The sequence below is a fragment of the Dyadobacter ginsengisoli DSM 21015 genome (assembly GCF_059568735.1).
Window position 1 is genome coordinate 403,701 of the sequence record NZ_JCANTY010000002.1, and the last position, 115,343, is coordinate 519,043.

General features: G+C 47.3%; 103 protein-coding genes, 1 tRNA gene and 4 pseudogenes (2 of these 108 cut by a window edge). 50 read left to right on the top strand and 58 right to left on the bottom strand.

From position 1 onward, the window contains the following. Positions 1–201, bottom strand: the 5' portion of a protein-coding gene (locus tag BP71_RS07970) for a hypothetical protein (RefSeq protein WP_496378038.1). The gene continues 78 nt to the left of window position 1, outside the view; 201 of the gene's 279 nt are visible here — the first part of the coding sequence; it begins with the start codon at positions 199–201; the stop codon falls past the left edge of the window. Positions 202–559: 358 nt separating this feature from the next. On the opposite strand from BP71_RS07970, the gene BP71_RS07975 reads away from it, so the two are divergent. Next, on the top strand, positions 560–1,033 hold the full coding sequence (locus tag BP71_RS07975; RefSeq protein ID WP_496378039.1) for a TetR/AcrR family transcriptional regulator: 474 nt from the start codon (positions 560–562) through the stop codon (positions 1,031–1,033). 645 nt (positions 1,034–1,678) lie between these two features. Here BP71_RS07975 and BP71_RS07980 read toward each other — a convergent pair. The 8 genes from BP71_RS07980 to BP71_RS08015 all read right to left on the bottom strand — a co-directional run bounded on the left by BP71_RS07980 (position 1,679) and on the right by BP71_RS08015 (position 9,954). Further along, complete coding sequence (locus BP71_RS07980; protein WP_496378040.1) at positions 1,679–2,221, bottom strand: DUF4833 domain-containing protein; 543 nt, start codon at positions 2,219–2,221, stop codon at positions 1,679–1,681. Positions 2,222–2,224: 3 nt separating this feature from the next. Next, positions 2,225–2,944 (bottom strand): pentapeptide repeat-containing protein, encoded by a 720-nt coding sequence (locus BP71_RS07985; RefSeq protein WP_496378041.1) that lies wholly within the window; start codon positions 2,942–2,944, stop codon positions 2,225–2,227. After that, complete coding sequence (locus BP71_RS07990) at positions 2,916–3,494, bottom strand: TetR/AcrR family transcriptional regulator (protein WP_496378042.1); 579 nt, start codon at positions 3,492–3,494, stop codon at positions 2,916–2,918. The genes BP71_RS07985 and BP71_RS07990 overlap by 29 nt, the downstream gene beginning before the upstream one ends. Before the next feature lie 2 nt (positions 3,495–3,496). Continuing rightward, on the bottom strand, positions 3,497–3,763 hold the full coding sequence (locus BP71_RS07995; RefSeq protein ID WP_496378043.1) for an acyl carrier protein: 267 nt from the start codon (positions 3,761–3,763) through the stop codon (positions 3,497–3,499). 26 nt (positions 3,764–3,789) lie between these two features. Then, positions 3,790–5,064, bottom strand: a complete 1,275-nt coding sequence (locus tag BP71_RS08000) for a TolC family protein (RefSeq protein WP_496378044.1) — start codon at positions 5,062–5,064, stop codon at positions 3,790–3,792. Positions 5,065–5,069: 5 nt separating this feature from the next. Continuing rightward, on the bottom strand, positions 5,070–8,198 hold the full coding sequence (locus BP71_RS08005; RefSeq protein ID WP_496378045.1) for an efflux RND transporter permease subunit: 3,129 nt from the start codon (positions 8,196–8,198) through the stop codon (positions 5,070–5,072). Positions 8,199–8,234: 36 nt separating this feature from the next. Next, positions 8,235–9,266, bottom strand: a complete 1,032-nt coding sequence (locus BP71_RS08010) for an efflux RND transporter periplasmic adaptor subunit (protein ID WP_496378046.1) — start codon at positions 9,264–9,266, stop codon at positions 8,235–8,237. A 79-nt stretch (positions 9,267–9,345) separates the two neighbouring features. Beyond that, positions 9,346–9,954 carry a TetR/AcrR family transcriptional regulator gene (locus tag BP71_RS08015; protein WP_496378047.1) on the bottom strand — a complete coding sequence of 203 codons (609 nt, stop codon included), beginning with the start codon at positions 9,952–9,954 and terminating at the stop codon, positions 9,346–9,348. A 310-nt stretch (positions 9,955–10,264) separates the two neighbouring features. Between BP71_RS08015 and BP71_RS08020 the strand changes: the two genes are divergently transcribed. Both BP71_RS08020 and BP71_RS08025 read left to right on the top strand, forming a co-directional pair. Beyond that, entirely contained in the window at positions 10,265–10,897 is a 633-nt protein-coding gene (locus BP71_RS08020) for a T9SS type A sorting domain-containing protein (protein ID WP_496378048.1), read from the top strand. A gap of 208 nt (positions 10,898–11,105) precedes the next feature. Continuing rightward, entirely contained in the window at positions 11,106–11,273 is a 168-nt protein-coding gene (locus tag BP71_RS08025) for a DUF2442 domain-containing protein (protein WP_496378049.1), read from the top strand. A gap of 400 nt (positions 11,274–11,673) precedes the next feature. Here the strand turns inward: BP71_RS08025 and BP71_RS08030 are convergent, their stop codons facing one another. Beyond that, a complete protein-coding gene (locus BP71_RS08030; protein ID WP_496378050.1) occupies positions 11,674–12,984 on the bottom strand; it encodes a DUF4374 domain-containing protein in 1,311 nt (436 codons plus the stop codon). A gap of 76 nt (positions 12,985–13,060) precedes the next feature. Next, positions 13,061–15,385 (bottom strand): TonB-dependent receptor, encoded by a 2,325-nt coding sequence (locus tag BP71_RS08035; protein WP_496378051.1) that lies wholly within the window; start codon positions 15,383–15,385, stop codon positions 13,061–13,063. A 387-nt stretch (positions 15,386–15,772) separates the two neighbouring features. Here BP71_RS08035 and BP71_RS08040 point away from each other — a divergent pair, with 387 nt between their 5' ends. Beyond that, the gene (locus BP71_RS08040) at positions 15,773–16,054 is read left to right on the top strand and encodes a hypothetical protein (protein WP_496378052.1); all 282 of its coding nucleotides are present in this window, start codon (positions 15,773–15,775) and stop codon (positions 16,052–16,054) included. Positions 16,055–16,056: 2 nt separating this feature from the next. After that, entirely contained in the window at positions 16,057–17,679 is a 1,623-nt protein-coding gene (locus BP71_RS08045; protein ID WP_496378053.1) for a PepSY-associated TM helix domain-containing protein, read from the top strand. 20 nt (positions 17,680–17,699) lie between these two features. On the opposite strand, the gene BP71_RS08050 is transcribed toward BP71_RS08045, so the two are convergent. The 22 genes from BP71_RS08050 to BP71_RS08155 all read right to left on the bottom strand — a co-directional run bounded on the left by BP71_RS08050 (position 17,700) and on the right by BP71_RS08155 (position 48,123). Next, positions 17,700–17,936, bottom strand: coding sequence for a DUF6250 domain-containing protein (locus BP71_RS08050; protein WP_496379005.1), 237 nt, complete (start codon positions 17,934–17,936; stop codon positions 17,700–17,702). Further along, a complete protein-coding gene (locus BP71_RS08055; RefSeq protein WP_496379029.1) occupies positions 17,848–18,324 on the bottom strand; it encodes a hypothetical protein in 477 nt (158 codons plus the stop codon). Before BP71_RS08055 ends, BP71_RS08050 begins: the two co-directional genes overlap by 89 nt. Positions 18,325–19,484: 1,160 nt before the next feature. Then, entirely contained in the window at positions 19,485–20,591 is a 1,107-nt protein-coding gene (locus BP71_RS08060) for a T9SS type A sorting domain-containing protein (protein WP_496378054.1), read from the bottom strand. Beyond that, complete coding sequence (locus BP71_RS08065; RefSeq protein ID WP_496378055.1) at positions 20,519–21,112, bottom strand: hypothetical protein; 594 nt, start codon at positions 21,110–21,112, stop codon at positions 20,519–20,521. Before BP71_RS08065 ends, BP71_RS08060 begins: the two co-directional genes overlap by 73 nt. 869 nt (positions 21,113–21,981) lie before the next feature. Next, on the bottom strand, positions 21,982–22,353 hold the full coding sequence (locus BP71_RS08070) for a helix-turn-helix domain-containing protein (protein ID WP_496378056.1): 372 nt from the start codon (positions 22,351–22,353) through the stop codon (positions 21,982–21,984). Positions 22,354–22,377: 24 nt separating this feature from the next. After that, positions 22,378–24,333, bottom strand: a complete 1,956-nt coding sequence (locus BP71_RS08075) for a sialate O-acetylesterase (protein WP_496378057.1) — start codon at positions 24,331–24,333, stop codon at positions 22,378–22,380. A gap of 114 nt (positions 24,334–24,447) precedes the next feature. Continuing rightward, positions 24,448–24,711, bottom strand: coding sequence for a hypothetical protein (locus BP71_RS08080; RefSeq protein ID WP_496379007.1), 264 nt, complete (start codon positions 24,709–24,711; stop codon positions 24,448–24,450). 314 nt (positions 24,712–25,025) lie between these two features. Further along, complete coding sequence (locus BP71_RS08085; protein ID WP_496378058.1) at positions 25,026–27,587, bottom strand: plastocyanin/azurin family copper-binding protein; 2,562 nt, start codon at positions 27,585–27,587, stop codon at positions 25,026–25,028. Between the two features lie 923 nt (positions 27,588–28,510). After that, entirely contained in the window at positions 28,511–29,920 is a 1,410-nt protein-coding gene (locus BP71_RS08090; protein ID WP_496378059.1) for an enolase C-terminal domain-like protein, read from the bottom strand. Beyond that, entirely contained in the window at positions 29,917–30,900 is a 984-nt protein-coding gene (locus BP71_RS08095) for a sugar phosphate isomerase/epimerase family protein (RefSeq protein WP_496378060.1), read from the bottom strand. The genes BP71_RS08090 and BP71_RS08095 overlap by 4 nt, the downstream gene beginning before the upstream one ends. A gap of 434 nt (positions 30,901–31,334) precedes the next feature. Next, positions 31,335–31,760 carry a cupin domain-containing protein gene (locus BP71_RS08100; RefSeq protein ID WP_496378061.1) on the bottom strand — a complete coding sequence of 142 codons (426 nt, stop codon included), beginning with the start codon at positions 31,758–31,760 and terminating at the stop codon, positions 31,335–31,337. 71 nt (positions 31,761–31,831) lie between these two features. Then, positions 31,832–32,575 carry an RraA family protein gene (locus BP71_RS08105; RefSeq protein WP_496378062.1) on the bottom strand — a complete coding sequence of 248 codons (744 nt, stop codon included), beginning with the start codon at positions 32,573–32,575 and terminating at the stop codon, positions 31,832–31,834. Between the two features lie 50 nt (positions 32,576–32,625). Then, entirely contained in the window at positions 32,626–35,490 is a 2,865-nt protein-coding gene (locus tag BP71_RS08110) for a glycoside hydrolase family 2 protein (protein WP_496378063.1), read from the bottom strand. 20 nt (positions 35,491–35,510) lie between these two features. Beyond that, positions 35,511–36,326 carry an SDR family NAD(P)-dependent oxidoreductase gene (locus BP71_RS08115; RefSeq protein ID WP_496378064.1) on the bottom strand — a complete coding sequence of 272 codons (816 nt, stop codon included), beginning with the start codon at positions 36,324–36,326 and terminating at the stop codon, positions 35,511–35,513. A 24-nt stretch (positions 36,327–36,350) separates the two neighbouring features. Beyond that, positions 36,351–37,544: an enolase C-terminal domain-like protein gene (locus tag BP71_RS08120; RefSeq protein WP_496378065.1), complete on the bottom strand. Its 1,194-nt coding sequence runs from the start codon at positions 37,542–37,544 to the stop codon at positions 36,351–36,353. Between the two features lie 2 nt (positions 37,545–37,546). Further along, entirely contained in the window at positions 37,547–38,890 is a 1,344-nt protein-coding gene (locus tag BP71_RS08125) for an endo-1,4-beta-xylanase (RefSeq protein ID WP_496378066.1), read from the bottom strand. Beyond that, a complete protein-coding gene (locus BP71_RS08130) occupies positions 38,887–40,131 on the bottom strand; it encodes an MFS transporter (RefSeq protein WP_496378067.1) in 1,245 nt (414 codons plus the stop codon). The genes BP71_RS08125 and BP71_RS08130 overlap by 4 nt, the downstream gene beginning before the upstream one ends. Before the next feature lie 29 nt (positions 40,132–40,160). Beyond that, positions 40,161–40,901 carry a LamG-like jellyroll fold domain-containing protein gene (locus BP71_RS08135; protein WP_496378068.1) on the bottom strand — a complete coding sequence of 247 codons (741 nt, stop codon included), beginning with the start codon at positions 40,899–40,901 and terminating at the stop codon, positions 40,161–40,163. 206 nt (positions 40,902–41,107) lie between these two features. Next, a complete protein-coding gene (locus tag BP71_RS08140; protein ID WP_496378069.1) occupies positions 41,108–42,649 on the bottom strand; it encodes an endo-1,4-beta-xylanase in 1,542 nt (513 codons plus the stop codon). 43 nt (positions 42,650–42,692) lie between these two features. Then, positions 42,693–44,141, bottom strand: coding sequence for a RagB/SusD family nutrient uptake outer membrane protein (locus tag BP71_RS08145; RefSeq protein WP_496378070.1), 1,449 nt, complete (start codon positions 44,139–44,141; stop codon positions 42,693–42,695). Positions 44,142–44,195: 54 nt separating this feature from the next. After that, on the bottom strand, positions 44,196–47,186 hold the full coding sequence (locus tag BP71_RS08150; RefSeq protein WP_496378071.1) for a SusC/RagA family TonB-linked outer membrane protein: 2,991 nt from the start codon (positions 47,184–47,186) through the stop codon (positions 44,196–44,198). A 196-nt stretch (positions 47,187–47,382) separates the two neighbouring features. Further along, the gene (locus BP71_RS08155; protein WP_496378072.1) at positions 47,383–48,123 is read right to left on the bottom strand and encodes an IclR family transcriptional regulator; all 741 of its coding nucleotides are present in this window, start codon (positions 48,121–48,123) and stop codon (positions 47,383–47,385) included. A 423-nt stretch (positions 48,124–48,546) separates the two neighbouring features. Between BP71_RS08155 and BP71_RS08160 the strand changes: the two are divergent. Next, positions 48,547–49,481, top strand: a pseudogene (locus BP71_RS08160) (IS982 family transposase). A gap of 15 nt (positions 49,482–49,496) precedes the next feature. Here the strand turns inward: BP71_RS08160 and BP71_RS08165 are convergent. After that, positions 49,497–49,946 (bottom strand): annotated as a pseudogene (locus BP71_RS08165) (transposase family protein); the annotation flags it as partial. 90 nt (positions 49,947–50,036) lie between these two features. Here BP71_RS08165 and BP71_RS08170 point away from each other — a divergent pair. The 13 genes and pseudogenes from BP71_RS08170 to BP71_RS08230 all read left to right on the top strand — a co-directional run. Continuing rightward, positions 50,037–50,177, top strand: a pseudogene (locus BP71_RS08170) (IS982 family transposase); the annotation flags it as partial. 12 nt (positions 50,178–50,189) lie between these two features. Further along, positions 50,190–51,284 carry a DUF6973 domain-containing protein gene (locus tag BP71_RS08175; protein ID WP_496378073.1) on the top strand — a complete coding sequence of 365 codons (1,095 nt, stop codon included), beginning with the start codon at positions 50,190–50,192 and terminating at the stop codon, positions 51,282–51,284. Positions 51,285–51,298: 14 nt separating this feature from the next. Next, the gene (locus tag BP71_RS08180; protein WP_496378074.1) at positions 51,299–51,673 is read left to right on the top strand and encodes a hypothetical protein; all 375 of its coding nucleotides are present in this window, start codon (positions 51,299–51,301) and stop codon (positions 51,671–51,673) included. Between the two features lie 184 nt (positions 51,674–51,857). Further along, positions 51,858–52,187, top strand: coding sequence for a TraJ family protein (locus BP71_RS08185; protein ID WP_496378075.1), 330 nt, complete (start codon positions 51,858–51,860; stop codon positions 52,185–52,187). Between the two features lie 5 nt (positions 52,188–52,192). After that, positions 52,193–52,810, top strand: coding sequence for a conjugative transposon protein TraK (gene traK / locus BP71_RS08190; protein ID WP_496378076.1), 618 nt, complete (start codon positions 52,193–52,195; stop codon positions 52,808–52,810). A gap of 5 nt (positions 52,811–52,815) precedes the next feature. Further along, the gene (locus tag BP71_RS08195; protein ID WP_496378077.1) at positions 52,816–53,229 is read left to right on the top strand and encodes a hypothetical protein; all 414 of its coding nucleotides are present in this window, start codon (positions 52,816–52,818) and stop codon (positions 53,227–53,229) included. Next, positions 53,207–54,538, top strand: a complete 1,332-nt coding sequence (gene traM / locus BP71_RS08200) for a conjugative transposon protein TraM (RefSeq protein WP_496378078.1) — start codon at positions 53,207–53,209, stop codon at positions 54,536–54,538. Before BP71_RS08195 ends, traM begins: the two co-directional genes overlap by 23 nt. Continuing rightward, positions 54,528–54,731 carry a hypothetical protein gene (locus tag BP71_RS08205; RefSeq protein ID WP_496378079.1) on the top strand — a complete coding sequence of 68 codons (204 nt, stop codon included), beginning with the start codon at positions 54,528–54,530 and terminating at the stop codon, positions 54,729–54,731. The genes traM and BP71_RS08205 overlap by 11 nt, the downstream gene beginning before the upstream one ends. Positions 54,732–54,743: 12 nt before the next feature. Further along, positions 54,744–54,848: pseudogene (locus tag BP71_RS08210) on the top strand (DUF8473 domain-containing protein); the annotation flags it as partial. An 87-nt stretch (positions 54,849–54,935) separates the two neighbouring features. Beyond that, a complete protein-coding gene (locus tag BP71_RS08215; protein WP_496379009.1) occupies positions 54,936–55,358 on the top strand; it encodes a DUF4138 domain-containing protein in 423 nt (140 codons plus the stop codon). A gap of 27 nt (positions 55,359–55,385) precedes the next feature. Then, positions 55,386–56,159, top strand: a complete 774-nt coding sequence (locus BP71_RS08220; RefSeq protein ID WP_496378080.1) for a hypothetical protein — start codon at positions 55,386–55,388, stop codon at positions 56,157–56,159. A gap of 722 nt (positions 56,160–56,881) precedes the next feature. After that, the gene (locus BP71_RS08225; protein WP_496378081.1) at positions 56,882–57,328 is read left to right on the top strand and encodes a hypothetical protein; all 447 of its coding nucleotides are present in this window, start codon (positions 56,882–56,884) and stop codon (positions 57,326–57,328) included. 477 nt (positions 57,329–57,805) lie between these two features. Next, entirely contained in the window at positions 57,806–58,159 is a 354-nt protein-coding gene (locus BP71_RS08230) for a hypothetical protein (protein ID WP_496378082.1), read from the top strand. Positions 58,160–58,341: 182 nt separating this feature from the next. Here BP71_RS08230 and BP71_RS08235 read toward each other — a convergent pair whose 3' ends face one another. Then, a complete protein-coding gene (locus tag BP71_RS08235; RefSeq protein WP_496378083.1) occupies positions 58,342–58,644 on the bottom strand; it encodes a hypothetical protein in 303 nt (100 codons plus the stop codon). 69 nt (positions 58,645–58,713) lie between these two features. After that, positions 58,714–59,316 carry a recombinase family protein gene (locus tag BP71_RS08240; protein WP_496378084.1) on the bottom strand — a complete coding sequence of 201 codons (603 nt, stop codon included), beginning with the start codon at positions 59,314–59,316 and terminating at the stop codon, positions 58,714–58,716. A gap of 958 nt (positions 59,317–60,274) precedes the next feature. Between BP71_RS08240 and BP71_RS08245 the strand changes: the two genes are divergently transcribed. From BP71_RS08245 to BP71_RS08265, 5 genes are all read left to right on the top strand, one after another. Beyond that, positions 60,275–60,655, top strand: a complete 381-nt coding sequence (locus BP71_RS08245; RefSeq protein WP_496378085.1) for a hypothetical protein — start codon at positions 60,275–60,277, stop codon at positions 60,653–60,655. 15 nt (positions 60,656–60,670) lie between these two features. Then, the gene (locus BP71_RS08250; protein ID WP_496378086.1) at positions 60,671–61,117 is read left to right on the top strand and encodes a hypothetical protein; all 447 of its coding nucleotides are present in this window, start codon (positions 60,671–60,673) and stop codon (positions 61,115–61,117) included. A 166-nt stretch (positions 61,118–61,283) separates the two neighbouring features. After that, positions 61,284–62,012: a hypothetical protein gene (locus BP71_RS08255; protein ID WP_496378087.1), complete on the top strand. Its 729-nt coding sequence runs from the start codon at positions 61,284–61,286 to the stop codon at positions 62,010–62,012. Next, positions 61,996–62,478: a M4 family metallopeptidase gene (locus tag BP71_RS08260; protein WP_496378088.1), complete on the top strand. Its 483-nt coding sequence runs from the start codon at positions 61,996–61,998 to the stop codon at positions 62,476–62,478. The genes BP71_RS08255 and BP71_RS08260 overlap by 17 nt, the downstream gene beginning before the upstream one ends. 354 nt (positions 62,479–62,832) lie before the next feature. Next, on the top strand, positions 62,833–63,177 hold the full coding sequence (locus BP71_RS08265; RefSeq protein ID WP_496379011.1) for a T9SS type A sorting domain-containing protein: 345 nt from the start codon (positions 62,833–62,835) through the stop codon (positions 63,175–63,177). A 508-nt stretch (positions 63,178–63,685) separates the two neighbouring features. Here BP71_RS08265 and BP71_RS08270 read toward each other — a convergent pair. Next, a complete protein-coding gene (locus tag BP71_RS08270) occupies positions 63,686–63,865 on the bottom strand; it encodes a hypothetical protein (protein ID WP_496378089.1) in 180 nt (59 codons plus the stop codon). Positions 63,866–63,980: 115 nt separating this feature from the next. On the opposite strand from BP71_RS08270, the gene BP71_RS08275 reads away from it, so the two are divergent. Then, positions 63,981–65,666 (top strand): hypothetical protein, encoded by a 1,686-nt coding sequence (locus tag BP71_RS08275; RefSeq protein WP_496378090.1) that lies wholly within the window; start codon positions 63,981–63,983, stop codon positions 65,664–65,666. Between the two features lie 547 nt (positions 65,667–66,213). Beyond that, complete coding sequence (locus BP71_RS08280) at positions 66,214–66,768, top strand: hypothetical protein (protein ID WP_496378091.1); 555 nt, start codon at positions 66,214–66,216, stop codon at positions 66,766–66,768. A 476-nt stretch (positions 66,769–67,244) separates the two neighbouring features. On the opposite strand, the gene BP71_RS08285 is transcribed toward BP71_RS08280, so the two are convergent. Further along, a complete protein-coding gene (locus tag BP71_RS08285) occupies positions 67,245–67,877 on the bottom strand; it encodes an FISUMP domain-containing protein (protein ID WP_496378092.1) in 633 nt (210 codons plus the stop codon). 205 nt (positions 67,878–68,082) lie between these two features. Between BP71_RS08285 and BP71_RS08290 the strand changes: the two genes are divergently transcribed. Continuing rightward, positions 68,083–68,409 (top strand): hypothetical protein, encoded by a 327-nt coding sequence (locus BP71_RS08290; RefSeq protein WP_496378093.1) that lies wholly within the window; start codon positions 68,083–68,085, stop codon positions 68,407–68,409. A gap of 218 nt (positions 68,410–68,627) precedes the next feature. On the opposite strand, the gene BP71_RS08295 is transcribed toward BP71_RS08290, so the two are convergent. After that, positions 68,628–69,752: an alpha/beta hydrolase family protein gene (locus BP71_RS08295; protein WP_496378094.1), complete on the bottom strand. Its 1,125-nt coding sequence runs from the start codon at positions 69,750–69,752 to the stop codon at positions 68,628–68,630. A 348-nt stretch (positions 69,753–70,100) separates the two neighbouring features. Between BP71_RS08295 and BP71_RS08300 the strand changes: the two genes are divergently transcribed. Continuing rightward, positions 70,101–71,492 (top strand): hypothetical protein, encoded by a 1,392-nt coding sequence (locus tag BP71_RS08300; RefSeq protein ID WP_496378095.1) that lies wholly within the window; start codon positions 70,101–70,103, stop codon positions 71,490–71,492. Between the two features lie 326 nt (positions 71,493–71,818). Here BP71_RS08300 and BP71_RS08305 read toward each other — a convergent pair whose 3' ends face one another. Further along, positions 71,819–72,400 carry a Crp/Fnr family transcriptional regulator gene (locus tag BP71_RS08305; RefSeq protein ID WP_496378096.1) on the bottom strand — a complete coding sequence of 194 codons (582 nt, stop codon included), beginning with the start codon at positions 72,398–72,400 and terminating at the stop codon, positions 71,819–71,821. Between the two features lie 285 nt (positions 72,401–72,685). Next, positions 72,686–73,681 carry a hypothetical protein gene (locus BP71_RS08310; protein WP_496378097.1) on the bottom strand — a complete coding sequence of 332 codons (996 nt, stop codon included), beginning with the start codon at positions 73,679–73,681 and terminating at the stop codon, positions 72,686–72,688. 137 nt (positions 73,682–73,818) lie between these two features. Here BP71_RS08310 and BP71_RS08315 point away from each other — a divergent pair, with 137 nt between their 5' ends. The 3 genes from BP71_RS08315 to BP71_RS08325 all read left to right on the top strand — a co-directional run bounded on the left by BP71_RS08315 (position 73,819) and on the right by BP71_RS08325 (position 75,587). Then, on the top strand, positions 73,819–74,505 hold the full coding sequence (locus BP71_RS08315; RefSeq protein ID WP_496378098.1) for a hypothetical protein: 687 nt from the start codon (positions 73,819–73,821) through the stop codon (positions 74,503–74,505). 134 nt (positions 74,506–74,639) lie between these two features. Further along, positions 74,640–74,849, top strand: coding sequence for a hypothetical protein (locus BP71_RS08320; protein WP_496378099.1), 210 nt, complete (start codon positions 74,640–74,642; stop codon positions 74,847–74,849). A gap of 129 nt (positions 74,850–74,978) precedes the next feature. Further along, complete coding sequence (locus BP71_RS08325) at positions 74,979–75,587, top strand: hypothetical protein (RefSeq protein ID WP_496378100.1); 609 nt, start codon at positions 74,979–74,981, stop codon at positions 75,585–75,587. Positions 75,588–75,686: 99 nt separating this feature from the next. Here BP71_RS08325 and BP71_RS08330 read toward each other — a convergent pair. From BP71_RS08330 to BP71_RS08350, 5 genes are all read right to left on the bottom strand, one after another. Further along, a tRNA-Arg gene (locus tag BP71_RS08330) sits at positions 75,687–75,758 on the bottom strand. A gap of 103 nt (positions 75,759–75,861) precedes the next feature. After that, positions 75,862–76,533 carry an NUDIX hydrolase gene (locus BP71_RS08335; protein ID WP_496378101.1) on the bottom strand — a complete coding sequence of 224 codons (672 nt, stop codon included), beginning with the start codon at positions 76,531–76,533 and terminating at the stop codon, positions 75,862–75,864. A 13-nt stretch (positions 76,534–76,546) separates the two neighbouring features. Continuing rightward, positions 76,547–77,143 (bottom strand): hypothetical protein, encoded by a 597-nt coding sequence (locus BP71_RS08340; protein WP_496378102.1) that lies wholly within the window; start codon positions 77,141–77,143, stop codon positions 76,547–76,549. Positions 77,144–77,371: 228 nt separating this feature from the next. Continuing rightward, a complete protein-coding gene (gene glgB, locus BP71_RS08345; RefSeq protein ID WP_496378103.1) occupies positions 77,372–79,378 on the bottom strand; it encodes a 1,4-alpha-glucan branching protein GlgB in 2,007 nt (668 codons plus the stop codon). Positions 79,379–79,503: 125 nt separating this feature from the next. Then, on the bottom strand, positions 79,504–80,712 hold the full coding sequence (locus BP71_RS08350; protein ID WP_496378104.1) for a dipeptidase: 1,209 nt from the start codon (positions 80,710–80,712) through the stop codon (positions 79,504–79,506). A gap of 215 nt (positions 80,713–80,927) precedes the next feature. Here BP71_RS08350 and budA point away from each other — a divergent pair, with 215 nt between their 5' ends. The 8 genes from budA (at position 80,928) to BP71_RS08390 (ending at position 89,901) form a co-directional block, all read left to right on the top strand. Continuing rightward, on the top strand, positions 80,928–81,758 hold the full coding sequence (gene budA, locus BP71_RS08355) for an acetolactate decarboxylase (RefSeq protein ID WP_496378105.1): 831 nt from the start codon (positions 80,928–80,930) through the stop codon (positions 81,756–81,758). 59 nt (positions 81,759–81,817) lie between these two features. Then, on the top strand, positions 81,818–82,825 hold the full coding sequence (locus tag BP71_RS08360) for an alpha/beta hydrolase (RefSeq protein ID WP_496378106.1): 1,008 nt from the start codon (positions 81,818–81,820) through the stop codon (positions 82,823–82,825). A gap of 57 nt (positions 82,826–82,882) precedes the next feature. After that, positions 82,883–83,560, top strand: coding sequence for a response regulator transcription factor (locus tag BP71_RS08365; RefSeq protein WP_496378107.1), 678 nt, complete (start codon positions 82,883–82,885; stop codon positions 83,558–83,560). Then, positions 83,557–84,810, top strand: coding sequence for a sensor histidine kinase (locus tag BP71_RS08370; protein ID WP_496378108.1), 1,254 nt, complete (start codon positions 83,557–83,559; stop codon positions 84,808–84,810). Before BP71_RS08365 ends, BP71_RS08370 begins: the two co-directional genes overlap by 4 nt. Positions 84,811–84,981: 171 nt before the next feature. Next, the gene (locus BP71_RS08375) at positions 84,982–86,499 is read left to right on the top strand and encodes a Do family serine endopeptidase (protein ID WP_496378109.1); all 1,518 of its coding nucleotides are present in this window, start codon (positions 84,982–84,984) and stop codon (positions 86,497–86,499) included. Between the two features lie 31 nt (positions 86,500–86,530). Continuing rightward, a complete protein-coding gene (locus BP71_RS08380; RefSeq protein ID WP_496378110.1) occupies positions 86,531–87,109 on the top strand; it encodes a DUF4136 domain-containing protein in 579 nt (192 codons plus the stop codon). A gap of 122 nt (positions 87,110–87,231) precedes the next feature. Further along, positions 87,232–88,545 (top strand): hypothetical protein, encoded by a 1,314-nt coding sequence (locus BP71_RS08385; protein ID WP_496378111.1) that lies wholly within the window; start codon positions 87,232–87,234, stop codon positions 88,543–88,545. Positions 88,546–88,737: 192 nt separating this feature from the next. After that, positions 88,738–89,901, top strand: a complete 1,164-nt coding sequence (locus tag BP71_RS08390; protein WP_496378112.1) for a serine hydrolase domain-containing protein — start codon at positions 88,738–88,740, stop codon at positions 89,899–89,901. A gap of 47 nt (positions 89,902–89,948) precedes the next feature. Here the strand turns inward: BP71_RS08390 and BP71_RS08395 are convergent, their stop codons facing one another. The 3 genes from BP71_RS08395 to BP71_RS08405 form a co-directional block, all read right to left on the bottom strand. Beyond that, positions 89,949–91,076 (bottom strand): T9SS type A sorting domain-containing protein, encoded by a 1,128-nt coding sequence (locus BP71_RS08395; RefSeq protein WP_496378113.1) that lies wholly within the window; start codon positions 91,074–91,076, stop codon positions 89,949–89,951. A 94-nt stretch (positions 91,077–91,170) separates the two neighbouring features. Then, complete coding sequence (locus tag BP71_RS08400; protein WP_496378114.1) at positions 91,171–92,298, bottom strand: T9SS type A sorting domain-containing protein; 1,128 nt, start codon at positions 92,296–92,298, stop codon at positions 91,171–91,173. Positions 92,299–92,379: 81 nt separating this feature from the next. After that, positions 92,380–93,543 carry a T9SS type A sorting domain-containing protein gene (locus tag BP71_RS08405; RefSeq protein ID WP_496378115.1) on the bottom strand — a complete coding sequence of 388 codons (1,164 nt, stop codon included), beginning with the start codon at positions 93,541–93,543 and terminating at the stop codon, positions 92,380–92,382. A 138-nt stretch (positions 93,544–93,681) separates the two neighbouring features. Between BP71_RS08405 and BP71_RS08410 the strand changes: the two genes are divergently transcribed. After that, a complete protein-coding gene (locus BP71_RS08410) occupies positions 93,682–94,323 on the top strand; it encodes an HAD family hydrolase (RefSeq protein WP_496378116.1) in 642 nt (213 codons plus the stop codon). Here the strand turns inward: BP71_RS08410 and BP71_RS08415 are convergent, their stop codons facing one another. Continuing rightward, on the bottom strand, positions 94,324–94,824 hold the full coding sequence (locus tag BP71_RS08415; protein WP_496378117.1) for a DinB family protein: 501 nt from the start codon (positions 94,822–94,824) through the stop codon (positions 94,324–94,326). It lies immediately after the preceding gene. A 113-nt stretch (positions 94,825–94,937) separates the two neighbouring features. Between BP71_RS08415 and ybiA the strand changes: the two genes are divergently transcribed. Beyond that, positions 94,938–95,495 (top strand): riboflavin biosynthesis intermediates N-glycosidase, encoded by a 558-nt coding sequence (ybiA, locus tag BP71_RS08420; protein ID WP_496378118.1) that lies wholly within the window; start codon positions 94,938–94,940, stop codon positions 95,493–95,495. Between the two features lie 114 nt (positions 95,496–95,609). On the opposite strand, the gene BP71_RS08425 is transcribed toward ybiA, so the two are convergent. After that, entirely contained in the window at positions 95,610–96,404 is a 795-nt protein-coding gene (locus tag BP71_RS08425; protein ID WP_496378119.1) for a class I SAM-dependent methyltransferase, read from the bottom strand. Between the two features lie 193 nt (positions 96,405–96,597). Here BP71_RS08425 and BP71_RS08430 point away from each other — a divergent pair, with 193 nt between their 5' ends. The 4 genes from BP71_RS08430 to map all read left to right on the top strand — a co-directional run bounded on the left by BP71_RS08430 (position 96,598) and on the right by map (position 99,680). Beyond that, positions 96,598–97,413, top strand: a complete 816-nt coding sequence (locus tag BP71_RS08430; RefSeq protein ID WP_496378120.1) for an AraC family transcriptional regulator — start codon at positions 96,598–96,600, stop codon at positions 97,411–97,413. Positions 97,414–97,492: 79 nt separating this feature from the next. After that, positions 97,493–97,966, top strand: coding sequence for a VOC family protein (locus tag BP71_RS08435; RefSeq protein WP_496378121.1), 474 nt, complete (start codon positions 97,493–97,495; stop codon positions 97,964–97,966). A gap of 147 nt (positions 97,967–98,113) precedes the next feature. Then, positions 98,114–98,899 carry a DUF3050 domain-containing protein gene (locus BP71_RS08440; RefSeq protein WP_496378122.1) on the top strand — a complete coding sequence of 262 codons (786 nt, stop codon included), beginning with the start codon at positions 98,114–98,116 and terminating at the stop codon, positions 98,897–98,899. A 16-nt stretch (positions 98,900–98,915) separates the two neighbouring features. Next, positions 98,916–99,680: a type I methionyl aminopeptidase gene (gene map, locus BP71_RS08445; RefSeq protein WP_496378123.1), complete on the top strand. Its 765-nt coding sequence runs from the start codon at positions 98,916–98,918 to the stop codon at positions 99,678–99,680. Here the strand turns inward: map and BP71_RS08450 are convergent, their stop codons facing one another. The 3 genes from BP71_RS08450 to BP71_RS08460 form a co-directional block, all read right to left on the bottom strand. Beyond that, positions 99,681–100,370 (bottom strand): SIP domain-containing protein, encoded by a 690-nt coding sequence (locus BP71_RS08450; RefSeq protein ID WP_496378124.1) that lies wholly within the window; start codon positions 100,368–100,370, stop codon positions 99,681–99,683. A 112-nt stretch (positions 100,371–100,482) separates the two neighbouring features. Next, entirely contained in the window at positions 100,483–101,331 is an 849-nt protein-coding gene (locus tag BP71_RS08455; protein ID WP_496378125.1) for an AraC family transcriptional regulator, read from the bottom strand. Beyond that, a complete protein-coding gene (locus BP71_RS08460; RefSeq protein ID WP_496378126.1) occupies positions 101,291–103,834 on the bottom strand; it encodes a M1 family metallopeptidase in 2,544 nt (847 codons plus the stop codon). The genes BP71_RS08455 and BP71_RS08460 overlap by 41 nt, the downstream gene beginning before the upstream one ends. Before the next feature lie 134 nt (positions 103,835–103,968). Here BP71_RS08460 and BP71_RS08465 point away from each other — a divergent pair, with 134 nt between their 5' ends. The 3 genes from BP71_RS08465 to BP71_RS08475 all read left to right on the top strand — a co-directional run bounded on the left by BP71_RS08465 (position 103,969) and on the right by BP71_RS08475 (position 108,254). Continuing rightward, on the top strand, positions 103,969–106,341 hold the full coding sequence (locus tag BP71_RS08465; RefSeq protein ID WP_496378127.1) for a S9 family peptidase: 2,373 nt from the start codon (positions 103,969–103,971) through the stop codon (positions 106,339–106,341). Between the two features lie 181 nt (positions 106,342–106,522). Continuing rightward, entirely contained in the window at positions 106,523–107,308 is a 786-nt protein-coding gene (locus BP71_RS08470; RefSeq protein ID WP_496378128.1) for a 3-keto-disaccharide hydrolase, read from the top strand. A 67-nt stretch (positions 107,309–107,375) separates the two neighbouring features. Then, on the top strand, positions 107,376–108,254 hold the full coding sequence (locus BP71_RS08475; protein WP_496378129.1) for a cyclase family protein: 879 nt from the start codon (positions 107,376–107,378) through the stop codon (positions 108,252–108,254). A gap of 93 nt (positions 108,255–108,347) precedes the next feature. Here the strand turns inward: BP71_RS08475 and BP71_RS08480 are convergent, their stop codons facing one another. Then, positions 108,348–109,634 (bottom strand): PQQ-dependent sugar dehydrogenase, encoded by a 1,287-nt coding sequence (locus tag BP71_RS08480; protein WP_496378130.1) that lies wholly within the window; start codon positions 109,632–109,634, stop codon positions 108,348–108,350. Positions 109,635–109,847: 213 nt separating this feature from the next. Between BP71_RS08480 and BP71_RS08485 the strand changes: the two genes are divergently transcribed. Both BP71_RS08485 and BP71_RS08490 read left to right on the top strand, forming a co-directional pair. Further along, positions 109,848–110,174: a hypothetical protein gene (locus BP71_RS08485; RefSeq protein ID WP_496378131.1), complete on the top strand. Its 327-nt coding sequence runs from the start codon at positions 109,848–109,850 to the stop codon at positions 110,172–110,174. Between the two features lie 132 nt (positions 110,175–110,306). After that, on the top strand, positions 110,307–111,485 hold the full coding sequence (locus BP71_RS08490) for an AGE family epimerase/isomerase (RefSeq protein WP_496378132.1): 1,179 nt from the start codon (positions 110,307–110,309) through the stop codon (positions 111,483–111,485). Between the two features lie 11 nt (positions 111,486–111,496). On the opposite strand, the gene BP71_RS08495 is transcribed toward BP71_RS08490, so the two are convergent. The 3 genes in view from BP71_RS08495 to BP71_RS08505 are tightly spaced (at most 44 nt apart) and all read right to left on the bottom strand, a layout consistent with a single transcriptional unit that may run on beyond the window. After that, positions 111,497–113,671, bottom strand: coding sequence for a c-type cytochrome domain-containing protein (locus BP71_RS08495; RefSeq protein ID WP_496378133.1), 2,175 nt, complete (start codon positions 113,669–113,671; stop codon positions 111,497–111,499). A gap of 44 nt (positions 113,672–113,715) precedes the next feature. Next, positions 113,716–115,170, bottom strand: a complete 1,455-nt coding sequence (locus BP71_RS08500) for a DUF1501 domain-containing protein (protein ID WP_496378134.1) — start codon at positions 115,168–115,170, stop codon at positions 113,716–113,718. Between the two features lie 37 nt (positions 115,171–115,207). After that, positions 115,208–115,343, bottom strand: partial view of a PSD1 and planctomycete cytochrome C domain-containing protein gene (locus BP71_RS08505; protein ID WP_496378135.1) — the final stretch only. The gene runs 2,183 nt beyond the window's last position; only the last 136 of its 2,319 coding nucleotides appear in the window; its start codon lies beyond the right edge, outside the window; its stop codon occupies positions 115,208–115,210.

Consider the following 115,343-nt stretch of genomic DNA (forward strand, 5'->3'; position numbering starts at 1 on the left):
GTCGGCACCGCCGTTCGGGTCGAATTCGTAAATGAATGCTTCCTTATCGACCGGGCTGATGCCGGTGTAGTATTTGCCGTTGAAAACCAATGGCGAACGCACCATCCCTACCGGACTAAGCGGGCTGTTCATCACGGTGACGGCTTTGATGTTCAACTTCAGTTTCACTACCTGCGCGATGTCATTGACATCCCGGACCAAATAATTAATAACTTTGCAAAAAACCTCGATCTGTCAGTTGGGGCAGGTATCGGTTATCACTCACGCATTGGCCTGGGCGTAGGCGCTCGCTATATCGCAGGGCTATCCAAAGTAGGAGACTTCTCAGGAAATAACATTGACCCGGACTTTAAAAACAGCGTAATCCAGGCAAGTATCTTCTGGGCAATCCCATTCAAAAAATAGCATTCGACGCGATTGGCATTGTATAGCGCCCTCGTTGCAAGATCCCGGACAAATTGCATTAGACAACCTGTCCGGGCTCGTTTTTGAAATGAAAGCATCTAAACCAGACCACAACCAAAAATTCTACACTACCGATTAGCCAGAACACAGCAGAATGGGATCTATAAAATCACGCATCGTAGAATGTGAAAAAACTGATCAGGACTTTTCTCCAGAGAACAGACTTAAGAGGGCGGCTATCTCTGCCTTCGTTAACAAAGGCTTTTACGGGGCAACTACCGGCGACATCACTGACAAAGCAAGCGTAAACACTGCTTCGCTCAACTACTATTTTCGTAGCAAGGAACGGCTCTTCGAAATATTATACAAGGAACAACTGCAAGCCTTCAAGGGTACATTCACTTCAATCGTAAAGAGCGCCAAGCCACTTAGGGAGAAAATAATAGAATTAGTAAACGACCGGTTTGATCTCTTAATAAATAATATTGAAGGGGCTGCCATGCTCTTACACGAGTCGGCAAAACATCCAGCCTTATTCAATGAAATCATAGATAGCTTTGATCTTTCGGCGCTCGATGAGCTCAATAGCAGTTACAAGATAGTGCTGAAAAGGGTCAAACAACACTAATTGATGCCAGGCAATTAATGATGATGATAGAATCCATTGGTATAACGGTACTTCTGCACAAGCCGATCATTATGAACCTACAGAACTTGAATGAAAAGCAATTCCCGGAGTATGGTGAAGCTTACAAGGAAAATGCGCCTGAGGTATTAATCGGAGGATTATTTTTTAAATAATATCTGTTGACTTAGCTGAGAATCAAGCCCGTAACACAGGCTTCAACTGTCCTGATTGCATAAAGGACAATTGGTCATGCTCATTTAGTTTACCACGGCGAGCCCTATGAGCAGTTATTACGCACGGTTCAGGAGTCGTGCAAAAAAAAGATAAATCCTCCCAAAAAATCAGGAGGATTTATTACCTAACACCCTGGCAGTCACCTGCTGCCATCTCATCCAAAATTGATAGAAAATTCGGCCCTGAATTCTCCAAGGAAGAATTTATTAAAAAACCCTACAAACGATTGACGCCGCTTACATTAACGCCAACAATAATCAACTCAAAACCCAACTTCCCAAACAGGAAGAGCGTTCTTCACCATCTGTGCTTCATCATAATTTTAAAACTGATCAATCGGTAGCCGATTTAAAATATTTCCCCGAAAAGTCGGGGAATATTTAAATCACAACTGTACTATACAACTTCTAATCATTTTACTTTGATGCGTTCTATTTCGATCATTTTGTCGATAACCCGATACCCTTGAATTTCAATGTAGGAAAGCTCGGGGGATAACGTAGAACCACCTGTTATGTTCAAATAAACTCTTCCCAGCCTGCATGTCTTGCCGTTAATCGCTGTCTGCACCCAGTAGTTACCCGGCCTATCTCCCCGCAAAAGCAAACGACGTCCTGGTACAGCCACAATCCGGAAATCAATTGAGTCCTTTCTGAACTGCCGCACCGTTACACCATAGGCGAAACTCCGTTGCAACGCGGTTAGCCCGGATCGTTTCCCGCTGGTGGCATAGTTCATCCAAAATACATCAACCGGATGATCCGGATCTAAATTGCCATCGCCTTTGACATTTGCCGTATAGCAAACTGTGTTTGTGTTCGGGTCCCGCTGGATGTAAAACAACAGTTCCTTGACATCCGTAGGCTTCGGCCATTTTACGGTTTTGAAAATCTCTTGGGAGTAGCATCTGCCGCAGATCAATAAATAAGCCAAAGAAATTGTTATCGCCTTCATCACTCAATTCCCATTACTACTGGTTTCTACAAGCACAATCCTGTAAAAGCCCAGTTGATTTTTCCGTTGCAACAGTGGAAGGCTACTGTACGCAAACTTGACGTTAGTAAGGTAATTTGCATCTAAATCCAATTCAATATGCTCCGCCTGGCTGAAATCAACGTTAGCGATAATACTTCCTTCAAATTGACAATCCAGCAAATTGGACTCACAAAAACTTACACTGTCTAACGCGCAACCGCGGAAGTCGGCACCTCGCAATGAACTTTGATCAAATACAGTATTTGTCAGCCTGGTGTTTTTAAACCTGGCCTTGTCCAGATTACATATCCTGAACTGAAATGAAAGCATGTGTTGGTTGCAAATGGAAAAATCGGAATGGCTTAACTGGCATTTGGCGAATTCCACATCCATAAAACCAGCCCCTTCAAGTATCGGTGAAGACAGGTTGCAACCAGAAAATCGGCAGTTGATAAAGTTAGAACCGGAAAGATCACAGCGCGAAAAATCGCTTGCGGTAAAATCGCAGTCAAAGAATTGCCGATTTTGCAGGTCCCCTTCGAACACTTGGTTGTAAAACCTACCTTCTTTTACTGCAACAGGGATTTGTGGATTCTTAATCATCTGTCTTGTATCATTATCGGCCTGAGGGCCGTCAATTTCCTTCTGGTTATTAGCACAATAACACAGCAACTCAATCACGAAAGTCTTTTCTGGCACCATAAAGCCTAAACCCCTTCTCAGTTAATAATCCCCGGATGAAGTGGCGCTTAGCATGTGGCCAATCGCCAGGAGTTATGGGCTGCCATTCGACAAGTCCAAGCCACATCTGTGAAACAAGCACTTCATTTGTATCTTCCCAAAAGTATCCCTCGCTAACACCGTTTTTGATTGCCGGCTGTATGATCCATTTCTGTAAATCGTAGTTAAATAGTCTCAGTAGATCGTTGGCGAAATCAAACGATCGTTTCAGGTCACGGAAGAAGTTCGCATTGGTATCATTCTTGACTTGCTGCAAATAGTCCGACACCTTATCTATTATTTCAATAGCGCTCCTCGCCCGCGAACGAATCTCGGATAACCGGCAAAAGTGAGCAGCCAACTCAGTTTCCACAACAATATTGACCAGGCCTTCCTTACTTTCAAAGTGCTTATAGATGGTCGCCTTGGATATGCCAAGCGATTTGGCAATGTCATCATTGGTGACAGCATTGATCCCTAACCGTCCGAAAAACTCGGATGCCTTATTGATAATCCGGCTTCTCGTTTCCATCTTTAATTGCTGCCATCTATGAGTACGATCGCTGACACGGCGCGAAGGACATAGTTTTCCAGGCTGCTGACGATCATCAATTGGTCCTGATCGGTGTCCATAACCTGGATCCCGAAGTACAGCTCGAGCTTTAATGTAAGTTCAGCGATATCCAGGCTGTCCAGTCCCAGATCGTAAATCATATGCATTTTTTCGGTGATTGCCGATGCTTGCAGCCCGGAACACTCGCTAAGCAGTTCGTACAAAGGCCTTCTAATGTTGATATTCATTAATTATTGTTGGTGTCAGAAGTGGCTTATTTCAATTCTCCGAGCGCCTTTAACAAGGCCGCTTCGTTCATACGGTATTCTACTTTCGCGTCAATAATGCTGCTGGTCGCCTGCTGCCAAAGGGTCTGGGCTTCCAGCACGTCCTGGCCTGTAACAGTCCCTGCCTCGAACCGGTCGTTACTGAGCCTTAGGTTTTCCTCGGCCTGCAAGACAGACGCGCGTGACAAGTCGATTTTTTTGGCGGATTGGTTGACCTGTAAGTAAGCATGCTGGATTTCCAGTGAAAGCAACTCGCGCGTTTCCTGCAACTGGGCCTTCTGCGCCTGGATTTTGAAACTTTGCTCTTTGACTTTGCTGGCCTTCAACCCCCAATCCCATATCGGTATACTGACGTTGAGCATCCCCACATAGGATGCCATCGCATTGCCCCCGCTTTCGAAATTGATGTTCTTTCCAAACGAGCCGAAACCGGCAGCGAGCAGCGAGACACTGGGTTTAAAATCGGCCTGCAACAGCTTTCGATTGAGTTCCTGGGCTTCCAGTCCCCGCTTGATCAGCTGTATTTCTGACCGGTGCTCTACTGCCGAAAGCAGCGAATCGTTTTGAAGCATTGCGAAATCGCCGGTGACAGAGTCAGACACTACGAAAGAAGTATTGCGCGGATCGCCCATCAACTGTGCCAACTGCATTTTAGCCATCAAAAGTCCGTCACTTGCCCGGGCCAGATTGAGCTCGTTCTCGTTCTTTTGCACCTGTACCCTGAGCAGGTCATTTTTGTAAGTCATCCCGGCCTGATAGGAGTCGTCCAAGTCTCGGTAAAGAGAATCCAGCATGACACCAAACCGGCCAGCCAAACCGATCTTTTCGCTGATGCTCACGATCTGCCAATACGATTTTTCTACTTCCAACAGGACTTCCGTTTCTGTCAGCACTTTCTGTGCCTGGGCTATTTCGACGCCTTTTGCGGCGGCCTGCTGACCGAGGCGGATCTTTCCCCCAACGTAAATGGGTTGCCCGATCGTAACCGTAGGACTGGCCAGCACAGAAGGTAACAGCGCGTTGAGCGGCTTTCCAACATGTAATGCCGCTACCGAACCATCAATAACCGGCTTACTGGTAGCTTTGGCCCCTGCTTCCGCGGACTGTGCCGCTTTGATCTGGAAGTCAGCCTGGGCAAGCCGGTTGTTGGCCACCAGCGCCATCTTTTTTGCTTCGGTCAGGGTGACCCTGACCTGGGCATTGGTTCTGTAACTTATAAGGGCAATCAGCCCTGCGATGATATATGGTTTATAGAAATTCATGGGTATTATGCGTGAGATGGCCGGTATTGGATTGGATCGTCGGCATCGGGCTGGGCAAGCTCCTCTTCGACAGGTTCGGGTTTGACAAACATGTAATAGAGCACCGGCACGACAAACAATGTCAAAATCATCGACACCATCAGCCCGAATGCCAGTACGCTGCTGAGCGGTGACCACATCGGGGACCGGCTGATAATCATCGGGATCACACCGACAGCCGCTGCGGATGAAGTCAAAAAGATGGGACGCATCCTTCGCTTGGCAGCCGCCAACGCGGCCGCTTTGATTGAATAGTCATGGTCGCGGACGAGCTCGTCAGCGTAGTCGACCAGGATAATACCGTTTCTCACCACGATCCCAATCAGAGAAATAATACCCATGAAAGCAGTCATCCCCATCGGATTGTCTGTCAGGAACAGCCCCAGGAAAGCGCCTAGAAGGCTTAGTGGGAAAGTGGCAAGGATTATGAGTGTTTTCTTGAAATTCTTGAATTGGAAAAGCAATGTCAAAAAGATCAGCATCAGGCTTACACCCAGCGAAAGGCCCATTCCAGGCGCATTTTCCATACTTCCTTCAATTTCACCCCCATACTGGATCGTTGTCCCTTCCGGAAGGTCGAGTGCTGCGATCTTGGGCTGGATAGCCGCCTGGATTTTTGAGGCGCGTACACCCAATTGCGCTTCGGCAGTAACACTCAATGTGCGCAGCCCATTTCTGTGAGCGATCTTCCCAGTATGCCATTCCGGTACAAGCTCAGCCACTTCATTCAGCGGCACCTTACCGCCAAACTGTGTAGAGATGTACAGACCCGAGAGATCATTAAAATCCCTTCTGTTTTCCGGGGCAAGTCGAAGGAAAATATCAACAGGCTTATCCCCTTCCCAGATCGTAGAAACGGCAAAGCCTTTCAACAATGCGCCCAGGGTCTGGGTGATGGCCTGCTTGGAGACGCCGAGCCTGCGCGCAATGTCCTCTTTAATTTTAATGGTTACACCGAAATTGTCTTCTTCATAGTCGTTGCGGATAAAGTTTGCCCCTTTCTCCTGCCGGAGGATTTCCTGCACCCTCTCGGCGACGGCCTTCTGGTCATTGATATCGTCGGAAATCACTCTTACTTCGATCGGGGATGTTGCCTGCATGCTCAGCTGTCGGATCTTCACCTCACCATCGGGGAGCTGGTTGGCAAACTTGACCAGGTATTCCTTGGCCATTTCGTCGGTTGCCTTCTCGCTCTGAGTGGTGATGAATATCTGGGCGAAATTCCTTCTCGGCGTTTCGGGCGCATAAGTAATGTGGAACCGCGGGGAGCTGCTGCCGATAAAGCTGGCTACGCCCACTACCCTGCTATCCTGTTTCAATGTCTTTTCAATATCCTTCACTACCTGCTCAGTCACAGTCAGCGCAGTACCATTGGGCAGCCATACTTCCATATTAAACTGGTTCCGTTCCGAAACCGGAAAGAATTCCTGCTCCACATTTGTCGCCACCACCAGGGCCATCACAACCGACAGCAAAGCAGCGGCCATAGTCAACTTCGGCCACCGGAAGCATGCCTCGACGGCTGTGTTAAACCCATCCTGCAACCGGTCCAACAATGTCTTTTTGATCGGGCGGTCCGAAACATTGTGCTTCAACCCCTTTTTAATGAAAAGGTAGCAGGTATAAGGCGTTACCAGCAGCGCTACGGCCATGGATGCCGCCAAGGCAACGGCAACAGTTGCCGGCAAGGCTGCAATGAAATCTTTGGCAATCCCGCTCATAAAGAACGCCAAAGGCGCAAAGGCAAAAATGATTGCCAGCGTGGCCGTAAAGATGGGTAAGGAAAGCTGAGTAGCAGCCTGCCAGGCCGCCGTCCACGGCGTTACGCCCTCGTCGAGCTTTTCGATGTAATTATCCACCACCACGATCGCATTGTCGACGACCATGCCCATGACGATGATCAGCGCGACCAGCGTCACCTGATGCAATTCGATACCTATGATATTGATAATACCAAAAGTAATCGCGATCGAAATAGGCGCAGCCAGCGAGGCGATAGCCGCAACACGGAACGGCAACAGTAGCATGATCACAATGAGCACGGTACCAATGGCGATCCCGAATTCAACCATGAAGTGACTGATACTGTTCCCAACAACTTCCGGCTGATTGACAATCGCATTGACATTGACATCCTCGGGAAAAGTCGATTTTACTTCTGCCATTTTCGCCTCCACCTCCTTACCGAACGCGACGATGTTATTGCCCGGCTGCATTTCAACGGTCAGCATCATCACTTTGTCCTCACCTACACGTATATACGACGTGGTTTCCTCATAGCGTCTTTCAATTTTAGCAACGTCTTTCAGCCTGACGACTGTGCCGTCTGTATTGGTATAAACGATCTGGTTGGCGATATCCTGCTCGCTTTTCAGGCTGCTGCCTGCAAAGACGGGTACATTGTTGGCCGACACGGTCAGCTCGCCAGCGTAGCCCGTCACGTTTTGCGATTGCAGCGCTCCTACGATGGCGGTCATATCAAAACCATACTGGCGCATTTTGTGATCGTCGACCGAGACATAGATCTGTTGCCTTTGTCCACCGGAACGGTTGATTTTCGAAACCGTCGGGATGGTTTTCAGGCCATCTTCAAGTTTGTCAAGATAGTCCTCCACCTCCGCGTAGCTACGCGTGGGCGAGGAAACCGTGATGATCTGGGCAACCACATCACCAAAGTTCCCGTTCACGATCGGGCCAACTACACCCTGGGGAAGTACACCGGCCATATTCATATTCAGGCCGTGTTGCAGGGTGCTCCAAAACTTCTTGACATCCTTCACTTCCGGATGCAGCTCGACGGTGATGAAGACCTGGCCGTCCTTGGTGGCCGATTTTGTTTTTTCCTTGCGGACCTCCTCAAAGGAGAACAGGTACTGCTCGATTTTATTGGTAACCTGTTGCTCCATCTGAATTTCGTCGGCACCCGGATAAAAAGCCATGACCATGCCCACTGGCATGTCGATCTTGGGGTCTTCGCTACGGGGCATTGTCATCAATGCATTGACCCCCAACAGCACAAGCAAAGTAGTTACCACGAGCGTAACTTGCTTGTGCTTCATCGCCGCTTCGATGAAGTTTATAGTTCGTTTTTTCATGTTGTTATTGAATGAATGTATCCAAAAGCGGGCCCGCTACAAGGTGATCGGCGCACCGTCCTTTAATTTCGTCTGCCCTGTTACAACTACCTTATCGCCCTGCTGCAAACCTTCGCTTACCACAATGTCTGTCCCCCGAAGCTCCCTTGCCGTGATACGCCTTTTAATGGCGCGGTTTGTATTGGTTGCCACAAAAACATAAGTGATATCGTTAGCATCCCTTACGACAGCGGTAGCCGGGATCGTAATGGCGGCGTTGCTCTTCCCGGTCCCGATTTCAGTATCAGTGATCATTCCGGGCAGCAGCTTTCCTTCCGGGTTGGGAAGCTGAATCTTAACTGTGTACGTCTTAGCTACCGCGTCGGCAATTGGATTAATGATTGCAATTTTACCGACCACCTGCGTACCGAGCGTAGGTATAGCTACCTGCGCAGATTGCCCCTTTTGTATCTTGCCGATTTCACTCTCTGGAACTGTGATCCTGGCGTACACCTTGCTTAGATTAATAATGGTGAATGCCGGAACACCAGGGGCGACGGTTGCCCCCTTCTCGATATTTTTGGCAGAAATTACGCCTGAAACAGGTGCGTAAAGCTTGGAATCTTTAACCCTTTTAAGCGCCAGGTTCTTGTTTGCGCGGGCCTGGGCCACTTTGGATTTGATATCCACATAATCTTTCGCCGGAAGGCTTCCTTTTTTGTACAAACCTTCCAGCCTGGTGTACATGTCCTCTGCCTGTTCCACGGAGGCAGCCGCAATCATCAGCGCGTTGTCGTATTCCAATGGGTCGACAGTCGAAAGCAGCTGACCTGCCACCACGTGCTGGCCTTCGCTTACCTGTACAGATGACACTGTGCCCGGCACGGCAAACCCGATTTGAACTGTACTTTCCGCCTCGATTGAGCCGGAGTATCGCAGCCTTTCGGCCTGGTCTTGAAGTGCTATTGGGCGAATGCTCACTTTGATAGGAGCAACAGGCTTTTGCTGGGCAGTTTCTTTACCGCCACATGAAAGCAGTATTGCCGAACCCAAAAGCCATATGGACGAATTTTTGAGAAATCTCTCCATGAAAGACAAATAATTAGGGATTTTCATTTTGGACTTTTAGACTATTATTGTTTTTTGGTCTATTATTATTCAAAAAAAATTACTTCCGAATGCCATTGAAAAGCAAATCCTGAAAGAAATCGATACGTGAAAGTAGCTCGTCGAGTTTGTTATGGACGATCAAGTCCATTTCCACCCCGTTCAATGAGCTGATGGTTACAAATGCAAGCATTTCACTCTCGCTTTCGGTCAGCACCCGGAATTCACCTGTGATGATCCCAAATTGCAAGATACTTTTCAGGATATTGGCCTGCTTCTGGTCATATTGTTCGCGGTAGTGCGCGATCGTGTGGGGCTGGCCGGCACTGATCGCGTCGAGCGCTTCCTGGATCATGATATTATAGAGATTGGTCATCATTTTCAGCCTCTCAAAGCGCATCCGGGTAAAAACACGCAGCTTCTGCTCCGCCGTGGCGGCGTTGGCAACAGCTTCCTGCACGTCCCCGAAAAATTTGTTCTTTTCAGCCTGGACGATCACATCGAAAATCTCTTCCTTGCTTTTGAAGTAATAGTACAAGGTACTTTTCCCCTTTCCGGCTTCTTTGGCAATATCCTCCATGGTGGTCTTGCTCAGGCCATATTGCCTGAAAAGCTTGTCGGCCCCAGCCAGGATTTTCGCACGCAGTACCTCTTCCTTATTTAAAGACATTTTCGACCAATATTCAACAATGGTCCAAAATTAACATTGCTTTATTAGAAAACAAATTTTGCCAGCCTGGTTTAAAAACAAATTTTTAAAATTTCAGCCCATAGAAACCTCGTCAAAAGCCCAATCACAATGCTGAACCCGATAATAAGGTTCACCAACCGGTGATTGTCCTGGTAGTATATTACTTCAGCACAACACATCTACTAACGGTACAAACTATATCGATGATCAGGCCTATATTACCCGTTATAATGGTAGTGCTCAATGGCAACCTTCGGATAGAATTGATTATGTATCTCCCGGCGCGCATATGTATTCCATCAACAGCTCGGAAATGCTCATGGAGTTCAGTATCCCTTTTTCTGCTACCAGTGAGCAGGCCTGGTTCACCAAAACCAGTGACAGAACCACGCCGCTGCCGGTTACGCTGCTAAGTTTTAAAGCAAAAAAGACAGAAACTCAGGTATCCCTTACATGGTCAACCACATCAGAGAGAAACGCATCGCACTTTGAGATAGAGCGTGGTGCCGACGCGCGTCATTTTGAGACAGTGGGGAGAGTAACCGCGAAGGGTGAAAGTAACGGAATCCAGAATTATTCATTCCTGGACGAGCCCACATCTTCTTCAATAGTCTATTACCGATTGAAAATGGTAGATGTGGACCGGACCTATGCGTTTAGCATGATCCGTAATGTATCTATGGATGGTTTGTCGGATATGGTAAGTGTACATCCAAATCCCGCTTCGGAATTTCTCAAAGTAGATGCACCCAACGCACGTTCTTTAAAGATATTTAACAGCGTGGGACGGAATTTATTCACCTCCGAGGGAGCTGCCCCTGGCCGGATCGACATCAGGAGCTTTCCTGAGGGAATCTACATTGTGCAGGTGGTACAGCAAAGCGGTAATGTAAAAGTTACCAAAATAGTTGTGATGAAATGATTGGCTTTACCCGCTTAATGGTAGGATTATGGTGCGATTAAAGGTTCCTCTTTCTTTCCTCTCTTGTGTTTCACAGCATCGAACTTTTGGAGTTTTGAACTAGATAACTTAGTATGATGAATAAAGTCAAGGATGGCCTGAGCCCCTCCCAGGTTTTCAGACGGTTGAAAGTAGAGTTTCCGGTGGAGGAGGTCATAATGATGTCCGGATGGCATCAAGTGAAGAGCGGAGCGTGCCGCTAAAATGGTTCCCCGGACTTCTTAACGCTTCCCAGGCAGAGCGCGAGCAGTTCGAGCTTTCTGCTTTTGGGATCCATTGGCCGGACCTCGATGAAGATTTAAGTTTTGAAGGCTTTATTACCTATTCAAACAACTAATGCCAAAGCTGGTAGTACTTCCCAAACCTTCCAATATCAGTACATCAGGCCTCTCCCACACCGAAAGAAAAACGTTATAGGCGATTTCAACAGCAATATCCCTGTCGCCTACCACGTCGAAGCAAATGGCACATAATTTTGTCACACATCTTTTGTAAACGTGCTCAAAAGATTCCCTGAAAGACGTGTCGACAGGTTTCAAAACAAAGTAGGTAATTTAAAACAAGTTGATCGTCGATCAGTCGACTCAAAAGTTTTGAACACATCAAAGTACAGCTCGCTTTACTGACAAAAGTTGAGGTCCTGACCCTTCCGATTTAAATTCAACTCATTTCGTCCGTCTGACAAAAAAGACTGGGCGAAACGCTTCCGACCAGTCTTCTCATCATTGCATCCACACCTACTTCGTTAGCTTTAAGAGATCCGTTATCAATCCGCCGGCAGTAACATTGACCATCTTTTCTGATTTTGCTGTTGCCGGATCATATTTGTAGTAACCGTTCAAATTCATGCTGGAATTGTAAACCGGAAGGTAAAACTTGCCGTCGTATTTGTGTGTGCTGGGATAACTATAAGCTGCCGTCAGCGGTAAATCCGCAATCACTGTCGCAGTTTGTGCATTCAGGTCCAGCTTCGCCCAGCGCTGAACGGGACTGTAAAATGCAAGGTCCGACAGTTCCGCATACTCTGCCGCCGTAATCGAATTGACTGCCAGCTTACCGATCAGTTCCAATAATCTCGGAGGATACGGGGCTGCTGAAATGCAGGCGTAAGCGATTCCGTTCGAATCGTAAGTAGTCCCCAAAAGCAATTGGAACATTGAACTTTGTTGTCCTACCGCATTAACCGGGTTAAAGGCATAGGTCGGGTCAAAGTCAGTTTTGCCGGCCGGAATTTTCAAAATCTGCGGTCTGGACCTTTTCGCAGCATTTGGCCCAAGTTGCCCGTCCAACCCGTACTGGCCTTGTGTACTGATATAAACATTGCCCGCTTCATCCACAACACTATGTTCCAAACCGCGGGAGACCGGATAAGTGGCTTGCTTAAAAACTGCCGTTTTCTCCCATTTTTTTGTCGCCAGGTCCACCACCTCGACAAACACATCCTGTGCATCATAAAACTGGCCGGTTTTGCTGCTGTTCGTAACAAGTGAGGCAAATAACTTGTTATCATTGGGCCTGTAAGTTAAATGCGCATACACATTTAACTCGTTCTCAGGAAAATTCTTGGCATTCGACATATCGATCTGCCCCAGGTTTTCCATCGTTGCCGGGTTAAAAAGGAACAAGGATCTGTTTCCCGAAGTCGAGTAAACACCCAGGTTTTCGTTGATGATCAGCACGGACTGCAGATATTCCAGCAATGGAATGCTAGCGACCTCCACGACGGCCCCGGAAGATCTCAAAATAGCCTGTTTGGACAGCTTGTTGTCGCCATCCAGTGAGATTCCGTAAAGAAAATTTTTATAAGACGTCCTTGCCATGAAGGTGTTGTAAGCCGTATTCTTGGTCAGATCGACATCACCCGAAGGCTGTTGCGGAAAAAAACCGGCGTAGTAACTATAACCAGCCGTAGATTGCGAAATGCTAGACAACAAAAATCCTTCTTGCTGATAAAGTGATTCAGGTTCGGATTGGGGGGCATCGTCACTGCTGCATGAAATCAGTGCGGTTGCAAAAAAAACGGATAGTAATAGATGGGTTGTTTTCATTGAGAATTGGTTTTGTTGAAAATTGTTGTCGGTGGAAGCAGTCTATTGCTTGAAGCTTTTAGCCGGACGCATTCCACTAAAAGCGCGAAATCTCGCAGATAAGCTTTACATTGAAATTCGCCCCCGCGCGTGGCACCAAGTAATTATCAAAGAGCTTGGCATCGAAGACGTTAATCACATTCAGAGAAGCTGTCAGGCCACGTTTTGCGAACTTGTAGGAGAAACCCGCATCCAGGCGATGCTGGACGGGCACGTAAGCTTCCGGCGTATTTTTAATGCTGTTGCCTTTGCCGACCGTGATGTGGTTAAACGGGGCGATGTAGTTGTAAAACAGGTAAACCCGGAAATGATCGTTGGTTTGTAGCAACCCCGGTTTTTGCCATGATAACTCCGAGTTACCAAAAAAATTCGGGTTGTTTGGAAAGTCGCTGCCAGCCAGGAACTGGCTTTCAACCAGTTTCATCTTGGTGAAAGTCTTGCGCAGAAAAGTCAGATTGGTTTTCAGACTGATTGCATTTTTAATGGTGAGTGCCATGTCACCTTCCACACCCAACGTCCGCACCTGGTCCGCATTGTCGTATCTTCGGATCACGCCATTTCCTATGAAAATGATGTCGTGCTGGCTCCGATAAAACCCGTTAATGTTCGCAGCAATGTTTAAAAACTTACTGACCGGCTTGCTGATTACAACACCAATATTGAGATTATCGCTGCTTTCCGGCAACAAATCTGTATTACGGACGATATCTGCCCCGTTGCCTACAAACTGGGCAAACTGCGGGATCAGATAACCTTTTTCAAAAGATGCGCGGGTAAAAATACCTTCGGCTATATCATACTTGAGCGCCGTATTCCAGCCCCAGATGCCATCCTTCTTTTTGACCAGCTCAAATGTGTTATTCTCTGCCCCATCCAGCAGATAATCATACCTTTTAATGGCTGCAGAAAAGGTTAGCCGGTTCAGAAACAAGCCCTCATACTGCGCTCCGGCCACATTTTTGGTCAGATATTGCGGAATACGCAGGTAATCCTGCATTGGATCGGCTTCCAGATAATTGATGCCGGTCAGCTTTTGCTTAGCATATAAATTGGAAAAAAGCAGTTTGTGATCAGGGCTTATTTTAAAGGTAAAGCTGCTCCGGTTGATCCAACCATGAATGTAGGTATCCGAATTGGCCTCGTAATATTCACCGGGGTTCTGTCTTCTGCCAATTACTTTTCCACTCCAGCTGTACACATTTCTGGTCGTGTCCACATAATTCAGTGCCTGACTGCTGTAATTGGCGGCTGTGGAAAACAGCGCACGCTGTTTCCAGAGTGACTTTTCATATTTTAAAACTGCTGACAGGTTTTCAGCCTTGTACTTCGCCTCTCCGAAAGCGGTCCCGCTTACCCTGGCGCCGTTTTGCAATTCTTTGTTTCCACCTGAAACATTCACCGAAAGTTTCAGCTCGTCGGCCCAGGGCTTACTGTGCGTGCCGACGGTAATGCCGCCAAAAAAGATCTTATACTGGTCATGGAAGCGCTTGATGCGTTCAATCCGGTTACCATTCTCAAAAATCCTGGCGTCCATTCCATAGCTATTGCCGGAATAATTGACAGCGCCTGTAACATTGATGAAGTAGTTTTTCTTATTGGCAAGTCCGAGGGCAAAATCGCCCATATGCGTACTGTAAGAGCCGACATTATAAGAAGCGCGAAGCGAATTGTACGATTTCTGCTCGGTTACCAGGTTAATTCCCCCGCCTAACGCATCAGTACCAACGTCGACCGGCAACACGCCTTTATATACATCGATCCGTTTCAGGTTTCCGATCGGCAAAGTCGAAATATCGAAGTTAGGATAAATAAATTCCATCGGCAGGCCATCGATGTAGACCCGCACCGCATTGCCGCGTAATCCGTTGATCGAAATATCCGAAGGCTCCCCGAGCGAACTGGAACGGCGGATGCGCACACCCGAAAGCCGGTCGATGACGTCGGTGATCAGTACATTCTGGCTCACCACATTCTTGATCTCCACGCTACTGATCGTGATCGGCTTCGTTTCCTGTAGACGGCTTTGCTTTTCGGTTCTTACCAAAACCTCGTCGAGATCTTTGGTATCGCCGGTCAGAACAACATCTTCAACCCTGTGGCCGATGATTTTGATTTCTTTTTCAAACGTTTTAAACCCTACGTGGCTCACAACGAGCTTGTAATCACCGGCGGGAATATCTAAGAGCCGGAATGTCCCATCTGCTCCTGATGCAGTTTCATATTTGGTATTTTTCAAAGAGATAGAGACAAAAGGCAAAACGTTGCCATCTTCGTTTTTGACTGTTCCGGAAAAGGCAAACCCCTGGCCATATCCAATTTCATCAACAAGCAAGAATAAAAAGAGGAGGGAAAATATTCTCATAATAGATCATTCATGAAATTTTCGTCAAATGTAATTAGTTATTTGTATTTAGTTTAAATAATTTTAATATTTGAAAAAATAAATTTATGACTCAGTTCTATTTCATCTACCTCGGAATGTACTTGTACTATTCCAAGTCAAAATATTACCCAGACGTTCTATTCACCCCGCAATTTCGTAGTACCCGGCTCATTGGATTGCTTTTTACAATAGCCGGATCATTATTATATGTGCGAATGGAGGGCTGGGCTGCCGGGCTTTTGCTTGCATTGGCCGCCAGTATGTTGGCGATGGTTATAGTTCAGCTCTTTGCGGTGTTGGGTAAATTTTATTTCTATGGAGTGGCCGTTGTCTTACACGTTTTATTACTGATACAACTGATCTGCGATGCCCGCTAAAAAGGAATATCTGACAACCCGCGGCCAGCGTGCCCTCAAAATCACGGCGGGACTTTTCGGCGGCTATTTTCTTGCAGTGGCCGTTCACTTGCTTCTGGCGGTCGTACTTCCCTATCGCATGGAAATCATACTTACTGGCGCGTTTTCAGTTTTTTTACTTTGGACAGCATTCCTGATCATCGCATTTCTAATGCGCAATGGCTGGATCGTCTGGAGCATATATCTTCTTTCGATTATTTTTTGCGCAGCAGGAATATATCTTCTAAAATAGCTATGAAGAAACTAAAAGGTTTATCGCCGCGGCTCTACAACATTACTTTTAACACCCACACCGTTTCGGGCATTGTCATCAGCTTTGGGCTATACGTTATATTTTTTGCCGGCGCATTTTCGCTCTTTAAAGATGAGTTTTATCAATGGGAAAATCCGGCTGCGCGGCAGACATTGCTGTACCCGGTTGACTATGATCAAATGCTCACCAGCCTGAAAAAGTCCATCCCCCGATTTGACCTTTCTGAGGATATCACCATCGTGACAGAATCCGCGGAAAGACCTCTGGTGAAGGTTTACGGGCATTTGATTGTACCAAAAGGCAAACCCGAACAACATTACTACACGAACTATTTCCCGGCGAGCGGAGAATTCGTCAAAGATGAAAAAACAACGGTTGGAGAAACATTATACCGGTTGCATTTTTTTGACCAGATCCCCTTTATAGGCAGGTACCTTTCAGGCTTTGTGGCACTCTTCTTTGCTTTCGCAGTGATTACGGGTCTGATGATCCATTGGCAAAATATGCTTACCAAGTTTCACGGCTTTTCGCTAAAAGGATCATTAAAAAATCTCTGGACCGATGCACACACCGTTTTTGGCTTGCTGGGACTGCCTTTCCAGCTGATGTATGCGATCACGGGGGCTTACTATATGCTGTCGTTCCTGGTTTTACTACCTGTGGTCATGGTGTTCTACGGTGGCAATCAGGAAAAAGCGATCAATGATATCATTTCGGAACGTGCTATGGAGGTGAGTGAAAAATCTGCCTTTGCCACCAAGAATTTAGGGATAACCGGCATCCTCGCCAAAGTAAAAAGTGAAAATCCGGAGCTGAATTTACATTACCTGCAGATCAAACATTATGACCGTGAAGATGGTATCGTTTCAGTTTCGCTGGAAAACAGCAGAACTTTCGCGGGTAGCGGCTCGGTGGCAGTAAGGTTGAAAGATGGGGAGTTGATCTCCGACAAATTACCAGGTAAAAGGACTTACGCGGAATCCGTATTATTCGGGATATCCCGACTACATTTCGCGACTTTCGGAGGGCTTACATTGAAGATAATCTATTTTCTATTGGCCCTGTTTACCTGTTTTGTTATCATAAGCGGCGTATTGCTCTGGAAAGAGGCGAGGAATAAAAAAAGCTATACTGACAAACAAAAGCAGTTCCATCACAGGGTCACCATGTGGTATCTCGCCATTTCATTCGGGCTTTTCCCGGCCACAGCCATTCTGTTCAGTGCAGAACTATTGGTACCAAAAGTAGAAAACCACGTTTTTCTGGTCAGGACTGTGTTTTTCGTATCGTGGCTGGTACTGAGTATAGCAGGTTTAATGCTGAAAACGGAATCGCGAATCACCTGGTTTTACCTGTTTGTTGGCGGACTTATTTCGGTTTTTGTCCCGCTTACCAATGGATTCGTAACCGGTGACTGGATCTTTAATGCATGGTCGGACGGGCTTTATTACACTGCCCTTACCGATGCTTTTTGGGGCGGAACGGGCGTAATTTCCTTAATTCTGGCCACGTCAATCAGGCGAAGTTTTACTAGATCACCGGCTCAATTTCATAGTGATCCAAAATTACGTCGCAACGCCACCAAAGATCTCCATCGCATTTGAGGATATATCTGGAAGATTGCTCATGCGAGCCAATTGCCACGCCTACCTACGGTTGGTAAAAAACCATTTGATCGGTTATTCCAAACACGAAAATGATCTATCGCATGACAGGAAGCCGTAGAGCGAAAGCCAAAATAGCCTGCCGTGAACGGTGATTCATCTATCCAATCAAAGACGACTATACCGTCGACTGAGAAAGTGGTCCGTGCGTTTTCGACCTGAATGCTGATGTGATACTTCTGATTGGGTTTCAGCAAGTGCTCCCGAGACTTGTGGTGGATTTCCGTTGGCGGGTACATGGACCAACCCATTGTCGCTTCCCGCCCAGAAATCACCCTGGCTTGTTTGGCTTACCGAAAAAATGTCCTTGTCGAGCCCCTCAAAAGTACGGTGAAGAATATAGGTCACCTTTATTCCACCTTTTGTAACCATAATACTATTTAGGCCGAAAGGCGTTCCCACCAATACCCGGTGATCGCGGTCTTCCGCTATGAAATAGATGTTGTTGTTGAGTTCAGGGTTGGTCTTGGGCAAATTGTGATCGACGTGCGTAAGATTGTCTGTCTCCCGGTTATACCGATCGAGTTCGCCCGTTCCGGCCACCCAAAGGTCGCCTTTCGAGTCGCAGAAGACGGCATTCAGCATGTCGGACGAAATAGAGTTCGAATCCGGAAGAATTATGTAGGTATTTTTTCAGTGTGTGAGAATCATACCGGAATAGGCCCGCGTAGGTTGCAAACCACATGAAGCCCTGCATATCCTGGACCACACCTTTGGCATTAGACATGGAAGCGCCTGGCAGGCCAGCCAAATTCCTGAAAGCCTGATTCTCAGCAAAATGAGTAGAACAGATAATTATAATTACGAGTCCTATCCGGCGAAAGACAAACAAAGTTTTCAAAAAACGTGAGTTAAATTAATCCAACTATAAAGAGCAACTTGATGACGAAGGTGCTCCTACTGAAGACCAGCATAGTGGTCAATCCTTTCATTTGAATCAACATCATCCCAGTTTGGTTTAATTGTACTTCAAGGTGAGCAGGGTAAACAAGAGTGTGTGCCGATTTCTGGGGCCACGTCAAACTGAGAATCACCACGTTGGCTCGCACATCCTCATTTTCAGGAAAGTGATCTAAACACAGTGGCTATTTTGCACATCATCCTTAGTTAACACATTCTACAAAGAAAATGCTTTTCAAGTATATATAAGCTTCTATTCAAAAAAGTTGTACAAGGCAATGACGGCAGGTCGGCACCACCGTGTTTCTGACCACCCTGTACTTGGAAGAAGCTCAACAGCCACGGTTGCAAACAGGATGGTTACCTGGGAAATTATCAGCTGTCTGATTTATCGCAGGGAGGTCAAAGCATTATATTCTTTTTAAGCCCTCCAATTTATGGATTAAGGCCTTATTTCTTGCAGTACAAAATAATTGCTCCCCGAAACATATCATGTTTTACACAAGGGTGGCAGGGCCTTAATTTTCAATCGAAGTGACTTAGGTGTCCAATAGCCGTGTCCATTGGCCGCCTGAGACCTAGCTTGCTCAGATCTATTTTTTCTTCTTCGCTGGGAATTCAACGAAGGTTAGATTTGGTATTGTTGGTCTGGATTATACTTGCCCGCATTCAGATAGTGAGCAGAATTTAGTACCAAAAAATTAGAGGTGCTCATTGAAGAAACGCCTCCATAGAGGCTGACTTAAAGTCGCTTTAATATACAAAATAGTTAAAATCAATAATTTGTTATTTGGTTATTAATACAGAATCGAATTCAATGCATTTTTTTGATTAGCCTTTCAAGTTTATTCCTTTACAAACTTCAATGCATTGCCCAACTGGTTACTGATGAAGTATACACCCGCAGGCAGAGGGGAAATGTCAACCCGTTGTGTGTCTGGCGTGGCTGTGACAAGGTTCAGCACTACCCCTCGTATGTTCACCACTTTCAAAGAAGTTCCCCTGATACCTGCACCCTGTACCCACACAAAATCGCGCGTGGGTACAGGGTAGACGATCACCTTGCTTTCGTTGTCCGGCAATACCACCCTGAGGATACGGCTGTAAGCATAGCTTCCGTCTTGTTCAGTCATTTTCAACCGGTAATAGGCAATCGCGGCGGAATGCGAACGGTGATCAATAAACTCGTAACGGCTTTGGCTGGATTCGTTAGCAGGAATAGTGCCTATTACTGTAAAATTTCGGCCATCGTCGCTATGCTCCACCACGTAATCAGCCATATCCACCTGCTCGGTCACGTTCCATTGAAGCAATATGCTGTTGCTCTCAACTAGCTTACCTTCAAATCTCACCAGCTTCACCGGTAGCGGAGAACTGGCTGAACCTACAAAGAACCCGCTGAAACCGGTTACACTAAAACTTACCTCCCAGCGTCCCAGGCCGTAGTTCCAGCTCAGGTCGGGCGTAATGACGGTAGGTGCACCGGCATATGCGCCCGGGCCGGTTTGTCCGGCTTTGGGTGTACCGTGGTATTGGAATACCCTCGGATTGTCAGTGTAGTCATTATACGCAGCAGGGAGTTCTTCCCGCCCCAGGCTGGTATTGTAGGCCGTGAATTCCTCCTGGGTGAAATACAGGGTTACGTGGGCGGTAGCAGCAGAAGCACCGTTGTCAGGTACTATCTCGTAGTGCCGCTGGACATAACGTGCACCATTATACGTCTGCACAGTATTGTCGATATAAGTACTAACATGGACAGTACCGCTAACCGGAGACATCCCGCTTGACGTAAGGGCAGCCACGCTGCGGCATACATCATCGGCCACCCGGATGCTATAGGTTTGTCCGGGAATGACATCAACTGTAGTCGTATAGCCATTCACAGCAAGACGATCAGCACCGGACAGATGGGCTGCCTGGGACTTATACGCTCCTGCATCTGCAACTCCCACGAGCCTGGTGTTGCCGGCCAGATCGGTGATAAACCCGTTGAGTACGCCGCCGGCCCTATATTGATAGCCGGGCTACAGGTCTGCAAAGTGAAATTACCACTGGTCGTATCGGTAAAAAGCGGGCTTTGGGAAACGATCCCCGCAGACTCTCTTTCTCCGATAATGGCTGCCGCTCCTCCTTCCAGCACACTGAAATAGACTTTGGTTTTGCCCATATCTGCTGTATAAAGCTGGCTGCTGGACGCCCATCGCTTGTTCCCCCAAACAATACAGTTGGTAAGCTCGGTTTCTGCCCTGTTGTAGTTATGTACTGCGCCACCGTTTTCACCGGCGGTATTGTTTGCGATCGTGACATTGATAAATTTCGGTTGGGCGTCCATATTGCTGAATGCCGCCCCGCCGCTCTGTGCCGTATTTTGGTAGAAAAGCGAATTGACAAGGGTCGTAGTACCGGGACCGATATTACAGATTCCTCCTCCCCATTGCGTAGCGCTGTTACCTTTGAAAATACAGTGGTCCACCAGGGGATAGGCCAGGTTATAATTGATCCTGCTAAATATCGCGTAATTAATAAGTTTATCAACTCACTTAGTGAGATTACCCAGCTTAGACATGTGATCGCCTATGATGCAAAACCGGATATCAATCGTATACGGCAACTGCTCAAGGCGGGCGTAAATGGCTACCTGTTTAAGAAGGATCCTGCCGAGGAGCCTGCATCCATGAGGTGCTGGCAGGAAAGAGATTTGTTTCTAACTCGAATATGCAATTGATCTTTCAAAAGGTTTGTCAGAATGATTCACACACCAGCTATTGGGGGAGTTTGGAGAAGGGGCTCACAAAAGAGGAGCAAGAAGTAGCACTCCTTCTGGCAAATGGCATTACGCTACCCATGATTTCCAGGTTCATTGGGCTTGATCAGTCAGGTGTCCTAAAAATGAAATTAAGGATCTTTCGAAAATTGAAGGTCACTAATATCTCTTCCCTGAACTCCATAGCTACCTTTTTTACATCGTGATCCAGCAGCCAGGCCGATAATTTTTTAATACCTCAGCTAAAAGTTGAAAACTTCTGCACTTCTGTGTGGACCTTCCCATTGTAAAGCGCGGCATAGATAGTTTCCTTATGCACATCTAGGCCGCAAACGACAGTTCGCTCTTTCATGCTATACTATTTTAGTGAATCACAAATTTCTCGCAAATCCCTTATTATGCCTAGATCCGCAGGGTTTTTATTCGTCCGTGAAAAGGCTGCTTTATCCTAGTTTGATGATAAAACGTAAGTAACAATTACACAATTATTTTACTGCATAGCCAACCTAGCTTTTGAATTCTACCTCAATTCTTCCCAAAAGCTTATAAATCCGGGAGCTTTTATATTACGTGTTGTATTACTTATTAATCCATTCAAGCAATGGTGGCCCAGCCCAACGCATTTGAGAATACCCAAACTCATCAAGGGCGCAATTCAAGACAACATGCCGAATATCTTCAAGGTCAGATAGAGATAAAATTGATTCCCCCCCTCGCCCTGGAAGGTCATATAGCTCGTGGATCCCTTGGTTTTCAAACTGGTGCACCCAGTTGGTGACTTGTTTAAAGCTTACCCCATAAATTTTGGCAACCTGCCGACTTGAGGTCAATCTCAGGGAAGCAATGGAAAGGTCGATACAGCGGCACAGTGAAACAGTCAAATCGAGTTTTGCCGCTTTTCGGAGCCACCTGAGATTGCCATAAACTGAGTCTAAGTCTCTCTGGTTCATTAATTCTTTGCCTGAATTTTACAGCTACTGATATTTAGAATTAATTGTAACACCAGGCCAGGTATCCGTGCGGAAAGGGCTTGCAGGGAAACCTTCCAGGTTATACAGGTTTCCGTCGATGGGGGAATCAGACCAGCCATAGCGCACAGCAGCCGGTTTGTTTACTTTTGGATGTGATACAATTACCTGATGACCAACAATCTCCGCCTTGGCAAAATAAAACCTACCATCCTGGGCAGCTATTTCAAATCCTTTTAGATAGCCATATTTGTCTTTCACAATCAGTCCACCTTCTGCATAGTTGAACGAAACTATTGCTTTGTCACCTTCAAATTTCACCTTATCATACAATGGCGAGCAGCAAACGATATTCAGTCCATAGTCAAATTGAAGAGCAATAGCAGCGAGCCGATGCCCTACCTGCTGTTTATTGGTTGGGTGAATGTCTTTGGGGTTTCCGATATCTGTTGTCACAGCCATCCCTGTTTTCGGTAAGCTCAAAGTCATGACCTGTGCTTCCCTCAGTTCAGCCCAGCTACTTCCTGTGTTACTGTCATTTTCGGGCCCATAACTGGAAAGCTGTACCCAATAAAAGGAGAACGTGTCATTCCAAAGTTTTCGCCAATCGTTGATCATCAATGGAAAAGACTGCCGGTACTGATAGGCCCGTCCAACATTCGCTTCTCCTTGGTACCAAAGCGTTCCTTTGATTGCAAAAGGAATCAACGGGGCAATCATCGCATTGTAAATGGTGGTTCCTACATTATTCATTAAATGAGCATATTCATATTTTTCCACAAACGAGGGCATCAGTTTCCACTCTGTGGATAAGCTTATTTTCTGCGATCCTTGTTCGAGGTAAAGATCGGTCGCCTTTCCTGGCATTCCTGGTCTCAACCCCGAAGTACCCACCATACCACTCATTTTTATCACAAGCTGATTATCTCCAGCTTTCCACGTATTGGCCGGAATAATTATTCTTCTCAACCCCTTCAAAGTCTCTGATGAAATCAATTTACCATTGACATATATGTCACTTTTACCATCATTGCCGGCAAGTGAGAACACTGATTCCTTCGCGACCCAGTCTGCCGGAAAATCAATAGCTTTCGCCATATATCCCGATCCGCGAAAACTAGGCAAACCTCTCCAATCCCACGGCCCTACCGGGTTAGGAGCATTCAGCCATTTTGAAATATCAGCTGCACCCGTGAGATAGGCTTTTTCCTCATCGGCCGAAGGATTGTGTGAGGTGCTTTTAAAAAGCTGACTCTTAAGTTTGGCATCCATGATCTTATCTGCATCCTTCCAGGTTTTGGGCATTCCTTGGGCGTAGTCTTTGAACACTTCATTTTCCAGCATAGCTTCCTTGCTTATCCAGCCCTCTATTTGAGAACCTCCCCAGGACGAATGTAGAATCCCGACAGGTATTTTCAACTTTTGATACAATTCCCGTGCAAAGAAAAAGCCAACAGCGGTAAAGCCTCCAACAGTTTCGGATGAAGCTATTTTCCATTCACCACTTTTTAAATCTAATTCGGGGGTAAGGGTCACGTTATGGTCCACCTGAAAATGGCGGATCTGAGGAAAATCAGCATTTTGTTTTTCCTGCTGATAATTTATAGCCGAAGACACAGCCAATTGCATATTCGATTGACCTGAGCATAGCCACACTTCGCCTATCAGAATATCATTCACCGTTGCTTTTCCGGATTTGGCGCGAACTGTCATCACATATGGGCCACCAGCTTCCAAAGGATTAATTCGCACGATCCACTTGCCCGAGGCATCCGCTGTTGCCGTTGCAGTCTGGCCCGCCATCGTTACTGTTACTTTTTCATTTGCAGCGGCCCAACCCCATATCGGGATGGATTTCTGTCGCTGCATAACAACATGATCTGAAAATAAACGAGCTAGTTTGATCTGCCCAAAAACATTGCCGTGAACAAATAGTACTACGATGAAAAACAAACGGTTCATAAACGCTTTGGTTACAAGTGAATGAATGGTTTACAAAAGTGCGGAGAGGAGGGGCTTCAGTTTAAATTCTAAACCTAGCATAGGCCGTCTACCCTCAGCACTTTATTGTGTTCTCTAGCGTAAGGCAAAAGTTACGGAACGACTCCCCTTTTTTTGCCCTAATTTTACCCCGCCGCACGCAATTACGATATAGGTTGAAGGCGTGGTAAAACAGGCTGGGGGAAGTTTAGTTTGCCACAGTGATTGGCCAATTTTCTTATCAAAGGCACGCAACTTTCCGTCTTCTGTCGCAGCAATGAAAAGAAGTCCGCTAACGGTGACGACAGACCGCTGTAATTTTCGGTTCCCGTTGCAGGCAAACGTTTCCAGACAAGCGATTCGATTTAAACATTATCAATCGGGTCTCCGCCGCTCAAACAATCCAAGTAATTATTACTCTAATGCGGTTGTTTTATCTGGGATCGCTAAGGACGTGGGTTCCACCTCTGGCGTATCGATTTGGGGCATCAAGACGCTAGCTGCAACAGATCGAGGCTGGCGGGACGGCTAAGGGTTTCAAAACATACAGCCATACTGATTATCAGAAAGATAAGCCTCTATCATGAATAGTAAATCGTCATGTTGAAAATAAATTATACATTTTACGCCAAAAATGAGGCTACCGGCAGAGAAAAGTTTATTGATAATCGAAGCTATTTTTTCAGTTGGTTCAATGTATAGCAAATAATGTTGTTTGCGAGCGGCTTGCCATTATGGGTCAATAAATGATTCATCCTCAGCTCATAAATGCGTCCGGGTTTCAGCGATCCCAGGGTCAGTGAGACTTTCTTTTTGTCTGGCGAAATTTTCACCTTGGCGACAGGTATGGATTGAACATCAAACTGATCGGACCCATACTTGTTGTGGTATTCATAATAGTAATGTCTCAACCGGTAGTTTTCCATTTTCGAAAGGCTTGCTTCGTCCATGGGCTGGGTAAAAGTTATGTCAAACCCATCCTTTGTAAGGCTCATCATCTGAACATCAGCGGGCTGCTTTCCAGTAAATGTGATCTTTTGGATCCCTGTTGCACCGGCCCAGGCATGTTCTGCCTGGCCTACCCAAAGGCTTCCGTCAGGTGCAAATGCCAGTCTGTTATTGCCTTTCCTAAGGCCACTCGAATCAATAAAAGGAATGCATGCTCCCTGTAATTCTCCGTTCACTTCTTCAAGCATTACCCGCAAAATTCTGCTTCGATTCATTTCGCCTACAAACAGCTGGCCCTGGAATGGGCCAAACTTACCATTTGTAATATCAAATTGCGGCTGGGTGATCGAGTTGGCCATGATGTTATGGGGGAAAAGTACGCTGGCTTTTGTCCGGATCGAATCCAATGCCGGCAACGGAAGGGAAAAAGGATCGCCCCTATTCCAGCCCTTAGTCCATACCAAGCTTGCGGGATGCCCGTAAAAGTGGTCCTTTTTTATATGGTACAGCGGCGATGTCCCTACCCAATCTCCTTGGTTATCAGTTGAAAAAAGATTCTCCTTCCCATCAAAGGCCATTCCATTGGGTGAACGTAAACCACTTGCGTAAGGAAGCAGTTGCCCCTCTGGGGTAAGCTTCATGATCCAGCCACGATATGGGACCGGCGAAAACATCTGTCCGGCGCGATTAATACCCAGCGTATCTACGGCGCCCCTGGCCTCCTTCATTACCCATCCCCTTTGCGACGCTGTATTGAAAGCGAGCACCAAATTGCCCTCTGCATCTTTCAGCGGACCGTAATTGTATTCATGATAGTTACCCGAAATCCCGAACCCATCCGAAACCGTTTCGTAAAGATCAGCCTGCCCATCCCCATTTGTATCTTTTATCCGGGTTAACTCCGGCCGGTGCATCACAAGGAATTCGGATTGACTTACTACCAAAATTCCCAGCGGCTCCTGCAATCCCTCTGCAAACAGTTTCCATTTCTTGGTTTGCGGAGTGTATATCATCACTTCTCCTCTCAGAAAGCAGGCCACCAGCCGCCCGTCGGGCAAAAATGCAATGGCACCGGTTTCAGCGGCCAGGCCAGGGGGTGTAGGGATGTTTTCCAGACGGTAGGATGCCTCCGACGCATCCTTTTTTGTCATGACCACGGTGAACTTCCGTTCCCGATCCAGGGATAATTTCACTCTATCTTTCAAGACTTTTCCGTCGCTTGTGGTAAAGACCACGTCGCCATGAGAACCAAAATCAAACCAAATGTCTTTGCTGCTGTCAGGAAAGCGGAAAGTCCTGATGATCCCTTCTCCGCTTTCAGTTGGATGCAGGGTCTCAAAAACCGCTGTCCCGTCCAGGAAATAGTGAAATTCCGGGTAGCGGTTGATCAGCCTATACCCTTTGAACTTGGACACAGGAATTCGATCCGGGCCACCTATATGAAGGGAAGATTTGGTCGTATTCCGGTAAAATATGTCGCCCAGAATTTTAACATAAGCATCTTTATGGCCTTTCCAGAAATCCGAATAGTCCAGAAAGTCGCCCTGCCAGGCGAACCTCAGCTGGCAATTGCCTGCATCCCAGCAGTAGGAAAGGCCTTTTGCCAAATGCACGGCGATCGCGGCGGGCCCTGCTCCTTCAATAAATACACGGCTTACAGATGGAATGGTCTCATTGAATGGATGCTCCGGGCCTTTTGTATGAAGGAATTCCTGTCCTGAACCCTCCGCATCCTTCTTATCAGGAATCATGTTGGCAGCCACGGATATTTCCTGATCTATAACCTGCATTTCTCCGAACATCATATAACCATGTCCGGGATAAGTACATACATAGGGATAAACTCCGGGTTCTTTCGGTGCAACAAAACTCAGGACTCTTGTATCCTCGGGTGAAAGTATCGGTATCGACCAAAGCACTTTGGGCGATAATGGAATAAAATTCATTTTCATTCCATTATCGCCCAGATTGAGTGCAGCAGCCACTACTTCTTCCCGTGCACCAGGTCTGGTGATCACCAGATTATGGCTCATGTCATCCGAATTGACAAAAGTGATCCTAACCTTGGAGCCGGGTCGTACGCTAAACTTTTTAACGTCAAATTGCAGCCCTTCCATGGCTTTAATCACCACTTCCGTCGTTTCGACCCCTCCATATGATATCTTACTAAAAAACGGGGCTACAAAAAACAATAAAATATAACAGAATTTATAACGCATTAGCTTAATAGAATTAAACAGTGATTTAAGAACTACACAGTTGAATACATTTTTAACTACATACGGCATTTGCCGACTTCTCCTTGATTTAGGCTACTCAACCTGGTTATGTAGGGAAACAGACGGGGAATTGTGTATCTGTCATATCGTCAAGCAAGCGTTCCGGCATTGTGGAAGTCTTTTGAGCAACCATTTTCACAATCTACTTCTGGGACAAAGTCATGCCCTCCCTCCCATAGGTCTGAATGTTATAGTAGATCCGCTTCTGTCAACTATTTTACCAATTAAAAACCTACCGTCTTTTGTAGTTCTCCGCAGGTATTCATGAAAAGTTCTCTTCCCCTTTCCCTTTTGCAAAATCGCAGATATAGCCCTTATTCGTTCTGTTTTTTCCGCCGAGATTACCATTTGCTTTGCGGCCACAAGTCATCTACCTGCTTGTTATTTGCAGACCCTCAATTAAGCCCTGGCAGCATTTGCCAACTTAAGCCTTTCCTATTTATCCCTTTTCCTCATTCAATGGAATTTAAACAATTGACGCTCCCAGACCGTCAACCAACCAATAAAGTAATAGCATAAGATTGCAGATCTTTGTTATAGTCCAATTTTTAGGTACAGTCCAATCATCTTGGCTGCTATTTCTTCTCCCTTGAATTGTTGAAGTGACCGTACTGCCTCTTGTTTGATAAGATCGGAAGTTTGGCTGGCTTCAACCTACTTAAATAGTACGTGAATGCATTTTTGTATAGACAATTCTCATCCGGCATTTGAGCTGGAGTTATCCGATACAACGTCTACCCCATCGAACTCGCCGAATGTTTTAGCAATCCTGTGATAACCCCAATATCTCACAAATCCGTTGGCCTTCTCTTCTTTAAGACCAGACAACCGGAAATCAAAATAATGGTAAAAGGACATCTATTATCTTGAAGCCAGGAATATTCATATTAGATAATAGATTTAAAATTGAGGTATGCCCTTGCAATAATCCCTTATTTGAGCATCTTCTGATAATGGCCAGGTGTTTCAAAAATACCTCCGCTCTTGTCGTAAAAATTCGAATCGAGATCGAAGGCCCCATTTTTAACACTTGCCCAGGATGACTGCCGATAGGAAGTATAAGTGAGCATCTTCTGCCAGTTCAAATAATTGAGGTCCCCATTGGTTTCCATAATTCCCATATCAAGTTCTGGGAACGGAGCGATACGGGCTGCCAGGTTTTTATGCCAGTTGACCAGGATTGGATTGACCGTCAGATCTGCACAAAGACATGGAATGCCTCGGTCATGGGCCAGTTTAGCCATTTTCATCGATAAGCTCAGTGTTTTGGCTATTCCTTTCAGAGCCAGTGCACTATATCCTTGTTGCAGGCGCCTCAACGCTCCGGCCTCGTCGTGCGCGCTTTCATCTGCGGCAATCCTTATTCCGATATCGGCTACATTTTCTTCATTCACTTCCTGCAGCGGTTCCTCCACAAACAATATCTGCCCGGCCGCTCCGATCTTCCTCGCATGATCCAGCAACCTGATGAACGTGGCCTTTTTTTCATAGCGCGCATTGGCATCGAGCGAGTAAAACAGCTTTCCCGTTTTGGTTTGCGAGGTGCGGGCGTTCTTAATGGCTTCGTGCACTTCGGTCAGGCGGGCCATATCTTTCTGAAGCATTTCTTCCTGGGTTCCTGGCTGGCCTATTTTTATTTTTATCACAAAATAACCCTGCTGAACAGCTTTTTTGAGCTCAGCAATCGGCAGATTGTAAGAAGCCAGATAAATGATGGCGATCTTTTTATTGTGGTATGACAATGCCTTCTTGTAAGGCTCAGGGACCATCGCGTCAAAATTCGTGACGTTATTTTCAGCTGCGTAGAGTAGCCAAGCTGCATTGTCGGCACTTATGAGTGCATTCAAGGCAAATATTTTGCTAAGCTCGCGCTTGCCGGTCAGTTTCTGGCCCTCAATGTAAACTTCTGGCAAGATCTTTTCAATAAGATCCACGGGATCCCGGAAAGGTGTACTTTTGACGATCTGCAGAGCCTTTTCGGTGAGCGCATACATTAATGCGTTCCCGCCGGCTTCGGAGTATGCGGCGAATACATCTGCATCGGCATATAACACATTCTGTGTACAGATTCCGATCTCGCTTTTGCCCGATTCGGATTCCAGACGCGAAGCCGATTGCCACATTTCGGTCATATAACCTCCTTTGAAACCAAATGGCCGGATCAGCGGCTCCCTTTCGAAGTTGGAACAGGTTTTTACGACTTTTATAAGCTTTTGTCGGGGTGGTTCCTCATCTACTGAATATCTGTCCCCAATGAGGCCCAGACCGGTTATTGCCCCTGAATTGCGAATGAACTCTCTTCTTGAAAGGTTATTTTGAAACATTGACTCTATGGCTTTCATCCAGCGGAGTAGTTTTCTTTGATCAGTTTCTTTAAGGTTTGTAAATCACGCGTCATTGCGACTAAAACCTCTTTTGGGGCAATGGAGAGTTGTTTGGCCCCTTTATCGGCACCTCCGAGTGGATATTCCAAGTGAAGTGAAAATGGGCCGGAAATGCCGTGTTTTCTCAGAAGATTCAAATAGGTTTTGAAATCCACCATACCTTCTCCGAGCGGCACAATCGCAATCTGCCATTTACCATTATTCTTTTCCCAAATAAAATCTTTGATATCCATGCAGCGGATGTGTTTTTGCAATATATCCAGCCCATTCACCCAGGACATCCCGCCTTCGGCTGTTGCATGCTTGATATCATACTGGCAGCCCATCCACTGTGGATCCAAATCTTTGAGCAGTTCCCAAAGGTCCCACACGGCCGCACCCACGTTTGTTCCTGCATGGTTTTGATAGGCCCCATGTATATTATATTTCTGGTTCAGTTCGGCCAGCTTCCGGATTTTGACTTTATGGATATCCAGGTTTTTTGCCACACTGATTTTGGGGTCGTATTTCAGGTAGCCCATACGGTAATATCCGATCCCCAGCTGCCCGGCAGTTTTAAGCAGACTTTCGGTGTCGGGGTGTTCAGGGTCGACGATATCGGTGACCATCATCGGGACCTGCAGGCCCGCGTTTTTGAGCAACTCCACCGTTTTAGGCAGTTCGGTTGTCACCTGGGCGGGCTCAACATGGCCGCCTTTCCGCACCGTAAGGTCCACACCCTGAAAACCCAGATCTCTCACGGTAACGGCCAACTCCGGTATCGACAGCCATTGCAGGTGTTTGGAAAAAATACAGATCATTGGTTCGGGATTGGGTGCGTGACCTGCACTAAGGGCATTGGTCAGGCCGGTTAATGGCAGCCCTGACACTGCAACCATGTTCCCGACGAACTGGCGTCGGGACACGCTGTTAAAATTGTTGTCTGTAGCCTTACTCATCTGAAAGATCTTAATAGAATGGATTTTGTAAAAGCAGGATATTCCTAACCATTTCCGTGCGCGTAATTGAAAAAAATAGGTCTTATCCAGCCAGGATCTTTTTCAACTTCCTTTGAAGTTATAGTTGATACCTTTGCAGTGACATGGATTGACGGATGCATTTTGTAAAGAATACTGACACCCAAAGCAGGCGAATATGCTTTGGTGCTGTTGTCGAGCACCTAGCGTCCTACATGCGGCGATCTTCAAAAGCAAGTTCCACTCTTTGCCCGAGCATCATCTCCTACTGATCGAAAACGGGGACGACAGCGCCCGACCGGCTTATATCCGATGGTAAACTCAAGCCAGCCAGCGCGGGCGCCGTCGACCAGATCTATAGTCTTGCACGGAACTAACTACCAAATTCACGAAAAACAAGGTAAGAACTTGAGCGTCTATTTGACAAAATCTTCACGCATTGGGGCGAAGATATCGATAAGCACACCGGCCTGCTTGCAAACAGCACCATGTACCACATTCGAGGGGACGTAAAAGCCGTCTCCTTTGCCGAGCGTTTGTGTCTTGCCACCAATCGTAACTTCAAAAACCCCGCTTTCAACATAGCTCATTTGCGTGTGAAAGTGCTTGTGCGGTTTGCCGACCCCTCCTTTCTCGAAAATAACCTTGACCATCATCATGGTTGAATCATAAGACATGATTTTCCTTTTTGTGACGTCGTCAATAGCTTGCCAGGGAATTTGGGAATCAATGATGAATTGTTTGCCTTTTACAGTTGAAACGACCGACTGGGTTTGCGCATACAATTGATGCAGTGAAAAAAAAATCATTGCAAACGCTAGCTTGACGATTGAGGATTTCATAGAACTTTATTTTTGATGATTTTACCTGAAATAAAAAGCATGGGCTACAACTGCGCGAGCCATAATTTTCCTTAAAAATACCCCCCCTTTTCTGTGATATCCTGAATAGACTGCCCTTCTTTCACCCAGCCAAAAATCACCTTTTCGTTTTCGATAATTTCTTCCGCCCGCAGAAGAACGTCATAAGCCACGGCCCTTGGCACAATCAGTACACCATCAATGTCTCCCAGAACGATATCTCCCGGTTTGACGGTCGCATCCCCGATCTGAACCGTCACCTGGTAGTGCGTGATCAGGCAGCGGCCCAGACTTCCGTTGGAAATCCGGTATTTATAAAACACCGGAAAATCCGCTTCCAGAATCTGGTGCGTGTCCCGGATGCCGCCGTCGATGCAAGCCGCTTTTACTTTTTTACCCTTCGCTGTCGCAGTCATTACACCGCCCCACAATGTAGCCTTCTCATCACTGGTCGTGTCCCAGATCACAAAAGAATCTTCGTGCATTTCGTCCAGCATTTGCACCCGGAACTCCATTTCTCCCCTGATCATGGCATTCGGCGCACTTTTGACCGTAAAGGCAAACCCGGCCACGGTGCGGTATTCCCTGAGCGGCACAATATGCCCGGGAAGCGCCTGATTCAGCAGGCAAAATTCCCGCATCACGTCGTTTACGGCCCCGGTGTACAGTTTCTCGAAACGCTCAAGTAATTCTTTATCGGGGATCGGAAAAGGCTCCGTTGAACGGCCTTCCCTGAATTCGATCAGGTTCTCAAGGTTCATCATCCCTACTTCTTTTTTATACTGGTCTACACTCATGGTTTTCGATTTTAAGCGTTGAATTTTTTATTTTAATTGGTGTTTTGGTTCTAGTTTTTGGGTGTATCCAGCGTTGAAGTTGCGAGCGGAGAGTTCCAGGATTTTACAGTCAGCGTTGGTTGTCCGGCTGCTTCCGGTTCCCGCCAGAGTACATCCAGCACGATCTGTCTCGTCTCTCCTGCCGCCAGCCAGAAGTAATTATCATCCGCGACAATCGCCCTTTTCACTCCCGAAATATCCATTTTTGTCATAAATGCGGGCGAAGCTCCGGTGTTTTTGACGGTCACCTTAATCCGGCTGCGGTCTTTGCCGATCTTCTCCTGGCTGTTCACGACGATGGTCAGCGTCGTTTGCGGCGATTTCGCCATCGCAGGTTTGAGCCAGGGGCCTTTGTCTAGCGCAATCCAGGGAATCGGTGTTGAAGTATATTCCTTAAAAAAGGCCTCGTCACGCATTTTGGAAAGTACTCTTGGAAAATAAACGGAGCGGGAGATCGGCTTACCAGCCGGATCCTTCAACTCTGCGAGCACCAGTAAAAAACGGTCGTTGTACTCAGCAGGAATTGTGAATTTGCCCGTGGCGCTGCTAGTTACCGAAGTTCCGCCCTGGATCTGTAAGGTTTTTTCATTTTTCCAAAGGATTTTAAATCCATCATCCATTACACTGACAAACAATTTCACGCCATTGATCGCCCCTGGCGATGCATGCGTAACTTTGACTGGCAGATCCATTTGCTCCCCCGATTTCCACAATAACCGTGGAATATCTACGGCAACATGCGTCGGCTCATAAGTTCGTTTCAGGAAATAATAAGGAGCCCCTGCGTTACCGAACCAGTCGATCAGCTGGATCGCGATCACGGGCCAGTGCCGTTTGAAAACCCAGGGCATCAAACCCGTAGTCACCGGATAGTTTCCCTGCACCTTCTCCGAAAATACTTGGTAAAATTCCCCTGCGCCTACTTGCGATGCCTCCGAGATTTCATCGATGGTTGGATCTGCAACATCAATGATATGAGAGGCGCGGCTCAGCATACGCGGTACACGGCCAGGGCCATACTCCGTAAAATGATGGATAAATTCCGGATGGTCTTTTTCAAAAGTTTTCTCCCACATTTTGCCCAATCCTACAAACTCCTTATTGTCCACCGTTTCATAAAAAACGCTTGCTTCGGGGAGTGAATGCATGCCGGTTTCGGAAATCCACGGAGCTTTTGCATAGCTGCGATTGTACCAGACCGGGTCCATATCCGGGTAAACGTGTATGGCGCCGTGGTCGGGCGTGGTCCGTTTGAATGGTCTTGCGGGATCGAAAATTTTCAAATTGCGTTCCAGGATACCAATGGAAGTGGCATTGCCGGACGAATACGCGTTGAACTCATTGCCACCGCACCAGACCGCCAGGGAAGGGTGGTTTCTCAGCCTTATTATATTCTGAACTACCTGCGCCTCCCACACATCCTGCGGATAATCGGGCGTATCCTGGTTTCCGATCGGAAAATCCTGCCAGACCATAATCCCCAGCTCGTCGCAGATATCATAGAAATGTTTTGTTTCCAGCAGGCCTCCGCCCCATATCCTGATCAGCTGAACACCCATTCTTTTGGCGGCTTCCAAAGTCCACTGGTATCGTTCGTAGGGCAGATCCAGCAAAATATCCTGGGGCGTGAAATTCATGCCTTTTACAAAAACCTTTTTGCCATTGATCACAAACTGCCAGTTGTCCCACCTGTCGCGGGTACGGGGCCCGGCAGTCGGCAGGAATGCGATGGTACGGATGCCGTGTTTAAAACTGATGTTATCCAAAACCTTATTATCCTGCATCAATGTGATCCTGACATCATACATATCCGCTTTACCGAGGCCGGTGGGGTTCCAAAGCTTTGGGTTGGCGATAGTAATATCCTTTTCCAGCCAGTTCCTTCCTTTGGTGAGCTCCATTTTCCAGCTTTGTTTACTTACCGGTTTACCGTCAGACAAAAGCTCCAACTGTACCGCGTAATTTCCGTTTTGCGCCTCGAATTTTTGCCCGAAATTGTCAGGGTGGTCTAGCTGGGTGTTGTTCCAGGGGTGCAGCTTCAAATTGGTAGAAGCTTCACTGGCAAGAAGTTCGAGCGACAAATGGAGCTCAGCCTGCTTATCTGAAGATTTTACGGTAGTCAGAAATGGACGTTCCAGGTGTACTTTCGGAACAATCTCCAGCCTCACTCCCTGCCACATTCCTACGCTGAAAAAGGCTTCCCCACCCGATCCGCCTGAAATTACCCACGGTTTAATGATCTTACCACTTACCCTGGGATTGTAACCCTTGCGTTTGGAATAATCAAATTCCCCGGAAGCGAACCGCGGCAGATCTTCCAGTTTAGTCACTTTGTTTTCCCAGTTCCCGGCCCGTACTTCAACCACAATTTCATTCTCTGCTTTCAGAAAGCGGCTGATCTCTATCGTCGGCCCTCCGAACATCCCTTCATGAACACCCACGAGCGAATCGTTCACCCATACTTTTGAAAAATAATCGACTCCCTCGAAACAGAGAAATACGTAGCTATCCGCGTCCTTTTCGGGCATTTTGAACGAACGGCGGTAGTACCATACTTTCTCGTCGAGCCACCAGTACTTTTCTGAATTTTTATTGTAATAGGGATGAGGCAACTTCCCCGCCTTGAAGTACGACCAGTGAACCGAATTGGGAATGCTGGTTTTGAAAACGTCCTTCAATCCGGATAATTCGGAACTCTTTTTGATTGGCTTATCCGCATGGCCAAGCGTCCAGCCTTCGCCGGATAATTCCACGTGCTGCGCGCCGCTCCGTTCTGTGACCCGATACGGTTGCCATAGATTTTTCTCTACCGGCTGGCTTCTTACCGCCGCCGTTATTGAAAGTAATGATATAATGAGGTATGTGAATATTTTCATGCCTTATGATTATAAATGGTTCATTTCCCTCCACTGTCCTGGTTAGTAGTATCATTGTGGGGTCTGGGCTTTCCATAACCGCGCATTAGCAAAAGACCGCCGTCCACGGTAATAGATTCGCCGGTGAGATAACTCCCTGAAACCAGCAGATTGACCAGCACAGCAGCTACCTCATCGGCCAGCCCGAACCGGCCCATAGCAATGCCTTCATTGATTTCCCTGAATGCAGCCGGATCTTCCCGGGCTTCCCGGGTCATATCGGTTTCGATGGCCCCAGCTGCAATGGTATTTATTTTGATATTATGCGGCGCAAGTTCCAGTGCAACACCTTTCATCAGTGTTTCGAGGGCACTTTTGGAGGCTCCATAGGCGCTCTGCCCAATTCCCGGACGAATTCCGTTCACGGAGGTAATCGTGTAAATTGCCCCCTCTACCCTATTTTGCACCATACTCCGGGCGATCGCCTGGGTAAGAAAAAACGTCCCTCGGAAATTGGTAGTCATAAAAAGATCGACGTCTTCTTCGGTCGTATCCAGAAAGAGCTTTTTGTAGGACAAACCCGCGTTATTGACCAGAAAATCAACTCCGGACATCTTTTCCCAGGCCTCTTCTGCAAGCTTTTTTACTTGTTCCAGATCCGCAATATCCGCCTGAAAAATATGGGCTGTACCATTGCGCGACCGTACCAGTGCGGCAAGTTCTCCTGCCTCTTCCCTGATATTCTGGTAATGAATACCGACCTCGCATCCCTCATCTGCAAGTTGCAGCACCACTGCCCGCCCTATTCCCCGGTTCGCGCCTGTTACCAATGCCTTTTTACCTGCCAATCTATTCATATACTGTTGATTATGACCATGATGTTAAATACCTCCTACTTTTGGATACCAGTCTGGCCGGTAGGGGTCCTGGTGGAAACGGGCATAGTAGTCTCCTTTTTCCTCATAATATTTTTCGTAAAATTTCATCTTGTCCTCATCCAGACTCACACCCAGCCCCGGCCCCGTCGGTACCTTGATGTTTCCGTTTTCATACTCCATTTTGCCTCCCTGAATGATGTCGTCGGTCAGATAGTGGTAGTGGGCGTCGCCTGCGAAAGTCATGGTTGGGATTGTTGCCGCGGTATGGATCATCGCCGCAAGCTCGATCCCGAATTCCGCCCCGCTATGCATGGCAATGCCCATATTGAAAGTATTGCAGACTGCTACAAGGTCTTTCACGCCGCGTGGCCCTTCCCAATAGTGGATATCAGTAAGCACAATGTCCACCGCGCCCAGCCGGATCGCGGGCGCCAGGTCATCGAAACGTGCGGGGTACATATTGGTAGCGATCGGAATGCGGACCTGCTGGCGAACGGAGGCATTTCCCTGCAAACCCCAGGACGGATCTTCAAAATACTCGATGTTCAAATCTTCCATCCGCTTTCCCATCTGCACGGCAGTCGGTACGGACCATACACCGTTGGGATCAATGCGAAGACCAAAATCATCGCCCAGCTTCTGACGGCACAGTTCCAGCACCCGCACTTCCTCCTGCGGTGACATTACGCCCGCTTTGAGTTTCATGGCATTCACGCCCAGGGTTTCGTGCAGCTCCACACAGTAATCGGCCAGATCTTCGGCTGTTTCGTCATGTTTGCCATCGCCGGAGCGGTCGTAGCGCCAGAACAAATAGGCAATAAAAGGTACTTCGTCACGAACGCGGCCACCGAGCAGATCGCTCATCGGCCTGTTCAAAACCTTTCCCTGAATGTCCAGGCACGCCATTTCAAGGGCTGCATACAGCCGGGCATTGGACATGTAATAAATACTGCGCAGCACTTTCAGCTTCATGATTTCGAGCTGAAAAGGGTCCAGTCCGATGATTCTCGGTTTGAGTTTTTGCAATGCGCCACGCTGGTCACCGCCGCCTACTTCACCCAGGCCGACAATGCCTTCATCGGTTACTACTTCGAGAATCGTCCGTAAAAAATAGCCGGGATGCACACCGGTGTTATGTCTTAACTGGGCATTCAGGGGAATGGCGACGCAACGCGTCCTGAGGTCAACAATTTTCATATTCAGATATCTATGGACAGGATGTTTTTCTGGTCTTTTTTAACGGAAAATTTCTTTTCGACAATTTGTTTTCCAACCGTGATTTTTACGGAATAATCGCCGTAAAACCCACGGAAAATAACAGGATTATTGCTTTCAACATTCTGACTGACAGATGTTTTCCACTCTTTATTAATCAAATCATTTAAAGCATAATAGGAAGGTTTCGCGCTCATGTCTTCATTCAGAAATCCGCCGCGCCATTTATCCTCCCCGGCTACGGCCGTTCCGTCTGATACGTTCCACCAGATGATGGCTTCAACAGCCTGATGACTGAACCAGGCGCGGTAAAAATTACGTGTCATTTTCGCCTGGTTTTGCAGTCCGGTTTCGTTGTAAGGCAAAGTTGGGATCGTGATTTCCGAGATGTGAACAGGTACATTGTATTTTCCGTACAGGTCGAGTACATCAAAAACTGTCTTCGGCGTGATGCTTTTGCCAGCTACCACATCGTGATGGAGCGTCTCGCTGAAAAAGTGGAACTGCAGACCTATCCCGTCAATTTTAGCCCCTTTCAGTTGCATGTTTTCAATCAGCACATTGTACGGGCTGTATTCTCGGTGATAGTTCGACCAGATGCTCGTGGTTTCATTGATAAAACCGCGGGTCGTTTTCGGGAAACTATTGGAAAATTGCTGAAACGCTTTAAACCCATAATTGTCAGGCATTTGAATAGCATTACTATGATAAGAAAGCAGCTCGTTGACCACATCCCAGGTTTTAACCCGCTCACCGTACCGTTCGCCCAATTGCTTGATGCGATCATTGATTTTTTGCTGGATCACGGCAGTATCGCGTGGCAGCCAGTCGGGAGTGGAATGTTTTACATTGTCCCAAACCAGCGTGTGCCCTTTGGGCGTAATGCCGTTTTGCTCGCAAAATTCAAGTACAGGGTCAGGCGGCGGACGGCGGTAAATTTCCTTGCTCGACGCTTCATATCTGAGATTGCCCGGTTCGGGTTCCAGTGTTTTCCAATAAAAAGGTACGCAGGCGGTGTTGAAAAGGCTCTTGAAAACTTCCTCGTAACGCTTGTTCTGCTCAGGCTTCTGATAGCCGTTCAGCATAAAAATATTGGAACCGAACTGGAATTCATGCGTCAGTTGGGTGATCTCAATTTTCGTGTTTTTGGGCAGTTTCCCTTTTTTTGAAACAACCGTAATACTGGCGTCGCCTTTGCGGTTGGTTTCAATTCCCTGCTGGATACGCTGCTCTACAGCCGGGTCCGACCATAAGGAATCATACCGGTTCTGGGCCGACACCCATGTGGTAATGAGGCTTAACGTAAGAAAAACGAAGATTTTTTTCATTGAAATTCAATTTTATCCTTTTTAAAAAATACAAGTGCGGCGACCACAATGAGCGCGCCGCCGATTACATATGCGATCGAAAGCAGGGACAGCCCCAGGGAAAGTCCGAGCGTAGGTTTAAGTATGCCAAGCATATAAGGTGAAAATGCCCCCGCCAGAAAAGCGCACATCAGCATCAGGCCCGATGCCGAGGAACGGGTATGAACAGAAACCACTTCATACAATGAAGCGAAAATATTGGAGTCGTAGGCTCCGCGGAATACACCGAAAAGAAATAGCGCGGCATAAGTGACAAACTGCGTTTCTGCGGCGGCCATCCAGAAAATAAACGGGGAAGCAATTAAAAGCGCAATGCCTTGCAGCAGTAATCTCGCCTTTCTGTCCTTCAAAGAAAGCCTATCGGCAAGCCTACCGCCGACCAGCACACCGATCACCGCCCCGGCATGGTGGTAAAAAAGGGAGCTGAAACCTGCCTCAGCGAGTGAAAGATTGAATTTGGAAGCAATAAATGACGGCATCCAGGTAAGGTACCCGACGTTCACGAAAACCATGCACGCGAACCCGGCCGTGAGCAGGATCGCCGTAGGCTTTTTGAAAATAACAGCGGCCGTTTTCAGGATTTCAGGTTTTTCCAGACCCGCCGCCGGTATGTCATTTTTCAGCCGCATAAAAACGAGTATCCCCACCAGGACCCCAAAAGCACCGAACACGAAGAAGGCCTTTTGCCAGCCATAGGTTTCACCAATGTATCCTGCAATGAGCCCGCTGAGAATGATACCAATGTACACCGCGGACTGGTGCAGCGACAAGGCAAACGACCGGGTTTCTTTGTGGTGCTGGCTGATCAGCGCATTAGCCGAAGGCGCATAAAATGCCTCTCCGCCACCCGTCGCGATGCCGCGAAGAAGCACAAACTGAATGAGCGTGGTACAAAATCCGGTCGATAAAGTGGCGATACTCCAGAAGATCAGACTGATACCGATGATCTTTTTTCTTGAAAAGCGGTCGCCAAAAAAGCCCGCTACCGGCACCAGCAGCCCGTACGTCCACACCAGCGCTGATGCGATCAGCCCCAGTTCGGCATCGTTGAGGCCCAGGTCCTCGCGTATCAGCGGAAGCACCACACTGAAAATCTGGCGGTCGGCCTGGTTGAGAAAAAAGGCCAGCCATAGCAAGGCGAGTAATTCCCACTTATAACCTTTTTCAGGTTGCAACGTGTTGGGTTCTATTTCTACAGACATTCCCATTTTTTTAGATGGCACATTTTCGATCATACCGAGTATAGATTATTGATTTCCAATTCGTCCAGAGCGCGGTCAAACACAGCCAGGGCACCGATATTCCCTTTAAAAAAATTCCCCATTTCACCCATTCTGTGTACGGCCCCGACTGTAAAATCGGCCCCGTTTTCACCACCATCAAATATCCCTTTTGTGTATGGATAAGGATTGCGGCCTTCGCGCAGATCCAGTTCCCTATTGAGATACGACTTCACGAGCTGACCATCGTAGGTAAAACCGACCCATGACCATTCGTTTCTGAACACCGGAGTTTTTCCGATGGAAGCATCCATGCACCACTTCTCTCCTTCCGTTGGCCCGCCCACGCCGGATATATGGCCGCATACCTGGTTGGCGCTGTCGTGTATCCAGAGATTCAGGAAAAGGCAGTATTGTCTCTTTTTTTCGGATTCAAGCCACATGCCGACAACGGCTTCGCATTCGTCAGGCATCAGTATTTTGGGTTCCCTTTTCACTAATGCCAAAACGGTTACCTGGGCGTTTTTACCGTAAATATTCAATCCGGGACAATCTGATCTGGGTATATAGCAATATTGCTGCTCTGCCAACCTGATCGAATGACCGGAAAGCGGCCCGGTCTTCTCTACATCAATGGTGCCCGGCCCGGCGGGCAGAAGCTGGTAATTATATCTGCCTTTCGAGTACAGACTACCGTCTTCAAAATCCCAGAGACACACCAGATTTTCGGTTTTTAGAATTTTATCAGTCACCTGGGTTACGATTTTGTGATCAATAATTTTGATTCAATTTTTAATGTTTATTCTAAATCTGCCCGAAGGCCGAAATCCGGCAACATGATTTTGCGGTCATTTTTCAAAACCGTTTCCTGATCATCCAGGGATCGTAAAAAGTAACTTTGCTTTGAACGGAGTTTCTACTGAAAGCCCCCGGGAAATTTGCTGGGACAGTTACCGTATTATTTAAACCCGTCACCATTTTGGCTCAGGGAGAAAATCTCTTCTCTATAGTCGCCGGCTTCATTCTTCCAGGTTACCCGGTATTTACCTTTAAATCCCCGAAAACTGATTTTATTGTTTTTGTCTGTTTGGGTTGAAAGCGATGTGACCCATTCTTTGTTGATCAGCTCTTGCAGCGCGAAGAACGATGGCTTGGGTTCCATGTTCCTGCTGAACAGGCCCGATGTCGTAGGTTCTCCCGGAGCTCCGCAGTCGTCTACAATATTCCACCAGGTAATTCCCATCATACTTTCAACGCTGAACCACAGCCGGTATAAATTGTAAGCGATCACAGCCTGGATATTCCTGCCCTTATCATCGTCGCCTGGAGCCGTAATGGTTATTTCGCTCAAATGAATCGGCAGTTTGGCCTGGCTCATGATCTTCATTTTGTTCCAGACGATCTTAGGCGTTTCTATCTCCTTTCCAGCTGCTACATCCAAGCATTGCTGCGGTTTAAAAAGGTGCATCTGAGATCCCATAATATCGATCCGGCGGCCCTTTGCCAGCAGGTCTTTTACCTGGTCGGCATAGTTCTGATTATTGGCGTAGTCATTGATATTCAGTGAAACATTTTTAGGAAAAACCTCATTGGCTTTCAGAAATGTTCGGTTGGTATAATCGCCGGGTAGCAGATTCCCATATTTACTGTTGGTGACGGCATCACCCGTAACAGCATTTCCATGAAAATCAACAGCGCTTTCATTGACGACGTCCCAGCCTGGTACTTTATCCCCGTAATAGGTTGCCAGTTCCTCCACTCTTTTATCAAATGCCCTGCCCACAGCCAAAACATATTCGGGGGCCAGCGCCGCTATTTCCTTGGCTGTAAGTTTGCCCAGCTCCTCCTTTGTGAATTTGGCCAGCTTTTCCTTTTCTATTTCTGGGCAAAACTGCTCATACAGCCATTCGGGATGCTGCCATTTTTGCATACCCCAGGCGATGGTATGCCCATATGGGCGAATGCCTCTGCTAATACAAAACTCAACAATCGGATCCGGAGCAGGGCGACGCCAATGCGGCTGTTCCTTAGGCTTTTTGACCGAGTTCCAAAATTGCTCGGTATCCCAATACTCCTGCTTAAACCTGGGACGGCCCGGTTCCATTTCGAATTTTTTCCAGTAAAATGGAATCGTAGCTGAATTGAAAAGTGTTCCAAACAGTTCCTTGTAACGTCTGTTTCGCTCTTCAGTCCCCAACTGGTCGTAATTAAATATATTGGCGCCGAAGATAAAATCATGCGATATCTGTTCAATCCTGACCTTCGTTCCAGGTGCAACGTCGGTAAAATTCAGTGATGCATCCGATTTTCGATACAGATCAATATCCTTGTCAATTTTACTTTGCACGTCGGCATTCCACCGTTGCCAATAGCCCTCGGTCATGACCTTTTTGGCCGAAGCATAATTCCAGGATGCGTTCTCCGGCTCCCTTTGTGAGACGACCGGCCTCGCTGCTGCCAGCACACCAATGACTAATACAAATAGTTTTACTCTTTTCATTTTGGGTAAATGGCTGGTTTCAGGTTAGGAATAGGTAACTTTTTCAATATCCCGGGTTTTGATCTTTTGAAGGATCCAGAGCAGTATTGAAATTGAGTTCACCGACGGGTATAGGCCAAAAAAGATGTTTGTCGGCTATATCTTTTCCCGTGGCTGCCTTAATGATCTGTTTCAGCTTTGGCGTACCCAGCCTTTTCAGGTCTAGCCAGCGTTTTCCTTCATACTGCGTTTCGTACCCTCTTTCACTGAGCACTAAATCGTTAAAAGTGTCAACAGTGTAGCCACTCAGAGCAAAATCGACGGCGGATGCGCCCGTTGCCGGCAGCCCGTAGGCGCGGCGGTGCACCTGGTTCAACGCTTCCAAACCAGCGGCAGTTGGTCCGTTGTTCACCCGGTTATCCGCTTCTGCAAACATGAGCAGGATATCCGTATAGCGATAAATCGGAAAATCATTGCCTGCGGCAGTCTGTGTTGGCGCCAGCGGATCTGAGAATTTCTTGCACAAAATGCTGTTGGGGCCCAGGCCAATATCATATTTGATCCAGTTGAAGGTTTTCCGCAGGTCAGCATCCTTCCAGCCTTTTTGGACCGGGTTGCTCTGGGTGTCGCTGTAATGCGCATAGAACCCTCCGGCGCCGTGCAGCTTTGTGCCCGGATGATGTGCAAACATGGCCAGGTACATGCCCTGGTTATTCTGTCTGGTCATTTTCAGATAAAATATTTCTTCGGGAGAAGTCACGATGGTAGGGCCAAAAACTTTATCGAAATCGGCTGCCACAGTTACAGGGACCAATGAGAATTTTTTCGACTGAATGATCTCGTCAGCCTTATCACGGGCTTCTTTGTATTTGTTTTGTGTAAAATAAACTTCTGCCAATACAGCCTTTGCCGCCCATTTCGTTGCCCGGCCAATTTGGGTCTGTGTTTCGGGAAGGTTGGCCTCAGCTTCCGTCAGATCAGCAAGGATTAGTTTGTACACTTCATCCACCGAGCTGCGCGGAACGTTCGGCTCATCCAGCGTTGCCTCTGTCCGCATCGGTACGGGTCCCCAGTTCCTTACGAGCCAAAAGTAATTGTACGCTCGCAAAAACTTGGACTCTGCCGTGTATTTGGCGATATCCACAGCGCTGATACTTTTTCCTTTCGGTGCATTCGCAATCACCAGGTTGGCATTACGGATACTAAGATAAAACAGTCTCCACCCGTCATCGGTCCGTGGAATATTGGTGCTGTTGAGCCCCTGAAAATCACTCAATACCTGATAACTCCCCCGACCGTAACTGTAATCCGTATACGCTTCAAGCTGAGCGGCCAACGTACCGCTGATACCGTTCGTAGCCCGAAGTTGTTCATAAATCGCATTCACGGCCGTTTCTACTTCACCAGCTGTATTGTAAAAAGTTTCCACGGCCACTGCTTTCGGTTTCTCCAGTAACACGTCTTCACAGGAAGTCAGGAACCCGAGCAGAATAATAAACATGTATTTTCTCATGTGTATAAAAATTAATGTTTTGATAATCAGTCCAGCCGTAATCTTAATTAATGGCTAAAAGCCGATTCTAACACCCGCTGTAATAGACTTGGAAGTAGGGTAACTGTAATGGTCTATCCCCTGACCCAGCGAGTTTCCACTGCCCTGGGAATTGGTTTCGGGGTCCCACCACGAATATTTGGTGAACGTCAAAAGGTTCTGACCACTCACATATATCTGCGCCGAACGCATCCAATTCACTTTCCAGGTGGATAGCGGCAGATTGTAGGCCAGCTGTATATTACGTAGACGCATATATGACCCGTTCTCAACCAGCCTGTCGGAATAATTATAAGTGTTGGCACGGGAAATCACAGGGTATTTGGCATTTGTATTTGTCGGCGTCCAATGGTTAGTAAATACCTCACGCGGCATATTCAGTCCGAATCCGTAATCCAGCGTATTATTGATCGAACTGACATTCAACAGATCATTGCCTTGCACGCCTTGCAAAAAGATAGTGAGTTCAAGTCCTTTGAAAGACATGGTTGAATTGAGGCCATAAATAAAATCGGGGTTAGGGTTACCGATGATCGTTTTGTCAAGCTGATTAATAAGCCCGTCCTGGTTAAGATCTCGATAGATCTCCTTGCCCAGTTCGTTGTACCCATTTTTCTGGTAACCATAAAACACGCTCATGGGCTGTCCCACTCTTAACAGGTTGGCATTATCATTGATCAATGAAACACCTACATTGCCTCCTAGAATGTCGGCTCCGTTGTAGAGCTTGACTACCTTGTTCCGGTTGAACGATATATTCGTACCGAGCTCCCATTTGAAGGCTTTGTCGATAATACGGCCGTCCACCGCAATTTCGAAACCTTTGTTCTGAATCTGACCAATATTCTGGATAGTACTTGTAAAACCAAAACCCAGGGGCAACTGCACCGTATTCAGCAGATCACGGGTGTTTTTGATATAATAATCAACTGTCAGACGGTACCTGTCGTTCAGGAACGCTGCGTCCACTCCAAAATCCAATTGTTCCGTCGTTTCCCATCTCAGATTACCCGGAAGCCTCGTTCCTGGTGCAAAAGTATTATACAGCGCATCGTCAAAAACAGTTTTGCCTGCCGATAGATTGTTAAGCGTCGCATAGGTTCCAATTGCCTGGCTGCCTGTAAGTCCCCAGCTGGACCTTAATTTAAGATCGGTAATGGCTGAAATGTCTTTGATAAAAGCCTCTTCCGAAAGCCGCCATGCAAGCGCCGCCGACGGGAAAAAGCCCCATTTATTGCCTTCGCTATATTTCGAAGAACCATCCGCACGGAAGCTCGCCGTAGCCAGATATTTGTTATTGTAGCTGTAATTCACACGTCCCAGATAAGACAGCAAGGTGCTGAACGAATATTCCGACGATGGTATTCCGGGTGTGTTGGCAGAGCCCAGGTCGGCTGTCTCGGTCACGTCACTCAAAAAACCCACCCCCGACCCATCTAAATTCTTTCTAAGAAAGTCCTGGTAAGTGAATCCCGCAACAGCAGAAATACTGTGTTTGGCGCCCAGTGTCTTGATATAGCTGATCGTATTTTCACTCAGCAAACTCATGCCCCGGGCGCTGGACACACTGGCACTTCCTTGTGAGTTGATAAACCTGATGGTCTTATATCCTTCTGTGAGATCATCGCTGTTTTCAATGCCACCTGAAATTTTGATGGACAGTCCCGCGAAGGGTTTGAACATTAATGCAGCGTTCGCAAGCACTCTATTTGCATCCACATCATCCGTTTGCTCATTCACATAGTTCAGCGGATTTGTCAATACGTTGGAAATAAAAGGATACGCCGTGGCCAGTACACGATACGAACCATCCTCATTATACGGCGTAAGCGTCGGTGGTGCGGAAATAGCTGCCGATATCAGCGAACCTCCCCGGTTCCCTCCCCCATTATTTTGTCTGCTCGATTTAATCTTCGTCAGTGTGGCGCCATAGCTTATGCTGAACATTTTGCTGATGTCCGTATTCAGCGCCGCCCGAAGTGAGTAACGTTTGTAATTACTTCCAATCAGGATTCCGTCCTGATCAAAGATACTTCCACTTACCGAAAACCGTGTCTTTTCATTGCCTCCACTGAAGGTAAGGTTATGAGTCTGCATCGGCGCTTTGCGGAAGATCAGGTCCTGCCAGTCAAAACCTTCACCGAAACCATCGATCTGAGCCTGGGTAAAAAAGGGTGCCACTTTGTCTGTCGTCGCCTGCTCATTGTAGAACATTGCATACTCCTTGGCATTCATTAGGTCCAACTTTTTACGGAGCGTCGCCTGACTATAACTCCCTTCATAATCGACCTGCATTTTTCCTGATTTACCCTGTTTTGTCGTGATCAGCACCACACCATTTGCCCCTCTCGACCCGTAAATTGCCGTCGCTGACGCATCCTTCAGAACCTCAATACTCTCAATGTCACTATTGTTGATGATTGTCGGATTGCTTCCCGATGTAGGAAATCCGTCCACCACATATAGGGGTTCGTTGCTGCCTTGTACTGAGTTTGTACCCCTGATCCGTACACTTACACCTGCGCCTGGTGCCCCGTTATTCTGTGTCACCTGTACACCCGGCGCCCTCCCCGACATCGCCTGCAAAACATTGTTGGCAGGAAAAGCGTTGACCTCTTTGGCTTTGACCTGCGACAGAGATCCGGTCAGGTCACTCTTTCTCACCGTTCCATAACCAACCACTACTACTTCCGACAATTGCTGATCATTTTGCTGCAGAGTAACATCAATGACCGACTGCTTTGCTGTATTGATTTCTGTGGAATTGTAACCCACGAACGAAAATATCAAAACGGCATCCGTAGCCGGAACCCCAATGGAGTACCCTCCTTTGGCATCCGTAATTGTTCCCTGCGTGGTTCCTTTGATCAGGACGGTAACGCCCGGCAGCGCCTGTTTGTCAGCCCCTGATACCTTCCCCGAAACAGTGCGGTCCTGCGCATTTGCACCATATGCATGTAAAAACATACATATCGCTAAAAACCTCATGTAAATTATTGCTTTCATCAGCCAGAGGATTAGAAATTAATTTTATATTATAAAATTTAATTTTATTTTATAACAATATTGATGCATTCAAAATATCTATCCAAATTTTCTATCAAGTTTTTTACATTTTTTTTTGATAATGTCCTAATACAATACATCAGAACACAAAAAAGGAGGCCTGAAAAGGCCTCCTTTGGCAGAATTTATTCTTCAATCAATGTTTCAGTTTCTCAGAAATACGGTTGGCCGTTGATTTAAGCCTCTCAACAAGTGCGATCTTATCCATATTCATGTACCTGTATTCGGGCAGGTAAATACTGAGACTTGCAATAACTTTTCCGTTTTTGTATATCGCCGCTGCCAGGCCGATCACTTGTCTTCCCGGAAGGACCTGCATAGCACACTGCTCGGCCCGGATTTTCCCTATCGCTTCTTTAAATCCTTCCAGAGTACTGGCTTCCTTCCAAATCTGTTCCGCAGGTAGTCCATATTTTGCTATAAAACGCTGTATATCAACATCTGATAACATAGCTAGTAATAGCCTCCCCGATGCAGAATCAAACACATGCTTTTCCTCAGCAGTACGTACCTGTAACTCCTGCTCAGCGCTGACCCGGTGTATCACAATCCTATTTTCTCCATTCAAAACAGCCAGGAGGCTGTTTTCATTGATCAAAGCAGTCAATTTTTCCATTTCAGGTGCCGACATCTCTATCAGGTCCTTGCGATAGGCATCATTGCCAGACAGAGTGTAAGCTTTGCTCCCGAGCACGTAGCCTTTCTTTGTCCCTATCTGTTCCATATACTTTCTGGAAACAAGTGTTTTAATGATGTTGGCGCACGTTCCGTGGTTAAGACCAAGACTGTCAGCAATCTCGCCCAGGGACTTGGGTTTTTCGGGGTCAGCTGAAATTATTTCCAAAATATCAAGCGCCCTGTTAATAACTTGTATCATTACTTATTTTGTTTTATAATATAAAATTAACTTATTTCCACTATAAAACAAGTTTGCCATGTCTTTACCGACTTACCAGTTGCTTTCATATGAAGTGCAGATAGGTTCCAATTTGTCAAACTAGATCCTATCCCTTCTAATCTCTCCGGACGACAGTCCCCTCTCCTGTGACCAGAAATACAATTGTCCACTACACACTCCTGAAGTGGCCCGGTTGACCAATACTCCAAATCAATAGCACGCTCAACAGCGTCAGATCTGATTTGATTATCGTTATTTTTGTTTCATGAATTTGCAGGCAACTAAATGCGGTTGAAATTTGAAGAGAAAATGATTGTGCATTTTCCTGAAATTCAGCAAGTTAATATGAAGCCCAAACCGTATTAACAATGCACAATCACGCGGCGAACCGTCTGAGGGCCAATTTCAATCGCATCGGCGCTCCGAAAATTTTTGACTATCGCCAAATCGGTTTTTCGGGCCGAAATCGATGCTCACGGTAATTTTAGATTCTACCCTAGTAAACCTAAAATGTCTGATATGCAGATAATTACACTCTCATGTTTGGCAGAATCCCTTTCAATTGACCGCGCGGCGGACCGCTCTGAGAATTGGCTTTTTGGAAAGCTTCGCTCTGGGTATCCTAAACTGTTCCCCAACTTAATTCACCGGACAACGTACAACAGGAGAAGGCGCAGACTTTCCGAAAAGACGGCACAATTGTCAAGGCTGGTATGTCTAAAATTCTCCGGTCAAGATAGCGAATATGTCATTGATTCAATTCCGGTTCCTATTTGCCAAAAATCTCGGATTGCACGTTTGAAAATATGCAGGGACGATGAGTTGGTCCTACCTTCCACTGCCAGGCATCCCAGTCATAAAAGCTACTACCACGGACGGTTCGCCGCTGCAATTTAAGATGCACCTGGTAATTTCCAAAAGTGGGTTTCCGTTTGCGGCTGGCATGATCACAGCAGGCATGCATGATTCTCAGTATATTCCGTTTTCAAAATACGATAATTTACCTGAATGTGAACTACTTGCGGGTCTAGGTTACATTTCAGCCGGAAGGCATTACTTTGTTCTAACAAGCAGGCGTAAAAATAGTAACACCATTGAAGGCCAATATGAAAATCGAAAATCTGTGGAATTATCAACGTCGAAAGACACGTAGAATAATCGAAGCCCTTTTCTCACAACTCTGCGACCAACAATTACTCAAACGTAACTACGCTAAAACCTCGGAAGGATTATTCGCCCGAATTGTCTCCAAAATAGCTTCCGTTTCAATCCTGAAGGCGATCAATTCATTGGCAAACCGACCGATTGGGCGGATTCAACATGCACTCCTTTGTTAACCGCACAACGGGTTAACTCTTATGACTTGCATGCCAAGCCGTCGAAGGCAGAACTAAGTCATCATCTCGACAAATTTTTAGCCGCGCAATCCGAGGTTTCTGACAAATTGGTACCGGTATTGAGTCAATAATGTATTCACTATCGCTTCCGGAAAATTTTAAACAGACTAGCTTTGACAATTGCGCAGTTCTCTCTGACAGCCCGCGCCGCCTTCTGTTATAATTTGTCCTGTGAATCAAGTCTGGAAACAGTTTCGGATACCCGGAGCGAAGCTTACCAAAAAGCCAATTTTCCGAATCTATTGATAAGGATTCAGCCAAACATGACAGGGCAATTATCTGTATATCAGATAGCTTAGGTTTGTTCGGGTAAAATCTAAAATTACCATCGGTGTTGATTTCGTCCCGAAAAACTGATTTGGCAATCGTCAGAAATTTGCTGAAATTGGCCTTAAGATTGTGCATCGTTAATACGGCTTGGTACCCTTATTAACTTACTGAATTTCAGAAAAATGCACAATCTTTTTCTATTTTATTTTCAACCGCACAACGGGTATTAAACGCAACTACGCGAAGACCTCGGATGGACTATTTGCCAGAATTCTCGCCAAAATAGCTTCTGTCTCAATTCTGAAAGCCATCAACTCACTGGCAAGCAAACCACTCGGATGCATTAAGCATGCACTACTTTGCTAACCGCACAACGGGTTGTACAAGGACTCGGCAGGAAAAATGGTTACCGAATGGGTTACACTCATGCCGGATGAAGATTGGAAAAACGGCGATCGTAAGTTTTTCAGTGGAAGAGCGCTAGTCCGTGACTGGGCGGGCGAGTTCATCCGATACTATAGCTACACAAAAGACGGTATGTTTAAATCAACTAAGATTTCCGAGGTGACGGCTAATGAGAAAGTCACTGGTGGGGTGCAGTATGGCCAATTTTGTTATGACTATTCGTATAACTGTGATCCACCAACATATCCGACAGTGAGAACAATGTATGATATAAAATGTACAAGTTCAGTTTGTGTTCCAGTTATTGAATGGGAAGACGAACCTTGGGTACCTGTCACGGTCGGCGGTGGAACCGGCTGGACTGGTAGTGGCCCATCCTCATCAGCTCCGTCATCTGGCGGGCCCGCTGGTGGAGAGTATGTCCCGTATCAATGCGATGCATCACTTCCGCAAGGTACATCAGTATCACCGAACCAGGCTCCGCCATGTCAAACGTTTGTTTCAGCGGGAGGATTGACTATGCCACCTTTAACGGTTACAAGTTTTGCAGAATACTCGTCTTTGGACGATGTTATTGCTGATCCACAGTTGTATCCCATTTGGAATAGACTCAATGAGAGTGAAAAACAATTCTTTAGAGATAACTGGGAACTTGCGCCGTCAGGTTTAGTTAACTACGGAATTGTTATAGGAGCAGGTGAAATTCTTTGGCAAAACCCAGATGAGGACAACAGTAACGCCAATGCATTTAGGCATGCTTTGTTGACGGGATTGAATTCTCTCGCATGGAATTCAGAAACTTTGGCAAAAGAGTTCGGGCGACGACACGAACTGAATGGAGGACAAACTCAGAATCAGCATGAGATGGATAGATTAAACAACGAAGCCGGTGCGGTATTTTCAAGAACTTATAAATTACCTGATGATCTACTGTTTGCAATTTTATTCGATTTTGAGGAGCAATTCCCTAAATTAAAGCGCTTAGCAGGAAATTCAGCGAGCGGCGCAATCATATCCACAAGTACGGAAGGGAGAAAGTATCCACCCGGATATATCGAAATTCCATAATCTGACATGAAGTTATGAAATTCAAAGTAGTCTTGTTTTTGTTTTTTACTGCCTTGTTTATGGTAAGTTGTACTGAGTCAGAGCGGACATGGAAGTTCAAGGTACGTAATAAGGGGGTGTTTCCGGATGCGTTCTTTTTATCTGCTGATTTTCGGCCGCTCAAGTACGAAATAAAGGCAAAAGGTATTTTGACTGGAAACGCCAAACTTCAATATAACCAGATTAATGATAGTGACACGTCAGATATGGTGATTCGAGAATACTTCTTGCCGAAAGGCAAAATTGATACGACTTTTAAGGGTGACGTCTATGTTAAACAGATGAGTATCATTTACTTACCTGAACGAGAGGCCTCTGGTAGCCTTAGCTTTGATGTAACCATTAAGTAATGTGACTTTGGCGACTAAAAAGGCGGAGGCGTAATTCAGACTGCCCCCAAAGTTGGACGCTTAAAAATTAACGATTAGTGTAATGAGCCCGGTATTGTATCGGGCTCATTCCGTTTAGATTGAGATTGACCCCGTCGTTATTGTAAGGTTAGAATATTCCTTGGTAGCTTCTTTGTTTTCATCGATGTTGTGGTCGTGTGCAAACATTTTCGGAGCAATTATCGGGAAGATCCAGGAAAAGATGATTGCCATGGACATCCGTCAGATCGAAGGTTCGGGAGACACGTTTTTTAACGCCCATGACATGGCCTATTTGATTTTTTTGATCATTGGCATCGTTGGGTACTTCGCCGTCCCTTCCGTTGCAGGCTACATTATCCACGCTGGCGGGCCGAACGGACTACTGCATAAAACGACCAGCATTTTTGGAAGCACCATCAATTCGGCTGGTCGCGTTGCTACGCCTTCTTACCCTGTCTTTGGCACACGCACGACTAATAGCTCAAAATCATGATCACTATGTTCACAAAAACGAAAGACATCGACCGGGCCTTCAGGCATATCCGGGCATTTTCGATTGCAGTCGTTATCTCGTGCGCCATTGTCGCTGCGACGGCGATTTACCTGGGACTCAGTGCTGCCAGCGATTCCCGGCAAAAAGTCTACATTTTAGCGAGCGGCAAGGTGTTGGAAGCTTACGCCTCAGAACGTAAAGACAACATCTCCGTCGAGGCCAGGGATCATGTCGCCACCTTCCACAGGCTATTCTTCACGTTGGCGCCGGATGACAAAGTCATTACCGCCAATATCTCCAAGGCCCTTTACCTGTCTGATGCTTCTGCGAAAAAACAGTACGAAGATTTAAGGGAATCCGGATTTTTCCCCGGTATCATTTCCGGTAATGTCTCACAGGACATTCAGATTGATAGCATTCAGATTGAGCTCGAAGCTCACCCCTACCACTTCCAGTGCAAGGCCATCCAGCGTATTGTCCGGCCAACGTCGGTCGTGTCCCGGAGTCTGGTTACGGAAGGATACCTGCGCTCGGTAGCACGAAGCGATAACAATCCACACGGTTTTTTGATCGAGCGCTGGCAAACGATTGAGAATAAGGACATCCAAATTCAAAACAGATAGCAAATATGTTTTATCAATTCAAACCAGCGAAAGCAGGTGGAAGAATACGGCCCAGCGCCAGATCAACGCCAGCGAAATCCCGGCCACTGATTGCCAGCATGACCGGAAAGGCCCGTGCATTCGCTTCCAGGTATCCCGGCGTCGGTAAGTTAATTTTGGTCTTGGCGCTTTCGGTCGTAGGTGCCGTTATCGCCGGCCTGCTGTTCTACCAGGGAATTTTTCCAGCGCAGCCAACAATCTTCAAGATCGATCTGAACAACACATTCCTGGGAGAAAGGATCACAGCTCCTCAGGGTGTTGCTAGGCAGCACGCCTTAGACATCTATTTGGATAGCCTTGACAAGGCGATTACAGCAGACAGCATTAGAAATTTAGAAACACAAAAAAACAAGGACCATGCAAACGCTCAATTACACTGAAGAATATCTCCGACGAAGGAAATTCTACCTCTTCCTTCCGCTACTAGCCCTGCCATTTCTGACTTTAATTTATTGGGTCCTGGTAGTGAAGAATCTTAAATCCGAGCAAGTGACCACTGTTGCCTCCGGATTACAACTAAGCCTTCCTGATGCTTCACTTAAAGACGAACCGGCAATGGACAAATGGCAGTATTATCGGAAAGCCGATCAGGACTCGGCGCTCAGAATACAGCAGATCAAACGCGATCCCTATCGAAATGGTGATGTTTTAATAGCACCTAGCGACACGCTCTATTCCCATCTAAGGGGCCTGGACGCCCCTGATCAGCAAAAGAAAGGACGCAGCCTAACTTCACAAGTTGCGAGAGAGCATTCGAACCATGAAGTACAGGTACAGCAAAAGCTTCGAGACCTGGAAAAGGCGATGACTTCCACGCATTCGCCGACGTTCGCCGCGAAAGGCCGAGATGTTGTCCCCGCCAGCAGCCCAGTAGAACAAAAAGACATCGCAAGACTTGAAGCGCTCTTAAAACCAAGCGAACCGCAAACGCATGCTGAAGAGGTGGATCCAGAGCTAGCGCAACTTAATGGCATGCTAGACAAGATTCTGGCAATTCAAAACCCGGGCCAAACCGCGCAATTGCTTTCCTCTGATCAAGCTACCACAGCCCGCCCATCACTTCCGGTGACTGTATTGGGCAAGGAAAATATCGTTTCAATTTTATCCGGGCAAAATTCCAAGGATTCAGTAATGCTAGCGAATCCAGTCACTGTTATTGGATTTTTTGGATTGAATGAGGAGCAGGTCGAACCGGAAAATGAAGGGCTAACAGCAGTCATCGAAAAAACACAACAACTTGTCTCCGGCGCCACGGTCCAATTGAGGCTGACCCGGCCAATCAATGTGAGCGGACAAGCCATACCAGAAAACACTTTCATCTACGGAATAGCGTCTCTGTCGGGTGAACGTCTCAAAGTCAAGATCACTTCGATCAGCTCCAATGAGAAGATTCTGCCTGTGAATCTGGGAGTATATGACCTTGACGGTATTGAAGGCATCTACATACCAGGTACTATTTCGCGAAATGTTACGAAGCAGGCCTTAGGTAGCCAGGTGCAGGGGGCTGACTACGATCTTGGGGGATTCTCACTGGGTGCACAAGCAGCTAACGCAGGTATGCAGATCGGCAGGACGTTGTTGGGCCGAAAGACGCGTCTAACGCAGGTCACACTTCAGGAAGGATATAAGGTAATCCTGCGTGACGATACTAATACGCAAACTCAAATCCCATCTAGCCATGAAAAGTAACAAGGCGTACTATCTCATCATTTGCTCGTTGCTTGCAGCGCTGTTTTTTACACAACCGGCACCCGCTCAGCCAATTCAATTTTTTGCGATTGAATCCCATCCTGTTGAAATCAGTGCCGAAAGGACTGTGGCGGTCAGCTTCCCTTTTTCTATTACGTCGGTGGATCGCGGCAGCGCTCAAATTCTTGCCTAGAAAGCCAAGGGGACGCAAAACGTACTGCTCTTAAAAGCCTCTCAGAAGGGCATACCACCCACAAGCCTGATCGTCATCACTTCTGACGGGGCGATTTACAGCTTTGGGGTTAGCTATCGGGAAGAACCAAGCTCGCTAATCCTACTATCAAACCCGGCATCAAGTCGCAGCGCAAAAAGCGTCAGTGGCATAGACGAACGTCAAATTAGTGAAGCCATCGATTTGGCAAGTCGGCACCCTACCAATCTCAAAAAGCGATCGAGCAGCGGAAGGGTCTCGGCGGTACTAGAAGGACTTTTCATCAGTGAGCAGTTAATGCTGCTTAGAGTATCACTGGATAACAAGTCTGCAATCGACTACGAGGTCGAAAGTGTAAGGATGTTCGTCGCAGACCGAAGGCAGGTAAAACGAACAGCATCCCAGCATAGCGAGATCCTGCCAGTAAAGATGTCCGTGGAACTGGGCCAAGTCAAGGGATCTGAGCAAAGATCGCTGGTGATCGCCATTCCGAAAATGACCTTACCGAGGGCTAAACGATTCAGCATTGAGGTCCACGAGAAAGGCGGCGCCAGGCATCTCCAAATCAAGTTCAATGCCAGGCAATTAAGAGGCGTTTCAACGCTCTAAATCACGAACCATTAAAACAATAAAGTTATGAATGAGAAGAACCATGATTACCTGAAGGACCAATTAAAGTACACTGGCTTCGGCGAGGATGCCCAAGCCCAGTTGCGCGACAACCTGATGAAAGCTCAAAACGAGTTCAGTATCAAACAAGTGACCGCGTATGGCAAGGACGAGCTATCCGTCTCGCTGAATTTCAAAAAGTCGACTAACTCGGATATGTTCTTCTCTAACAACTACAGGGCCGAGCTTGCGAAGCCTGGTTCAGATGTAAAGATCAGCCAGACGTTCTATATGAACAACGAAGGAAGAAATATTACGCAAAAAGAGGCCTATAATCTGCTTGACGGGCGATCGGTCAACAAAGACTTAGTAAACAAGGACGGCCAGATACACAACGCCTGGATCAAGCTCGATTTCAAAGAAACAACGGCCTCTGGCAACTACAAAATGCGTCAATTCAGCCCAGAGTACGGATTTGAACTGGAAAAAACGCTTGAAAAATTTCCAGTGAAGGAGCTACTTGACCCGAAGGAACGTGTCAGGCTTTTTGAATCGCTGGAACGAGGTAACAGACAGGCAGTAACGTTTAAAGGCGAAGATGGCGAGCATAAGCGCTTTATAGAGGCCAATCCGCAGTTCAAATCGGTAACAATTTTCGATGAAAACCAAAAACGGATCCGGCAACAGGATATCCTTTCAGAGGGGCAGAAAGACAATCGAAAAACGCAGAATGTTTTTGAAAATGCAAAAATCGATGACACAGAAAGTAAAAATAGCCAAAGGCGGGGAGCAAAAGTTTGAATCTGACGCTCAAAATTGTCGTCTTGCGATGCAAATCTCCTCATTTTTAAAGCGGATAGAAAGGGAACCTCGCATTGGGACATCTCATATTGCCCTTTACTTCGCATTGTTAGCATATTGGGATGCCCAACATTATAATCCTATTTCAGTGTATAATTGGCAAATAATGAAATTGGCAAAAATATCGAGTACCTCGACATCGGCCAGGGTGCTTAAAGACCTATGTGAAACAGGCTTCCTCAGGTTTGAGCCGTCGTTCTATCACCAAATACCCAGTCAAGTATTTATCTCGAAACTGTAGATAATTACAATAGGCGCCGTGGTCAAATAGATAGTCATCCCAGCGCCGAATTCCGACAGTTGCTGGAAGAATTTAATCGGTGGCCTCTTGGTGGTCAGGCTCAAAGCCATCTGTATTTGCTCGTAGTCCGCATCATCGTCTTGATACAATTTTCCATAGAAGACCGTCGACCATTTGACCCCAAGGTATCGTATAACTCATTTTATGTTAAAAGAGAAAACACAGAACAAGGGGCCGCGGACTCTCTGGGAATATTCTTCGATTAGTGCAAGGATGTGGGACTTTTTATTTTCAGGGAGCCTGGTTTGGGGCAGCTACCAGGCGTCGGGTAAATTAGCTACTGTCGGAGCGAAGCTTTTCATGATAACTACAACTTTTGACTCTGAATAGTGTCTAAGCAGAATCAGCTACCATTGACATTATGAAAGCTATAAAGCTCTTTACCTGGTTTAAGTCATGGCGCAAAACGGTCATTTATCTGACCCAAATTAAAATACCTCTTGCACTTGTGCTGATAGTACTCATTGCAGGATGCAAAAAAGACGAGATTGATCCCCGCCAGGCTATTCTAGGAAAATGGGAACCGTTCTATTTAGGTAATGGTGAATACCAACCACCCGTTGCGAAACCTGGTGCATATTGGCATTTTCTACCTGATAGTGTACTAATTGAATATGAGTATGCTACGCAAAAAACATTCACAAAAAAATATTGGATTGATACGCTGTTAAATGTAGCAGCAACTTATGATGACGGATATCAACTCAGGTTTTATTATACCCCCAAATTTTATGAGGATACAATGGAGCTTCGCATGGAAAATGCTTCGCCAATATTCTCAACATCGAAATGGAAACGAATCAACTAATGTATTAGCTTCATAATGAACGACTTAAAACATAAAAAATCCTTACGGCCCTTCTTTTGACGAGAAGGTCAAATAGGCCAGGTCCAGTAAGGCAAAAGGGGAGCTGATCCCAGTCAACCCGGAGAATGTATGGGAAATTATCCAGCCCGGATTAGAGCAGGATAGCATGGAGATTAACATACAAGCTATTTGGTTTCAGGATGATCGCATCTTTATCCGAACGGCATCAGCCGAAGAGCCGAGTATGCCGCTGGAGTGGTTCCCAGGCTTTCGAATGCTTCGCCGGCAGAGCGCGAGCAATTTGAGCTTTCGCCGTTTGGGTACACTGGCCGAAACTGGATGAAGATTTGAGTTTTGAAGGGTTTTTCACTTATTCGAAACAACTAGGTTAAGAATGACGAAAATTATGAGATCTTGTAATAGGCTTATATAAAATTGATTAAATGTTTAATCCTGGTTGTACTAGCAGCTTTTTGCATGGAAATTAGCTACAATTCGTATCGTGAATATCAAATGCGAAATGAGGTTATTAAAAGCGGTCAGCAGGTATGGATGAAAGTTAAAAGTAGACGAGCCAGCAGACCGAAATCACCTGCATACATTGTGGTCGAGCATGCAGGACAAAACTATAATTTAGAATCATCGCCGTCTTACTACCGAGATACACAATATGCTGATAGTGTTTTTGTATACTATGATCCTGAAAAGAATGTTGCATCTCTTCCAGGGTGGAAGGTGAGAAAATTGGCTTGGCTATCGGGGATGATAGCTATTTTGGGTTTGGCCTGCTTTTTTGAGGCCGGCCGAACCTTGCTTCATTTTCGCGAATAACGCCCGTTTTGGGACACATTTATCACCGTTCGCTTAAAATTAAGATTGATACGTCCTCTATCAAAAGTATTACTCCATCAGCAACTATCATTGGCGTTATTTCCTTCAGAAATTTGGCCGATTTCGCAAGTCTATCTTTATCGAAATATATTTGTTCGAAGCCCAAATATTCCGAAGGAGCCTTAGACGCTTCGTTTTTCAGATAGAGCAAAAATTGGATCTGGTATTATAAACTGATCAATATACAAGGCTGTTTGCTTTAAAAGATTTAGTGGCGTCTCACCCTGGTGAGAAAATACTTTTAGAAATGAATCCCGGCCTTTTATTTCATTTATTAAATCGTCGAAGTTTTTGATGCAGAAGTTTCTATATTCTTGGATCTCTTTTTCTAGCCGATCGACGGGAATATCTTTAAAACTGTTTTTAAGGTTTTTTTCATGGAAGAGGATGCTGTCAGCTAGAAATCCATACGTTATACTTCCCATTGGCTTATTAATTTAGACGGGTGAAGTTCGTTCAATATTGACAAATTTGAAAGTTTGGGCATGCCTGTCCTATGCCTTTTTGGACCTCACCCAACCTTCTATTTTTATTCCCTCGTGTCTCAAGTAGTTATACAAAGTCGTTTTGCTCCCAATTTTAAGTTGATCGCAGATTTGTTTTGTTGTGTATTTATTGCTTTGATATAATGTTGCGGCCAGGCTCGCAACTTCCTTTGATCTTTTCGTGAGGCCCCTAGGCCTTCCTCCTACTCTACCCCTCGCACGCGCAGCCTCCATACCGGCTAATGTCCGCTCCATCAAAATTTCCCGTTCATTCTCGGCAAAGACAGAGCTGAGCATATACCATAGGCGCCCCATCTTGGTTGAAGTGTCGATACCCTCCGAGATACTGCGGAAGTTGACACCCATCTCCTTCCATTCTAACATCAACTTGATGAGCTCGTAAGTAGCGCGACCTAGGCGGTCGATTCGCCAGACGACAATGACATCTCCTTTCCGAAGCTCCGAGATCATCTTCGTGTACTCGGGTCGGTCCTTCGACACGCCGGATACCTTTTCCTGAAAAATCTTTTCGCAACCTGCTTTCTGAAGAGCATCAAATTGTAAATTCTGGTTCTGCTCATTCTTCGAAACCCTTACATATCCAATGATCATCGATAATTACATTTTAACCCCTATCTGCGCAATATAATGTAATTTGATTCAGTGTACCACTAAACTGTACTATTTGAGCCCTGATTTCATAATGAAATTGCCTATACTGGGGTCGTGTCACACAGTACAGAAATACGACCGGATTATTTGGATGGATAAGATCGTATAGTCGGAGGCAACCACACGCCGTTTTGAACGCAATTAGCTGGTGTTAAAAGTGTATCGGTTGCCGTGAGTACGGGATTGTTGACAACGTTAACCTTTGCCATCTTTTTCAGGCCGCTTGGAATCGATCCGCCAGCAATCGAACTACTTTGAGTTTATTTTATAAATATGTAAATATTTTTTTGCACTTGACAACGATTTGTACTACTAATGTGTCTATCGGTTAACATCATTGTTAATACTCAGAAATGCCTTTTATGTAATGCCCTACAAACTACTAACATTTTTAATTTGGTAATGATCAAGTCACCCTTATCTCATCTACTAGTCATTAATCGACTGATGTTGGCAATGGTACTGCTGTCTGTTGGATGCGTTGAATCGGATACAGACCCGGAAATTTATGAGCCTGATAAGTGTTACGAAGGAATATTTATACAGGGAGACTGTCCTAGTATAGCATTCGTACAGTTAACCAACGCCGATGAAGGCGTAAGCTGGACTGTTCGGGACAAAGTTTATGAAAATGTATTGGTGATAAAAAACTACCCGGATAGCCTTGTAAAACCCAATACAAAGATCTTTTTTTCGATTGATGTTGACCGTACCAAGAACAAGGTTAACTGTATCATTGATGAACGGCTTTGCCCACAGGAAATACCTGTCCCTAGTATTGTACCTTCTGTTTGTATAAAATCAATCTCCACTTCAAATTGTAGTCAATTATGAGAAAGCATTTACTCCCGCTCTCAATTATCGTATTTCTGTCTACTTCACTAAGTCTGAACTGACTATGAAACTGCTCTTAACCTTTGTCTTCATCTTCTTGCTGGCTGGCTGCAAAAAAGACGAGATTGATCCCCGCGAGGCCATTCTTGGGAAATGGGAAAACTTCTACGTAGGTAATGGGGAATACCGGCCGCCTATCGAAGACTCTCTGGGCTATTGGCACTTTCTCCCCGACAGTGTGCTGCTTGAATACGATTACTCTACAAAAAAGACTTTAGAAAAAAAATACTGGATCGACTCACTTTTGCACGTGGGTATCCAGCGTGAGGACGGCTTTTGGCTAACGTTACAGTATAGTACTAAATTTTATGCCGATACAATGGAGCTTCATGTTGAACATGCGTCGGCCATTTTTTATGTATCTAAATGGAAACGCATTAACTAAACCAAATACATATCTATGAAAAAACGATTACTTTCTGCAATGATGCTGGCCTTGCCTATGCTAGCTATTGCACAACAGCGCGAAACAGGCCCAACTGTACTGAAAGACAAAAAAGGCATTGTTCAGGCTATGGAGTTTCCAGAATCGGATGGGAGTAAAAGCATTTCCGATCAGGACTTTATGAAACAGTACTTAAAGGTGACAGCTGACGATGGCTTTGTAAAAGCAAAAGACAAACAGAGAAGCACCGAATATACTGACGACCATTTTGACCAGTTTTATAAGGGAGTAAAAGTGGATCGAGCCGGATATAATTTCCATTACAAGAATGGGAAATTGTTCTATGCGCACGGTCATTTTGTCAAACTGGATAACCTTGATGTGACTCCGGCCATAACATCCACAAGGGCAAAGGAATTATTTTCGGAATACAAAAAAAATACCTGCCAACGATATTTCTAATTTCAATCACGAACTGCTGGTCAAGGAGATCACATCGTCGGATAGTGCAGCCTTTCTGGTTCATAAAATATCCCTGTATAGCAATTCACCTTCAAATGACGAAATTGGATTTGTCGATGCCAAAACTGGTCATGTATTAACAGTCGAGCCTAGGTTTAGCCATGCTTTGTCTACTTCTACGGAAACTGGGACAAAACCTGGGAATAGGCCTATTCCAAAGACCACGTTCAGCCATGCTTTACCTCCGGCCTCGGGCACCTTTGCGACCCGGTATAGCGGGTCCCGAACTGCGAGTGCGTTCGATGACGTCTCCATAACACCGCGCTACCGCTTATTTGACAACACCAGGGGAGCCACTATCCACACCTGGAACTTGCAGGGGAGTACCAATTTTACGACCCGTATAGAATTGAGGGACAATGATAATAATTGGACTTCGGCTGAGCATGGCGGTAACGAAAACGATATGGGATTGGATGTACATTGGGGGCTTCAAAGGATCTACGACAGGCTCAATACCGCGCATGCTATCAACAGCTTTAATGATCCTGCCGCCGGGGCCGGGTTTCCTATCGATGCACATATCCGGTTTGGAACTGTAGCCAATGATAGGGACAATGCATTCTGGGATGGCTTAAATCAGGTTCTTCTTTTCGGAGATGGTGCAATCATTTTCAATCCCGTGGCCAGCGTGGATGTTGTTGCCCATGAATATGGGCATGGGATTACCAACTTTCAGATTGGATGGGGCAATACAGGGGATCAAGGCTCCTTTAATGAAGGCCTTAGTGATATTTGGGGGGCTATGATGCAACACAGGATCACCGGAGGGGGAATATCTGGCAAATCGCTGAGCAGATTACAACAGTCAACTCTGTTTGAGAGATCTGGGTAACACCAACTCTGCCAATGTTAGACAACCAATTGCTGATACGTATGCAAGAGCACAATATAATACCAACTCCGGAAATCCTGATATCGACAAATATGTTAGAAGTGGTGTGCTGTCCCACTGGGCCTTCCGGTTAGCTAACGGTGGATCTGGGACCAATGATGTAGGTGGCTTTTACAACGTATATGGTGTAGGGATGGATCAGTTAGAGAATTTGATCGTCAGGGCAGTGTTTGGAAATTTCCTTGATAATACTACAACATATGCGCAAGTTCGAACCGGGATGGTCAATGCGGCCAGGGCATTATGTGGCAATCAAAATGGTGTTTTGGTTCAGCAAGTTGAAAATGCATGGAAAGCTGTTAATGTTGGAACAGCAACCCAGTCTAGTATCTCAGGGGTTGACCATCTTTGCCCTAGCTCAACTTATTCTATTGCAAATCTTCCGCAAGGCTCTACGGTGGCGTAGTCAAGCAGTAATACCAGTGCAGTAACGATAAATAGTAGCGGGGTTGCGACACGGGTGGGCAGCTTCCACGGGAGTGTTACACTAACGGCTACTGTTTCTGGTGGTTGTGGAACACTCGTGCTGACAAAAACCATCAGCGTAGGTAAGCCTATCGCGACTAACATTGCCATTAGTGCGCCTAACAATTGCGCCGGTACCAGCCAGCTTGTAGTGGCGACAATGACTGGTAACCCATCAAGTTCCGTTTGGTCTATCACTAGTGGAAATGCTTCGAATGCCTCTTTAAGCGATTTTGGAAACGGTAGTGCCTCTTTTTTTACAAATGTGCCAGACTGTTACGGATTGACACTTAACATGTCTAATTCTTGCGATTCTGCTAGTGCTGGTACAACTATATGTATCGATAATTGCTCGGCACGTTACACAGTATTCCCAAATCCAGCAAAAGATCAACCATCAGTAAAGTTCGATCACTACGAAAGTTCCGCCTCGATGCCGGATCAAATTAGCTTATTTAGTGAAAAAACACAGGAGGCCGTTTATACGATAAAATCTGACGGGATTTACTCGAAGTCTGGCTCAGACGGACTTTTTAAAATTGATGTCGGTTCGCTGCCACGTGGTACGTACTATTTGCATGTAACATATAGTAAAAACGGTGAACAAACGACAGACAGAACTAGAATTGTTTTACAATAATAAGACCTAAAATAGATCAACTGATAGTATAGAAATAACCGGGCAATACCCGGTTATTTTTTTGATCCAATCTGAGATTGAGAGTTTTCAGCTCTTTTCAGGTCTAAAAGGAAAGAAAAATCAGAGGCATCAAGAGTACATAAAAACCACCGGATTAATTTTCACCCATTTCCCATAACGAAAAGTTATTGACTGGGCATCATCAGTCCGTCCAACGCCATTCGAGCCGGCCACGGGCGGGCCCATTGAGCAGGTAGTGGTTTATCTTGGCAGGTTTGCTCTGGACTCGATAAATTCGAGTGTGGACGGCCTAATTATAGATGAATCGTTGATACTGATAAAAATTGGAGCTCGTTGAACCATTGTTGTATTTGGCTTGCGATCGGTAAGCCTCTAAAAAAATTTAAATACACTAAAAGCACAATCAACGAGAATTCCATGAATTTACTGGACAGGACAGTAAGAAGTGGCTGGCATCCTCGAAAATCTGGGTATTGAAGTCAGCCAACTAAGTCAATTCTATCAGCAAAGGGCCCTCCTGGTCTTTCAGAATGCCAAAGGAGCTGATCTTGTAACCTTCTGCATGCATTTCACTTTCGAACGCCTCAGACTTTTCCGATTCAACAGCTATCAGCAGACCGCCACCTGTCTGGGGATCGGCCAGCACGAACCGCTGGATATCGGTCAAAGCGCCAATTTTATGACCATAGCAAAAACACACCGAGATCACCAAGTATTATGCCGACCTGCGCGCGGATGTCGAAGCTAAGGCACAGGACAAAACATCGGCCGGCTACAAAAAAATGATGGCCGCCATCGACAAGAAGGAAAAAGACGAGCTCAACGCGTTCGAGCTCGATGTTATCCAGGGATCCGAGGCCTACAAGGAGCTTGAAAAAATCGTCGCTCTATCGACCGACAAACAGACCAAAATGAAGGTCGACGCGCTTCGGGGTGAGACTGAAATGATAAAAGCCCAGTTCGGCGAACAGTCCGAGGAGTACCAAAAGCACCTTCTCAGGCTACGCCAGGCGGAAGAAGACCATCGCCAGCGCAGCATTCAGAATTGGCAAACCATTGCCGGAGTCGTCAGCGAGCTCGGCGATACGCTCGAGAGCATGGGCGGCACTATCGGCGAGATCGGCGGCGCCTTGTCCGGTTTGGCGCGGAATGCGGGGGCGGTCACCTCGGTTCTCAGCATGAAGGACGGCGAGAAATTGAGCGTTAACGAGTATGCCGCAGCCATTCAGGGAGTGATCCAGATGGTAACCACGCTGATCGGGGCATCCAAACGCCGGGCGGAAGCCGAACGTCAATTCGCGGCCGCACGTCTGGGTTTCGAGAATGATTATCAGCTGGCGCTCACCAAGAAAAAAGGCGACAATTACAACGATAACCCGTTTTACCAGGATTATGAAGGCCAGATCAAAGCCGGTGTCAACCAATACAAGGACGCGATGGACAAGTACCAGGCGGCCATTGACAAGCTGGAAGAAGGACGTTCGAAAGAGAGGCAGAAAAACGTCGTCGACGGGAAATCAGTAGGTCAGCTTGCGGGTGCTGGCGCCGCTGCGGGTGCGGTCATCGGGGGGATTGTTGGTGTCGGTGTATTCTCTGCCGCGACGGCGGCAATTGGGGCCGTTATTGGCGGTGCTGTCGGAGCAATAGCCGGGCTATTCGCCAAAAAGAAAAAAGACGTCTTCGGTAGCCTAATGGAGCAATACCCCGAGCTCGTAAGCGAAACAGCCGACGGATGGGCTGAGCTTAACGTCGAGATGGCCCAAGCGCTGATCACCAACGGCCAGGTCGACGACAAAACGCGGGAGATGCTTGAGAATGCTATTGCCCTTAACGAGGCGATGCAGGAGGCGAAACAGCAGATTCAGGATACCATGGTTGATCTTACCGGTCAAATAGGCGACAACTTGAAGAATGCGCTGGTGGAGGCGTTCCGGGCCGGGGATTCAGCTGCGCAAGCGTTGCACCAAACCGTCGGTGAAATCATCTCCGACATTACATCTAAACTCCTGTTCTCGGCGCTGGTCGGGCCTGCTTTGGACCAACTTGTCAAGGAAATGACCCAATCTCTGACAACCGGCGACGGCGCGATCGTCGACGATTTGACTAGATTTGACAAATATGGTTTGCCTGCCGTGGAGTCGTATTTCAAAGGCCTCGAAGAATTCGATCGGTGGGCGAAAGATAAAGGGTTTGACGATGTGTTTGGTCGTAGTCAAGGACAATCCCAGGCGATGCAAGGAGTGATCAAAGGAGTTTCAGAGGAAACTGTATCAGTTTTGATCGGGCAGACTAATGCCATTCGGATTTACCAGGCGCAAATGGCTTTTGATGTAAGATCGTCGCTGCTCGTGTTGACTCAAATATCTCAGAATACGTCCTACAATAGGATTCTTGTGGATGTCAGCGCGAAACTGGATCGGATGATTGATCAGAATAATCGGTCTTTGAGAGGGTTTGGATTTAACTAACTACAAAGCTAGCCGTTTGGAAGGAAGCGGTTTATCCAGATGCACATCGGATCCGGTATTCGAATAGCGTGCACTATGCTGTAAAAGTGCCGAATGCATGTTTAGGACGTATGTATCAAGCCGTTAAGTAAATACATACGTCCTCCAGTTCAAAGTATTGAGAAATAGTGTATGTTAGCCGGGTAATCCGAACAACGAATAATACTCTAAAAAATATGTCAGTATCACCCGAGAACCTTTTAGCAATTGTTGAAGGAAGCATCAAATCTTTTGGCTATAAATTCGGAGACGACTTGCGGCCGGAAATTAACGAGATGATTGCATCCTGCGTGAATGGACTAGGAGATAACCCCGATTTTGTTGAAGTCAAAGTAGCACAGCGGAATTTACTGCTAATAGCTTCTTCCTTAGTTGAGGAAACTAAGGTAACTTTTCCGGAAAGTTTATATATCCCCGCCAAAATATTCAGGCGCGTAAAATCATACCTTTGCCCACTACCTCCTATATGGTATGAGCCATGTAACTAGTTTGTTAACAACTCTCAGACATGAAGCGATACAGACCTAGCCCCAACGCAGAAACGAAAGAGCAAGCTTTAGATCGATTAAAAGACGAATCGGCTCAGTTTGATGATCGACAGCAGAAAGCGTTTGATTTTTCGGCCGAGGCTGTCAAACAATTGATAAATTTAGCCGTTGGAGTAATTGCTTTTACTGTCACTTTTTCCAGTAGTTTTCTATCTGGGGTAAATAATACAGGAAAAACAATTGCCTTAATAACGTGGTTCTTCTATTTTCTTTCGGCTTTGTTCGGCATTTTTACCCTGAATGCTCTGGCGGGAGAATTAGATTCGTCCGAAAACTATATTACTAGTCGAGAGAACCACGAAATACCGACTCCTTCGCGTCCTAACATTGCCAAACTTTGGCTAGGTCAATTTGTGACGTTTTTAATTGGCTTATTTGCTTCTTTTTGTTTCGGCATTTATTCATTCACTAATCAGCCTTCATCGTCGGCACAAGAAGTCAAGTTGGTCCTCCCGAACTCCGTGGTACAGATAATACAATCGCCAAGACAAGATAGCTTAAAACCCTCAAAATAAACTCATTAAAATCACCACCAAAACACTTAACGTCGTAAAATGCTTCAACAGAAAAGCAAGTCGTTTTCTCAACTACCTCTAGTCCTAAAAAGCCTAATTCGAAAACATCAAATTAGTTTTTGTCAATAGGTGATCGAGATGTACGGTACAATTCCGGCCAAAAAAATATTTTTATCTTTGCCGAGTCTACATTTTCTAAACTGCTAAATCACACTATATCCCATGAAATACCAAGACCTCCTGTCCGTCATCGATGGCGGCGATATCGCCAAGACCATCGAAATCCTCACCTCCCAGGCAGATAAGCCCGACACTAATAAACTCCAAAGTTAGTGGTTTGTGAGCGGTCACGACGTCATGGACCGAACCAAGCGCCGCGACCGCAATGTGCTATACGAAGAGGCTGACAAGGACGACACAACCTTGCCACCCTTTTGAGAAAGGCAGAGTAGATGTATGATAGATATGCAAATAACTTAATCCCGGACCAGACGAACTGAGAGTCCACTAGAAATTGGGATATCCCAACGGAATGCTTTTTTTAGATTTTTTTTATTGCTACTAGGAGGACCACCATAGTGAAAGTTCCATCCCCATGCATTATCAGTCGAAGTATTAAGTGAGGACGTCCAAAAGATACCGAGAACACCTTTAGTTAAGTAACCGCCATCAGACTTTCGGTGGCCTCCAGCAACCGCATCGAACCCGCTGCTGTTAGTACCGTTACCATCTTCATTCCAGCTTTTGACACTTTTTAGGGCTTCACCTGCCATATCCGTACCACCAAATTGATTCACAAGCATAGCCCATTCGTTATCCGTCGGTAAATGCCAACCGCTGGGACAGGCTTTTTTCGCCGCCTCCCAAGTGTAAAGCAAGCCCAGCTCTTTTCGACTATTCTCATTGTCATCATAAGCATAGCTGCCTTCCACTTTGTAGTTCAGGTTTTGTGCCATCCAGGTAACGGTTTTGCCCGTTAAAGCTTCCTTAAAGCTGATCGTTTTATACGTTTGACCATCTCGCGAGTCAGTGAAGGTACCGGCAGATTGCGCAATTATTGCCTGTGTAAAAAACAAGGAAGCAAGTGCAGTAAAGATGTATTGTTTCATCACTGGTATTTCAGGTTTAGTTGGGTAATTACAACGCTAATCCACAGGAAGTTATTTTTGTAAACCTGAACACATCGTATTTGTCTGAAGCACTGCTTCACAATTGTTTTCAATGTAGGTTGGTTCACCCGTCCATCACAATCTATTTGCCTGGCTCGGCAGATTGTTCGATATTGAGAATAAGTTACTTGTTAACCTATCAACCATGAAGACCCTGTCAACAAATAGATCTGTATCTCGGGAAGAACTTGTTTCAATTCTGGAAAATGAGCTTTCACACGATTACAAATGCAAGCTTGTCGATGACTACCAGGAAAAATATGTGCTCGTAAAGAAGAATGCGTTGATAGGGGCCAAGATTTATAATGTCGCCAACAAGATATCCATCGAAGGCGTAACGCCGACAATCGGCGGGTATTTGTTCACTTTCGCCGCTACCTTTTACACCGGGATGTTTCTCGGAGGAATAGCGCAGCCTTGGCTTGATTTTGAGAAGTCGGTTGGGCACGCATTGCTGAACAAACTACAATAAGGCATTCATCGTCGTCTGTCGGCGAGATCTAAATGAAAGGTCCACCCTAAGAACGTACCTATATGAACGCTTCCAATTCAGCAAACGCGGAAAATACACAAGACAAAAAGATTAGCCGCGACTCGGGGGTTGGTGTAGTTGGTCGATCCTTTTTGGAGATATTCCTGCACTTTGTGCTGTCTCTCTTGAAATAAGCCAACCGGCCCTGCCGGACAACCTTATCTCGTAATCTCCAATATCCAAGTTGATATTTCGTCCAGGGCCTTCGGAGAAAACGTTTGGTCCAGCTCGGCATACTCCTGCGGTGTACATTTCTTGCATTCTTGAAAGAAATGATTTAAGCCCGGCATTTCCTTGGTAGTTGCTTTACTATTGAAATTCCTTAGAGAATTGGCGATCGCAGATAGGTTTTCCTTGGAAGTCACTTGCACGTCCCTATCCCCATTCAAAGCAAGAACCGGACATGCTACTTTTCCAAGTGACAATACCGGATCATACTTCAAAAAGAATATCCACCAAGGCGTAGTCACCGCGGCTACTTGTTCGCTTACAAATTGGGCTTTTTTGATGCCCGGCGACATTAACTTTTTTGGAAAATCTTGAAAGGAATTTTCTGCCAGGGCGGTTAGCTTCGCATTTCGCTCTGCCACATCTTCCGTATTTTGAACGATTTGATAAGCTTTGCGGCTTATATTTTTCGTATATCCTATTTCCGAATCTGAAAGCCCCATAGTCTTTGCAACCAGGCCTATCTGAATGAGCATCAATGAATCCCCCGTAATTCCGGGAGCCGCAAGTAGCGTAATAAAATCAATATATTTAGAGCGGCTCGCTACTATTGCCGCGATTGTTCCTCCCTCACTATGGCCAATAAGACCTATTTTACCTGCCTCGATTTCCGTTCTGGTTTTCAGGTATTCAACCGCACTTTCCACGTCGTCGGCGAAATCCATTGATGAGGCCTTTGCGAAATCACCCGTGGACTTTCCCACACCTCGATCGTCAAATCTCAAAACTGCTATTCCGTGCCTTGTGAGATGATCGGCCAACACAAGAAAAGGCTTGTGCCCACCACCCACCTCTTCGTCTCTATTCAGTGGGCCACTTCCAGTAATTAACACGGCAGCGGGATACACGCCTGTTTTTTGGGGCATCGTTAACGTGCCTGCGAGTACATCGCCAGTTTTTGAATTTGTGAATGCAATATCCTCACTGTAATACGGGTAGGGTTTGGTAGGCTCTTGCGGGCGTCTATTTTGGGAAGTGTTTTCTTGCGGATTGCAGCTACTCAGAAAGACCGCAGTGAGAAACGTTAACACACTCAGCAACTTTGTATTTTCCATTTGCATATCAAGTAGATACTGTGGCCCGTGAAGTAAAATCCCTTATCCTCCAAGAGTTAAAAGGCTTTCGGCTCTTCTACTTACCCGCCGATAAGGTCTAAACAATCGATAAACAAATATCTGGCCTCCAACGCCGGGAAGGCCGTCATTTCTCAACAAACATCCGTTCGCCTGTCGGGCCTGGTTACTGATCCGGCGCGGGAGTTTGAGCGGTTGCAGGCCGAAGGAATGGCTAGTTAAAGGCCAACGCTATTAAAGTTTGCTTTTTGATAATTATCAAAGGAAATAGAGTTTCCCTTGTTCAGATTTGAGTGTTCAAAAAATTTCTCATTCAAATCAACAAAACAAATGAAAAGCAGATCTAAAAATTACCTAGCAATTCTTTTACTGTTCTTTACACTTTTCGCCTGCGAAAAAAATATTACGACCGTTCCTGAGAAAATCGTAGGTCAAGTACCGCTCGCTACTTCCGATATCTCTATGCAGGAAGCTAAAACTTGGTTTGAAAAAGAATATCTACCATCTCAAAAAAAATCAGAAACCACCATTGCAAAAACAATGACTAGAAATGCATTCTGGGAAAAGGCGTATATGGACAAGATGTCAAATGGGCAAGACCTCTTAGTTGTCCCGATCGAGCATTATGAATCTGATAGGTTGCCCAACGCGGACACCTATCTTTGGATATTTCGCGACGATGCTAACAATTATTCTGCGAAGGTAATAGAATACCTTACTTCTCTTAGGGACTACGAAGGCGAAATAGACATAGCTAACTTTTCAGGAGCTATGACCGTTAGAGACTGGAATGGTAAGCTCCTGAATGGTTTCACTTTCAAAAAGGGAAAACCAGTAGGATTACTTGTTAGCGTGAGAGGAGTTGAAACGGAACGTGTTCAGGAAGGCAAGTCGGGAAGGCTCAATGGGACTATTTGTAACACACTCAAATTTACTCTTTCCTCGTGCACCAGCTTCGCCTACAAAATCTGCACCAACGGAAACTGTACTGAGCTACGCCCAAATGACACCCCCACTTATTGTGATCTTTACGAAATAACCGTACCTCAATGCTACTGGGTAGCCGATTTTCCGAACCAAACAAACCCGTATGCTAGCGGAATTCCCAACGAGATTAAAGCAAGATCTGTCTCTGAGCTAACCATGCCCGGGTTTAGCGGCCCAGGAATTAACCTTGCAAAGTTCATTAAGTGCTTCGGAACGATAAATGCCAATTCGAAGTATAAGATTACCTTCTATGTAGTCGAACCTAAGGCCGGGACTGGAAAAATTGTTAACGGTTTTGATGTAGGTCACACATTTATGAGCTTTGAAATGAACACTAATGGCGCGATTGTCACGCAGACAGTTGGATTTTACCCGAACACAATGGCTCCTGATTGGGTACAGTCACGGGTTTTGGATAATGGGGGGCTGGCTTATACGGTATCCTCTACCCACGAAAATATCGGAGCCGATGCCTTTCAACGCGCTTTAGCGGAGCTCGGAGTCATCGGTAATCGCATGTATCACTATTCTGGTTATAATTGTACAACTGCCGCGGCGTCTGTGGCAGCTGCTGCGGGATTAACCCTGCCAAAAAACGAAACTTATTTCCCTTTCGGAACCGGCAAAGGGCTGTCACCAGGGCAACTAGGCTACGATCTTAGAGCCAACCAAAGCTCCGGCACACTAAATACCAATGGAGGTACCGCCCCAGCCAGCAAAGGGGCCTGTAACTGAAACAACTATGGCCATATTCATATTAATAATTGTCTATTTGCTTGTACTCCTGTTAATTGCGGTTTGGAGTTTACGACGCCTATTCTCAAGTACTAAAAATTACATGAGGATAATTGGCCTTGTGATAATTGCCATTTATGGCGCGATTTTGGCAAACGAAACGATACCATGGTTACGGGATGAATATGGAAAGTCTTTCACCATGGGGTGGTTTGGAGTCATTCACTTTTTAGTACTTACGCTTACGCCATTTACATTGATTTGTTGGCTACTACAATTCCTAGCCAGAAAGCTCAACTAATCGATAAGAGACTCCCGGTACAACATCACGTACTGGGGGTTTTTCGATAGTTGCCGCGAATTCGGCTCAAATGCTCTTGTGTTATTCCCAGATATGAAGCTATATGTCCAAGCTTTACTCTCTGAAATACATCCGGCAATTGTTGCAAAAGACGATCGTACCTTTCTTCCGCCGAACAGAAAGCAAATAGCTTCATCCTTTCGTCCAAAAGAAGGTAATTATGGGTTATCAACAGCCTGCCCAGCCTTTCAACAGCAGGATTCTCGGTGACAAGTCGTTCTAAAAATCGGTATTGAAAACTGTAAACTTCCGAGTCTTCAAGCAATTCGATATTATACATTGAAGGTTTTCCTGAGAACAAACTATCAATCGCGCTGGCAATTCCCTCTTCTGCTGCAAACCAAGCAGTAACATCCTTACCATCCTTGATATAGAATACTCTGGCTAGACCGGAGGCGAGGAAGTCAAATTCATGACAAACTTCACCATTTGAAAGCAAGACGGTCCCGCGTGGCTGGCTTCTTCGTATCGTCAACTTATTGATCGCCGCCTGTGTTTCTACCGGCAACTCGACAACTGAATTTAAGTACTGGATAAAAGCGTTCATTTAGATTGCCTGAATAATTCAAGACAAGGGTCGAAAAAATACCGGACTTTCCAAAATGGTAGCGTTACCAATACATCAATTCAATGTTTTATTGGCCCAAAGAAGGCGCTTTGCAGTCCATACATACATATCTATTATTATTGACTGAATTGTAGGCTTACCAGAAATTGTAGGCTGTTGCCGAATGTTAGAGGAAGATCAGCGCTCCGGTTTATAGTTTAAACTGCGGTTTAAATTAAACTTAAACCTCTAAACCGCTAGAAAATACCCGAAATCCGGCAGTCGTCAGTCAGGATTATTATAGGATGTATTCAAAGAATCAGTACTGGAGCTATCCTCAGCACCCAAAATTCTCTCGACCAGCAGTTTGCGCTCGACTAGGTAGTCTTCTAAGGGTAAGTAATGCTTGAAAAGGTCTGAAACTACTAGATCGAGTGTTTTAGAGATTTCGTCGACGTTTTGCAAGTGTTGACCAACGATTGATTCGACTTGCTTGTCTAAGATTTGCACCTCCAATGCTTTATTATACAGATTAACCCACTCGGCATCTCTTGTTTTTCTGTGTACTTCGATCGTCGCCGTAAATGAAGCGACTAAACTCTCGATCAATTCCTGATATTGGCGCTCCTCAGTATGTTCTTTCTCGGCGTAATCGACAAATATTTGCATCAGTTGATTACGCAAATTTAAGTCTGTAGGGTTGTCAACATTTACCTCCAACACCCTAAGCCCAAAATCGGACGTCGATGATCTAATATCGTTTTTTCTATTCGTAATTTCTCTATTCGACCGCTCCCAGACTTCACCGAATGTTCGACGCAATCCGTATGCGGTATCGAGACCTTTAAATGTGATGTTTAACGACTGATCGTCAATTCTCATTCGGTAGGCATAAAACAAGCTTTCACGGTCTAAATCGATGACTATTCTTTTTAAATCAGTATCGTCGCTAAGTGCTAAGTTATCAGAGTGATATCTATTACCTTTCAGACTTTCCACAACTTTGTCCAGAGTATCCTGGAACTCGCAACAATATTTTAGAGCTTCTAGCAAAAGGCTGTGGAAGTACAATAACCTGAGATTCTCGGTGCGATCAAACTTTTCCTTATCTTCAGAGCGCTGCGCGTCAGCACGTCTGCGCTCCTGGACCAATCCCCAGTAGAACAGTAGCAAAGGAACCCCTACGCCGGCAAGGGGTATCAAAAAGTCTTTAAACACTCCAATCCAAAAGCTTCCTTGATCGCCATGAAACTCACCGGATTGAAAATAAAATCTGAACATTACACAGAGAGTATTTTAACCCCCAATATACACGAATTCTTGCTCTGTAAAGTCTTAAGCACATTGCGATCGCAAGTGCCCATGACTACTCATCTAAAATGATGATATTGCAATAAAGACCTCCGAAACTTTACAAAATGGATTTAGCTAAAAAAAAGCATGCGATTCTCGAAATGCTGACCAAAATTGCACGCGAGCATAGAGACAAAGATCTTTTTCATCTCCCGGCCAGTGAAGTCAAGCGCCTCTGCGGCTACTTCTACATCCGTCAAGATATCGGAATGGCCTTAGCTACCACAAAAAGGCTAAAAGAGATGATAAGCAGGCCCGATACTGACGAGGATGCCGATAAAGGTGGGGTTTTAGATATAATGTGGTACGGCATATTAATCACTTACTCCAGATGTTTTACCAACAATAAAGGCGGACAAACCACTATTGATCAAAGCATATTTTCTGGGAGACAAGATTTTTTTTCTATTCACAATCGGATTTGGACAACTCGCAATACCTTCATTGCTCACAGGGAGGATACTGATATGCTGGCTAGCACTATGACTATCGCTGTTCCTAAAAACGGCCCAAAGTTGTATATCCTCGAAGCTCAACGGAAACGATTTTTACTAGAGGACCTGGATGATTACACGATACTCTTTAGTTTTCTTAAAACAGCAGTAGATGCAAAAATTGAGCGGGAGAAGTCCCGAATTTCGAAATTTCTAAATTCAGCAACCATAGAACAAGTTGAGGCCATGAAGCTGACCAAGTCTATTAGCCAGCTTTTGGAGGACTTAAATAGAGCCAAGCGAGCCGAAAGCCAATAAACTAATGCAGCATCGCTTTACCTCGTTTGCCGGTGATCGCGACTTGCCACCCGAACACGTAACTTCTTTCATCAGCAACTAATATTTTGCAAAAATTTTGTTGAAATTTCCCCAAGAACCTTTACCTTCATGCCATGAAACAGTTCGCATCAATACCTGAGGCTTTTAAGTGGTGGCTCACGAATATTTATCCAAGTCTTCCGGCGGAAGAGAAAAAGGGGAAACTGGTTAACGCCTGGCGGGATTACACCCACAAGGGCAGTATTTCAGAAACTCGTATGAAAGAAGTCCTAACTGAGTACGGACACTTTGAAATTCAGACGATTGTAACGTACAAGCCATAAATGGCTTTTTATTTGTCGAGTTTATGGGGAAAATTCCCCATAAACTTATATAAAGAAATCCCGGAGACGAGTTTCGAAGGCAACATCTCCGGGCCAGTTAAATCAAATAATCTAACCTTAAGTAAAAGTATGGAAAAGTTAGAATTCCCGGAAACGCAGCACGACAACTTGCGCATCTTCGAGATGAGAGGTTCATTTATGGACTCAGGAGGCAAAGACCGCATCAGTGATGGCGACATCATCCACGGCCTCCCAGTGCCTGGGAGCCATTGGACCATCGACTTCCTTGACAAAAAGCTTCCGCATTATATCATCCGCAGCGGCCGCAGCCACACGGTATGCGTGATACGCGGCTATGATCCCGAGACCTCTTGTTTCAGGGTGTCAGGATTGAACCCGGACAAGACCCGGTTTCCGAACTTCGACATCTACCTGGACGAAATATCTGAAATGCATTATGTGAAAACCGTCGTACTTGAATGCGGCAACGAGCAACAGGACAGGTTGTCCTCAGTGGCATCGGAGATCGCCGATGCGCTTGACGAATTCTTTACTGAGCACCCAGACCCCAGCGAAACAGAATCAATGCTCTGGAGGATGTTTTTCCACGCTTCTCTCTATGATCAGGAACGCAACGGCGCCGCAGCTTTCTTTGAAGAGTATGGCCGTGTGAAGGAAAGCTTAGAAAAACTTGTACGAACGCTGCACTCGGGATACATTGAAGGCTGCGCCGCGTGAAGAAGGGTCGAAAACACAAAAGCACCAGCTATAAACCGGTGCTTTTGTGTGCAAAAAAGAGTGTAAATTTTGTAACTAGCTGATTATCAGCCTTATTTGTGCACCCGAAGGGATTCGAACCCCTATCGGTGGTACCGGAAACCACAATTCTATCCATTGAACTACGGGTGCTTGTTGAGACTTTCCGCCGGTAACGGGGTGCAAATATAGCCGCTATTTTGAATTATGACCATATTGAGGAGAAATTCTTTAAAAATTTCTTGCACTGGCTCCCTCACAGTTTCTTCAGCAGCTCCCAGTCTCCAACGCTCTTCAAATACAGGTAATCCAGCAGCACCCCATTCACATTGGTAATGAGCCGGTGTCCCTCGTCGAAAGGTACTACGTAGGTTTTGATGTACTCATGCTCCGATACCACGCCCTGAACGATATCGTGATAGGACTTTATGGCCTCGGAGGTCAGCTCCAGTTCGCAATAGAACATGTACATGGCTTCATCGCTGGTGCCGGTAGAGGGATAGAATGGTTCGCGGTTTACGCTGATCAGCTGCGATTTTTCTACGCGGATGCCCGTTTCTTCAAAAACCTCCCGCGCTGCCACGGACGCCGCGTCGCTTTCACTGTCCAGCATGCCGGCAGGGTGTTCGTAGGTCATGGACCCGTCGCATATGCGGCGCTGCTGCACGAGCAACAGGTATTTCTCCCTCGTCGATACATCGACAAAGCAAACGAGTACGCTGACGACCTCCCCTTTCAAAAAGCAGATCGGCGGAATCTTGTTGCCTTCCGGTGTGGTAGCATCGGTATACAGCAGCGAAAACAACACTTCACCGTGTCCGTTGTGGCGCGTGTACAGTTCGTCAACACGATGGACATCGAGGCCATTCGCAACCAGCCTGCTTTTCCAGAGATTGTATTTATGTGAATCCGTCAGATTCTGTGCCATGGAGTTGTTGACGTCAATTGTATAAAGGGAATGACAATGCCACATAGGGCACGCCGAAAGTGGTGGAGTAACGGGTCTGGCCGTTATCTAGCTTCACGGGTGACGCATAGGTGAGCCGGCCATGCACATAAGCCACTTTCAAACCAATGCGGTCGGTAATCCAGAAGCGCACAAAAGCCTCCGATTGACCGTTTTGTTTGTCGAGCACCAGTGGTAATGCATTCAGGGTTGCCGGCGCGCTCGAAAGATACTTATTATAAGAGTCGCTGCCCTCTCCGCCATACAGGCCCGAACCGGCATATAAAGCGCTTCTTTTCAGGCCAAAAGCTACTCCAAAAAGGTCGGTATTCGCTCCGATGTCAAAGCGCCACAGCCTGAAATTCGCTCCTAAAAGAAAACTCGCCCCATTGGCGCTAACCCGGCCAAATTTGAGTGTATCACTGGATAATGCGTTGCTCTGGGGGAACATATCGGTGCGCCCTGCGTAGTAACCCCAGGCCCGCACACCCCACCCGATCCGGAACCATGGAAAATTACTGAGGCTCAACTCCTGGTGATACATCGCGGAAGGCACCCAAACCTTATCCTGGTAACCCAGTCCGAAATCCATACCCGATGTCACCCGAGATATGTCTTGTGAAAAAACTTTTACTGAACTTAAAAAAATAAAAAGTACTATTAATTGAATGCTTTTCATTTGATTCCTGATGTTATGATCGGCAAAGGTAAAAAAATGTGCAAAAAATGCGGCAGAGACCAGGGTCCCTGCCGCAAGATAATCCTATATTCAAGTAAACGGTAGACACACCTCACACGATCTTTTGTTGCTTTAGTGCGGCTACTTTCTGTTTGGAGCTACTTTTCTGAGCACGACCGCGCCCATGGGCGGCAGGTCAAGGATAACCGAATTAGCCTTGCCGTGCCATTCGTGGTCTTCCGCCGTGACGGGATCGTGGTTGATAACCCCGCTGCCCCCGAACGCACTGGCGTCCGAATTAAAAATTTCCTGCCAGCTGCCCGGGGAGAGTACTCCTACCCGATATCCCTTCCGGGGAACTGGTGTGAGATTCAATGCGATGATCAGGTTACGGGCGGGATCGAAAGATTTCCTCGCATATACCAATACCGAATTTTCCCGATCCTGGGTATCGATCCACTCAAAGCCTTCATGAGAGAATGAATAGTCAAACAAGGCAGGTTCATCTTTGTAGAGCTGGTTCAGTGCTTTCATGCACTCACGCACCCCTGCATGCGGTGCAAATTCAAGCAAATGCCAGTCCAGGCTCTGCTGAAAGTTCCATTCCGAAGTCTGTCCGAATTCGCCTCCCATAAAAATCAGCTTCGTGCCCGGATGGGTGAACATATAGCTGAACATCAGCCTGAGATTGGCAAATTTCTGCCATTCGTCTCCGGGCATTTTATTCAGCAGCGATTTCTTGCCGTAAACCACCTCATCGTGGGAAAATGGCAGCATAAAATTCTCGGAGAATGCATAAACCAGGCTAAACGTGAGCTGATCCTGGTGCCATTTCCTGAATGCAGCATCCTTTTCGAAGTACTTGAGGGTATCGTTCATCCAACCCATCATCCATTTCATGCCAAAACCAAGTCCTCCCACAAAAACGGGACGCGACACTCCCGGGAATGCCGTCGACTCTTCGGCGATCGTCTGGACATCCGGAAATTCGGTGTAAACAGCCATGTTCATTTCTCTGAGCAACGAAATCGCTTCGAGGTTTTCGCGGCCACCAAACTCGTTCGGGATCCATTCGCCGTGCTTGCGCGAGTAGTCGAGGTACAGCATGGAAGCGACCGCGTCGACGCGGAGACCATCGGTATGATAGCGGTCCAGCCAGAAAATGGCATTACTGATCAGGAACGAACGGACCTCATTCCTGCCGTAGTTGAAGATGTAGCTTTTCCAGTCGGGATGGTACCCTTTGCGCGGATCCTCATGCTCATACAGGGCCGTGCCGTCAAACCGGAACAAACCGTGCATATCCCCCGGGAAATGCGACGGCACCCAGTCCACATACACACCGATACCGGCCTGATGCAGCTGGTCGATCAGGTACATCAGTTCCTGGGGCGTACCCATTCTCGACGAGCACGAAAAATAGCCGGTGATCTGATATCCCCATGACGGTGCATAGGGGTGCTCCATCACAGGCATCAGCTCCACGTGCGTGAAACCCATTTCCTTAACATAGGGCACCAGGCTCTCGGCTATTTCTTTATAGGTAATATGTCTTTCCGGGTCCGACGGATCTCTGCGCCAGGACCCCAGATGCACTTCGTATACCGAGATCGGCGCGTTTAATTTGTTCTTGTCTTTCCGTACTTTCATCCATTCCGAATCCCCCCATTCGTACCAGGTGTCCCACACGATCGACGCAGTTCGCGGTGCCACCTCGCACCAAAGCGCAAATGGGTCAGATTTTTCGAGATGTTGTCCGTTTTGCGAAATAATATAGTACTTGTACACCTCCCCGACACCCACGTTGGGGATCCATCCTTCCCATATTCCTGAACTGTCCCACCGGGGTGCGAGCAAATGGTCCCCGTGGTTCCAGCCATTGAAATTTCCGACTACCGAAATATAGGTAGCATTGGGTGCCCAAACAGCAAAGTAGGTCCCTACTACCCCATTGACTTCCATCACGTGCGAGCCCAGCTTTTCATAGAGCTTAAAGTGCTTGCCCTGACGGAACAAGTGAATATCGAAATCTGTAAAACGGCTAATGGATTCCACCGCACTCACCGGTTGGGCTGTGACATTGGCTCCGACATCTTCTGCAGGATCGATGGTTGCGCTTGTTTTTTTCTTCCCAGTTGACTTAGCCATTTGCAAATCTTCAATTAAGTAAAATTCAGTAAGAGGATGTAAGATTTACAATTTTATTAAACTATTTATAAAAATGTATATATTTTTTAGCCCATTTCCCACGGATGAAATATCCAAAACATAAATCACATTTTGTCAGCGACCTTTTCTACCTGATCCAGAACGCGCATGATGTTGCCGCCCCATATTTTCTCGACGTCCCTGGCGGAATAACCTCTTCTAACCAGTTCCTCGGTGATGGCGCCGATCTGGCTTACATCCTGCAAGCCGATCACCTCACCACCGCCGTCCATATCCATTCCGATGCCCACGTGGTCTACACCGGTCAGCTTAATCACGTGCTCGATGTGATCGACGGCATCCCGGACCGTCGGCATATCTGCTTTGTATTTCTCGTTGATCGCCTTCATTTCATCGCGCAATGCCTTTTTATCTGCATCCGACAGGTCTGTCTGACGAATTTTCAGGCGCAGTGCTTTCAAAGACATTTCGTGCGGTTGTGATGGTTTCTTGACGAAGCCAGGCACAAAATTGATCTGGATCACTCCTCCGTTCTTCGCCAGCGTTTTGATCATATCATCGGTCATATTGCGGGGAACGTCGCATAATGCGCGGCAGGACGAATGCGACGCGATAACCGGAGCTTTGGTGAGCTTGATGACGTCATAAAAGGTAGAGTCCGAGACGTGCGAAATATCCACCATAACACCCAGGCGGTTCATTTCCTTTACCACTTCTTCTCCGAAAGTACTCAACCCGTTGTACTCCGGCCCGTCCCCGTCCGTCGAAGAATCGCATATATCGTTGTTCAGCGAATGGGAAAGCGTGATATAGCGCAATCCCAGGTCGTAGTAAAGTTTGATATTCGACAAATCCTTTCCGACAGGCCAGCCGTTCTCCATGCCGATAAAAACTGCCCTTTTCCCTTCCTTCTGAAGGCGGTAGGCATCTTTTGACGTAACCGCGAGGCCCGCAGTCTGCGGATTGGCCTTCACAGCTTCGTGTATTTTGTCAAAAATTGCCAATGCTTTTTGCTTCGCCTCAGCGTTGGCGGCTTCGGTACGTTTGCCCTGCCCGAGGTACACGGCAAAAAACATCCCGTCCATCCCACCGCGTATCATGCGCGGGAAGTCGATCTGTGACCGGTCTTTTTCATAATCATGCTCCACGGCTACGTCGAACCCGTCCTTCATCATATTGATCGGCACATCGGCATGAGTATCGATCGTCAGCGCATCGGCATGGATCTTTTTTGCCTTTTCAGACATCACAGGGGATGTCAGCTGCGCATGCGACAGCCCGGGAAACAGTAACAGGAGTAAAAACTTTTTCATTTTTAATAGTAATTGGTGATTGCTGAAGGAATGTTATGTGTTTTTAAATTGATGTTTTTTTTCTGAAATATCAACCTGCACCCGCCATTCCTTTTTATTCTCCTAAATAACCCCGGTAGTATGCCATAATGACCTTTTTATTGAATCGGATGTCCAAACATTGTAAAGATGCCGCGGTATGCCGTTTTTTGTAAACATTCCAACCCTTACACCGTATGATCCCTCTATCGCCCTTCAGTTTCAGAAAGGTCGCGCCCAACTTCCTGATCGCACTCCTCGTCTTATCCGCATGCAGCCGGTCAAATTCCCCCATGCGCAGCCATGTTGCCAAGGAAGCGCCAGAGCAGGATTTCATGTACCAGTATTCCATCATCGATGCGCTGATGGCCGGCGTATTTGACGGCGATCTGACTATCGGACAACTCAAAAAGAAGGGTGATTTTGGCGTCGGTACATTTAATAAGGTGGATGGCGAATTGCTGATCGACCAGGGCCATGTTTACAAAATCAGCTACGACGGTTCTGTCAAAGAAGTACCCGATTCGGATAGCACATCGGCCGCATTTGTCAAGTTCTTCAAGGCTGACACTACGATTTATCTGACCGGAACTAATCTGACCTATGAAAAAGTGCAGGAACAATTGACTCACATTTTGAACCCCAACAGCATTTACGCATTACGCATTTCAGCTGACTTTTCGTCCATGACTACCCGTGCGGCACGTCCGGCGCACGCCCCCTACCCCACATTACCGGGACATTTAAAAGAAAATCAGGCCGTTTTTGAATTAAAAAATACTGAAGGGATCTGCAATGGCTTCCTGCTGCCTCCCTACCTGGCACGTACCAACGTTCCGGGCTTCCATTTGCATTATGTCGCCGGTGACAGGAAATCGGGCGGGCATATTTTCAACTTTACAGCCAGTTCCCTCCGGGTCGAAATCGATGAAGCCAAAGGATTTACAATCGAAAACAATACCAATGCTGAGTTTCGGAAGGTAAATCTGAAACCCGACCGCGGCGAGGAGCTGAAAAAGATAGAATAGTATCAAATGTTGCCACAACGTATTTCACCATATATTTACAACCATCAGCAAGTATGGTCATGAAACATTGCTTTTTCACCCTTCTCATCCTGCTATCGCACCAAATGGCAAGCGGCCAGGTGACCTACTATGGGGATATGCTGGGAAAAGGGTTCCGGCAAGCGACTATTGTCCAGCCTTCCGACTACGAAGGAAGTGTTACCTGCACCATTATCAAAAAAAATACACCCGAAAACAGCACCAAAGCGGTGCTGTATGTCCACGGTTTCAACGACTATTTCTTCCAGGAGGAAATGGCTGAAAGGTATATACGGGAAGGCTTCAACTTCTATGCCGTAGACCTGCGGAAATGCGGCCGTTCCTGGCTGAGCCATCAGAAATTCAATGATGTGCGCGACCTCTCGGAGTATTACGCCGATATAGACACGGCGCTGGCCGTCATCCGGAAAGAAGGATCAGAAAAGATCCTTTTGAGCGGGCATTCCCTGGGCGGGCTCGTGGTTTCCCTGTATGCGAGTGAGCGCACAGGAAAGGAACGATTCGATGCCATACTGTTAAACAGCCCCTTTTTCGCGATGAACTTCAAATCAGGCCTTAAAAAAACTGCGCTGCCTTTGCTGATCAAAAGAGCCGAAAAACATCCCGAAACGACTATTGATTCCGGTTTGAACCCGCTATATGGGGAGAGCCTGCATATTACCGCGCACGGAGAGTGGTCTTACAGCCTGGGTTTCAAACCCCTCATTGCGCCGCCTGTCAGCCTGGGGTGGGTTCGTGCCGTCCATAACGGCCAGTTGAAGGTGTCACAAGGGTTGCAGATCAACAAACCTGTGCTGGTACTACACGCGGCGAAATCGATCGACGAAAAGAAATGGAGTGATGCGTTTTTTACCGGCGATGCAGTCCTGAATGTCGACGAGATCGCGAAACAGGCCCAGAATATCGTCGGCCAATATAGTATTCAGGCAGTACAAGGCGGGATGCACGACCTGATCCTCTCCAAAAAGCCGGTCCGCGACGAGGTGTACTCGACGATTTTCAACTGGGCCAAAAGAACAGTCCGGTAAACCCAACTTCAGATTTCCACCAGATTTCGTAGTTTCATTTGTTAAAAAAACAAGCCCATGAAACTGCTGCTCATTGAGGACGAAAAAGCGCTGGCGACCAGCATTCAGAATTACTTCCAGCGTGAAAACTTTGTCTGTGAATGGGCCGCAGATTACGAAACCGCCATTGAGAAGATCGACATTTACCGCTATGACTGCGTGCTGGTCGACCTGATGCTGCCAGATGGCGACGGTCTGGATGTGGTGAGGGCGTTGAAAAAAAGCTATTCCGAGACCGGAATCATCATTATTTCGGCAAAAAACTCGCTCGACGACCGCATTGCCGGCCTGAACCTGGGCTCCGATGACTACCTGACCAAGCCTTTCCATCTTTCCGAACTCAATGCACGGGTACAGGCGGTGATACGAAGGCGCAACTTTCAGGGCAGCCAGCAGATCCGTTTCGGTAAAATCCACATCGACCCGCAGGAACATCTCGTGCAGGTAGACGGCCAGGAAATCGTCCTGACGCGAAAGGAATACGACCTGCTCGTTTACCTCATCGCCAACAAAAACCGCGTACTCACCAAGGAATCCATTGCCGAGCACCTTTGGGGCGACGATGCCGACCTGATGGATAACTTCGATTTTATTTATACACACATTAAAAACCTGCGAAAGAAGCTCATGGATAAGGGGTGCCCCGACTACCTGAAATCCATTTATGGGGTAGGCTATAAATTCAGCGAGCAATGAAACTGCTGGAAAGGATACTCAAATACCAGATCATCACATCACTCTGTGTGCTGCTCCTCGGTGCCGGGCTCTTTTACGTCTCGGTCGACTATCTGATAGACGAGGAAGTGAATAAGGAGCTGATGCGGAGCAAGGCAAAGGTCAGCTGGCAGCTGCGGCATATCGACACTTTGCCGGTTTACATCCTCCAATTGGGTGATAGCCTGCAACTCGACGCCGTGCGGTATCCCGGCCAAATGGCATTGGTGGAGCGCAATCTGCTGAACGAAGTCGAAAACGAATACCAGCCTTACCGGCAACTGATTTTTTACGAACAGGTAGAAGGACAGTGGTACCGGGTCACGATCAGCAAGTTATTGGCCCAGCGGCAACAATTGATGGAAGCGGTGGTGATGACGGTCACATTCATCGTCGCTTTGCTGCTCATTTCGCTGCTGGTTCTGAACAGCTGGCTTTCACGGCGGCTCTGGCGGCCATTTTACAGGACACTGCGCGCATTGGACGCCTACCAGGTGGAAAAGCACGAAGTATTAACGTTTCCAAAGCAGAATACGGTCGAGTTTGAACAGCTCAACCATTCGGTGACGCAATTCACCGACCGGTTGGCGACGACCTACCAGAACCTGAAAGAGTTTACGGAAAATGCATCGCATGAAATACAGACTCCGCTGGCGGTGATCCTATCCAAGATTGAAGGACTTTTTCAGGACGAAAGCCTGAAAGAATCACAGCTGATAGCATTATCAGAGATCAGTGAAGCAGCCAACAGGCTTTCCAAACTCAATCAGGCTTTGCTGCTGTTGACTAAGATCGAAAACCGGCAGTTTCTGGCCGGGACCGAGTCCATTAACCTGGTACCGATCATCAACCGTAAACTCCGCGACCTGGAAGACCTGATCGAGCAACGGCAGATCAACGTCAAAACCGACACAGAGCCCACCGGGCCGGTTATGCATCCTGCATTGGCGGAAATACTCGTCAATAATCTGATGACGAATGCGATCCGGTATAACTCCGATCGCGGCAATATCGAAATAACGCTGGTAAAGGGCAGGCTGACAGTCCGCAACACCGGCTCCCCTCTCCACGTGGCTCCTGAACTCCTGTTCGAGCGCTTCCGGAAAGAAGGTTCCCATTCGGCTTCGCTGGGACTGGGGCTGGCGCTGGCTAAGACGATCTGCCAGGTGAACGGACAGACGTTAACCTACGAAATTGACGGCGACTGGCACACGCTGACTGTCGCCTGGTAAATGATATTGAAATTTTTCATGGCTGGTAGTACATCAAAGGGAGGGTTTCTGATCCTCCTTTTTTTATGTCTTTTTAAAAACGCCGAAACTTCAGAATGTCTTCAGAATCTCCACAGGATTGCGACAGGATTGCTGGCGAAATTTGAATACACTTAAATCAATTGACCAGCTATGTCAACAACACGTAAATTCAGTAAAATCACCGCAGTAGCCTTTGCATCGGCATTATTAGGCGGCACCACCTATGCGACTTATGAGCATTTCGGCAAGCCGGACACCATATCCACCTGGGTCAGCAATGCCACACCGTTCGTGAAACAGGCCAGATTGGACGACAAAACCAACGCGCCAGCTCCGATGATCCCGGCCGACTTCTCATTTGCCTCTAAAAAAGCAACCGGAGCAGTGGTCCATATAAAATCCACATTGAAACCCGAACGTACGGTCAGTCAGATGGAAATTCCGGACGCATTCCGTGACTTCTTCGGCGGCCGCGACCCGTTTGGCGGTCAACAAGGTGCCCCACAAGGCAAAATGGAAAAGCCCCAAGCCACCGGCTCGGGCGTCATCATCAATCCCGATGGATACATTGTCACCAACAATCACGTGATTCAAGGTACTGAATCCCTGGAAGTAACCCTGGCAGACAAGCACACGTACAAAGCCAAAGTCATCGGCAGCGACCCGAATACCGACATTGCGCTCATCAAGATCGAAGCCAAAAACCTGCCATCACTTTCTTTTGGCAACTCGGAGAACGTACAGGTGGGGCAATGGGTGCTTGCAGTTGGGAATCCCTATAACCTGACCTCTACCGTTACCGCCGGTATCGTGAGCGCAAAGGGACGCAGCATCAATATCCTTGGCGAAAATGCCAAAGCCCCGATCGAGTCATTTATCCAGACCGATGCCGCTGTAAACCCGGGCAACTCAGGCGGTGCGCTCGTGGACCTGAATGGCAATCTGATCGGCATCAATACCGCCATCGCCAGCCAGACCGGCTCTTTTGCGGGCTATTCCTTCGCAGTACCTTCCAGCATTGCCCATAAGGTCGTGGAAGATCTGTCCAAATTCGGGTCCGTCAAACGCGGTTACCTGGGAGTGGGCATCAGCGAAGTGGATGCGTCGAAAGTCAAATCCTTTGATCTGAAAGTCGACGAGGGGGTGCGGGTCGAAAACTTTGCAGATGAGAGCGCCGCCAAAGAAGCAGGAATTAAAGTCGGCGATGTAATCACCAAAATTGACGGTCATGACATCACCAGCGTACCGCAGCTCCAAGAAGCGATTGCGCAACATAAGCCATCCGACAAGGTAACCTTGAATGTGAATCGCGATGGTACTGAAAAAGCAATCTCGGTAACCCTGAAAGGTATTTCGGAAACTGCATTAAACAGTGAAAATAGCTCGGCGGTAATGGAACAGCTCGGTATTGAACTGAAAGACCTGACCCGTCAGCAAAAGCAGGAATACGGTATCGAGGCCGGTGCACAGGTCACCCAGATCAACCCTGGCAAGATCCGCCAGAACACCGATATGGAGGAAGGATTTGTGATCACCAGGATCGATAAGGCACCCGTTGCCAATGCCAGGGAAGCCGCCAAAGTGCTCCAAAGCAAAAAGGGCGGCGTCATGCTAGAAGGCATATACCCCGGCAACGACGAAATCCAATACTTCGCTATAGGTCTCTAGAAACCCAGGCTTCCAAGCCCGGCGCAAACAAATGAAAAAACAAATCATCTTGCTGGGACTGCTGACTGTGCTGAGCGCCACCGCGGCGCTCGCACAACGTTCCCAACAGTCGGTCAACACCGGCCAGGCACTTACTTACAACTGGATTGTCCCAGATATGAAAACCAACCAGAACCCGATGTACGCCAGCTCCTTCTCCCGTCACCGTATTCAAACGGCATTCGACAAGGCACTGGAAACCAGGGGGCTCACCAGGAATACTCAACACCCAGACCTTCTCTTGCAATTCCATACCTATACGCAGCGCGTGCGTAAGAATTACTACGGTGGCGGAGGTTACCCGATGATGATGGGCTGGGGCCGTTTTGGCTGGGGACTACCCTACGGCATGTACCCTTATTACGGCGCTTATCCCGGCTACGGAGGGTATCCCTATTCCAGTACCGGAACCGACGGAACGCTGATCCTCGACGTGATCGATACCAAAACCGGTAACATCATCTGGCAAAAAGCAATATCCGGTGATGTGACCAACCCAAACCGGCTCGACAAACGGATCGACAAGGGTGTCAGGAAGCTGATGAAAAACTTCCCGGCGCGTCAAAGCTAGCAGCGCGTCCCTCTCCGGAGAATTCAACCTCCTTACCTCCGAGTCTACAGTATTTCAACAGAATCGCCTGGTAACTTGGCATCATCAAAGGTTAAGTAATTCAAATTTTAATAGTTACGACCATGAAACCGCTTCATTTTTTTGCCACTATCCTGCTCTCCGCCGCCACCCTCAATGGTTACGGCCAGGACGATCAGATGGTTAGTAACGCGCAGCAAAACATTGTCACTGACCAAAGCCTTCTTAAAGTCATCGCTCCCTACAACGAAGACGTCCGCAACGATATCCTCGCCGCTACCCAATATCCCGATATGCTGACAAAACTCGCAGGCATCCGCGAACAAAGCAGCGCCGGATTTCAGCAGGTGATCCAGGGGTATCCGCAGAAAAAACAGGGCTGGTTTTACGAAATCACCCGTTATCCAGACCTGATGCACAAACTGGCAACCGCTCCGCGCAAAACACCGAAAGACCAGATCGAAGCGATGCTTCCTAACCAGACCCCTGAACTGAAAGAGGCTGCCTGGAAGCTTTACAACAATCACCATAGCGATCTGGTACAGGTCGACAACCTGAATGAACAAGCCGGTACCACATTCCGGCAAATGATCGCACCCCTCGACCCGGATGCACAGACAGCGTTTAAAACCCTGGAAGAAATGCCCGACGTGCTTTCCATTCTAAACGACCATTCGGACTTGACCGCCAGGCTGGGAGCGCGTTTTAAAAATGATCCCGGACAGGTCCGCGAAGAGCTGACTAATATCCATGACCAGCTGGAAGCCGAAAATAAAGAACAGCTAGCTTCCTATCAGGACGAGCTGAAACAAAACCCGCAAGCCATGCAGGAGCTTAGTCAGGCTTCGCAGGAGTATGCAACCCAGGGCGGATACAGCTATCCTGCGCCTGCCGGCGATAAGGTCGTCAATTACGGTAGCCCCTACTCCTACTGGTTCGGTTATCCTTCCTGGTACGGATCACCGATGTGGTATCCCGGCATGTACGGTTACGGTTCTGGCTTCTATTTTGGTTTAGGAGGTTATCCTGTGGTATATGCATTGCCATCACTGGGCTTTTCAAGATGGTTTTTCGGAGGGGCTTACCGGTATTATCCACACCTGTACCGCCAGTATGACCATTACTACAGGTACTCCGTGGCTCCCCGGCATTACGCCTACTCGCCACGAACCGCATTCATCGGCTCTGCTGCCCGACATTTTAATCCTTCGGTCAATGCGCGGGGTTATAACTGGAACAGAAGCGGTGCCGTACGCTCGTCAGAACGTTTTGCACCTTCCGGAGGCTATCGTCCGATGACTCGCAGCAACTCATTCCAGAGTGCACCATCGCGGTCATTCAGCGGCCGTTCCTTCAATGGGGGCGGGTTCAGCCGTGGCGGCTTCAGCGGAGGCGGATTCCGGGGTGGCCGACGCTAATATGCGCAGTTAACTTGAAGGTCACTCCTCAGACACCGGTTCTCAGTCCTCCGGCCCAGTCTTTACATCTGAATGTTAAGGACCGGCCGGAGGACTGAGAATAATATGTTCGAATGAGTTTTGCTTTTTACCGGAAAAGTAATTTGCTAGCTTCACAGCCGCGCTTTGTTTTCAAAACAAATAACCTTTTCCATGCATTTGACATTCAATGATCCGGGCACAGCAAAATACGCGACGGGCTGCCAGCTGGTTATGGCAGCCTTGCTTATTTTCTTGCTCGTATCCTGTAAAACCGCCCAACCTTCCGCTTCATTAAGTACAGAACTCGACGCCGTCTTTGCCCGGGCGAGGGATTTCAGTGGTGTCGTCCTGGTTGCGGAAAAAGGCAAACCTGTTTATGAACGGGCATTCGGTTTTCGCAATTTCGAAACCCGCGAACCGATGACAACGGCTGCCATCTTCGAACTGGCCTCGGTTTCCAAGCAGTTTACTGCCATGACCATCATGGTGCTCGCTGATGAAGGGAAATTAAAGTTTGATGACCCTATCAATCAATACATTCCCGGCCTGCCCTATACGGGTATTATCATCCGGCAATTATTGAACCACACCTCTGGTCTTCCCGATTATCAGGAGGTAATGGACAAATATTGGGACAAGACCAAAGTCGCCGGCAATGCGGACAACATTGCCTACCTGATTCAATACCATCCGCCGGTATTGTTTGAGCCGGGTGCAAAATACCAGTACAGCAACACGGGTTACATGCTGCTTGCAAGCATCACAGAAAAGGTTTCGGGCCAGGACTTCATCACATTCTGCCGCGAGCGTTTCTTCAAGCCTTACGGCATGAAAGACACGGACATCCGTAACCGTGAGGAGAAAAGCAAGCTTAAAAACCTGGCCACCGGCCATTTGTATGTAGCCGAAAAACAAAGATACATCCCGGCCGACTCATTCCCGCAGTTCAATTACGCTGTTTGGCTCGGTGACCGCAAAGGGCCGGGGCGCGTAAGTTCCACCACAGCCGATCTCCTGAAATGGGACCGCGCATTATACGGCGGCAAGCTTGTAAAACCGGAAACACTCCGACAGGCATTCTCTCCGGCCAGGCTCAATAACGGCACCCTTTCTCAATATGGATTCGGCTGGAAACTGGAAGAGCACCCGCAATTGGGGAAGGTGGTCAGGCATGATGGGGACAATCCCGGCTACAAGACAGAGTTTGTGCGGTACGTCGATGCGGACAAAACCATCCTGCTGCTCTGCAATAACAACGATGAAACCTTGGCGCAAATCATCAGGGAAATCGAAAAATCAATTCGAACTGACCGGGTTAAGCCAGGTCGGAAGTAAAACAATAAGTGCCTGGCCAGGTTACTCGTTGGCCAGGCACCTGCGCGCTATTTTTTTATCACTTTGTATCGTTTTACCTGAGTTTTACTATCCTCCACTTCTACGAAAAACTGCCCTGACGACAAATGGTCTAATTGTATTGTCCCGGAAGGATTGAAGTGGGTTGATTTGTAAACGACTTTGCCGGAGGTATCCAGAATCCGGACCTTTGCACCGGGAGCCAGCTCTTTTTTAAATGCAATTGCACTAATGGCCGGGTTAGGATAGACCGCATTTTCCTCGCCGTCCTCAATATGGACACTTACTATTTTAGAATAAGCAAACGTCTCGTCCAGGTCGACCATTTTTAACCGATAATAGTGGAGTCCGGGAGTGTCCGACATATGGGTAAAATCGTACTCGTGTAACTCCTTGCTTTCGCCGGATGATTCCACTCGCCCAACTTCCTTCCATGCTTTGGCATCCTGGCTATGCTCAATACCAAAATAGTCACTGTTAATTTCTTCCGAAGTGGCCCAGGTCAGATGACTTGCCTTCCCTTCTCTGCTTATCTCGAAGGTTTTCAACTTCACAGGCAAATTGGTTTCATTGAAAGTGGTCATATTGAGAAACGATGAAACAATATCGTTGCTAACAGTAACCCCTGGACCACTGCTATAAAACCTGTTGGCACCACCCGCTAAATCCACACCATCCACCTCAACCACCCAATTTTGGTTCGTCGGTATCATCGGATCCTCATATTGCATCCGCAGGGTGCCAAAGCCGTCCGGGTCTTCGTTGCTGCTAACTGCTAATGAAAAGCCGATCAGATCTATTTCCTCTCCCGGGTCCAGATCCACTGCTTTCGATCCTGTCCATGTCGTGGCTAAATAATGAGAAGCAAAACTCACAAAACTCGAACTACTGAAACTTCCGGTACCGGGCGTCGGAAGGGTAGAGATGCTGCCAAATGTCAAAGCGTCCCACGGCGTAGCAGTACCGATGTACATCCCAAGTGTAAACTGTACTTTTGTAACATTACCGGTCACTGTCGAAGTTGAATTGTTACGGATTCGCAGGATCACTTCTTTGGGATCAGATCCAAAAAGCAACGTTCCCTGAATGGTTTGCGCATTCAGTTGAAATGTCGCAGCTATCGACAGGAGCAGAGGCAAAAGTTTTGCCGTCTTCATAACTATCTATTTAGCGTAATATTAAAAGAGTGGTCAACAAATGATCAGAAATAAAGCGCCTGGCCAGGTTACTCGTTGACCAGGCACCTATACTCTATTTTTTTATCACTTTGTATCGCTTTAACTGGGTTTTACTATCCTCCACTTCTACGAAAAACTGTCCTGACGACAAATGGTCTAATTGTATTGTCCCGGAAGGATTGAAGTGGGTTGATTTGTAAACGACTTTGCCGGAGGTATCCAGAATCCGGACCTTTGCACCAGGAGCCAGCTCTTTTTTAAATGCAATTGCACTAATGGCCGGGTTAGGATAGACCGCATTTTCCCCGCCGTCCTCAATATGGACACTTACTATTTTAGAATAAGCAAACGTCTCGTCCAGGTCGACCATTTTTAACCGATAATAGTGGAGTCCGGGAGTGTCCGACATATGGGTAAAATCGTACTCGTGTAACTCCTTGCTTTCGCCAAAAGACTCTATCCGACCGATGCTAGCCCACTGTTTGGCATCCTGGCTATGCTCAATCATAAAATAGTCACTATTAACCTCTTCCGAAGTGGCCCATTTCAACTGGACGTTCATTCCCTCCCTGCTGGCTCGGAATGCTGCGAGTTTCACCGGCAAATTTGATGCGTTAAATGTGGTCAGTCTGACACTCGCAGAGCCTGGTGAATTACTGACTGTAACGGTAGGTCCGCTGCTATAAAATTTTGCATCACCATCTGCTGCCAGGTTTACGCCACCAAGCTCAACAACCCAGTCCCGACCGTCTACAAACATAGGGTCCGCGTAATACATCGCTAAGCTGCTAAAACCAGATGGGTCGTCCCACGACTGCACTTTCAATGAGAACCCGATGAAGTCCATTGCTTCCCCGGGATCAAGATCAATTGCCTTGGACCCTGTCCAGGTTGCCGCCAAATAATTGCTGCCAAAATTCATAAAACTAGAACTACTGAAAGCACCTGTGTTCGTCGGAAGCGTATAAACGTTCATGAAGGTCAAACCTTTTTCCGGTGTCTGGCTTCCAAAGTACATACTAAGCGTAAACTGTACTTTTGTAACATCACCCGTCACTGTTGAGGCTGAATTGTTACGGATTCGCAGGATCACTTCTTTGGGATCAGACCCAAAAAGCAACGTTCCCTGAATGGTTTGTGCATGCAATTGAAATGTCGCAACGATCGACAGGAGCAGAGGTAAAAGTTTCGTCGTCTTCATAAATGTCTGTTTAGCGTTAATTTAAAAGGTTCGTCAATAAATGATCGGAAATAATCCGTCCCCCAATACGATGGAACTCTTTCATTTCTTTAAAATAGGGTATTTCCTTAGATTGCCTTCACTATTCTCCAATTCAACATAAAACTTGCCGGATCCCAGATGACCAATTGATATTCCCGATTGATCGATCCGTGAAGACTCATATACAAGTTTACCGGATACATCATAAACTCTGGCTCTCACAACATGATCCAACCCGCTATTGGTGAGTTGAAATTTATTTAAAACAGGGTTAGGATAGACAGATTCCGTAGTAGTCCGCTCATTGAATTTCACATTCACAATCTGCGAATAGGCGTGTGTTTTATCTAAATCCATCATTTTCAGCCGGTAATAGCTCATGCCCGCTTGGCCCGGCGTATGGTTGAATGTATAGTCCCTCTGCTCGCGGCTTTCGCCGAATGATGCAACCCGGCCTACTTCCTTCCAGGTTTTGGCATCCAGGCTGTGCTCGATACCAAAATATTCGCTGTTGATTTCCTCGGACGTCGACCAGCTCAATTGTGATACACGCCCCTCCGATTTGGCTTCAAAGTTTTTAAGTTTGACCGGTAGGTTGGCTATTGTAAAATCGCTTAGTTTGGCGTAGGCGGTCCGTGAATCAATGAACGGTGGGTCAGCATACGTCGTAACAGAGGGGCCGGTGCTATAAAACAAATCCTGGTTGCCGGTGGTAAGATCAACGCCATCCACTTCAACCAGCCATTTCCTTTCCGGCATGTAAGTACTTCTTACACAATACAAAAGCAGGGAGTTAACATTATTCCAACTATCGGGGTAGCCTGCCGTCTCCACGCTTAGTGAAAAACCAAAAAGATCCATTGATTCTCCCGGATCAAGATCAATCGCCTTTGAACCTGTCCAGGTGGTTGTCAGATAATTCACCAACATGCTTGAAAAACTTGAATTACTAAAGGACCCGGTACTTGGGAGCGGGAGCGTATAAATATTCTGAAATCCAAAACCATTTGGTGTGGCCCATGAATTAAAATTTTTTAGCAGCGTAAACATTACTTTTGTCACATTGCCCGTAACCGGCGAACCGGAGTTGTTACGGATCGTCACAATGATCTCCTTTGGGTCAGAACCAAGCTTAATGCTTCCCTGGATCGCCTGTGCCTGACCCCTGAATGCCGTAAATGCCGTGTAGAACGAAAAAATAAGAAGAAGTAGAAGGTTTTTCATTTTCTTAGCAAGTCAAATGTTCAGAAAGGTTATGTGAATGTTTTCATGAAACAGGCGGAATATATTTAAGCATAAATTAACCTATAAAAAACTTTAATAACAAAATCATTTGTAACCAATAATTATTTCTTTTCAACCATGCAGATAAGCGATCTTAAAATTCTTTTCTTCGACATTGGCGGTGTTCTTTTGAGTAATGGATGGGGGCACGAATCCCGCACATTGGCAGCCGAAAAATTCGGCCTTAATTACAAGGAAATGGATCAGCTCCACAATTTTATATTCAATGTGTATGAAATAGGAAGCGTCAATCTGGACCAATATCTTGATACGGTCATATTCAATCACCCACGCGATTTTGTGCGCGAAGATTTCAAGGAATTCATGTATTCCCAATCGGTAGAGTTGCCGGGAATGCTGGCGTGGCTGAAAGAATGGAAAAAAGATTGCGGCTTCCGCATTATTTCCATCAATAATGAAGGAAAAGAGTTGAATGACTATCGCATTCAGAAATTCAAATTACACACTTGTTTCGACGCCTTCATTTCCTCCTGCGAAGTGAAGATGCGCAAGCCTGACCCACGGATTTTTGAACTGGCAATGGGCATTGCGCAGGCAACACCCAGCCAGTGCGTGTATTTCGACGATCGCATTATGTTTTCCAATATGGCCAAAACACTCGGACTCCGGGCTTACCAGCACACGACGTTCGAGTCTACAAAGGAGATTCTGGAACAGCTCAAACAAGAGCAGTTCGAGCGCTTCGGCCCCCCGCGCTGATCAGAAGGTCCGCTCGTCAGCAGAAGGCCCGTAAATAGATGGCACTGCGATGTCATTGAGACGCATATAGACGGTCAGCTGCCCACGATGATGCACCCAGTGATTGATCGTCGAGCCGACACCTTCAAGTCTGGGCTGGGTAAAAATCACCTGGCCCTGATTTTTGAGATAGAAAGGCGCGTCGAGGCTCTCGTCCGTGGCATTCTGCAAGGCTTTTTTGGCGCTGTTAAAATTTTCCTCAAAATGGGCCACCAATTCCTCGGCAGTCGCTGCCTCAAAACGCTTGTAAGTCGCCAGATCGAGCTCACCCACCTCAACCATTTGCGTGATCCAGAATGGAATCTCGGCAACCAGCAACGTGAGATACCCCATTTGCATCGACTTTGGGTGCGGCTTGTAGTCGTACAAAGCAACCGGAATACGTTCCAGGCATTTGCGCGTCGCTGTGTATTCGGCTTCCAATTCCTTCACATACGCGGCAGTCATTGTGTTATTGCTCATAGCGATCTGTTTGGTTTTCGTTGGCTACATTAAAAGAAGCTGTTTATCAAAAACAATGCCCATCATTTTTCAAAACCTGGATTGGAAAATATCCGCACTACCGAAAAAGATCCATGAAATACGACCTTCCATGGTTAAAGTCTGAATATAAAAAAGGTACTGCTGGGAAGCTCCTTTACTTCTGGGGTCACAGGCCCGGTCGTTCCGGTGAAATGACAAGCTCTTGCCTGAGCCAGTGGTGGCACGCCCCATTCCATATCGGCGGCGTCGAATACAAAACTGCCGAACACTGGATGATGGCCCAAAAGGCACTACTATTCGGAGCTGATGATGTTTTTCAAAAGATCATCAATTCCGATTCACCAGGCGAGGCGAAAGCGCTTGGACGCCTCGTGAAGAATTTTAATGAAACGACCTGGCTACATGCACGGCATGAAATCGTTCTGAGGGGTAATATTCAGAAGTTTCGCCAGCATACAGAACTGGCCGCATTTCTAATCGGGACAAAAGACCGGATACTCGTCGAGGCCAGTCCTGTTGATCCGGTTTGGGGAATCGGACTGGCGGCTGACGACCCAAAAGCAGCAAACCCCTTTCAATGGGATGGCCTCAATCTATTGGGCTTTGTACTGATGGAAACACGTGATACGCTCAAAATGGCACACTCATAATGGATCTCCTCACGTGATAAGTATCCTAACTTTCCTTGTTTGTTCTTTTACAGCGAAAAACGCTGATAGACATACGTCGTCCAGCGCATTAGATTTTGATCTGAAATATCTGTTTCAGACGGTAAGTATCGCAATGCTGGTACCGCCGATATGCCTGATTCCGGCGAACCGCGCGTCGCTTTGAAAAAGTTCGTTCAACGCCGTCCAGACACCCGGCCAGTTGGTGTAATCGTGCCAGATGATCAATCCTCCTTTGCGCATGATCGACATTACTTTTCCGCTGTCATTCAGGACATACTCATAGGCATGTGACCCGTCGATAAAGGCGACATCCACCGAGTTGCTGAAATCATCAAAGGGAAACGAGGCGGAATCTCCAAACACCTGCCGTATTTTGGAAGCGGCGGGATGGCCGATGAAACGTTCACCGGAAACCTCCTTCTTAACATATCTCACCTCCCCTTCCTCGATTTCCATCTGCGTGGATTCCAGTTCGTCTGCGGGGAGATCGAGCGTAATTATTTCGGTATCACTCCCGGTATTCAGCGCCATGTTCAAAGTCGTACGCCCCTGAAACGTCCCGATCTCAAAAATACGTTTCGGATTCCATTTTTTAACCAGGTTACTAATCACCTTGAGTTCGAACTCCGTGGTATGCCCGAATCCGCATTCGTAAACACCCTCGTAGGCGGCAGAGTCATTTCCAAAAAGCTCAAAAACATCGGTCTTGGGAATAATGAAAGGGTCTTCCGGTGTAAGGTCCCCGGCCTGGGGCTGACCACAGTAACTATTGTAGAGCTTTAACAATTCGTTCCGGGAATCCGGGTTCAGCATACCGAACGTAAGGGTGTACCCCACCCTTTTGACAACACCTGCATATAACCTGAGGTTATCGAACACTTTACTCATAGTTGTGTATGTATTAAATTGAAACGATTCAATGGAGATCCGGACGATTTCACGAAACTCAATGGCCGGAATTGAGTAGTAACCATTTCATTACTTAGCTGATTAACAATTAAATACATATTTCTCACAATTCAAAATTCATGCCACTGGTATTTATCCAGCGAAAAAACTGATTGTAAACCGGTAATTTTTCATGCCAAACACACCTGATATCCGTGGACTTTACCACCCCGTCCAGCCGACCGTCAAACAATCGGCCACGCACGTAACCTACCAGGAATTCCCACCTGACGCCGCTCTTCAGGGCAGTATTTATTGTTACTGGCAACTACAAACCACGGCTGTCCTCGACGAACCGTTCTTTTACCGGGTCGTCGCCGACGGCTGCATCGACATCTTTTTTGAACTCCATAACCCTGCGGAGAATTTCGTGATGGGATTTTGCAAAAAATACACAGAGTTCCCCCTCGATAACAGTTTCAATTATGTGGGTGTACGGTTTCTACCCACCATGTTTCCCCAACTCTTCAAAATCAATGCGTCGGAGCTCAGTAACCGGTTCGAAAACCTTGATGCAGTGCTCCCGGAGACTGCCCGTTACATTGCATCGCAGTTTGAAGGCCGCATGCTCATGTCAGAAATCAAACAGCGGTTTGACGACTATTTTCTGGATTTGCTGGGTAACATAGAATTCGACCATGATCCGCGGTTTTACCAGGCGCTTTCCATTATTCTTAAAAATTATGGTGTCCTGAATGTCGAAAAGGACCTGGATACCGGACTCAGTCCCCGACAGCTACGCAGGTTATTTGAATTTTACATTGGGGACTCGGCCAAGACATTCAGCCAGGTAGTACGTTTCCAGAACATCCTTCGGGCCAAACCTTCCGGGCAAAGTCTTCGGGAAAACAAACTGTTTTACGACACCGGCTACTACGACCAGGCGCATTTCATCAAAGAGTTCAAAAACTTCTACGGCGTCACGCCCGGCAAGGCCTTCGGGCGGTGATTTTGTCCGTTTTTTACAATCCTGCCTGAGCGGCATACCGGAAATTTGTATTGTTACATTCACCTCAAACGAACAGGCAATGAAACGTTACATCACGCTCTGGGCATTTGCTCTGCTCTCAGCCCAGGCATTTTCCCAGATCCATCCAACAACTCAAACCAAAAAGACCATGAAACTGAACGCAGGTATTATCACAGCCAAACTGGCCGAGACCAGGGATTTTTATACCCGTACATTAGGGTTTGGCGTCACTTTCGAAAATGAGTTCTACCTCCTGCTCCATACACCGGACCGCGGCGCCGAACTCAGCTTCCTCCTACCCGACCATCCTTCCCAGCAACCATTGTTTCACAAAGCGTTCCAGGGCCAGGGGATGTACCTCACCATTGAGGTCGAAGATGTGGACAAGCTTTACAGGGAATTGAAACAAAAAGGAGCCAAAATACAAATCGACCTCCGCGATGAGCCATGGGGAGACCGGCATTTCGCGATTGTCGATCCCAATGGTATTGGTATTGACCTCGTTAAATACACTCCGCAGCAGGGTAAATAGTCTATTATCCAGGCAGTACGACCTTTACATAGATCTCGTCGCACATGGAGTAAATTCGTCGTAAAGACTGTCGTGCCAAGTTGTTTATTTGCGATTCTGAAACAAACCTTCCCTATCGGTAGTTTAACTAAAAGAAATACGCAAATAATGAACGATCACATCACAAGAATTCAGCAAAACATTCAGCCGCTACGGCAACAGATTATCCACCACAAAGTTTATTCGGTGATCAGCGACATCGAGGACCTTAGAACTTTCATGAAATACCATGTTTATGCGGTCTGGGACTTTATGTCTCTTCTCAAATCACTGCAAACCAACCTCACCTGCACCTCCGTGCCCTGGTTTCCCTCCGGCGACGGCGAAACACGCCATCTGATCAACGAGATAGTGACCGGTGAAGAATCCGATGTCGATATGGACGGAAATGTCAAAAGCCATTTCGAACTGTACCTGGATGCGATGGAACAATGCGGTGCCGACACGGGAGAAATCACCCTTTTTGTCAAAACGCTTCGTCAAACCGGCAGCTTCGAGCGTGCATTCGCGCTCGCGGGAACGCCTGAAAAAGCCAGGAACTTTGTCGATTTTACATTCGATACGATCCGGACAGGCCAGGATCATACGCAGGCAGCCATATTTACGTTCGGGCGGGAGGATCTGATCCCCGGGATGTTTATGTCGATCATCGAAGACATTCACCAAAATTTCCCCGACAACATTTCGATTTTTAAATACTATCTTGAAAGGCATATCGAAGTGGACGGCGACCATCATAGTCACCTCGCCTTGCAAATGACAGCCAACCTGTGTGGCGACAGCGAAACACGCTGGCAGGAAGCAGAAGCCGCAACCATCGTATCGTTACAGAAACGGATTGCGCTCTGGGACGGAGTTTATGAGGAGATCACCACGTCAAAGGCCATTCATTAAGAAGACCCATTCAACCATGTCTATTACCAAAGAATACGAGTTACTCGGCATGCAGGCAGCCAGCCACGCGGTGGCGGGTACGCTTCGCGCCATGCGCGAACACGCAAGGCCCGGCATGACCGCTAAAGAACTGGACGATTTCGGCGGGGAAATGTTAAAAAGCCTGGGCGCCAAATCTGCGCCCAGGCTCACTTATGGCTTCCCCGGCTGGACCTGTATCAGCATCAACAACGAGGTAGCCCATGGCGTCCCTTCCGAGGATAAAATACTGAGGGAAGGCGATCTGATCAATATCGACGTTTCCGCGGAACTGAATGGCTTCTGGTCCGACAATGGAGGCTCCTTCGTACTGGGCGAGGATGTACATGGCCACACCAAGCTCATCGACGCTTCGAAGCGCATTCTGCGTAAAGCGCTGAGCCAGATCAAAGGTGGCGTGCGAATCGCCGATATCGGCAAGTTAATCGAAACGGAGGCGAAAAAGTCGGGGTATACCGTGATCAGAAACCTCACCGGCCACGGGATCGGCCGCAGCCTGCATGAAGAACCCCATGAAATTGCCAACTTTTACGATCGTTACAACACCACCCGTTTCAGAAAAAACAGTGTCGTAGCCGTCGAAACGTTCATTTCCACCGCATCCACCACTGCCAGCACCCAACGCGACGGCTGGACGCTCGTTGGCTCCCGCGGAGGTTACGTAGCGCAGCACGAGCACACCATCATCGTCACGGATGGCAAGCCGGTGATCCTGACCGAAATGAACGGGATCTTCGATTAGCTACGCCCAAAAACCCTGTACCTGGATACCCATCGGCGCATCCTCCCGTTTTTTGAGTTCTTTTCGTAAACGGATACACGTTGGAATGTGCCCTGAAATATAGACATTCGAATGGTCCAGTGCCTTGTCACTGGTCCATTTGAGTATCGAACTCAGCCCGCCGGAATCGGTTTTCTTCACCGGCTGAACGTCCCAGTTGAAATATTCCCTGAACTCCTCCCGGTGATTTTCGTTGGCGATGGTGATGGCTCCTTTGAGTTTGCGGTTTCCTGCCAGCTGCTGCAAAGCCAGGTAATGCCCGATGCTGCTCATGTCGCCCAGCGCTACCATCTCGCCTGCGGGCGTGGGTTTGTGCATCGTGGCGCCCACCCCTACATAGGTAATGCGGTCGCCTTCCCGCAGCGACCTGATCCATTGGGCACCGGGTCCGTCCTGTTCCGCATTGATGTACAATGTACAGGTTCTGATATCCTCGTCCCAACCGGCCGGGGTATAGTCCCGGTAAACACCGTAGTCAACTCTTACTTTGATATGCTGGACCCGCTTCCAGCCGCTCATATCCATTTCCGGGAAATGCACGTCCACTTCGAAAAAAGTGGCAGGTTCCCAGCTCCGGATGGCGAGCACGGTACCGGCTTTCCCAAGAGTCGTCTCAAATAAATGGATTGCCTTCTGTTTGATGATGTTCATTCTCCGTCCGATTGGTGTTGTATCCTGGCTGACGATCCAGCCGATTTTTTACTTTACAAAACAACCGATGCGAACGAAGAGAATAAAGGGAGCAAGAATGGTAAAGATTGGACTATTTGCGGTATTCTTCACGAAACTGTCCCGGTGAGCACCCGGTCGTTTTCCGGAAAATACGTGAGAAATAGGTGTGATCTTCATATCCAAGATCGAATGCAATCTCCTTTACATTCAAACCCGTGTAATACAACAGTCGCTTTGCCTCCATCATAACCTCATTATGAATCCAGTGGCTTACCGGCTGCCCGGTCGTGTCCTTCACTACCTCGTTGAGGTAAGATGGCGAAATGTTCAGCATGGCCGCGTATGCAGCAGGACTTTTCACGGTTCTAAAATTTTCTGCTAAAAATTTCCTGAATACCGTTGTGATCGCCGATGGTCTCGAAAAACCGGTGTTCTGGCAAATATCCCGCTCGAAATGCGACACAAACAATCCGAGGCATACTTTCAGCATCGATTGAAGGACAGGCTGCTTATAAATGTCCGGCGAGCGGTAAAATTCCCGCATCATTTCCAGACTCTGTCCCAGCATCGCCGACTGTTCCTGCGAAAGAGGCACTGGCGCGGCATGCTGCGCATATTGGTCGACTACCTGCCTGTGGTGGTCATCCAGCAATGCCATTTCGACGCCCAGAAACCAGCCGGTTGCTTCACGGACCGCTACGGGCTCGTGGACCTGGCCGGGCAGTATACAAAACACACCGCAGCCCCGCAACGTGACCTCCCGGAAATCCAACATCATGGTACTTACCCCCATGTTCTGAAATAAGAAATTGGCATGATTGTCCCGGTGAGCACCCAACTGCATCGCATCCACCGGGTCACCGGGGCCAATGCGGTGGATCGACAAACCCAGGCGCGAATCATTGCCGAGGTGATGCAGCGGAATATTGCTTCTGCTCATAGCGGGGCGCAAATAAAATGGTACGATCGAGCAGGTCGGTAGCCTGCAGTACTTTATTTTTCAGGAAATAGGGATAACCAGGATTGTCCTTCAAAAACTGCCGGGCGATGTCCGTTGCCTCCCGGGACGAATGACCGGCAAAAGTGTTGTGCATCCAGCGCGTGGGAAAAAAAATGTCGCCGGTGAGCTGAATTTCCTGCAACAGGTCCAATGAAGGACGCAGATATTTTTCAGCACTTTTAGCTCGTAAAGGATGGTGCAAATAGGCCAGTGCATCCAAAACCCAGGCCTCCTTTTCGCGGTTTTGCTCCTTTTTTAATGATTCAAAAAAAGCGTCCCGTTTGGCCTCGTCCTGGCTCAGTGCGGGAATGACAAACTGCATCCGTGTTTTCCGGTCAGGGTTAATTGTTTTTTCAAACTGCTTTTGGAGAATCGCGTCGATGTTGCCATTGCCTTTCAATGCAAGTTCGTAAGCGAGGGAAATCTTGTCGTCTTCGGACAGCACCAGGTCCTTCACTTTCAATGATTCATCCCAGAGCGACTCCATTTTCTTCCAGCCGTCGCCGGTCAATGCGATATTTTTAAATGATTTGAAATAAGAGGTTTTGATGCCCTTGTCCTTTGTATTCAGCAGCAAATCCCAGAGTATCCCCTCGGCACGCTTCTGATACTGTTCTCGCTGAGACGCGTTCAGAAATGTCCACCAGGTGGTTTGAAGGTTTCCGAGCAGATAATCGACCAGCAGCGGATTCTGTTCCTTCGGTAATGTAGCGAGGATGCTTTGTATCAATGCTTCCGGCGCAGGCCCATCGCCACGGAGCATTCCTTCCCAGATATTCACCAGCATGGCACCCCGAAAAACCGGATCTGAAAAGATCGTATCCTGCCCGTCGTAATTCTTGAAGAAATAAGCTTTGCTGGCGGTATCCATTTTAAAATATCCGTAAGCTGTGCCATCACTATTGGGAAACACATGAGCTGCTCCTCCTTTTCCAATCGTCCCGACTACCAGTGACTGTTCCCAGATACGGCCCGAAACCGAGTCTTTTACCTGAACTTGTTTCGGCCAGTGATCCCGGTCCACGGTATACTCAGGCATTCCGGGTGTTTTCACCCATACATTGCTCCATTCAGCGATATCCTGGGTCGTACGTTGATCGATGATACCAATGAGATCGTCCCATCGCGCATTACGGAATGCGAAGGTTTTCAGATATGCACGCAAGCTCTCCCGCATCAACGTTTCACCGATCTTTCGTTCCAGTTGCCGCATCACGACCGGTGCTTTCATATAGATGATAGCTCCGTACAGCGTTCCGGCATTTTTAAGATTGCCGAGCTCCTGTAATATTGGATTTGTGCCCGCTGTGCGGTCTACGTCGTAGGCATTGGGATAATGCGCCAGCAGGAATCTGAGGTCATGGTTAATCTCCGGAAAGCTCGGGTGTACAATCTTGGCAGCCATAAAATTGGCAAAAACCTCTTTAAGCCACACATCGTTGAACCAGTCCATCGTCACCAGGTCACCGAACCACATGTGCGCCGACTCGTGCGCAATCACACTGGCGCGGGCCATCTGGCGGTTAACCGATGCGTTTTCGTCCAGGAAGAGCGCCGACTCATTGTAAAAGACCGAGCCAGGATGTTCCATTCCGCCATATTGAAAAGAAGGCAGCAACACGAAATCGAACTTTCCGAACGGATATTGGATGCCGGTATAATTTTCCAGCCAGTCCAGCGCTTTGGCGTGGAGCTGAAAAACCTCCCCGCTGTTTCGTTGTACTTTCGCAGTGTCGGTTTCCCGGTAATACATCGTCATTTCCCGGCCATCGATGGTTTTAGTATTCTTAAAGAACTTACCGGCCGCAAATGCGAACAGGTACGAACTAATGGGTTTGGTCTCATTAAACCTGTAAATACCTTTTCCGTTTTCGACGGTTCTGGATTGCAAGCTTCCGTTCGACACCGCCTCCCAGTTTACAGGCGTTTTCAGGGTAAGGCGGTAGGTCGCTTTCAGGTTGGGCTGGTCGAAAAGCGGGAAGCAGGTTGATGCCCTGTCCGGTACGAACAACGTGTAAAGGTAATCGTCGCTCCGGTTCAGCGATAAATCACCGGCGATAAAATCGACAGATATCCGGTTCTCTCCTTTGGACAAATACCTGGATTCCAATACAATATGCTCATTCACAAACCGGTACTCAACCGATTTCCCCTCGATTTGCACCCCCAGTAACCGCGTGCTGTCCACATTAAAATCCAGCACCAGGGCGGAGTCCAATGCACTCAAGCGGAATGTGATCGTTTCCTTTCCCCTGATTTTCTCCGTTTTTGAGGATGGGATTTCAAATTCGATAGCATACCGGACACTATCGATACACTGTTTCCTGTGCTGGTTAAGCGCAAATGAGACGCCTTTTTCGGGGATATTCTGCTCCTTTTTCGAACAGGCGAATGCGATTAGTAAAATCGCCAAAAGTGACAGCAAAGCGTATGATCGGATCATAAAATAAGGAATGTGTCCAAAAATAGCACTTCCTCTCCAATACCGGTCAAACCGGATGAAGAGAATCTGATCAGGTCGAAACGCAACATTTTCCTATATTGTCTGGAAAAAGCCGAAGCATAATTGCTTTTCCTATGAAACTTGTTTACAGATTTTTTCTCCTGACCAGCTTTTTCGGTATTCAAGACCTTTTCGCTCAATCCCTCGCCCCCCTTACCATCGAAAAGATTATGAGGGATCCTAAAAAATGGATCGGCACTTCGCCTACGGACATTACCTGGTCCGACGATTCCAAATCGGTGTATTTCAATTGGAACCCGGACAAGAACCCCTCCGATTCGCTCTACACTTATTCTCTCGCTTCCAAAAAGATTTCTAAAGTCGCTCCGGCTGACCGGAGAAAACTACCGGGCCGCAACGGTGTTTACAATCGGGCGCACTCGCTCCGGCTGTACGAGAAAAATGGCGATATTTTCATCATCAATTACAAGGATTTCGCTATCAGGCAATTGACAAACACCGTCGAGCGTGAAACGAATCCGGCATTCAGCAGGGACGAACATGCTGTCATCTTCGAAAAAGGCAATAATCTATTCATGGTCTCGCTCACATCTGGCATGATCAGTCAGCTCACCGACTTCAAAACAGGAAACAAAAAGCAGGAAGCAAAGCCCGGCGAGCAGGAAAAATTCCTGAAAGACGACCAGTTAGGCATGTTCGAAGTGCTCAAAGAGCGGAAAGACAAGAAAGATGCCGGAAAAAAGATAACGGAAGCTGAAAAACCGTCCCACCCGAAGGAAATATACCTGGGTGACAAAAACGTTTCCAATGCGCAGGTAAGCCCTGATGGCCGTTACGTCACCTACCGGCTTACCCTAACGGACAAAACCGCGAAACCGACGATCGTCCCGAACTATGTTACCGAGTCGGGATTTACGGAAGACATTCCCGCCCGAACCAAAGTAGGTGCGCCCGATTCCGAAAGCGAGTTCTGGGTTTACGATGTGCAAAAAGACACTACCCGCAAAATGGCCACCGCAGATATTCCGGGTATCCACGACAAGCCCGACTATCTCAAAGATTACCCGAAACTCGATTCAGCCTCGAAGAACAAGAAGCGTAAAGTGGTTGTCCACGGGCCATTCTGGTCGGACAACGGGCAGAGAGCGGTGGTAGTCGTTCGTTCCCTCGATAGTAAGGATCGCTGGATCATGTCTTTCGATCCAGCCACGCTCGCCATTAAGCTGCTCGACCGGCAGCGCGACGAAGCGTGGATCGGCGGGCCCGGGATCGGGGGATATCCGCAGACAGCCGGTGAAATCGGCTGGCTTGACGACCAAACCATCTATTTCCAGAGCGAGGCCACCGGTTATTCGCATTTGTATACGGTAAACCTTGCCACCGGTAAAAAAACAGCATTAACAACCGGACATTTCGAGGTACAGAATGTGACCCTTTCGAAAGATAAAAAGACCTTTTACCTCATTACCAACGAAGTACACCCGGGTGAGCAGCACGTGTACCGCATGCCCGCAACGGGCGGCACGCGCAGCCGCATGACCACGTCGACGGGTGCACACGAGATGACATTGTCGCCCGACGAGCGTAAACTGGCGATCCGCTTTTCGGCCAGTAATGCCCCCTGGGAGCTCTACCTAACCGAAAATCCTGCACAAGGAAGCAAAACAGGCTCATTAACCCGGATCACGCATTCGACATCGACTGAATTCCACTCCTACCCCTGGCGCGAAGCAAAAGTAGTCACGGTGAAAGCAACTGACGGCCAGAATATCTACGCGAGGGTCTACGAACCTCAGAAATCCAACGGCAAGGCGGTCATTTTTGTACATGGGGCGGGGTACCTCCAGAACGCACACAAATGGTGGAGTCAGTACTTCCGGGAATACATGTTCCATAACCTGCTCACCGACAAAGGTTACACCGTGCTGGATATGGACTACCGGGCCAGTTCCGGGTATGGCCGCGACTGGCGGACCGGCATTTACCGGTTTATGGGCGGCAAAGATCTGACGGACCACACCGACGGCGCACAATGGCTGGTTAAGAATTACGGGATCAATCCCAAAAAGATCGGCATTTACGGCGGATCCTATGGCGGGTTCATCACATTGATGGCCCTGTTTACAACGCCCGATGTATTTACGGCAGGCGCCGCATTACGCCCGGTAACCGATTGGGCAGCATATAACGAGGGCTACACGGCCAACATCCTCAACGAACCGCAATCGGATAGCCTCGCCTACCGCAAAAGCTCCCCCATTTACCATGCCGCCGGGCTGAAAAACAATTTGCTGATCTGCCATGGCATGGTGGACGTCAACGTGCATTATCAGGATGTGGTCCGCCTCTCACAGCGGCTGATCGAGCTGGGTAAGAATAACTGGGAACTGGCATCGTACCCGATGGAAGATCACGGCTTCGTAGAAGCATCATCCTGGACCGATGAGTACAAGCGTATCTTAAAGCTTTTTGAAGAGAAATTATAGTTTTCACCACTAAACGGATTTAAGAAAAGTATTAACCTTTTCAAATGAATAAAAAGTAATTTTCAAAAAGACACCTTTGGACCGATAAAAACTTAGCACCGGTGAGTAATTCCCAAAAACCCTGCCCTTATATCCCTTGCCGGCGCTCGCAGGCGGGCAGATCGAAGTAAACAAACAGCATATGAACCGAAATTTCACAAAACTCAAAACCTTAATACTCGGACAGGCATTGGCTGCCATGGCCTTTACGAACCTTGCACACGCTCAGGTAGGCGTGGGTGTAAAAGCTCCGAAAGGTGCAGAAGTATACCTCGACGGTAGCCGTAAAATGCTGGACGAGAAGTGGATCTACTGGGAAGGCCCACGGTTTAAAGCAAAACCTCCTATCAAGTGGACTGTTGTAAACGACCCCGTCGACAAGGGCACCGTCATCAATTGCAACGATGCAGCCTCCGCGGGGGGCCTTTACGGCGCTGCGGACATTGTTACCAAAAAGCAGTTCAGGGATTTTCGTGCACACGTTGAATTCCTGATCACCAAACCGGGCGGTAACAGCGGCGTGTATCTGCAAAACCGCTATGAAATCCAGGTGCTGGACGGCGACACTACGTCCCATGGCATGGCGGCGGTGATCAACGAATCGAAATCGCCCTACCACGCCTACAATGGTATCGGGAAATGGAATTCTTATGACATTCTTTTCCGGGCGGCGCGGTTCAAGAACGGCAAGCTGGTCGAAAAACCCATGGTAACCTTGTATTTCAATGGTAAAAAAGTCCATTCGAACCAGCAGATCAGCCAGGTCTGGGGTGGTCCCAATTCGGGTATCGACGGAGGCAATGATGGTGGCAAAGGCATTACCGATACGCCCGGAGGTTTAAAATTGCAATCCGAGGGGCATGATGTTTACTACCGCAACATCTGGATTAAAGAAATGGAACTCGACAAGCCGGATACGGATTTTTAAAGCAAATAGTTGAAATTGCAGCCCGGCCGGTATCGCGCCGGGCTTTTTTATACATCAATTAATCAAAATGGAACGCAGAGTTGTCTTTGATTTTAAAATAACCTTTACGAACGGCGGAGGGATTCAAGGCCAGGATTTCAGGTTGGATATCGCCGGAGAAACCATTCCCGACCAGGAACTGGCTGATTACATCGTTCGGGACCTGCGACTACTGATGGTGGGTAAGGTGGACATTCTCAACAAACATTATATCGATGAACCTCATAAGCGTGTACCTGTAAACCTGCCGAACCCGGAAAAGCTGATCGACCTCAGCCACGTGATATTCGACGGGCTCATTACCTACAAGGGCCTACCCGCTCCGGTTATCTGCGATTTTCTGAGCCGCGAGGATTCCAAAGGGAAGTATGAAGAAGGGACAGAGTTCCAGATCGGAAAAATCGAAATGGTAACCAATACCGGAACCTACATCGACTGCCCGTTTCACCGGTATGCGCACGGCAAGGACCTTTCGGAGGTGGCTCTGGAAGCTTTCGCGAATCTCAGCGCAGTGACGGTGAATGCGACCGGAATGCTCGAAATAGGGATCGACCATTTTCGCGGTCTGGAACTGAGAAGCAAAGCCGTCATGGTGCGCACCGATTGGTCAAAAAACTGGAATACAGAAGCTTATTTTGAAAATCATCCGTTTCTGACGGCCGAAGCGGCGGCATATCTCCGCGACTGCGGCGTAAAGCTGGTGGGGATTGACAGCCATAATATCGATGACACCCGCGGCAACACCCGTCCGGTTCATTCCCTGCTACTCGGCGCCGAAATCCTGATCGTGGAGCATTTGTGCAACCTCGATCAGCTCCCGGCCGAAAATTACCTGTTCAGCGCTGTACCTCCCAAATTCAAAGGAGCCGGTACTTTTCCCGTCAGGGCATTTGCTACATTACCCTGAATGCAGAAGACCTGTCATGCGTGATTACCTCACACGAGGCGTCCGGACTGACAGGTCTTCAAATGGTCTCGGATAATTATCTGAGACCGTCGGCTATTTCTTCTCATTGTAGGTAACCTTGAAAAGTGTCCCGTTCAGATCGTCGGTCACGTACAGTGCGCCGTCGGGTCCCTGCGCGAGGCCGCAAGGACGATGCTGGATTGGCCCGGTGGGTTTTGCCAGGTCGGTGCCCGCAAAGTTATCCGCGAAGATCTCCCATTTACCCGCTTTTCCATTCACAAAGGGTACAAATGCAATCAGGTAACCCTTCTTCAATTCTGCTGACTGGCTATGGAAGGCAATGAACGCGCCATTCCGATACCGCGCAGGGAACATATTGCCGGTATAAAACAAAAGTGCATTGGGGCCAAGGTGCGCAGGAAAAGCCACCAGCGGATTGATCGCCTTCTCGCCTGCCGTCTTTTTTCCGTCACCGCCATATTCCGGTGCCAGCATTTTTTTATTCTGAAAATGGTCGTAGTAGATATACGGCCAGCCTGCATCATCCCCTTCTTTCAGCCGGTAAAGCGTTTCCGAAGGCAACTCAGCACTGTGCTTGGGAGTGTAGTATTGCGGGTACATATCGTCAAACTTACCCCGACCATGCGTTGTTGCGTACAATGCATTGGTTTTATTGTCCCAATCGATACCTACCGCATTTTTGACGCCGGTCGCAAAGCGCTTGCCATCTGAAAACTGCTGATTAAGCTGATCTGCCCTGAAACGCCAGATCCCACCCGCCGAATCCAGGATCGTACAGGGTGACATCCCTTTGGCCGAACCGGCTCCGCGGCAATTGTCATTATAAGACCCAACGGTTACGTAAATATTTCCGGTATTGTCCAGTGTCACCGGTTTTGCATTATCCCTCCCGTGGTCGACCAGGCCACTGATGATATTCTCCGGTGTATCGAAATCGATGATTTCTTCCTTTTCGTTCAGCTTATACCGGAACACCCCTTTATTGGAAGAACTGTACAGGTAACCGTTTTTGATGGCAATCCCCGTACCCGGATAATCGCCGAACAACTTCTGCTGATCGATCGCCCCGTCACCGTCCGTATCCCGCAGCACGTAAATGCCTTTCCCGTCTTTGAGTTTAGAAAGCTTTACATACATGTCGCCATTTTTACCCACCGCGATATGGCGGGTAGCACCAAGATCGGTGGCCAGGATGGTAGCCGAAAAACCCACGGGCAATTTAAGTTCTTTGGCTTCAATGGGTGTAAAAAGGCTTTTACCGGTAGAAGGGGTTTTGTCTTCAATTCGATATCCAAACAGCGCGGCAGCTATTGCCAGCACGGCCACAGCGCCGGTCGAACGGATTAATTTTCCTTGCATGCAATCGTTTAATTGGGTGAAAACACTTATTTTTAGTTTAACAACCTGTCGGGAAGACAGCATCTGTAAAAGCACCGACGGCATCCATAATTACTGAGTCGGTGCCTTATTTTCGATCGGAAAAACGCCGGGAACACTTTTTTCCTGCTATACCGAAACCGGAACAATCAACCGCCTGATTAGTTTACAAGTACACTTTAACGATTTACTATTATGAGACCAACCGATGAAGAAGATGACCTATATGATGACGATCTCCCCGGAAATTACCCTGCCAACGAAGACATCTTCCGCCAGGGGCTGATTGACCCGGATATAGACCCCGAGGACATTTCCCGTGCGAAGCGCTCGCTGGATATCGATTCCGACGACTGGAATGAAAAGTCATTTGAGGACGACATGGTCGGTGACGATCTCGATGTGCCGGGATCGGAATACGACGATGAGGATGAGGCGATCGGCAGGGAAGACGAGGAAAACAACTATTACAGCCTGGGAGGCGACAATCACGAGAACCAGGAAGAGAATCAGGGAGACTAATGGATATCTGATGGAAAGACCAGGCCCGATCCATAGGCGATCGGGTCTTTTTGTTTGCCAAGATTAGTAAGAGTTCCACGGCAAGTATGAACCCGATCCGGGTTGCTTTTTCATTGAAAAACAAACCGGAACATGGCTGCCTTTACGCCCGAAGCATTCAAAAAAGAATTCATAGCGATACTCAATTATTGGGAAAAGTATGGTCCGGACCCCGAAAAAGGTGGCTTTTACGGAAGGGTTAGCTATGAAAACCAGCCGGTAAAAGATTCCGCCCGCTCGGTTGTGCTGACGGGCCGCATTCTCTGGACATTCTCCCTGGCCCACCGGCTTTTGAAGGAAGCCAAATACCTGACCCTCGCCGACCGGGCCTATCAGCAACTGGTGAAGTACTTTTTCGATGCTGAACATGGCGGTGTATACTGGTCGGTCAATGCGGACGGCTCTCCGCTCGAAACCAAAAAGCAGATCTACGGCAACGCGTTTGCCATGTACGGGCTGGCGGAATATTACCGGGTAACGCATTTCCAGCCGGCACTGGACAAAGCCCGGGATCTGTTCGAAATCATTGAAAAACACGCATTTGATCCTGTCAATGGCGGATATCGCGAAGCATTTTCGCGCGACTGGTCATCGACCGATGATTATACCCTCAGCAAAGCGCCCTGGATCAAGAGTATGAATACGCACCTGCATTTGGTGGAGGCCTATACCAACCTGTACAGCGTATGGCCGGATGCAAGGCTCAAAAAACAAACCGCAGGAATGCTGAATGCGATCATCACGCATATCGTGAACCCGCAGACTAATACCATGCAGCTGTTTTTCGATGAAAAATGGAGGGCCAAGGACCATATCGTCTCCTACGGTCACGACATTGAAGCTTCCTGGCTGCTATTCGAAACGGCAGAAATACTTCACGACGAGAAACTGATCGCCCGGATGAAGCAAAAATCCATAGCCATGGCGACGGCAGCCGCGAAAGGTCTCAGTCCCGACGGCGCATTGAATTACGAGTACGATCCCGAAACAAAACATCTGCAGACCGATCGCAGCTGGTGGGTTGCCGCCGAGCAGCTCGTCGGGTTTTACAATGCATTCCAGCTTACCAAAGACCCTCAGTTCAAAACCAAGGCCGAACGTTCATGGGACTATATTGCCGATAAATTCATCGACAGGGAAAAAGGCGAATGGTTTGGCACCGTGAAGGAAGATGGCACACCGGTGAAGGGCGACAAAATCAACTTCTGGAAATGCCCGTATCACAACGCCCGCGCGTGCGCGGAGATGTGGCGAAGAATTGCGAAGTCGTAAAAACCTCTCTCCTAATTCAGGAACATTTCGTCCACCAGCAATAAGGCCTTATTCCCTTTGCTTCTGTGCCATTCCGGTATCTTGCTCAGAGGTTTGGCGACGATTTTAATATATGAAACCGCCTGCGGCTTGAACGTCCCCTCGATCATTTTCAGCGAGGGCTTTTCTCCTTTAGTTGGCATAGGAGCCTTGAATTTGGCCAACAGCTTCATATTCTCACGCGTAGTCCCTCCCCATATCTCGACCAGTTCGGGTGGGAAGATGCCGGTATCCTCCTCCACCATATAATGCACGCCGAGCGATGAAATCGTGATCGGGCGCTTGAACTCCGAAACGAAAGCCATGTCGTTGTTCTTAACGCCGGCCCAGTTGTTGGCCCAGGCGGGGTTGTTTGCACCGATAACACCCAGTTTATGATCAAAGAAGGTTTTCACGCCCTCAGCCTGATGAACGCGGTTCAACGGCGCCATAAGTGTCCCGCTATCCGGCCTGAATTTACTTTTGAAGAACTCGAAGGTGGCCATCTCGCTGCCGTACCAGCCATCTTTGTAGGCCTTTGCACGGATGGTCTCGTTCCGCCTGATTACCATCTTGTTATCGAACAAAGAAGATTTTACACTGTCCGGCTCCGAACCGTCCATCGTGAAACGGATGTCCACGCCTTTAATAGGATGCTTGATATCCACCGCCAGCGATTCCCCAAAGATCGTTGAACTGTTTTTCACCTGCGGCGGATTGAGTTTTAAAGGGTTTTTGCCATCATCCTTAAAGCCGCCAATAATGTTAATCGCTTTATGGGCCTGCTGCAACTGCGCCACATCTGACGCCGAAAGTTTGGTGTCCCATACCGCTACGGTTTTAACGCTTTTCAATTGAGGCAAAAGACCTTTCAGGTCACTAAGACCTAATTGGGTGCCCGATAACGTCAGATTCTGCAAATGTTTCAAACCGGCCAGTTCTTTTAGTCCTGCGGCTGTCACTTCCGTAAAGTTCAGGTCCAGCTTACGAAGGTTTTCAAACCGGACAATGCTCTTCAGGTCGGCATCTTTTACGGGCATTTTGTTCAGGTTCAGCGAAATGACCTGTTTCCGGATTTCATCAAGCTCATCAATCTGCTTTACATTGTAGGCCGAAGCATTATAAATGTTCACCGCCAGCGCGGGGGACTCTCTTGCCAATGGAAGGATTGTCCGGTAGTCGGTGTTCAACGCTCTGACCCGCTCCTCGTCTGCCTCGGGAAAATCGTACGCCTCCTGTTGTTGGGAAGGCTGTAAAAATGCGGAGGCAAGCATCCGGAGCGAATCGTTTTCAGGTAGTTCTGCCAGTTTTTTTTCAAAATCCGCTTTTTGCTTAACCCATAATGTCAGCAGTGAAATTTCCTGCAACGTGAGTTGCGCTTTGCCGGAAGGAGGCATATGCTTCTTTTCTTCCATCGGCAAATGAACGCGCTGCAGCAACAGACTCATCTGGGGATTTCCGGGTACGATGAGCTTGCCGGACTTTCCGCCCTTCATGATCGACGCCGGATTGGTTAGTACCAGCTCTCCTTTGAGTTTGTCGGGGTTATGGCAACTGGTGCATTTCTGTTCCAGGATCGGCCGGATGACATTCGTGTAAACGACCGCCTCGTCGAGCGGCACTTCAGCCATCGCCATCTTGTTTGAAACAGGCTCCCAGATGAAGTTACTGCCATGCGTGAGCGCAGCACCATAATGCCCCGTCAAGACCAGTGCTACCACCGTTACCAATGCACTCAGTCTCGCGGGTGCCGTTTTGTACCATTTCGCATTCCGGACCCAGTATATGACGGACGCCAGAAAAAAAATCCCTGCCCCGGTCCATTTGTGGTATACGAGAATATCACCCCCATACCCTTCTTCTCTGGACAAAAACAAGCCCATGATCACAGTCACAGCCGCAAAGAGCGCCCCGATCAGCAACAGCCCCTGCAAAAAGTTGCGATAAAATGCATTGGAAGCATATTCCGGCTTGAAACGGAAGAACTCCAACAGCATCGCCAGCAGCAGGATCACGATAGGAAAATGAAGGATCAGCGGGTGCATCCGGCCGATGGTCTGCAGCCAGGCCGGTATAACCAGTTTGCTTTCGAAGAGCAGTAGGAATAAAACAAAGATGTTGGCAACAACCAGTAACTGTTCCGCGAAAACCCTGATTTTCAAATGCATTTAAAATTCAACCAGAAAATTGCCCAATAATAGTACCTGTAAAATCAACTGATAATGTCCCTCACCACTTTACCCGACACATCGGTGAGCCGGTACCGCCGGCCGAGATGCTTGAATGTCAGTTTTTCGTGGTTTAGACCCAGTTGATGTAAAATAGTAGCCTGGAAATCATGTACATGCACGGGATCTTTGGCGATGTTATAGCCGAGCTCGTCGGTTTCTCCATACACAATACCCGGTTTGATGCCTCCTCCGGCCATCCAGATCGTAAAACACCTGGGATGGTGGTCCCGTCCATAATTGTCGGCGGTCAGTTTGCCCTGTGTATAGCTGGTGCGACCGAACTCCCCACCCCAGATGACCAGGGTTTCATCCAGCAATCCTCTTTGTTTCAGGTCCGTAACCAATGCGGCGGAAGCCTGATCCACGTCCATGGCCTGCTTGGTGATCTCAAATGGCAGATTACCATGCTGATCCCAGCCCTGGTGGTATAATTGAACAAACCGCACTCCGTTTTCGGATAGCTTGCGTGCCAGCAGGCAGTTGGCCGCGTACGTACCCGGAACGAGGCATTCGGGGCCATAGAGTTTGATAATATCGTCGGACTCCTTGGAAAGATCCATCACCTCGGGCACAGCGGTTTGCATGCGATAGGCCATTTCGTACTGCTTGATTTTGGCAGTAATTTCCGGGTCGCCGAACTCCTGGTAGGACATTTCGTTGAGTTCCGAAAGTTTGTCCAGCATATCACGGCGTTCCTTTCTGTTCATGCCATCGGGATCCCGCAGGTATAATACCGGGTCTTCCCCTTTGCTGAATTGTACCCCCTGATGCACCGAATCCAGAAAGCCGTTCGACCAAAGTTTGGAATACACACCCTGTCCATTGCCAACGCCCCTCGAAAGAAGTACCGTGAAATTGGGCAGGTTTTTATTTTCATTACCCAGTCCATAGCTCAGCCAGGAGCCCATGCTCGGGCGATTTCCCTGCTGGGAGCCGGTTTGCAGGAACGTCAGTGCCGGGTCGTGATTGATCGCCTCGGTGTACATGGACCGGACAATGCACAGATCGTCCACGATTTTGGAAGTATAAGGCAAAAGATTGCTCACCCAGGCCTGCGACTGCCCGTACTGCTTGAAATCCACGAATGAGCCCACTAATGGAAAAGACGCCTGGTTGGCCGTCATGCCGGTAAGACGCTGGGTCCCTCGCACCGACGGCGGTATTTCTTGCCCCAACATTTCGCGCAGCTTGGGTTTATAATCAAAAAGCTCCTGCTGCGACGGCGCTCCGTTCTGAAAGAGGTAGATCACCCTTTTCGCTTTGGGGGCAAAATGCGGTATCCCCGGCGCCAGGCCTTCTTCCTCTGCGCCCGCCCCGCCCAATAAATCGGGCATCAGCAGAGAGCCCAATGCCACACTCCCGATCCCGAGGCTCATGGTAGATAGGAAACGCCTCCTGTTGAAGTTGAATCCGTGTTCCAAAATTTCCTTTTCCATTGTCTTTCGGCTATTGATTGCCGTTTCCGGCACGGGGTTATGATTTCGTTATGGTTTCTTCCAGATTGTAAATCGTCGAAATTACCCGCATCAGGGATACCGCTGACTTCCTGTCGACATTGCGGGTGAGCGGATACTCTCCGATGGCCACCATCTTTTCTGCGGCTTTCGGA

What these genes read in the sequence shown, in the direction of transcription:
- BP71_RS08425 (WP_496378119.1), bottom strand. Translation starts at nt 96,404, where the DNA reads ATGAGTAAAGTGTTCGATAACCTCAGGTTATATGCAGGTGTTGTCAAA.
- BP71_RS08400 (WP_496378114.1), bottom strand. Translation starts at nt 92,298, where the DNA reads ATGAAGACGACGAAACTTTTACCTCTGCTCCTGTCGATCGTTGCGACA.
- BP71_RS08100 (WP_496378061.1), bottom strand. Translation starts at nt 31,760, where the DNA reads ATGAAATCCTCAATCGTCAAGCTAGCGTTTGCAATGATTTTTTTTTCA.
- BP71_RS08325 (WP_496378100.1), top strand. Translation starts at nt 74,979, where the DNA reads ATGGAAAAGTTAGAATTCCCGGAAACGCAGCACGACAACTTGCGCATC.
- BP71_RS08470 (WP_496378128.1), top strand. Translation starts at nt 106,523, where the DNA reads ATGAACCGAAATTTCACAAAACTCAAAACCTTAATACTCGGACAGGCA.
- BP71_RS08320 (WP_496378099.1), top strand. Translation starts at nt 74,640, where the DNA reads ATGAAACAGTTCGCATCAATACCTGAGGCTTTTAAGTGGTGGCTCACG.
- BP71_RS08500 (WP_496378134.1), bottom strand. Translation starts at nt 115,170, where the DNA reads ATGGAAAAGGAAATTTTGGAACACGGATTCAACTTCAACAGGAGGCGT.
- BP71_RS07975 (WP_496378039.1), top strand. Translation starts at nt 560, where the DNA reads ATGGGATCTATAAAATCACGCATCGTAGAATGTGAAAAAACTGATCAG.
- BP71_RS08245 (WP_496378085.1), top strand. Translation starts at nt 60,275, where the DNA reads ATGAAACTGCTCTTAACCTTTGTCTTCATCTTCTTGCTGGCTGGCTGC.
- BP71_RS08375 (WP_496378109.1), top strand. Translation starts at nt 84,982, where the DNA reads ATGTCAACAACACGTAAATTCAGTAAAATCACCGCAGTAGCCTTTGCA.
- map (WP_496378123.1), top strand. Translation starts at nt 98,916, where the DNA reads ATGTCTATTACCAAAGAATACGAGTTACTCGGCATGCAGGCAGCCAGC.
- BP71_RS07985 (WP_496378041.1), bottom strand. Translation starts at nt 2,944, where the DNA reads ATGGTGCCAGAAAAGACTTTCGTGATTGAGTTGCTGTGTTATTGTGCT.
- BP71_RS08010 (WP_496378046.1), bottom strand. Translation starts at nt 9,266, where the DNA reads ATGGAGAGATTTCTCAAAAATTCGTCCATATGGCTTTTGGGTTCGGCA.
- BP71_RS08460 (WP_496378126.1), bottom strand. Translation starts at nt 103,834, where the DNA reads ATGATCCGATCATACGCTTTGCTGTCACTTTTGGCGATTTTACTAATC.
- BP71_RS08045 (WP_496378053.1), top strand. Translation starts at nt 16,057, where the DNA reads ATGAAGAAACTAAAAGGTTTATCGCCGCGGCTCTACAACATTACTTTT.
- BP71_RS08265 (WP_496379011.1), top strand. Translation starts at nt 62,833, where the DNA reads ATGTCTAATTCTTGCGATTCTGCTAGTGCTGGTACAACTATATGTATC.
- BP71_RS08410 (WP_496378116.1), top strand. Translation starts at nt 93,682, where the DNA reads ATGCAGATAAGCGATCTTAAAATTCTTTTCTTCGACATTGGCGGTGTT.
- BP71_RS08475 (WP_496378129.1), top strand. Translation starts at nt 107,376, where the DNA reads ATGGAACGCAGAGTTGTCTTTGATTTTAAAATAACCTTTACGAACGGC.
- BP71_RS08125 (WP_496378066.1), bottom strand. Translation starts at nt 38,890, where the DNA reads ATGAAAAAAATCTTCGTTTTTCTTACGTTAAGCCTCATTACCACATGG.
- BP71_RS08110 (WP_496378063.1), bottom strand. Translation starts at nt 35,490, where the DNA reads ATGAAAATATTCACATACCTCATTATATCATTACTTTCAATAACGGCG.
- BP71_RS08315 (WP_496378098.1), top strand. Translation starts at nt 73,819, where the DNA reads ATGGATTTAGCTAAAAAAAAGCATGCGATTCTCGAAATGCTGACCAAA.
- BP71_RS08450 (WP_496378124.1), bottom strand. Translation starts at nt 100,370, where the DNA reads ATGAACATCATCAAACAGAAGGCAATCCATTTATTTGAGACGACTCTT.
- BP71_RS08415 (WP_496378117.1), bottom strand. Translation starts at nt 94,824, where the DNA reads ATGAGCAATAACACAATGACTGCCGCGTATGTGAAGGAATTGGAAGCC.
- BP71_RS08120 (WP_496378065.1), bottom strand. Translation starts at nt 37,544, where the DNA reads ATGAAAATTGTTGACCTCAGGACGCGTTGCGTCGCCATTCCCCTGAAT.
- ybiA (WP_496378118.1), top strand. Translation starts at nt 94,938, where the DNA reads ATGAAATACGACCTTCCATGGTTAAAGTCTGAATATAAAAAAGGTACT.
- traK (WP_496378076.1), top strand. Translation starts at nt 52,193, where the DNA reads ATGTTCACAAAAACGAAAGACATCGACCGGGCCTTCAGGCATATCCGG.
- BP71_RS08295 (WP_496378094.1), bottom strand. Translation starts at nt 69,752, where the DNA reads ATGGAAAATACAAAGTTGCTGAGTGTGTTAACGTTTCTCACTGCGGTC.
- BP71_RS08280 (WP_496378091.1), top strand. Translation starts at nt 66,214, where the DNA reads ATGAAGCGATACAGACCTAGCCCCAACGCAGAAACGAAAGAGCAAGCT.
- glgB (WP_496378103.1), bottom strand. Translation starts at nt 79,378, where the DNA reads ATGGCTAAGTCAACTGGGAAGAAAAAAACAAGCGCAACCATCGATCCT.
- BP71_RS08195 (WP_496378077.1), top strand. Translation starts at nt 52,816, where the DNA reads ATGTTTTATCAATTCAAACCAGCGAAAGCAGGTGGAAGAATACGGCCC.
- BP71_RS08220 (WP_496378080.1), top strand. Translation starts at nt 55,386, where the DNA reads ATGAATGAGAAGAACCATGATTACCTGAAGGACCAATTAAAGTACACT.
- BP71_RS08465 (WP_496378127.1), top strand. Translation starts at nt 103,969, where the DNA reads ATGAAACTTGTTTACAGATTTTTTCTCCTGACCAGCTTTTTCGGTATT.
- BP71_RS08275 (WP_496378090.1), top strand. Translation starts at nt 63,981, where the DNA reads ATGATGGCCGCCATCGACAAGAAGGAAAAAGACGAGCTCAACGCGTTC.
- BP71_RS08095 (WP_496378060.1), bottom strand. Translation starts at nt 30,900, where the DNA reads ATGAGTAAGGCTACAGACAACAATTTTAACAGCGTGTCCCGACGCCAG.
- BP71_RS08185 (WP_496378075.1), top strand. Translation starts at nt 51,858, where the DNA reads ATGTTGTGGTCGTGTGCAAACATTTTCGGAGCAATTATCGGGAAGATC.
- BP71_RS08090 (WP_496378059.1), bottom strand. Translation starts at nt 29,920, where the DNA reads ATGAAAGCCATAGAGTCAATGTTTCAAAATAACCTTTCAAGAAGAGAG.
- BP71_RS08350 (WP_496378104.1), bottom strand. Translation starts at nt 80,712, where the DNA reads ATGAAAAAGTTTTTACTCCTGTTACTGTTTCCCGGGCTGTCGCATGCG.
- BP71_RS08030 (WP_496378050.1), bottom strand. Translation starts at nt 12,984, where the DNA reads ATGAAAACAACCCATCTATTACTATCCGTTTTTTTTGCAACCGCACTG.
- BP71_RS08485 (WP_496378131.1), top strand. Translation starts at nt 109,848, where the DNA reads ATGAGACCAACCGATGAAGAAGATGACCTATATGATGACGATCTCCCC.
- BP71_RS08000 (WP_496378044.1), bottom strand. Translation starts at nt 5,064, where the DNA reads ATGAATTTCTATAAACCATATATCATCGCAGGGCTGATTGCCCTTATA.
- BP71_RS08490 (WP_496378132.1), top strand. Translation starts at nt 110,307, where the DNA reads ATGGCTGCCTTTACGCCCGAAGCATTCAAAAAAGAATTCATAGCGATA.
- BP71_RS08370 (WP_496378108.1), top strand. Translation starts at nt 83,557, where the DNA reads ATGAAACTGCTGGAAAGGATACTCAAATACCAGATCATCACATCACTC.
- BP71_RS08360 (WP_496378106.1), top strand. Translation starts at nt 81,818, where the DNA reads ATGAAACATTGCTTTTTCACCCTTCTCATCCTGCTATCGCACCAAATG.
- BP71_RS08015 (WP_496378047.1), bottom strand. Translation starts at nt 9,954, where the DNA reads ATGTCTTTAAATAAGGAAGAGGTACTGCGTGCGAAAATCCTGGCTGGG.
- BP71_RS08035 (WP_496378051.1), bottom strand. Translation starts at nt 15,385, where the DNA reads ATGAGAATATTTTCCCTCCTCTTTTTATTCTTGCTTGTTGATGAAATT.
- BP71_RS08115 (WP_496378064.1), bottom strand. Translation starts at nt 36,326, where the DNA reads ATGAATAGATTGGCAGGTAAAAAGGCATTGGTAACAGGCGCGAACCGG.
- BP71_RS08305 (WP_496378096.1), bottom strand. Translation starts at nt 72,400, where the DNA reads ATGAACGCTTTTATCCAGTACTTAAATTCAGTTGTCGAGTTGCCGGTA.
- BP71_RS08390 (WP_496378112.1), top strand. Translation starts at nt 88,738, where the DNA reads ATGCATTTGACATTCAATGATCCGGGCACAGCAAAATACGCGACGGGC.
- BP71_RS08405 (WP_496378115.1), bottom strand. Translation starts at nt 93,543, where the DNA reads ATGAAAAACCTTCTACTTCTTCTTATTTTTTCGTTCTACACGGCATTT.
- BP71_RS08025 (WP_496378049.1), top strand. Translation starts at nt 11,106, where the DNA reads ATGGCATCAAGTGAAGAGCGGAGCGTGCCGCTAAAATGGTTCCCCGGA.
- BP71_RS08430 (WP_496378120.1), top strand. Translation starts at nt 96,598, where the DNA reads ATGCCAAACACACCTGATATCCGTGGACTTTACCACCCCGTCCAGCCG.
- BP71_RS08285 (WP_496378092.1), bottom strand. Translation starts at nt 67,877, where the DNA reads ATGAAACAATACATCTTTACTGCACTTGCTTCCTTGTTTTTTACACAG.
- BP71_RS07995 (WP_496378043.1), bottom strand. Translation starts at nt 3,763, where the DNA reads ATGAATATCAACATTAGAAGGCCTTTGTACGAACTGCTTAGCGAGTGT.
- BP71_RS07990 (WP_496378042.1), bottom strand. Translation starts at nt 3,494, where the DNA reads ATGGAAACGAGAAGCCGGATTATCAATAAGGCATCCGAGTTTTTCGGA.
- BP71_RS08250 (WP_496378086.1), top strand. Translation starts at nt 60,671, where the DNA reads ATGAAAAAACGATTACTTTCTGCAATGATGCTGGCCTTGCCTATGCTA.
- BP71_RS07980 (WP_496378040.1), bottom strand. Translation starts at nt 2,221, where the DNA reads ATGAAGGCGATAACAATTTCTTTGGCTTATTTATTGATCTGCGGCAGA.
- BP71_RS08480 (WP_496378130.1), bottom strand. Translation starts at nt 109,634, where the DNA reads ATGCAAGGAAAATTAATCCGTTCGACCGGCGCTGTGGCCGTGCTGGCA.
- BP71_RS08180 (WP_496378074.1), top strand. Translation starts at nt 51,299, where the DNA reads ATGAAATTCAAAGTAGTCTTGTTTTTGTTTTTTACTGCCTTGTTTATG.
- BP71_RS08020 (WP_496378048.1), top strand. Translation starts at nt 10,265, where the DNA reads ATGTATTCCATCAACAGCTCGGAAATGCTCATGGAGTTCAGTATCCCT.
- BP71_RS08150 (WP_496378071.1), bottom strand. Translation starts at nt 47,186, where the DNA reads ATGAAAGCAATAATTTACATGAGGTTTTTAGCGATATGTATGTTTTTA.
- BP71_RS08365 (WP_496378107.1), top strand. Translation starts at nt 82,883, where the DNA reads ATGAAACTGCTGCTCATTGAGGACGAAAAAGCGCTGGCGACCAGCATT.
- BP71_RS08205 (WP_496378079.1), top strand. Translation starts at nt 54,528, where the DNA reads ATGAAAAGTAACAAGGCGTACTATCTCATCATTTGCTCGTTGCTTGCA.
- BP71_RS08155 (WP_496378072.1), bottom strand. Translation starts at nt 48,123, where the DNA reads ATGATACAAGTTATTAACAGGGCGCTTGATATTTTGGAAATAATTTCA.
- BP71_RS08395 (WP_496378113.1), bottom strand. Translation starts at nt 91,076, where the DNA reads ATGAAGACGGCAAAACTTTTGCCTCTGCTCCTGTCGATAGCTGCGACA.
- budA (WP_496378105.1), top strand. Translation starts at nt 80,928, where the DNA reads ATGATCCCTCTATCGCCCTTCAGTTTCAGAAAGGTCGCGCCCAACTTC.
- BP71_RS08235 (WP_496378083.1), bottom strand. Translation starts at nt 58,644, where the DNA reads ATGGGAAGTATAACGTATGGATTTCTAGCTGACAGCATCCTCTTCCAT.
- traM (WP_496378078.1), top strand. Translation starts at nt 53,207, where the DNA reads ATGCAAACGCTCAATTACACTGAAGAATATCTCCGACGAAGGAAATTC.
- BP71_RS08040 (WP_496378052.1), top strand. Translation starts at nt 15,773, where the DNA reads ATGCCCGCTAAAAAGGAATATCTGACAACCCGCGGCCAGCGTGCCCTC.
- BP71_RS08055 (WP_496379029.1), bottom strand. Translation starts at nt 18,324, where the DNA reads ATGCTGAATGCCGTCTTCTGCGACTCGAAAGGCGACCTTTGGGTGGCC.
- BP71_RS08310 (WP_496378097.1), bottom strand. Translation starts at nt 73,681, where the DNA reads ATGTTCAGATTTTATTTTCAATCCGGTGAGTTTCATGGCGATCAAGGA.
- BP71_RS08385 (WP_496378111.1), top strand. Translation starts at nt 87,232, where the DNA reads ATGAAACCGCTTCATTTTTTTGCCACTATCCTGCTCTCCGCCGCCACC.
- BP71_RS08380 (WP_496378110.1), top strand. Translation starts at nt 86,531, where the DNA reads ATGAAAAAACAAATCATCTTGCTGGGACTGCTGACTGTGCTGAGCGCC.
- BP71_RS08075 (WP_496378057.1), bottom strand. Translation starts at nt 24,333, where the DNA reads ATGAACCGTTTGTTTTTCATCGTAGTACTATTTGTTCACGGCAATGTT.
- BP71_RS08005 (WP_496378045.1), bottom strand. Translation starts at nt 8,198, where the DNA reads ATGAAAAAACGAACTATAAACTTCATCGAAGCGGCGATGAAGCACAAG.
- BP71_RS08340 (WP_496378102.1), bottom strand. Translation starts at nt 77,143, where the DNA reads ATGGATTTCGGACTGGGTTACCAGGATAAGGTTTGGGTGCCTTCCGCG.
- BP71_RS08300 (WP_496378095.1), top strand. Translation starts at nt 70,101, where the DNA reads ATGAAAAGCAGATCTAAAAATTACCTAGCAATTCTTTTACTGTTCTTT.
- BP71_RS08085 (WP_496378058.1), bottom strand. Translation starts at nt 27,587, where the DNA reads ATGCCGTATGTAGTTAAAAATGTATTCAACTGTGTAGTTCTTAAATCA.
- BP71_RS08495 (WP_496378133.1), bottom strand. Translation starts at nt 113,671, where the DNA reads ATGCATTTGAAAATCAGGGTTTTCGCGGAACAGTTACTGGTTGTTGCC.
- BP71_RS08070 (WP_496378056.1), bottom strand. Translation starts at nt 22,353, where the DNA reads ATGAACCAGAGAGACTTAGACTCAGTTTATGGCAATCTCAGGTGGCTC.
- BP71_RS08230 (WP_496378082.1), top strand. Translation starts at nt 57,806, where the DNA reads ATGGAAATTAGCTACAATTCGTATCGTGAATATCAAATGCGAAATGAG.
- BP71_RS08145 (WP_496378070.1), bottom strand. Translation starts at nt 44,141, where the DNA reads ATGAGAAAATACATGTTTATTATTCTGCTCGGGTTCCTGACTTCCTGT.
- BP71_RS08440 (WP_496378122.1), top strand. Translation starts at nt 98,114, where the DNA reads ATGAACGATCACATCACAAGAATTCAGCAAAACATTCAGCCGCTACGG.
- BP71_RS08105 (WP_496378062.1), bottom strand. Translation starts at nt 32,575, where the DNA reads ATGAGTGTAGACCAGTATAAAAAAGAAGTAGGGATGATGAACCTTGAG.
- BP71_RS08225 (WP_496378081.1), top strand. Translation starts at nt 56,882, where the DNA reads ATGAAAGCTATAAAGCTCTTTACCTGGTTTAAGTCATGGCGCAAAACG.
- BP71_RS08435 (WP_496378121.1), top strand. Translation starts at nt 97,493, where the DNA reads ATGAAACGTTACATCACGCTCTGGGCATTTGCTCTGCTCTCAGCCCAG.
- BP71_RS08140 (WP_496378069.1), bottom strand. Translation starts at nt 42,649, where the DNA reads ATGAAAAGAGTAAAACTATTTGTATTAGTCATTGGTGTGCTGGCAGCA.
- BP71_RS08455 (WP_496378125.1), bottom strand. Translation starts at nt 101,331, where the DNA reads ATGAGCAGAAGCAATATTCCGCTGCATCACCTCGGCAATGATTCGCGC.
- BP71_RS08240 (WP_496378084.1), bottom strand. Translation starts at nt 59,316, where the DNA reads ATGATCATTGGATATGTAAGGGTTTCGAAGAATGAGCAGAACCAGAAT.
- BP71_RS08290 (WP_496378093.1), top strand. Translation starts at nt 68,083, where the DNA reads ATGAAGACCCTGTCAACAAATAGATCTGTATCTCGGGAAGAACTTGTT.
- BP71_RS08335 (WP_496378101.1), bottom strand. Translation starts at nt 76,533, where the DNA reads ATGGCACAGAATCTGACGGATTCACATAAATACAATCTCTGGAAAAGC.
- BP71_RS08130 (WP_496378067.1), bottom strand. Translation starts at nt 40,131, where the DNA reads ATGTCTGTAGAAATAGAACCCAACACGTTGCAACCTGAAAAAGGTTAT.